The 115343-nt window shown below is 43.3% G+C and carries 108 protein-coding genes, 1 pseudogene and 2 riboswitches (1 of these 111 cut by a window edge); of the genes and pseudogenes, 31 read left to right on the top strand and 78 right to left on the bottom strand.

What is annotated here, in order from left to right:
* Positions 1–3055 carry the 5' portion of a helicase-exonuclease AddAB subunit AddB gene (gene addB / locus B5X77_RS10925; RefSeq protein WP_079508018.1) on the bottom strand. 521 nt of this gene lie to the left of the window's left edge, so only the first 3055 of its 3576 coding nucleotides appear in the window; the start codon lies at positions 3053–3055; its stop codon lies off the left edge, out of view.
* Between the two features lie 351 nt (positions 3056–3406).
* On the opposite strand from addB, the gene B5X77_RS10920 reads away from it, so the two are divergent.
* Positions 3407–4561, top strand: a complete 1155-nt coding sequence (locus B5X77_RS10920) for an MFS transporter (RefSeq protein ID WP_079508016.1) — start codon at positions 3407–3409, stop codon at positions 4559–4561.
* 132 nt (positions 4562–4693) lie between these two features.
* Here the strand turns inward: B5X77_RS10920 and B5X77_RS10915 are convergent, their stop codons facing one another.
* The 11 genes from B5X77_RS10915 to B5X77_RS10865 form a co-directional block, all read right to left on the bottom strand.
* Positions 4694–6205, bottom strand: coding sequence for a class I adenylate-forming enzyme family protein (locus B5X77_RS10915; protein WP_079508014.1), 1512 nt, complete (start codon positions 6203–6205; stop codon positions 4694–4696).
* A 111-nt stretch (positions 6206–6316) separates the two neighbouring features.
* Positions 6317–6649 carry a hypothetical protein gene (locus B5X77_RS10910; protein ID WP_079508012.1) on the bottom strand — a complete coding sequence of 111 codons (333 nt, stop codon included), beginning with the start codon at positions 6647–6649 and terminating at the stop codon, positions 6317–6319.
* A gap of 338 nt (positions 6650–6987) precedes the next feature.
* Positions 6988–7728 carry a 3-oxoacyl-ACP reductase FabG gene (gene fabG, locus B5X77_RS10905; RefSeq protein WP_079508010.1) on the bottom strand — a complete coding sequence of 247 codons (741 nt, stop codon included), beginning with the start codon at positions 7726–7728 and terminating at the stop codon, positions 6988–6990.
* A gap of 12 nt (positions 7729–7740) precedes the next feature.
* Positions 7741–8643, bottom strand: a complete 903-nt coding sequence (gene phaZ / locus B5X77_RS10900) for an intracellular short-chain-length polyhydroxyalkanoate depolymerase (RefSeq protein WP_079508008.1) — start codon at positions 8641–8643, stop codon at positions 7741–7743.
* A gap of 7 nt (positions 8644–8650) precedes the next feature.
* Positions 8651–9661: a 3-oxoacyl-ACP synthase gene (locus B5X77_RS10895; protein WP_079508006.1), complete on the bottom strand. Its 1011-nt coding sequence runs from the start codon at positions 9659–9661 to the stop codon at positions 8651–8653.
* A gap of 42 nt (positions 9662–9703) precedes the next feature.
* Entirely contained in the window at positions 9704–9883 is a 180-nt protein-coding gene (locus B5X77_RS10890) for a hypothetical protein (protein WP_079508004.1), read from the bottom strand.
* On the bottom strand, positions 9883–10884 hold the full coding sequence (locus B5X77_RS10885) for a branched-chain amino acid ABC transporter permease (RefSeq protein ID WP_139378417.1): 1002 nt from the start codon (positions 10882–10884) through the stop codon (positions 9883–9885). Before B5X77_RS10885 ends, B5X77_RS10890 begins: the two co-directional genes overlap by 1 nt.
* Before the next feature lie 16 nt (positions 10885–10900).
* A complete protein-coding gene (locus tag B5X77_RS10880; RefSeq protein WP_079508002.1) occupies positions 10901–11761 on the bottom strand; it encodes a branched-chain amino acid ABC transporter permease in 861 nt (286 codons plus the stop codon).
* A 17-nt stretch (positions 11762–11778) separates the two neighbouring features.
* Positions 11779–12486, bottom strand: a complete 708-nt coding sequence (locus tag B5X77_RS10875) for an ABC transporter ATP-binding protein (protein ID WP_079508000.1) — start codon at positions 12484–12486, stop codon at positions 11779–11781.
* A complete protein-coding gene (locus B5X77_RS10870) occupies positions 12464–13237 on the bottom strand; it encodes an ABC transporter ATP-binding protein (RefSeq protein ID WP_079507998.1) in 774 nt (257 codons plus the stop codon). Before B5X77_RS10870 ends, B5X77_RS10875 begins: the two co-directional genes overlap by 23 nt.
* Before the next feature lie 92 nt (positions 13238–13329).
* Positions 13330–14538, bottom strand: coding sequence for a substrate-binding domain-containing protein (locus B5X77_RS10865; RefSeq protein ID WP_139378416.1), 1209 nt, complete (start codon positions 14536–14538; stop codon positions 13330–13332).
* A 196-nt stretch (positions 14539–14734) separates the two neighbouring features.
* Here B5X77_RS10865 and B5X77_RS10860 point away from each other — a divergent pair, with 196 nt between their 5' ends.
* Together B5X77_RS10860 and B5X77_RS10855 are read left to right on the top strand one after the other, a co-directional pair.
* The gene (locus B5X77_RS10860) at positions 14735–14992 is read left to right on the top strand and encodes a DUF3949 domain-containing protein (RefSeq protein WP_079507994.1); all 258 of its coding nucleotides are present in this window, start codon (positions 14735–14737) and stop codon (positions 14990–14992) included.
* An 89-nt stretch (positions 14993–15081) separates the two neighbouring features.
* Complete coding sequence (locus B5X77_RS10855) at positions 15082–15399, top strand: hypothetical protein (RefSeq protein ID WP_079507992.1); 318 nt, start codon at positions 15082–15084, stop codon at positions 15397–15399.
* A 65-nt stretch (positions 15400–15464) separates the two neighbouring features.
* On the opposite strand, the gene B5X77_RS10850 is transcribed toward B5X77_RS10855, so the two are convergent.
* The 6 genes and pseudogenes from B5X77_RS10850 to B5X77_RS10825 all read right to left on the bottom strand — a co-directional run bounded on the left by B5X77_RS10850 (position 15465) and on the right by B5X77_RS10825 (position 23867).
* Positions 15465–18695 carry a BTAD domain-containing putative transcriptional regulator gene (locus tag B5X77_RS10850; protein ID WP_079507990.1) on the bottom strand — a complete coding sequence of 1077 codons (3231 nt, stop codon included), beginning with the start codon at positions 18693–18695 and terminating at the stop codon, positions 15465–15467.
* Between the two features lie 100 nt (positions 18696–18795).
* Positions 18796–19350, bottom strand: coding sequence for a signal peptidase I (gene lepB, locus B5X77_RS10845; RefSeq protein WP_079507988.1), 555 nt, complete (start codon positions 19348–19350; stop codon positions 18796–18798).
* A gap of 36 nt (positions 19351–19386) precedes the next feature.
* Positions 19387–19998: a TVP38/TMEM64 family protein gene (locus tag B5X77_RS10840; protein ID WP_079507986.1), complete on the bottom strand. Its 612-nt coding sequence runs from the start codon at positions 19996–19998 to the stop codon at positions 19387–19389.
* A gap of 124 nt (positions 19999–20122) precedes the next feature.
* On the bottom strand, positions 20123–21061 hold the full coding sequence (locus B5X77_RS10835; RefSeq protein ID WP_079507984.1) for an LCP family protein: 939 nt from the start codon (positions 21059–21061) through the stop codon (positions 20123–20125).
* Between the two features lie 172 nt (positions 21062–21233).
* A pseudogene (locus B5X77_RS10830) lies at positions 21234–21505 on the bottom strand (DUF4176 domain-containing protein).
* A 379-nt stretch (positions 21506–21884) separates the two neighbouring features.
* Positions 21885–23867 (bottom strand): S9 family peptidase, encoded by a 1983-nt coding sequence (locus B5X77_RS10825; RefSeq protein ID WP_079507982.1) that lies wholly within the window; start codon positions 23865–23867, stop codon positions 21885–21887.
* Between the two features lie 245 nt (positions 23868–24112).
* Between B5X77_RS10825 and B5X77_RS10820 the strand changes: the two genes are divergently transcribed.
* A complete protein-coding gene (locus B5X77_RS10820) occupies positions 24113–24505 on the top strand; it encodes a hypothetical protein (protein WP_079507980.1) in 393 nt (130 codons plus the stop codon).
* A 20-nt stretch (positions 24506–24525) separates the two neighbouring features.
* On the opposite strand, the gene B5X77_RS10815 is transcribed toward B5X77_RS10820, so the two are convergent.
* The gene (locus B5X77_RS10815; RefSeq protein ID WP_079507978.1) at positions 24526–25104 is read right to left on the bottom strand and encodes a competence protein ComK; all 579 of its coding nucleotides are present in this window, start codon (positions 25102–25104) and stop codon (positions 24526–24528) included.
* A gap of 191 nt (positions 25105–25295) precedes the next feature.
* Between B5X77_RS10815 and B5X77_RS10810 the strand changes: the two genes are divergently transcribed.
* On the top strand, positions 25296–25532 hold the full coding sequence (locus B5X77_RS10810; RefSeq protein ID WP_079507976.1) for an IDEAL domain-containing protein: 237 nt from the start codon (positions 25296–25298) through the stop codon (positions 25530–25532).
* Positions 25533–25646: 114 nt separating this feature from the next.
* On the opposite strand, the gene B5X77_RS10805 is transcribed toward B5X77_RS10810, so the two are convergent.
* The 10 genes from B5X77_RS10805 to B5X77_RS10760 form a co-directional block, all read right to left on the bottom strand.
* Positions 25647–26933 carry a M48 family metallopeptidase gene (locus B5X77_RS10805; protein WP_079507974.1) on the bottom strand — a complete coding sequence of 429 codons (1287 nt, stop codon included), beginning with the start codon at positions 26931–26933 and terminating at the stop codon, positions 25647–25649.
* A gap of 1121 nt (positions 26934–28054) precedes the next feature.
* Complete coding sequence (locus B5X77_RS10800) at positions 28055–29059, bottom strand: aliphatic sulfonate ABC transporter substrate-binding protein (protein WP_079507972.1); 1005 nt, start codon at positions 29057–29059, stop codon at positions 28055–28057.
* An 18-nt stretch (positions 29060–29077) separates the two neighbouring features.
* A complete protein-coding gene (locus tag B5X77_RS10795) occupies positions 29078–29833 on the bottom strand; it encodes an ABC transporter permease (protein ID WP_079507970.1) in 756 nt (251 codons plus the stop codon).
* Complete coding sequence (locus tag B5X77_RS10790) at positions 29823–30605, bottom strand: ABC transporter ATP-binding protein (RefSeq protein ID WP_079507968.1); 783 nt, start codon at positions 30603–30605, stop codon at positions 29823–29825. The genes B5X77_RS10795 and B5X77_RS10790 overlap by 11 nt, the downstream gene beginning before the upstream one ends.
* Positions 30606–30841: 236 nt before the next feature.
* Complete coding sequence (locus B5X77_RS10785) at positions 30842–31147, bottom strand: AzlD domain-containing protein (RefSeq protein ID WP_079507966.1); 306 nt, start codon at positions 31145–31147, stop codon at positions 30842–30844.
* Positions 31140–31868 (bottom strand): AzlC family ABC transporter permease, encoded by a 729-nt coding sequence (locus B5X77_RS10780; RefSeq protein WP_257391788.1) that lies wholly within the window; start codon positions 31866–31868, stop codon positions 31140–31142. The genes B5X77_RS10785 and B5X77_RS10780 overlap by 8 nt, the downstream gene beginning before the upstream one ends.
* 521 nt (positions 31869–32389) lie before the next feature.
* The gene (locus B5X77_RS10775) at positions 32390–33166 is read right to left on the bottom strand and encodes an enoyl-CoA hydratase-related protein (RefSeq protein WP_079507964.1); all 777 of its coding nucleotides are present in this window, start codon (positions 33164–33166) and stop codon (positions 32390–32392) included.
* Between the two features lie 106 nt (positions 33167–33272).
* Positions 33273–34826 carry a fatty acid--CoA ligase family protein gene (locus B5X77_RS10770; RefSeq protein WP_079507962.1) on the bottom strand — a complete coding sequence of 518 codons (1554 nt, stop codon included), beginning with the start codon at positions 34824–34826 and terminating at the stop codon, positions 33273–33275.
* Between the two features lie 169 nt (positions 34827–34995).
* Complete coding sequence (locus tag B5X77_RS10765) at positions 34996–35985, bottom strand: lipoate--protein ligase (RefSeq protein ID WP_079507960.1); 990 nt, start codon at positions 35983–35985, stop codon at positions 34996–34998.
* 13 nt (positions 35986–35998) lie between these two features.
* Entirely contained in the window at positions 35999–36733 is a 735-nt protein-coding gene (locus tag B5X77_RS10760; protein WP_079507958.1) for an MBL fold metallo-hydrolase, read from the bottom strand.
* Positions 36734–36902: 169 nt separating this feature from the next.
* On the opposite strand from B5X77_RS10760, the gene yhfH reads away from it, so the two are divergent.
* Complete coding sequence (yhfH, locus tag B5X77_RS10755) at positions 36903–37037, top strand: protein YhfH (protein ID WP_079507956.1); 135 nt, start codon at positions 36903–36905, stop codon at positions 37035–37037.
* A 107-nt stretch (positions 37038–37144) separates the two neighbouring features.
* On the opposite strand, the gene B5X77_RS10750 is transcribed toward yhfH, so the two are convergent.
* The 5 genes from B5X77_RS10750 to hemE form a co-directional block, all read right to left on the bottom strand.
* Positions 37145–39346, bottom strand: coding sequence for a YhgE/Pip domain-containing protein (locus B5X77_RS10750; RefSeq protein ID WP_079507954.1), 2202 nt, complete (start codon positions 39344–39346; stop codon positions 37145–37147).
* Positions 39347–39421: 75 nt separating this feature from the next.
* Positions 39422–39994 carry a TetR/AcrR family transcriptional regulator gene (locus B5X77_RS10745; RefSeq protein ID WP_079507952.1) on the bottom strand — a complete coding sequence of 191 codons (573 nt, stop codon included), beginning with the start codon at positions 39992–39994 and terminating at the stop codon, positions 39422–39424.
* A gap of 126 nt (positions 39995–40120) precedes the next feature.
* Entirely contained in the window at positions 40121–41542 is a 1422-nt protein-coding gene (hemY, locus tag B5X77_RS10740) for a protoporphyrinogen oxidase (protein WP_079507950.1), read from the bottom strand.
* A 25-nt stretch (positions 41543–41567) separates the two neighbouring features.
* Positions 41568–42506 carry a ferrochelatase gene (gene hemH / locus B5X77_RS10735; RefSeq protein WP_079507948.1) on the bottom strand — a complete coding sequence of 313 codons (939 nt, stop codon included), beginning with the start codon at positions 42504–42506 and terminating at the stop codon, positions 41568–41570.
* Between the two features lie 90 nt (positions 42507–42596).
* Positions 42597–43643 (bottom strand): uroporphyrinogen decarboxylase, encoded by a 1047-nt coding sequence (gene hemE / locus B5X77_RS10730; RefSeq protein WP_079507946.1) that lies wholly within the window; start codon positions 43641–43643, stop codon positions 42597–42599.
* 287 nt (positions 43644–43930) lie between these two features.
* Between hemE and B5X77_RS10725 the strand changes: the two genes are divergently transcribed.
* The gene (locus B5X77_RS10725; protein WP_079507944.1) at positions 43931–44437 is read left to right on the top strand and encodes an antibiotic biosynthesis monooxygenase family protein; all 507 of its coding nucleotides are present in this window, start codon (positions 43931–43933) and stop codon (positions 44435–44437) included.
* A gap of 41 nt (positions 44438–44478) precedes the next feature.
* Here B5X77_RS10725 and B5X77_RS10720 read toward each other — a convergent pair whose 3' ends face one another.
* From B5X77_RS10720 to liaF, 3 genes are read right to left on the bottom strand one after another with little or no spacing between them, the layout of a single operon-like run.
* Positions 44479–45114, bottom strand: coding sequence for a response regulator transcription factor (locus B5X77_RS10720; RefSeq protein ID WP_079510194.1), 636 nt, complete (start codon positions 45112–45114; stop codon positions 44479–44481).
* The gene (locus B5X77_RS10715; RefSeq protein WP_257391787.1) at positions 45102–46157 is read right to left on the bottom strand and encodes a HAMP domain-containing sensor histidine kinase; all 1056 of its coding nucleotides are present in this window, start codon (positions 46155–46157) and stop codon (positions 45102–45104) included. The genes B5X77_RS10720 and B5X77_RS10715 overlap by 13 nt, the downstream gene beginning before the upstream one ends.
* 12 nt (positions 46158–46169) lie before the next feature.
* Positions 46170–46943 (bottom strand): cell wall-active antibiotics response protein LiaF, encoded by a 774-nt coding sequence (gene liaF / locus B5X77_RS10710; RefSeq protein ID WP_257391880.1) that lies wholly within the window; start codon positions 46941–46943, stop codon positions 46170–46172.
* Between the two features lie 289 nt (positions 46944–47232).
* Between liaF and B5X77_RS10705 the strand changes: the two genes are divergently transcribed.
* On the top strand, positions 47233–48624 hold the full coding sequence (locus tag B5X77_RS10705) for a hypothetical protein (protein ID WP_079507942.1): 1392 nt from the start codon (positions 47233–47235) through the stop codon (positions 48622–48624).
* A 152-nt stretch (positions 48625–48776) separates the two neighbouring features.
* Positions 48777–49979, top strand: coding sequence for a M20 family metallopeptidase (locus tag B5X77_RS10700; RefSeq protein WP_079507940.1), 1203 nt, complete (start codon positions 48777–48779; stop codon positions 49977–49979).
* 763 nt (positions 49980–50742) lie between these two features.
* Here the strand turns inward: B5X77_RS10700 and B5X77_RS10695 are convergent.
* The 3 genes from B5X77_RS10695 to B5X77_RS10685 form a co-directional block, all read right to left on the bottom strand.
* A complete protein-coding gene (locus tag B5X77_RS10695) occupies positions 50743–51465 on the bottom strand; it encodes an EcsC family protein (protein WP_079507938.1) in 723 nt (240 codons plus the stop codon).
* Positions 51466–51567: 102 nt separating this feature from the next.
* Positions 51568–52779: an ABC transporter permease gene (locus tag B5X77_RS10690; RefSeq protein WP_079507936.1), complete on the bottom strand. Its 1212-nt coding sequence runs from the start codon at positions 52777–52779 to the stop codon at positions 51568–51570.
* Positions 52772–53512 carry an ABC transporter ATP-binding protein gene (locus B5X77_RS10685; RefSeq protein ID WP_079507934.1) on the bottom strand — a complete coding sequence of 247 codons (741 nt, stop codon included), beginning with the start codon at positions 53510–53512 and terminating at the stop codon, positions 52772–52774. The genes B5X77_RS10690 and B5X77_RS10685 overlap by 8 nt, the downstream gene beginning before the upstream one ends.
* Before the next feature lie 577 nt (positions 53513–54089).
* Here B5X77_RS10685 and B5X77_RS10680 point away from each other — a divergent pair.
* The 3 genes from B5X77_RS10680 (at position 54090) to B5X77_RS10665 (ending at position 57372) form a co-directional block, all read left to right on the top strand.
* Positions 54090–54509: an HIT family protein gene (locus tag B5X77_RS10680; protein ID WP_079507932.1), complete on the top strand. Its 420-nt coding sequence runs from the start codon at positions 54090–54092 to the stop codon at positions 54507–54509.
* Positions 54510–55647: 1138 nt separating this feature from the next.
* The gene (gene serC, locus B5X77_RS10670; protein WP_079507928.1) at positions 55648–56730 is read left to right on the top strand and encodes a 3-phosphoserine/phosphohydroxythreonine transaminase; all 1083 of its coding nucleotides are present in this window, start codon (positions 55648–55650) and stop codon (positions 56728–56730) included.
* Between the two features lie 123 nt (positions 56731–56853).
* Positions 56854–57372 carry a tryptophan transporter gene (locus B5X77_RS10665; RefSeq protein WP_079507926.1) on the top strand — a complete coding sequence of 173 codons (519 nt, stop codon included), beginning with the start codon at positions 56854–56856 and terminating at the stop codon, positions 57370–57372.
* Positions 57373–57416: 44 nt separating this feature from the next.
* On the opposite strand, the gene B5X77_RS10660 is transcribed toward B5X77_RS10665, so the two are convergent.
* Positions 57417–57608 carry a hypothetical protein gene (locus tag B5X77_RS10660; protein WP_079507924.1) on the bottom strand — a complete coding sequence of 64 codons (192 nt, stop codon included), beginning with the start codon at positions 57606–57608 and terminating at the stop codon, positions 57417–57419.
* A 176-nt stretch (positions 57609–57784) separates the two neighbouring features.
* Between B5X77_RS10660 and B5X77_RS10655 the strand changes: the two genes are divergently transcribed.
* From B5X77_RS10655 to B5X77_RS10645, 3 genes are all read left to right on the top strand, one after another.
* A complete protein-coding gene (locus B5X77_RS10655; RefSeq protein ID WP_079507922.1) occupies positions 57785–58153 on the top strand; it encodes a YtxH domain-containing protein in 369 nt (122 codons plus the stop codon).
* A gap of 239 nt (positions 58154–58392) precedes the next feature.
* Positions 58393–58968: an HTH-type transcriptional regulator Hpr gene (locus B5X77_RS10650; RefSeq protein ID WP_079507920.1), complete on the top strand. Its 576-nt coding sequence runs from the start codon at positions 58393–58395 to the stop codon at positions 58966–58968.
* A 476-nt stretch (positions 58969–59444) separates the two neighbouring features.
* The gene (locus B5X77_RS10645) at positions 59445–59633 is read left to right on the top strand and encodes a hypothetical protein (protein WP_373887809.1); all 189 of its coding nucleotides are present in this window, start codon (positions 59445–59447) and stop codon (positions 59631–59633) included.
* A 108-nt stretch (positions 59634–59741) separates the two neighbouring features.
* Here B5X77_RS10645 and B5X77_RS10640 read toward each other — a convergent pair whose 3' ends face one another.
* The 3 genes from B5X77_RS10640 to B5X77_RS10630 all read right to left on the bottom strand — a co-directional run bounded on the left by B5X77_RS10640 (position 59742) and on the right by B5X77_RS10630 (position 60183).
* Positions 59742–59834, bottom strand: a complete 93-nt coding sequence (locus B5X77_RS10640) for a YjcZ family sporulation protein (protein ID WP_079507918.1) — start codon at positions 59832–59834, stop codon at positions 59742–59744.
* Between the two features lie 90 nt (positions 59835–59924).
* Entirely contained in the window at positions 59925–60008 is an 84-nt protein-coding gene (locus B5X77_RS10635) for a YjcZ family sporulation protein (RefSeq protein ID WP_064503397.1), read from the bottom strand.
* Between the two features lie 94 nt (positions 60009–60102).
* Entirely contained in the window at positions 60103–60183 is an 81-nt protein-coding gene (locus B5X77_RS10630; RefSeq protein ID WP_023615406.1) for a YjcZ family sporulation protein, read from the bottom strand.
* A gap of 192 nt (positions 60184–60375) precedes the next feature.
* On the opposite strand from B5X77_RS10630, the gene B5X77_RS10625 reads away from it, so the two are divergent.
* A complete protein-coding gene (locus B5X77_RS10625) occupies positions 60376–61260 on the top strand; it encodes a peptidylprolyl isomerase (RefSeq protein WP_079507916.1) in 885 nt (294 codons plus the stop codon).
* Between the two features lie 77 nt (positions 61261–61337).
* Here the strand turns inward: B5X77_RS10625 and B5X77_RS10620 are convergent, their stop codons facing one another.
* From B5X77_RS10620 to B5X77_RS10590, 7 genes are all read right to left on the bottom strand, one after another.
* Positions 61338–61520: a sporulation YhaL family protein gene (locus B5X77_RS10620; protein ID WP_079507914.1), complete on the bottom strand. Its 183-nt coding sequence runs from the start codon at positions 61518–61520 to the stop codon at positions 61338–61340.
* A gap of 211 nt (positions 61521–61731) precedes the next feature.
* Positions 61732–62676, bottom strand: a complete 945-nt coding sequence (gene yhaM, locus B5X77_RS10615) for a 3'-5' exoribonuclease YhaM (protein ID WP_079507912.1) — start codon at positions 62674–62676, stop codon at positions 61732–61734.
* Between the two features lie 76 nt (positions 62677–62752).
* On the bottom strand, positions 62753–65764 hold the full coding sequence (locus tag B5X77_RS10610) for an ATP-binding protein (protein WP_079507910.1): 3012 nt from the start codon (positions 65762–65764) through the stop codon (positions 62753–62755).
* Between the two features lie 14 nt (positions 65765–65778).
* Complete coding sequence (locus B5X77_RS10605) at positions 65779–67002, bottom strand: DNA repair exonuclease (RefSeq protein ID WP_079507908.1); 1224 nt, start codon at positions 67000–67002, stop codon at positions 65779–65781.
* Positions 67003–67204: 202 nt separating this feature from the next.
* Complete coding sequence (locus B5X77_RS10600) at positions 67205–67900, bottom strand: Type 1 glutamine amidotransferase-like domain-containing protein (RefSeq protein WP_079507906.1); 696 nt, start codon at positions 67898–67900, stop codon at positions 67205–67207.
* A 142-nt stretch (positions 67901–68042) separates the two neighbouring features.
* Complete coding sequence (locus tag B5X77_RS10595) at positions 68043–69296, bottom strand: ABC transporter permease (protein ID WP_079507904.1); 1254 nt, start codon at positions 69294–69296, stop codon at positions 68043–68045.
* Positions 69289–70188 carry an ABC transporter ATP-binding protein gene (locus B5X77_RS10590; protein WP_079507902.1) on the bottom strand — a complete coding sequence of 300 codons (900 nt, stop codon included), beginning with the start codon at positions 70186–70188 and terminating at the stop codon, positions 69289–69291. Before B5X77_RS10590 ends, B5X77_RS10595 begins: the two co-directional genes overlap by 8 nt.
* 146 nt (positions 70189–70334) lie before the next feature.
* Between B5X77_RS10590 and B5X77_RS10585 the strand changes: the two genes are divergently transcribed.
* A complete protein-coding gene (locus B5X77_RS10585; protein WP_079507900.1) occupies positions 70335–70520 on the top strand; it encodes a YhzD family protein in 186 nt (61 codons plus the stop codon).
* Positions 70521–70829: 309 nt separating this feature from the next.
* Here the strand turns inward: B5X77_RS10585 and B5X77_RS10580 are convergent, their stop codons facing one another.
* The 4 genes from B5X77_RS10580 to B5X77_RS10560 all read right to left on the bottom strand — a co-directional run bounded on the left by B5X77_RS10580 (position 70830) and on the right by B5X77_RS10560 (position 75104).
* Complete coding sequence (locus B5X77_RS10580) at positions 70830–71621, bottom strand: enoyl-CoA hydratase (protein ID WP_079507898.1); 792 nt, start codon at positions 71619–71621, stop codon at positions 70830–70832.
* A gap of 273 nt (positions 71622–71894) precedes the next feature.
* Positions 71895–73403 (bottom strand): coproporphyrinogen III oxidase, encoded by a 1509-nt coding sequence (locus tag B5X77_RS10570; protein WP_079507894.1) that lies wholly within the window; start codon positions 73401–73403, stop codon positions 71895–71897.
* Between the two features lie 341 nt (positions 73404–73744).
* On the bottom strand, positions 73745–74617 hold the full coding sequence (locus B5X77_RS10565; RefSeq protein ID WP_079507892.1) for a Cof-type HAD-IIB family hydrolase: 873 nt from the start codon (positions 74615–74617) through the stop codon (positions 73745–73747).
* A 127-nt stretch (positions 74618–74744) separates the two neighbouring features.
* Positions 74745–75104, bottom strand: a complete 360-nt coding sequence (locus tag B5X77_RS10560) for a YlbF/YmcA family competence regulator (protein ID WP_079507890.1) — start codon at positions 75102–75104, stop codon at positions 74745–74747.
* A gap of 203 nt (positions 75105–75307) precedes the next feature.
* On the opposite strand from B5X77_RS10560, the gene B5X77_RS10555 reads away from it, so the two are divergent.
* The 6 genes from B5X77_RS10555 to B5X77_RS10530 all read left to right on the top strand — a co-directional run bounded on the left by B5X77_RS10555 (position 75308) and on the right by B5X77_RS10530 (position 80592).
* Positions 75308–76411: a YheC/YheD family endospore coat-associated protein gene (locus B5X77_RS10555; RefSeq protein WP_079507888.1), complete on the top strand. Its 1104-nt coding sequence runs from the start codon at positions 75308–75310 to the stop codon at positions 76409–76411.
* Positions 76412–76430: 19 nt separating this feature from the next.
* Positions 76431–77516, top strand: coding sequence for a YheC/YheD family endospore coat-associated protein (locus tag B5X77_RS10550; RefSeq protein WP_176167299.1), 1086 nt, complete (start codon positions 76431–76433; stop codon positions 77514–77516).
* Positions 77513–78880 carry a YheC/YheD family endospore coat-associated protein gene (locus B5X77_RS10545; RefSeq protein WP_079507884.1) on the top strand — a complete coding sequence of 456 codons (1368 nt, stop codon included), beginning with the start codon at positions 77513–77515 and terminating at the stop codon, positions 78878–78880. The genes B5X77_RS10550 and B5X77_RS10545 overlap by 4 nt, the downstream gene beginning before the upstream one ends.
* The gene (locus B5X77_RS10540; protein ID WP_079507882.1) at positions 78877–80067 is read left to right on the top strand and encodes a YheC/YheD family endospore coat-associated protein; all 1191 of its coding nucleotides are present in this window, start codon (positions 78877–78879) and stop codon (positions 80065–80067) included. The genes B5X77_RS10545 and B5X77_RS10540 overlap by 4 nt, the downstream gene beginning before the upstream one ends.
* 65 nt (positions 80068–80132) lie before the next feature.
* Positions 80133–80345, top strand: coding sequence for a YheE family protein (locus B5X77_RS10535; protein ID WP_079507880.1), 213 nt, complete (start codon positions 80133–80135; stop codon positions 80343–80345).
* Positions 80346–80406: 61 nt separating this feature from the next.
* A complete protein-coding gene (locus tag B5X77_RS10530; protein ID WP_079507878.1) occupies positions 80407–80592 on the top strand; it encodes a hypothetical protein in 186 nt (61 codons plus the stop codon).
* An 81-nt stretch (positions 80593–80673) separates the two neighbouring features.
* Here B5X77_RS10530 and B5X77_RS10525 read toward each other — a convergent pair whose 3' ends face one another.
* Positions 80674–80934, bottom strand: coding sequence for a metal-sensitive transcriptional regulator (locus B5X77_RS10525; RefSeq protein WP_079507876.1), 261 nt, complete (start codon positions 80932–80934; stop codon positions 80674–80676).
* A 166-nt stretch (positions 80935–81100) separates the two neighbouring features.
* Here B5X77_RS10525 and B5X77_RS10520 point away from each other — a divergent pair, with 166 nt between their 5' ends.
* Positions 81101–82000, top strand: a complete 900-nt coding sequence (locus B5X77_RS10520; RefSeq protein WP_079507874.1) for a PucR family transcriptional regulator — start codon at positions 81101–81103, stop codon at positions 81998–82000.
* 134 nt (positions 82001–82134) lie between these two features.
* Positions 82135–83235 (top strand): ABC transporter ATP-binding protein, encoded by a 1101-nt coding sequence (locus B5X77_RS10515; protein ID WP_079507872.1) that lies wholly within the window; start codon positions 82135–82137, stop codon positions 83233–83235.
* Between the two features lie 52 nt (positions 83236–83287).
* On the opposite strand, the gene B5X77_RS10510 is transcribed toward B5X77_RS10515, so the two are convergent.
* The gene (locus tag B5X77_RS10510; protein ID WP_079507870.1) at positions 83288–83530 is read right to left on the bottom strand and encodes a hypothetical protein; all 243 of its coding nucleotides are present in this window, start codon (positions 83528–83530) and stop codon (positions 83288–83290) included.
* A gap of 356 nt (positions 83531–83886) precedes the next feature.
* Here B5X77_RS10510 and B5X77_RS10505 point away from each other — a divergent pair, with 356 nt between their 5' ends.
* Positions 83887–84090: an alpha/beta-type small acid-soluble spore protein gene (locus B5X77_RS10505; protein WP_079507868.1), complete on the top strand. Its 204-nt coding sequence runs from the start codon at positions 83887–83889 to the stop codon at positions 84088–84090.
* A gap of 117 nt (positions 84091–84207) precedes the next feature.
* On the opposite strand, the gene fumC is transcribed toward B5X77_RS10505, so the two are convergent.
* The 7 genes from fumC to B5X77_RS10470 form a co-directional block, all read right to left on the bottom strand.
* Positions 84208–85587 (bottom strand): class II fumarate hydratase, encoded by a 1380-nt coding sequence (gene fumC, locus B5X77_RS10500; protein WP_079507866.1) that lies wholly within the window; start codon positions 85585–85587, stop codon positions 84208–84210.
* A gap of 448 nt (positions 85588–86035) precedes the next feature.
* Positions 86036–88039, bottom strand: coding sequence for an ABC transporter ATP-binding protein (locus tag B5X77_RS10495; RefSeq protein ID WP_079507864.1), 2004 nt, complete (start codon positions 88037–88039; stop codon positions 86036–86038).
* The gene (locus B5X77_RS10490; RefSeq protein WP_079507862.1) at positions 88036–89793 is read right to left on the bottom strand and encodes an ABC transporter ATP-binding protein; all 1758 of its coding nucleotides are present in this window, start codon (positions 89791–89793) and stop codon (positions 88036–88038) included. The genes B5X77_RS10495 and B5X77_RS10490 overlap by 4 nt, the downstream gene beginning before the upstream one ends.
* Positions 89794–90427: 634 nt before the next feature.
* A complete protein-coding gene (locus tag B5X77_RS10485) occupies positions 90428–90634 on the bottom strand; it encodes a sigma-Y antisigma factor component (RefSeq protein WP_079507860.1) in 207 nt (68 codons plus the stop codon).
* Positions 90631–90978, bottom strand: a complete 348-nt coding sequence (locus B5X77_RS10480; RefSeq protein WP_079507858.1) for a YxlC family protein — start codon at positions 90976–90978, stop codon at positions 90631–90633. The genes B5X77_RS10485 and B5X77_RS10480 overlap by 4 nt, the downstream gene beginning before the upstream one ends.
* Positions 90944–91495 carry an RNA polymerase sigma factor SigY gene (gene sigY, locus B5X77_RS10475; RefSeq protein WP_079507856.1) on the bottom strand — a complete coding sequence of 184 codons (552 nt, stop codon included), beginning with the start codon at positions 91493–91495 and terminating at the stop codon, positions 90944–90946. The genes B5X77_RS10480 and sigY overlap by 35 nt, the downstream gene beginning before the upstream one ends.
* 312 nt (positions 91496–91807) lie before the next feature.
* Complete coding sequence (locus tag B5X77_RS10470) at positions 91808–93088, bottom strand: MFS transporter (RefSeq protein WP_079507854.1); 1281 nt, start codon at positions 93086–93088, stop codon at positions 91808–91810.
* 273 nt (positions 93089–93361) lie between these two features.
* Here B5X77_RS10470 and B5X77_RS10465 point away from each other — a divergent pair, with 273 nt between their 5' ends.
* Positions 93362–93685 carry an HPr family phosphocarrier protein gene (locus tag B5X77_RS10465; protein WP_079507852.1) on the top strand — a complete coding sequence of 108 codons (324 nt, stop codon included), beginning with the start codon at positions 93362–93364 and terminating at the stop codon, positions 93683–93685.
* Between the two features lie 310 nt (positions 93686–93995).
* Here B5X77_RS10465 and B5X77_RS10460 read toward each other — a convergent pair whose 3' ends face one another.
* Complete coding sequence (locus tag B5X77_RS10460) at positions 93996–96326, bottom strand: transglycosylase domain-containing protein (RefSeq protein WP_218970314.1); 2331 nt, start codon at positions 96324–96326, stop codon at positions 93996–93998.
* Between the two features lie 505 nt (positions 96327–96831).
* Positions 96832–97020, bottom strand: coding sequence for a hypothetical protein (locus B5X77_RS10455; protein ID WP_079507850.1), 189 nt, complete (start codon positions 97018–97020; stop codon positions 96832–96834).
* A 159-nt stretch (positions 97021–97179) separates the two neighbouring features.
* Here B5X77_RS10455 and B5X77_RS10450 point away from each other — a divergent pair, with 159 nt between their 5' ends.
* A complete protein-coding gene (locus tag B5X77_RS10450) occupies positions 97180–97698 on the top strand; it encodes a universal stress protein (RefSeq protein WP_079507848.1) in 519 nt (172 codons plus the stop codon).
* Positions 97699–97731: 33 nt separating this feature from the next.
* Here B5X77_RS10450 and B5X77_RS10445 read toward each other — a convergent pair whose 3' ends face one another.
* The 5 genes from B5X77_RS10445 to thiT form a co-directional block, all read right to left on the bottom strand.
* Positions 97732–98196 (bottom strand): helix-turn-helix transcriptional regulator, encoded by a 465-nt coding sequence (locus B5X77_RS10445; RefSeq protein ID WP_079507846.1) that lies wholly within the window; start codon positions 98194–98196, stop codon positions 97732–97734.
* A 227-nt stretch (positions 98197–98423) separates the two neighbouring features.
* Positions 98424–98582, bottom strand: a complete 159-nt coding sequence (locus B5X77_RS10440) for a FeoB-associated Cys-rich membrane protein (RefSeq protein WP_079507844.1) — start codon at positions 98580–98582, stop codon at positions 98424–98426.
* A gap of 21 nt (positions 98583–98603) precedes the next feature.
* Positions 98604–100613: a ferrous iron transport protein B gene (gene feoB, locus B5X77_RS10435; RefSeq protein ID WP_079507842.1), complete on the bottom strand. Its 2010-nt coding sequence runs from the start codon at positions 100611–100613 to the stop codon at positions 98604–98606.
* Entirely contained in the window at positions 100613–100837 is a 225-nt protein-coding gene (locus B5X77_RS10430) for a FeoA family protein (RefSeq protein WP_079507840.1), read from the bottom strand. The genes feoB and B5X77_RS10430 overlap by 1 nt, the downstream gene beginning before the upstream one ends.
* Positions 100838–101141: 304 nt before the next feature.
* On the bottom strand, positions 101142–101738 hold the full coding sequence (thiT, locus tag B5X77_RS10425; RefSeq protein WP_079507838.1) for an energy-coupled thiamine transporter ThiT: 597 nt from the start codon (positions 101736–101738) through the stop codon (positions 101142–101144).
* A gap of 105 nt (positions 101739–101843) precedes the next feature.
* Positions 101844–101950: riboswitch (TPP riboswitch) on the bottom strand.
* A gap of 237 nt (positions 101951–102187) precedes the next feature.
* Between thiT and B5X77_RS10420 the strand changes: the two genes are divergently transcribed.
* On the top strand, positions 102188–103318 hold the full coding sequence (locus B5X77_RS10420) for a histidine kinase N-terminal domain-containing protein (RefSeq protein WP_079507836.1): 1131 nt from the start codon (positions 102188–102190) through the stop codon (positions 103316–103318).
* A gap of 47 nt (positions 103319–103365) precedes the next feature.
* On the opposite strand, the gene B5X77_RS10415 is transcribed toward B5X77_RS10420, so the two are convergent.
* On the bottom strand, positions 103366–104634 hold the full coding sequence (locus B5X77_RS10415) for a dicarboxylate/amino acid:cation symporter (protein ID WP_079507834.1): 1269 nt from the start codon (positions 104632–104634) through the stop codon (positions 103366–103368).
* Between the two features lie 129 nt (positions 104635–104763).
* On the opposite strand from B5X77_RS10415, the gene B5X77_RS10410 reads away from it, so the two are divergent.
* On the top strand, positions 104764–105321 hold the full coding sequence (locus B5X77_RS10410; RefSeq protein WP_079507832.1) for a GNAT family N-acetyltransferase: 558 nt from the start codon (positions 104764–104766) through the stop codon (positions 105319–105321).
* A 92-nt stretch (positions 105322–105413) separates the two neighbouring features.
* Here the strand turns inward: B5X77_RS10410 and B5X77_RS10405 are convergent, their stop codons facing one another.
* On the bottom strand, positions 105414–106508 hold the full coding sequence (locus B5X77_RS10405) for an ATP-binding protein (protein ID WP_176167298.1): 1095 nt from the start codon (positions 106506–106508) through the stop codon (positions 105414–105416).
* Between the two features lie 494 nt (positions 106509–107002).
* Between B5X77_RS10405 and B5X77_RS10400 the strand changes: the two genes are divergently transcribed.
* Positions 107003–108352 carry a hemolysin family protein gene (locus B5X77_RS10400; protein ID WP_079507828.1) on the top strand — a complete coding sequence of 450 codons (1350 nt, stop codon included), beginning with the start codon at positions 107003–107005 and terminating at the stop codon, positions 108350–108352.
* 55 nt (positions 108353–108407) lie between these two features.
* Here the strand turns inward: B5X77_RS10400 and B5X77_RS10395 are convergent, their stop codons facing one another.
* From B5X77_RS10395 to B5X77_RS10375, 5 genes are all read right to left on the bottom strand, one after another.
* Positions 108408–109355 (bottom strand): cation diffusion facilitator family transporter, encoded by a 948-nt coding sequence (locus B5X77_RS10395; RefSeq protein WP_257391786.1) that lies wholly within the window; start codon positions 109353–109355, stop codon positions 108408–108410.
* A gap of 186 nt (positions 109356–109541) precedes the next feature.
* The gene (locus B5X77_RS10390) at positions 109542–111338 is read right to left on the bottom strand and encodes a TIGR04190 family B12-binding domain/radical SAM domain protein (RefSeq protein ID WP_079507824.1); all 1797 of its coding nucleotides are present in this window, start codon (positions 111336–111338) and stop codon (positions 109542–109544) included.
* Positions 111339–111585: 247 nt separating this feature from the next.
* Positions 111586–111939, bottom strand: a complete 354-nt coding sequence (locus B5X77_RS10385) for a hypothetical protein (protein ID WP_079507822.1) — start codon at positions 111937–111939, stop codon at positions 111586–111588.
* 203 nt (positions 111940–112142) lie between these two features.
* Positions 112143–112466, bottom strand: a complete 324-nt coding sequence (gene sugE, locus B5X77_RS10380; RefSeq protein WP_079507820.1) for a quaternary ammonium compound efflux SMR transporter SugE — start codon at positions 112464–112466, stop codon at positions 112143–112145.
* Positions 112467–112513: 47 nt separating this feature from the next.
* Positions 112514–112613: riboswitch (guanidine-I (ykkC/yxkD leader) on the bottom strand.
* A 46-nt stretch (positions 112614–112659) separates the two neighbouring features.
* Positions 112660–115002 carry a sensor domain-containing protein gene (locus B5X77_RS10375; RefSeq protein ID WP_176167297.1) on the bottom strand — a complete coding sequence of 781 codons (2343 nt, stop codon included), beginning with the start codon at positions 115000–115002 and terminating at the stop codon, positions 112660–112662.
* Between the last annotated feature and the right edge of the window lie 341 nt (positions 115003–115343).

The following is a 115343-nucleotide window of genomic DNA, read 5'->3' as shown; positions in this document are numbered from 1 at the left end:
TCAGCATTTTCGATGCATTGACAATTGGATTATGCACATGGAAATACAGTACCCCTGCAGGATCTGCCTGCTTTCCGACAAGTAACGGAGAATGAGTGATTATGATATCCAGATAGGTTAGCATTTGAAGGGCCACCCCATAATAGACTTCTGTTAAGTTAACATCCTTCACGCTCGATTTGTAATCGATTACCCTCAGGTATACTCCGTGATCATCCTCCGCTTTATCGACCCGGTCAATTCGCCCCATCAGCTCCATCTTCGTACCATTTTTAAGCGAGAATCCCAGTGGCGGCAGTTTTCCCTGGCGTCCAAACCCGAGCTCCAGGCCGACTGGCGAGAAACCGCTGACCTTTGCATGCTCACTTAATACGAGCGAGGCACGGCTGATGATGTTCTGAAGTTTTTGCCTGATATAATGATGCCTGTTCGAGCTCAGCAAGATTTCATTCTGTAACTTAGGAGCCAGCTTTTGCACAGCGTCCCTTGCCAGCTCTTCAGCCTGCCCCCTTGTCAGGTTGGCCCAGCTAAGGTTTTGCTCCATCACTGTTTCAGCGATTTCCTTCAGTGCTGCATGGAATAAATCCCCGATGTCGGGAGCCTCAAGCCGGAAAATCTGCCGGTCCCTCAGCTTCAGCCCATGCTGAACATAATGCGAGAACGGACAGCTATTGAATAATTCCATCCTGGACACACTTGCCTGGATTTCATCCCCATACAGTTCCTTCGTAACTGCCTCTGACAGCTGCTGTGTCCTATTTTCATAAAACAGGCTTGAAAGAACTTTCCGGGCTGTATCCGCCCAGCGGTGATTCTTCATATAATAATCGTACACATCCCACCAGAAATCATAGACAGGATAATTCCGCTTCTTCAACTGTAGCTGGGATGTCAGATAGGATAATGCAATATTTTCACCAGCCGCATATTCAAGCTGCTGAGCTTCCGGCAGTTCTGACGGATCTGGCAGGAAGAAATGCGTCTGATGTCCTGGAAACAAATCCGAAATTCGTTTGATGAACGAAGAAGGCATCAGGGCTTTCCCTTCTTCATTGGCTATCGGATAACTAATGTAGAGCTGCTCAGAAGGCGTCACGAAAGCCTTGTATGCAATGAAATTCTCATCGAGCAGCTTCGTGCGGCTGCTCGGGGCAAGCTTGATGCCTTTTGATTGCAGAAGCTCGCGGTCATCGTCAGCAAATATCCCTTCCTCTGCCATCTTGGATGGAAGAACCCCTTCATTAACCCCGATAACAAAGGCGACCTTCACATCAGCCAGCCTTGTTTTCTCAATATCCGCAATCAAGACTTGATCGATTGCAGGGGGAATCAGGGAAAATTTCAGCGACTCGAAACCAGCGTCAAGGATTGAAACAAACTGCTTTGGTGCTACCTTGCTGTCTCCCAGCATTTCGACGAACTGATCGAGCAGGTCGATCACGGCATTCCACGCTTGTTCATGTTCCCTCGCCTCAACAAGCCTTCCTTCCTGCTCTGCTGCTATTCTCCATGTTTCAAGCTTTGCGGGAATATCCAGCTCCTCCAAAAAGAGGTACACTGCTTCAGAAAGCTTCCTGCCAGTGTCTGCACGTTTCAGTCGGCGGCCCATTCTCAAAAGCGGTGCCGTAATCAGATGCCTCAGGTCATTCAGTTCTTGTTCAGTCTGCTTTTCTGCATCTGTCTGGGCGACACTGTCATACTCCAAACCACGAATTCTCCGGTATTTCCAGCGATCCTTTTTCGTCCATTTTTCTCCCTGGATTCCGTAGGCAAGTACATAATTCTCAAGCACATCCATCTGTTCACGCATTCTATTCAGATTGGCACCCTCAGGGAACAATAGGTCTGTCTTCACTGCCCTGAAAATGGGCTCATACCTCCAGTTCCCCAGGACTGTTTCAAGGCTTGAACGAACAAGCTCGACCAAAGGATGATGGAGCATATTCCGTTTCTGGTCAATAAAGAACGGAAGTCCGTAGTCTTCAAAGATAGTTTCCAACACTTCACGGTATTCACTGCCTCGCATTAAAACCGCGATATCTCGGTAGCGGTAGCCATCTTCTCTCGCAAGCCCAAGAATTTTCCGGGCAACCCCTTCCAGCTCGGCACGTCTGTTGGCTGCCTGTGCAATATGGATTGATGTCGCTCCGGAATAAGAAACTGCCGGCCTTGAATCAAATTCCCTTTCGAGATGTCTAAGGGACTCGTCCTGCCAGCGTCTCTGTTCAGTCAACACGACATTTTCCTCGAATTCATATCCTTTTGTCCGAATTATGTCATACAGGGATTTGCAGGTCTCTCCTGTAATCCGGAATAAATGCAATTCGTCTGGCGGGTTATTCTTAAAATCCCTGTCGACCGGCAGCGCGATTGTCACTCTTTTACACGTACCAATCAGCTGGTCTATGATCATCAGTTCCAGAGGTGTGAAGCTGTAGAAACCATCTATATATACTTCAGCATTATGCAGATATCCAGAAGCTGGAATCTTCTCGGCAAGCAGCCTGAAATAATCCTCGGAATCTATATATTTACCGAATAATTCATCCTCGAACTGGCGATACACAAGCTCTAGATCGTGGATCTTATCATTTAACGCCTGATTTCCTCGGGAGCCTTCAGACATCTTTTCAGCAAGCTCTTCCGGATTGATTGCATAGCGTTTAAATTCAATCAGCATCTGCTCCATCTGCTGGATAAAACCATTTTTGTCTGCAGCCTTCTGGAATATTTTAAGGTCCTCTTTTTTGTCTTCAATGATTTTTCGGATCATCATGCTGACCCCGACACTATCCAAATGCTGGCGTGTAAACCCGCCCGTCTCCTGAAGCACCCTCCATGCAAGGCGCGGAAAGCTGAAAACCTGCGCCCTGATCATGCCCCCAAGCTCGGGATCTGTGGATAATCTGTATTCTGACAGGAAAGACATTTGTTCCGGAACAAGATAAATAACCGGGTTCCCCTGCGGGTCGGAAACAAGTCGATCCTTAATTTCATTTAAGATCAGCTCGGTTTTCCCGCTTCCCGAGCGCCCCAGTACTAAACGTACAGACATCTGACTTCCCCTTTCTCTGGTAAAATAACAATCTTTTGTTTTGGTCATTGCTGTTCCATATAAGTTAAAGAGTTTGATTGTGAGTTAAGTTCGTTGGAGGACAAGTACCTATTAGAAAAACAATAAGCTATTCGAAAACAGCTGCCATTTTAACTCGAAAAAGGCGCTTCTTCCCCGTGCGCCTTGTATGCCAAACAATTGTTCTGTATGTATACCATTATACCTTTTTTGCAGGCTGATTTGAAAGCAATGAGCCCGTTAATTTTTCCCATAGTCTGATTCTCTCAATAGGAGTGAACAACCTTCAATAGACTGGGTATCTGCATATATTGCAGGTGGGCAGGTGATGTAATGAAACCATTTAGCTTTTTTCATAAAGCCTCGATTCTACTGACTCTTTGCGCCATCATGGTCGCAAGCAATATTTATACGCTGATTCCCATTTATTCGGTACTATCGGAGAACCTGGGGATTGCTGAGTCACATGTTGTCATTGCCGGTGGATTGTTTACCTTTTTTTATGCCTGCGGACTCCTCTCATTTGGACCTGTATCTGATTACACCGGCCGCCGCAAGATACTCGTGTTTGGCTTGCTGGCATCTGCAGTTGCAACTTGTGCTGTCGGATTTTCGACTGGCTCCTTCAGTTTGTGGATTACCCGTGCTTTTCAGGGTTTAGCACTGGCTACTTTCGCTTCGGTTGCCTTTGCCTATTCATATGACCTCTTCACTGCCCGGCAGAGAACCATCCTTGTTGTCCTGATCAACACCGGCTTTTTGATAGCCGGCATATTCGGCCAGGTAGCCAGCGCTTTCCTTGCCGAGGCTTTCTCCTGGAATGCCGTGTTTTATTTCTTTGCTGTAGTCTACTTCATCCTGTTTTCAGCCGCCTTCTTCCTGCTGAAAGAATCACCAGGACACTCTGTCGAACGAAAACCGCTTGTGACGATATTTTTTCAGTTATTAAAAGAGCCGCGGCTGATGAAGTGCTACTTGATCACTTTTTCGCTCCTGTTTGCCATCATCGCCTTCTACGATGCAATCGGCAGGTTTTTTGCCGGGCCTGCATCTGACCTTTTGCTGATTAGGCTTGTGGGATTAATAGGTGCAACCCTTTCTTTATTCACGGGAACTTTGATGGACAGGTGGGGAGAACTAAGGACACTAATGTTCGGGCTGGCCATTGGGTCCTCGAGCGCATTCATCCTGCTTTTCCTTCAAACAACCGGTGCCCTGGTCATTCTTTCAATCTTTTTTGTTTCGTCTATCTCACTGGTCATCCCTACCGTCATCACAATGATTGGGTTTTACGGCAGAAGCCAGCGGGCAAAAGCACTTTCGCTTTATTCGTTCGTCCTTATGACAGGCGCAAGCCTGGCTCCCCCTGTTGCCGCTGTTTTACCGTTTAAAGGAGTCATGCTTCTATTGGCACTTCTATTCTTCTTTAATATCTTTTTGTGCATCTCCATAAAAGAAAAAGCATTCCAGTCAGCGAAAGCTGGCTGAAATGCTTAGTTCAGAGTTGTTTTATACCGGCATATATTCCTGATTCCTTCTCCTATACTCTTTAAAATCTATACATTCCTCAAACCCGGGTACTTTTTCCTTAAAAGCAGAACATATTCCCTAATGCCTTTTTTAGCTGACTGGATTCTGATCTTTATTTGCTATTTCCTTTAAATACTTCTTATCAATCTTCCCGACATGTGTCTTCGGCATCTGGCGGATGAGGAGAACCTGTTTCGGCACTTTATAACCAGCCAGCTTTTTCCGGCAATATTCTTTGACCTCGTCCTCGGACAATATGGCCGTTTTTTCAAGGACAATGAATGCCGTCACGGCCTCACCCCACTTCTCATCTGGCATCCCTATTACCGCGGCCTCCTGGATGCAAGGATGTGAACTAAGCCAGTGCTCGATCTCAAGGGGAAAAACATTCTCTCCGCCCGTGATGATCATCTCCTTTTTCCTGCCGACAATATAGAAATAACCTTCTTCATCCTGCTTCGCAAGGTCGCCGGTATAAAGCCATCCGTCTTTCAAGGTATTTTCGGTCGCGCTGTCATTGTTCCAATAATAGGAGAATGCATGCCTGCCCTGTATTGCCAGCTCGCCAACCTCTCCAGCGGGGGCTTCGCTTCCGTCATCCTTTATGACCTTGATTGATGTGAACAACATTGGTTTGCCGACAGAGCCTCTTTTGACATCGGCTTCAGAAGGATCAATGAAGAAATTATTCGGTCCAGCCTCTGTCAGTCCATAACCTTCTTTGAAAGCGATGCCCTTCTTCTTATAGGCTTCATAAATATCGAGCGGGCATGGAGCTCCACCGGATAAAAACAATTTCATATCGTTGAATTCCGCTGCATGGAACTCATCCGATTTTACCAGCATGTGATGCATTGTCGGCACAAACAAGACAATCGTACACTTATGCTTGATTAAATTTTCAATGGCTTTTTCCGGGTTAAACTCGTCTGCCAGTACCACCGTTCCGCCAGCCATCAGGATGGGGATCGAAAGGGCATTCAAGCCGCCCGTATGGAATAAAGGCAAATAGGTGATCGTCCTGTCTTCCTCTGTCAGATTCCAGCTTGCGATAGTGGAAATGCTGTTCCAGATGATTGCACGATGAGACAGGACTGCCCCTTTTGGTTTTCCAGTGGTCCCGCCTGTATAAATCATCGCCAGCGGGTCTTCTTCGTCCAGGTAGACAGGATGGATTCTCTGTTTTCTTGAAAAAAGCGCCTGATAATCTGAGCCATCAATCTGGATGCAGTGGTCTGCTTCGTTCCAGATCATCGTTACTTCTTTTGTGAATTTTGAATGAAACGCCAGCAGGGCTGGTTCACTATCTTTTATGATAAAGGCTAATTCATCTGCTGATAGCCTCCAGTTCAGCGGCACAAAAATAGCACCAATCTTTCCGCATGCAAACAATAAATCAAAATAACTGATTCCGTTCGGGGCGAGCAGTGCAACCCTGTCACCTTTATTGACACCCTTTCCCAGCAGCCATACCGCAATTGCTTTAGCTCGTGCATTGACTTCACTGTAAGACCATTCCTGATCCGTACCTGCGTCAGCAATCGCTGCGGCCCCCGGTGTCAAACTCGCCCTTGATTCTAGCCAATCGAGCTCCCACCTCACCGTAATCTCTCCCTCTCGACGTGATGGGTTTAATTTTAAATAATGGAAGTTACAGGGCAGTTACATCTAAAAAAAAACACCACAGCCTTTGGCCGTGGTGTTCTGTCCTTACTATCTATTCAGCTCTTCTTCTGTTAAAAGTCCCATTCCTCTTACGTGATCCCTCGCCTCGCCATCGCCCAGCCTGTAAACCATGGCGTAAATTTCCTTCAAGGCATTATCATATTGTGCATGTTCCCGATCCGGATCCTTGAAAGGATGCAGATGGGAATTCCCGTAGGTCGCCCAGTCCGCTTTATAGTTCAACTCCAGATATTCACGAAGGTCCTTGATTTCCTCTCCTGTCGCAAACAAGGTAAATAAATGGCCCTCTTGCTCAGCTGGCGTATCCAGCACCTCGCCGCTCTCTATATTAAAATAATACCTCTGCTTTTGCTCTTCCATGTACAGCACCTCAATCTTTTTTATACCATTTACCACTTTTGGCGAAAAGTTAACCATTAAATATCGGTGTGGTGCATTTAAAAGCCATGATTACAAATATCTAAGATACTTTTGGTTCATTTAAAAGGGATATAGAAGTTTTCATAGCAGATGGATTGACTTTAATGCCAGTTGGGTGACTTTCTGCCGGTTAGAGAAGTTTTATCCACGGTTAAAACTTTTTATCAACGGTTAAGAGAGATTTATTAACGGTTGGCTCGATTTTATCAACGGTTGGCGGAATTCCCGTTGTCTCTAACCCCAATATAAAAAAGCGCAGCGGGTGCGCTTTTTCATTATTACATCATGATTCCGCCATCCACATGGAGGGTTGTGCCATTTACATACTTTGATTCATCTGAGGCGAGGAAGAGATAGGCATCTGCGATATCCTCCGGCAAGCCCAACCTGCCAAGCGGGACGAGCATTTTCATTTGCTCAATCACTTTATCGGGTACTTTCGCTGTCATGCCTGTCTCAATGAACCCTGGTGCGACAGCATTCACGTTGATTCCTTTTCGCCCAAGCTCTTTGGCCCATGTTTTCGTCATCCCGACGACCCCTGCTTTAGTTGCTGCGTAGTTTGTCTGGCCTACATTGCCGTATATGCCGGAAACTGAAGAAGTGTTGATAATTCTCCCTGACCCTTGCTGGACCATTGCGGGGACAACGGCCTGGGCACAATTGAACACTCCTGTAAGGTTGACATCAACAACTTTTTGAAAATCCTCAACTGCGAGCTTGTGCAGCATTCCGTCCCTTGTAATGCCTGCATTGTTTACCAATATATCGATCTTGCCGAAATGGTTCAGTACGCCTTTAACCATAGAATCAACGCTATCCTTATCTGCTACGTTCACCTGGAAAAAGGCTGCTTCATAGCCTTCTCCCGCGAGCTCGGCTGCACGCTGTGATCCTGTCTCCTGATCAAAGTCTGCCATTGCCACCCGTGCACCTTCTCGGGCAAAGGTTTTCGCTGCAGCAAGGCCTATTCCATTCGCGGCTCCTGTAATGATCGCGACTTTGTCTTGCAATCTCATAAAAACACCTTCCTATTCTGCTAAAAATCCGTCAATATGCCTTATTAGCTGGCCCAAATCATCCACAAGCGGGGAATGGCCGCAATTCTTAAGCTCTACAAATCTTGCACGCCCTTCAAAATCCTCAACTATCTCTTCTGTCATCTTACTTGTGACAACAAGATCACGGTCACCGCGGAGGACAAGGACAGGAATCCGGAGATCCTTCACCTGGTTTGTTCCAACCCCTAAACCATTATCAACACCACTGATGTTAAATGTATTAAGGGAATGATAGACCTCTCCCAGGTTGCGCTGGGTCAGCATATCCTCGACATACTCATCGTAATGCGCCGCTTCCGGCTGACGTTCAGTATAAATCAACATATTCCACATCGCCTTTAAAAATCCTCTATTCTGCTCGTCATAGGCGGTCTGGACAGCAATCGTCTTTCCGGTATCTGCCTTTACATCTTCATAAGTTGTAAGGCGATTATTCAGATCAGGCAAGCCTTCCTCACTTGTACCGAAGAATGGATATCCTCTTGTTGAAGCGGACGCAAGCAGCACCAGTTTTTCACAATAGCCCGGGTAATCGGCAGCAAACTGCATTCCTACGGCACCACCCGTCGACCAGCCAACGAGGGCGAAATCCCTTAATCCAATTTCGTCGACAAACAGTTTTACATCATCGGAAAAATCCTTGATGGACATGATTGGCTTATGGTAACTGGAGCCCCCAAATCCTCGTAAATCCAGTGCATAAACCTTATAATCAGGATTCATCTGCTCGATCAGCACATCCCAATGCTTGGACGATGTCATGTTTCCATGGATCAGCAGTACATTTTTCACGCCGCCGTCCCGTTCCCGATAAGCAATACTTTCACCGTTTGGCAATTCAACCTTTTTCAATTCAACAGCTGTCCTTTCCATATCAGCTTCACCCTTTCCCCCAGCGTATTGTTGTTGCTCCCCAGGCATAGCCAATCCCGGCACTGACAAGGACGACAATACTCCCGTCCCTCAGCTTCCCTGCCTTTTCCGCCAATTCAAGTGACAGGATCTGGTCAATCTGGCCGATGTGTCCATAGTCTTCGAGATAGATTGATTTAGATTCCTCGAGCCCTAATTGCTTTAAAACATAATCATGCGCAGACCGCTTCATATGAAGCATCCCAACATAAGAAATGTCTTTTTCAGAAAAGCCGCTTTTTTCCACAGACTGGCGGATGACTTTCAGGAAGTTGGCCATCGACTTATTCTCCAACCTGTCTTTCATCCCCTGAGGATCCAGGACATCAAGCTGATTCAGTCCCCGCTCCAGGTTTTCTGCTGAGATTGGATTCTTTGTCCCCCCGGCAACAACCACAACATCCTCGGAAAAAGACCCATCAGTGATGATTTCGGTTTGGAGCAGAAGGTTTTCCTGATGGTCCCTTTTCAGTAAAATCGCCCCGCCTCCGGCACCGAGATTGTACATGAACCGAGTTCTCGGATTCTGGTAATCTATAAAATCTCCGTTCCGATAGCCGCCAGCCAATAATACTGTTTTGATATCAGGATCTGATAGCATCATTCCCCTGGCGAGTTTCAAAGCCATGACTGTCGTACCGCAACGCAATGCGGTATCGAAGGCCCAGGCATTAAATGCGCCGATTTCCTCCTGCAGTTTGATTCCAGCAGTCCATAATGGGTACTCCTTGTATTCCTCCCCGATATAGATCACAAGATCGATTTCCAGCGGATCGATGCATGCTTTTCTGATTGCTTCTCTCGCAGCCTTGATTCCCATCTCACATGTATGGTCTTCAGGACCGGGAACAGGCTTTTTCTTGATTCCCATCTTTTCTTCCACAACCATTTCGGGAATTCCTGCTGCCTTAGCAATTTCCGCCCCAGTTATATATGTCTCGGGAATATAGATTCCCGTACTGACAATCCCGATTTGCACTTGTTCAGTCCTCCTTGCACATGGCTTTTTTCGCCCGCAAACCTAGCCTTCTCCTACAACCTCTTTGATAAATGACATTGCCTCATCGATGGATTCAAATAAAGCTTCTTTTTCTTCCTGCACATGGGTAACCTTGACCCGCCAATATTTTTTGCCAGTCTCGTTTTCAATGTCCGCAAGTTGAAAGCGGAGTACGAATGAGGTAACTTGCTGGATCTCCATCACGACTCGCCCTGACTGATGGCATCCGAATTAACAGAAACTGGTTCTTTCTTTTTCCTGCTGAATTTCAGTTTCTTCAAGGATCCGACTATCCCCATTGGGAAGAACATCACAGCAAGGATATAAATAATTCCAAAGAAGATGATCCACCTTTCAAAAATCCAGTGTACCTTTGCCAGCTCTGTCAGCCAGTGATGGGAAAACTCAATGATCCCTGCTCCGATGATCGCCCCTACCAGCGTTCCTACACCGCCTATAATCGTCATCAATAAAGCATCGAGAGTAATATCCATCGTGAATACACTCGTGTTGACGAACCTGAGGGAAACAGCATATAAAATCCCGGCAATTCCGGCAATCACTCCAGACACAACACTTGCAATAACTTTATACTGAAGCACACTGTAACCTAGTGACTCTGTCCTTTGTTCATTTTCCCGGATTGCCTGCAGTACTTTGCCGAGCGGCGAGTTCGTGAACCTCGTCAATAAAATGAATACCAACACCATGGAAGCAAGGCATATTAAGTAAAAATCCGTACGGTCCTTTAAAAAGTCGGGGACTCGGAATGTAAATCCGTCATTGCCATACGTGACGGTACGCCATTTTTCAGCTAGCACCAGAAACAGTCCCGAAAATGCCAGCGTCAGCATTGCGTAGAAATGACTTTTCAGCCTTAGCGTCAGCAAGCCGACTATATAACTGATGAGTGCAGTCAGTAAAATCGTCACCAGAACCGCCATCAAAAAATAGCTTGTTTCCGGTTCGAATCTTTTCATAAATACACCAACAGTGTACGCGCCGATACCGAAGAACATTGCATGCCCGAATGAGACGATGCCTGTGTATCCAAGCAGAATGTCATAGCTCATTGCAAGCACGGCGAAAATGAAAACCTGGGAGAGCAGGATCAGCATACTCCTTGAATCATAGACAAAAGGGAGTACAGCCAAAAATGCCGCAACAATTAAATAGATGATGTTCATGCGCTTTGAAAACATTCTTGTCATTTCTGCTTCACCCCTTTGCCCCGAACAAGCCCTGAGGCTTGAAAATCAACACGACGGCCATTAACAGCATGTTCGCTGCCAGGGCCAGATCGGGTACATAATAAGCCATGAAAGAACCGGACAAACCAACTAAAACAGCGGCCATGACCGAACCAGTAAAGCTGCCCATACCGCCAATGACCACCACGATGAATGCGAGGATCGCAAATTCCATTCCCATATCGGCATAAATCACGCCTGAATAGGGCCCGAGCAGCATTCCTCCTAGTGCGGCCATTCCTGATCCGATCATGAACACGAACATGAATACCTTCTGGATGTTAATTCCCAGTGACTGGACCATTTCCTTATTCATGACACCAGCACGAACCACAAGGCCGATCTTTGTCTTTTTTAACAGGTATTGTACTGCCAGGAACACTGCAAAACCGACGGCAATAATGAAGACACGGTATTTAATAATAATGATCCCCCCGAGCTCCCAGCTGCCGGACAGATAATCGGGTGTGGCGGCAGAAATCTGGTTTGGTCCCCAGACTACTTTTAACATTTCGGATAAAACAAGCATCAAACCAAGAGTGATCAAAATTTGCTGTACATGATTACCGTAAACCGGCTTGATGATCCATCGTTCTGTTATAATACCCAGGATCATTCCAGTCAGGATGGCACCGATAATCCCGGCAAAAAAGCTGCCTGTCGATGCATAAATCCAAATGCCGCTGTAAGCGCCCCAGGCAAACAAGCCGCCATGGGCAAAATTCAGAACATCCATTAAGCCAAAGATCAACGTCAGACCCGCTGCCAGAAGGAAAATCAGCATCCCCGTGGCTAACCCGTTAAGGCTCAGATTAATCAAAACATCCACACTTTTCTCCCCCTTCCCTATGCTATTCCGAGATATTTCCTTCTCATTTCTTCATCCTCCCGCAGGACATTCATTGAACCGTTGGAAACCGTTCTGCCATCATCGATAATGTAGAATCTGTCACCAATCGTACTCGCCATCATGAAGTTTTGCTCTACAAGGATGATGGTCGTTTTATCTTTCATTTGCTGGATCGACTCCATTACTTTTTCGACGACAATCGGGGCGAGCCCCTTGCTAGGCTCGTCAATCAGCAGCAATTCATTGTCATTCACATAGGCCCTGGCAATCGCCAGCATTTGCTTTTGGCCTCCGCTCAGCAATCCGCCAGGTTTTTTCCAAAACTTTTTCAAGTCCGGGAACAGATTCAATATCCATTCCAGCCGCTGGTTCGTTTCATCATTCTCTTTCTTGATTGCCACCTTGATATTTTCTTCGACGGTCAGGTCAGCAAAAACCCCCTGGTCTTCGGGCACATACCCAATCCCTTTATTAGCGATTGTGTAGGTTGGGAGGCTTTTGATTTCTTCACCTTTAAATAAAACTGATCCTTTTGCAGCCGGATTCAATCCCATGATGGTCCTCAAAGTCGTTGTCTTTCCGGCGCCGTTACGGCCAAGAAGCACCGTTACCTCACCTTTCGGCACCTCGAAAGAAACTCCTTGAAGGATATGGTACTGGCCGATGAATGTTTCAATTTCATCAAGTTTTAGCAGCGTGTTCACTGTGCAAACCTCCTAAATATGCAGACTGAACTGTTTCGTTTTTCATGATTTCTTCCGGAGTGCCGTCAGCTAGCAACGCACCGTTGAACAAAACCATGATTGTATCAGAAAGATCCATGATCATATCCATTTTGTGCTCGATTAATACAATCGTCCTGTCGCCTCGCTGTTTAATCTTCCTGATCACTTCGAGGATTGCCGGTACCTCCTCCAGTGACATTCCTGCTGTTGGTTCATCGAGCAGAAGTACCTCTGTGTTCAAGGCCAGAAGCATCGCAATTTCAAGTTTCCTTTTCTCCCCATGAGCAAGGTTCATCGCAAGTGCATCCTTCTTGTCATCAAGCAGCACAAGCTTAAGCCACTCCTCTGCCTGCTCCTCGAATTTAATATAAGAACGGAAGTGTTTTAGCATTTGATAGCGAACTCCTTCATGTGACTGCACCGCGAGACGGACATTTTCCATCACGGTCAGGTTCGGGAATACATTAGTAATTTGAAATGAGCGTCCGATTCCCGCCCTTGTCCTTTTTGTCGGGGACATTCTAGTAATTTCGCTTCCTTTAAAGAAGACCTGTCCTCCGGTCGGAGTGAGCTGGCCACTTAACAAGTTGAAGAAAGTTGTCTTGCCCGCACCGTTTGGCCCGATAATCGATTTAAAATGGTTATGGGGAACTGAGATGCTGACAGAGTCAACCGCAGTATGACCCCCAAAAGCAATACTGAGGTTTTTCGTTTCCAAGATAGAAGTCATTCTTTTCTACACCACCCTTTAAAAATAGAACTCTATCGCAGTAAAGAATAATGAACTCCGGCTGGTGTACCGAAGTTCATTACGGACATTTGTTAATTACGGATCGGAGGAGCCGTTTCTTCCGGTGACAGTTCACGAATCAGGACCGGAACTGGATAGTTGAAGCCATCCTTTTTCTCCAGCTTGATCGCATATAGTGCCTGGAGTGCCTGGTGATCCTCTTCACGGAAGGTCATCTTGCCTTTTGGCGTTTCAAAGCTCATGCCTTCCATCGTTTTAATTAAATTCTCGGAGTCCGTGTCGCCTTCTGTTTTCTTGAGTGCCTCCACAATTGCCATCGCAGCTGTCATGCCTCCTGGCGTGAACAAATCAGGAAGTTCTCCATTGAATCGTTTTTTATGTTCATCAACAAGCCATTTATTGATGTCATTTTGCGGAAGATCATGATAGTAAACGGTGAAACCTTCCATGCCAATTAGTGGCTCCATCGTTGCCAGGGCAGCAATGTCAGGTGCCCCGGTAGAGATTTTTATCCCTTTTTCCTGGACCTTCATGTCAGCAATCTGGTTCCAAGGTGAGTTGGCTCCTGCCCAGACAACAAATAAGTAATCTGGCTTTTGGTCGATGATTTTCTGGATGTTGGAAGTGAAGTCGGTCGCTGCCGGATCTGCATATTCTTCGTGGACGATTTCAGCGCCAAGTTTTTCAGCTGCTTCTTTGAATGCAGAAACACCATCACGGCCAAATGAATAATCAGGTGCAAGCGTGGCGATTTTCACGCCTTTCTTCGCAATTGCAGCTGCTCCAGCAACAGCGTCCTGTGAAGAATTTCGCGCTGTTCGGAAAATATATTCATTGAATTCTGAACCCGTAATGCTGTCTGCTACAGCAGGTTCAACAATCATGATTTTTTCATATTCTTCAGCCAATGGAAGTACTGCTAGTGTGTCTCCAGAGCTAGATGAACCGACAAGGAAGTCCACTTCATCCTCTTCCAGCAGCTTTGTTGCTTTCTGGACAGCTACTTCCGGTTTCGTTTCCGTATCCTCAACAATGAATTCAATCTTGCGTCCAGCTACTTCATTTGTTCCATCCGTCGCATATTCAAGTCCCAGCTCGAACCCGCGAAGTGTCTGTTTCCCATAAGCCTCGAGCCCGCCTGTTTGCGAAGCCAGAACCCCAATCTTGATAGGTTCGGTGTTTTTCGGTTCTCCTTTCCCTTCTTTTCCTTCTGTTCCCCCAGATTTCTCTGTTCCCGATCCACTGCAGGCACTTGTAAACAACAGGACCAAAATGAGCATAAAAGATAAAGCAAAATTCCGTTTACCAGCTTTCATTTCCTTTCCCCCTCTAAAAGTGATGCATCCAAAGCCACAAGCTTTGACACCATCTTAAAAAACAGCAGTTACAAATGAGTTACAGGAGAATTCAAAATTTTGAAACTTTCGGAAGTTTTCTCCGTATAGATATATCAAAACTTAAAGGGGGACAACTCCAATGGATTCAGTTATCTGGTTCCTTATCATCCTTTTCACTCTGCCATTTCTCATTACAACTATCATCATGGCACCGATTCAGTACAGATATATTACAAAAATGGAAGAATCAAAGAAATACCGAAAGCAAACACAGGGAGAAATGTATGAGGAAATGCCTGTCCATGAAGAAGTCCTGCATGCGAACCTGCAGTCGAACCCCTTGTTCCTACCGGCGAACATGATTGCGGGGATGATCTATAAATTCCGGCATCGTTGAAACAGTGGTTGTTTTTATAAAAAAGTATCCCCTCCTATTTTTATGGCGATAATTGGACTAAATGCCTAAAAATGCGGAGGGGATTTTTTATGAAAGGTATCTATCTAATTAATGAACAAATACATATAAACGGATGTTCCCGGGATGAAAGTTTTGAAATACAGCAAAATGCCATGGCTGATTTCATTCAAAAAGAAGGGCTGGAGCCAGTTAGGCTGAATCCATATCAATTGTACGAGCATTATACACTCCCGCATGCTCTGCTCTATGATTTAAAGCTCCATAAAAGGCAGATTGACTGCTTGCTGATGTATTCAGATCAATCGATTGAGGACTTTGCCACAACATATCCGGCCAGATGGCTGATCCTGAAAAGTTATTTTGACAGGGTCATGACGGTCATTTAATTTGACTGAACAACCCGCGTGAACCATCTCTCCCGCAAAAGGGTGATGTTTCAGCCTATTTTGACTTAAACATCGGTTCCTTTGATGATCATTTCATACATATGCCTGGTTGGCTCTAGCGGGATTACCCCCAGTTCCTCCTCAAGGACAGCACAGCACTTTTTGTACCATCTGATTGCCTGGGGACGATTATTTTTTCGGTAATAGCAAAACATTAATAGTCTGTATGCTTCCTCCCAGGTTCGATCCTTATGAAGGATTTTTTGGCACCAGTGAATAGCAGAATCATAGTTTTCCCGCCTTACATTCAGCTGTGCCAGCCTCTCCGCACCGCGCAAAAAATAAACAAGCAGCCTTTCCCGCTCATTTATGCACCAGTCCTCATATCTCCTTTCGGGAAGATAATCACCATTATATAAATGCAAGGCCCGTTCCAGTTCTTCAATTGACTTTTCCGTGTTCCTTTCTTCCAGACCGGTTTCTGCCCATTCCTCAAAAAGATGCGCATCCAGCTCAATCGCGGCGTGGGGGTTGATTCCATAGCCTGTTCCATCCCTGATGATGAAAAAAGGGGCTGCCCTTGCTTTACGTGAAGGTTCCAGTACATTGTTCAAGGCATTCAAGGCGACTTTGAAATCCCTGTCTGCATTCTTATCCTCATGTGCTGGCCAAAGGAACTGGAAAATATCCTCTTTCATCAGGAACTGGTTCCTCTTTGTCAGAAAAAGCTGGAGAAGCTCTTTGGCCTTGCCCCTTTGCCAGTCTCTTTCTTCCACTTCCCTGTCACCAAGCCAAAGGCGGAATTGGCCCAGAGTCTGGATCCTTAAGGTATAGCCTGGATGTGCAGTCAGGCGGGGGATTTTCAAATCCTCCATCAGCTTCTCCGTATATGCTGGTACAATGGATTGCTTCATTGCCTGAATCAGCATAGCGGATAAAATTTGCAAATCCCTGGGACCAAATGTTGTCCTCTTTTTTAGAAAGAATTCATAGCCCCCACTCTTCATCCGTTTCAAAAAGCTAGTAAATGCCGTTGTAAAACCTTCTTCATTGCTTAACGAGAAGGAGTGAAGTGCATCCCAAAATGCCAGCAGCATTTTGCCGTACTCGTCACCGCACTGATTGAACATATCCTCAGCTTTTCTCAGAAACTCAGCTGCCTCCTCAGACTTGTCATTGTAAATTGCCGTGATCGCCATGCAAAGCGTGATAAGGGCAGAGAGCCATACATCCTTCACCTGTTCGGTTTCAAGCAATGCTTTTCTTCCCGCTTCGGCTGCCCTCTCATATTCCCTCCTTGATCCGTAGAGGATACAAAGGCCCATCAGCGGTTCGGCCTTTCCCCTCTCGATGCTCAACCGCCCCATAATATCCAGCGCTGTTTCATAGCACTTTTCTGCCAGGTCCAGGTCATATTGTTCAATCAACTGAACTGCATGCCCCATCCTGATCCACCCGCAGGCCTCCACGAATGGTGCCTTGCTATTGATTCCATGCTGAATGCCTGACTGGGACAGGATTTTTGCTTGTGTTCCATTGCCTGTAAATGCTTCGATTAACGCCAGCAGCAGGTCTGTTTCCCGGTGGGATTGAGGCAGCTGAAGCTTATCTGCGCCTTTTGCCTCGGTTAAAATCCTTTGTGCCTCGCCAAGTCTTCCGGTCCTCAAGTACAAACGGGCTTCGAGGTGTCCATCTTCAATTTGAACACCCATAGACCTGGCCCTTTCAATCCATTTTTCAGCCTTCAAAGCCTGTCCGGAATTGATCAGGTTTTCAGCAAGAAGACGGTACAGCCGTCCCGTTTCTTCCTCAGTGTCATTAAGCATTGCTGCTTCTCTAAGTTCTATGGCCTGAGCCAGAATACGCTCTGCTTTCAGCGGTTGGATCGTATCCAGATATATTTTTGCTTTTCCTTCAAGCGCCTTGCTCTTCCACTCAATATCGCCTGTCTTCTCAGCAGTTTGGATTGCCTCTTCATAGAAAGCTTCGGCCTGCTGATACAAAGAGCGATATCGATACACCTCACCTTCAAGAAATAATAAGGAACAATAGCGAGTTTTGTTTCCCATTGGAATTTTAGCAAGCCGTTCCTGCAGATTCTCGAGCTTTCCCATCTCAAGCAATTCCAATCCCTGTTCATCCATAATGGAAGCTGCAGCATCATGATGGCCAGCCTTTTCATAGCAGTACAGGGCTTCTTCCCACTGCCCGTTCTTTTCAAAATATCGCCCGCTGCTTAAGATTAAATAATGGTATTGTTCCGGCTGGCTTGTTAACAGCCTGTTCTCGAGGAATTCGCGGAAAAGGGCATGGTACCTGAACTGGTTCTCGCCAACCTGATGAATGAACAGGTTTTTAGCAGTGAGCTGCTGAAGCATTTGCAAAGAACCGTTCATACCAAGAAGATGATCGCAAACGTCCGAGCTAATTTCTTCAAAAATGCACGTCTGCTCAAGAAACTTCTGGATCATTGGGGGCTGTTTTGCAAATACTTCATGCACCAGATATTGAAACAAATCCTCGAGCGACTTGGCAGGCTCTGCAAACAGATCCTCAAGTTTCTGAATGTGGGGAAGCTGCTGGGCAATCATCCCGACCGCAATGACCCATCCTTCCGTGATGGTGTACAATTGGTCGATTTGTTCATCACTGATTGTCATTTCATAATAATCCGTGATAAGTAATTCGATCTCTTCCTTGCCAAAAATCAAGTCTGTTTTTGAAATCTCATTCAACTGATTCTTCATCTTCATTTTGGCAAGAACCTTCCAACCGGGCTTCGTTCTAGTCGAAATAACGAGATGGAGGTGGTCTGGCATATGTTCAAGCAGCTTTTCCATCCAGACATTGATGTGATAGGAATGCTCTATTGCATGGAAGTCATCCAGGATGACGGTGATTGGTGCAGTTATTTGCAAGATTTCGTTGATAAAAAGCGAAGAGAGCATGCTTAATTCCTCTTCCCTAATATAACGGTCCATCCTTTTCATATAGGCTGTTAATTCATGGCCGAAGTCCGGGAACAAGGTTTGAATCGAGGCTGTCAAATAGGATAGAAACGGGAGTATGTCATCATCTGAGGAAGTGATTGTATACCAGCAGCATCGCTTGTTCTGATCCCTGACATGCATCGCGAGTGCCGTGCTTTTCCCATACCCCGCCCCTGCCTGGACGATAGTAAGACGCTTTTCTGCAATCGCTTTCATTTTTTTCGAAAAATCTGCCCGCCTGACCCATTGTTCCTGCAAACTTGGTACAATCAATTTTGTTTTAATTAATGGCAATGTTCCCTGCATAAAATCTCCGCCCTGTTTTCTTAATTGTGATGTTAGTCTAGCATATGGAAAATAAAAAAAGACTCGAAATTTGACGAGTCTTTTGACATAAAAGCAAATGTCAGAACGTTGCATCCATTTCTTCAAGGGGCCAGTAGCGGAGATTCACCTTTCCAACCACCTGCTTTTCCGAAATGAACCCAAACTGCCTGCTGTCCCAGCTGCCAAGGCGATTATCACCAAGCACAAATAATTTTCCTTCCGGCACCTTTTCAACACCGGTTAAATCCTCGAGGGTAAAATCACCCGTCAAATAACCCCCTGGCGATTGGTCACGATACATTTTCAAAAAAGGCTCTTTTACTTCCTCACCATTAATAAATAACCTATCTTTACGATACTCAATCCGATCTCCCGGAAGGCCAATCACTCGTTTCACATAGTCTTCTTCTTCATTTGCATGGAATACAATCACGTCAAACCTCTCAAGATCCTCTGACTCATATCCGAACTTGTTGACAACCACTTTGTTCCCGTCCTCCAATGTCGGAAGCATGGATTCCCCATCAACGACATAATTGGAAAAAAAGAAGATTCTTATGAAAATGAATATGATCATTCCAAGCGAAAAAGCTTTGATCCACTCGGCACCTTCTCTTTTCATTGCTTCCCTCATCCGCTCCAATCACCACCTGTTAACCTGTTCCTGGTTTCAGTCATCATTTTTTTTTACACTCATATTCATTTTTACTTCTATTCTTTTGCCGATATACCACAGGATCGCAATCACTGCCAGAACGATGCCAGTCCGGGCCGGATTGGTGATCAAAGAGCGAATATCATAACCAACGAAGCTGATGGTAAAAACCATCACCATTTTTCCCGCGATGACAGCAAGCATATACTGAGCCATGCTGATTTTTGAAAGCCCAGCGACAATATTGACAAGGGCCGAGGGAGTAAACGGGAAGCACAGCATAAGGAATATCGGTCCGAAACCATGGCGTTCAATCCAATTCATTCCTTTCTGGACTTTTGGGTGGCGCTGCAAGAACCTCAGGATTCGTCCCTGGCCATACCTGCGGAAAATCAAAAAAACGAGCAATGCTCCCAGAACCGCTCCAGTCCAGGAAAATAGAAAGCCCATCCAAAGCCCAAATGCATTCGCATTTGCCATGACAAATAAAAATAATGGCAGGAACGGCAAAAATGCTTCGAGCATTGGCAGCAATATCCCGGGAATCGGACCAAAGGAACGGTACTCGCGGAGCAGCTCCATAAGGTTTTCAATTGTAAACCATTCTTTCATCAATTCAAGATCCATTGAAATCTCCTTGTCCAAGCAACTAAGGGCTTTTCAGGTTTCCGTGAGTGCCACAGATTCCTGGTGCCCATTTCCTATTTACCTCTTAAATTGGATTGTACACCTTTAAATTTCTGCCAGCAGGCTATTTAGTTAGAAATTCCTCCAGAGCACGTCTGTTTTCTTCTAAATCTATCGCCAAGACTGCTCCGGCACCGCTCACCCTTTGATCCTCGTATGTTCCCTCAACCGGAATCCTCATTGTCTCGATATCCCGATTATCCTTTGAAATCAAGCCTTTTCCCATCGATAAAATATCACCCGTATCCATATTGGTATTGATGAATGGAGTCACAACCCCTACCAGTTTAGGAAGCTTCGGGAGCGTCTGGATGCTGGCAAATTCCTTTCCAACTTCCTTTATGACACTTTGCTGGCGCTCGACACGGCCAAAATCCCCGACTGCATCCTGGCGGAATCTTACATATCCAAGCAAGTGCTTTCCATCAAGCCGCTGCACACCAGGTTCCAGCGTGACACCAATTCCCTTGGACATTTTCTTCTCAACGTTGACTTCCACTCCTTCAGGAAAAGCCTCATCGATCAGGCGGACAAACCCTTCAAAGTCAACGATCGAATAATATTGAATGCTGACACCAAAGTTATCTTTAATAGTCTGCCTTAATAATTCCGGCCCGCCAAGCGCAAATGCAGAGTTGATTTTATTCTTTCCGTGCCCGGGTATATCCACATATGTGTCCCTCATGATCGAGGTCATTTTATAAGAATCCGTATCCGGGTTGTAACTGGCAATCATGATTGTATCTGAACGTGAAGCTTCTTTTCCTCTCGCATCACTGCCAATCAACAGAATATTTGTCAGTCCGTTCTCGTCCCGCTCGCCATTGAAATGATATTCCTGCTTATTTCGATTCGCTGCCTCTTCCGAACCCTTCACACCAGAGCGATACTGCATATAGGAATACAGCGCCACCGCCCCGACCAGCAGAAACAATAGCAGAAAAATGCTGGACCACCTGATTCTTTTTCTTTTTTTCTTATGCTCATGCCTTTCAGATCTCATAGGAAAATTCCTTCCGATTATAGTTATTTTAAAACGTCTTTTATAGTATTTTCCTTCTTTTACTATAACCTTAAACTTTTCTTTAGGAATTTTCAAAAATAAACCGCGGCATGGGGTATGCCGCGGTTTTAAAAAAATTTCTTATTATGTATTTGTGCACAGCCCTTTTCCTTTAATTTGAATTTAATAGTTGTGAAAATCTATCTTCTTCTTCATTTTTGCAGCCTTTGAAAATAACTTCTTTGATATCCTCATGATTAAAAACAAATGTGTAATCTTGATTTATATGTCCCTCAGGATAATAACAAGCAACATAATCATACATAGCTGGATTTTCATCATGAAGCAATAGTTGTTCCTTCCATATATCATAAGCTTTTTAACACCCTCTTTAAGGATGACAACTGTCCCAATTGGCAGAAGATCTTCATGTGAATTTTCCATCAGGATGCCCTTCGGTCTGGCTAATAATGATTTTTCAAATTCAAGTAACATAACATAAAAGGTATCGGCATTAACCTTTTTGATTTTTAATGAATCCTCTGATTCCATAAAAACAAGATTGTGTTCATTGGTTAGGATAAATCTTAAACTTTCACTTTCCCAGTCATTAATCCCCTTTGTCAGGAAGACTAGCTTATCAATTCCACTATTCGTTTTGAAATCATGGAAATACTTTTAACGATTACATGGTAAGCTTCCGAACACAACACCATAAGTAAGTTTCTGCCAAAACAATTCTTCGAACCACCCTGTTAAATCACCCGGGAACAAAGCCTTATTCTTTTCTGTATTTATAATAAAAATATAACTTTCGTACTATTTAAAGATATTCATTAAACCAGTCAACGATGGACTGCAGCCTGCTCAAGCGCAGATTCGGCTTTCCGCTTCTTGATAATTCATGGTTCGATTCGGGGAATCGGATGAACTTCGTTTCCTTTCCCTGTCTCTTCAAAGCGATGAATAGCTGCTCAGCCTGCTCAATCGGACAGCGATAGTCTTTTTCACTGTGAAGAATCAATAGTGGTGTATTGATTTTGTCCACATAGGCTAGCGGTGAGTGCTTCCATAATGTTTCCAAATCACTAAGATCAGCCTTGATTTGCCACTCGGTAAAATAGTAGCCGATGTCACTGACACCATAGAAGCTGATCCAGTTCGAAATTGAACGCTGGGTAACGGCTGCCTTAAACCTGTCTGTATGTCCGACGATCCAGTTGGTCATGAACCCTCCATAACTGCCTCCGGTCACTCCCAGACGCTCTTTGTCAATGAAGTCGTAGGTTTCAAGCACGTAATCGACTGCATCCATGACATCCTGATAGTCGCCTCCTCCATAGTCTCCGCGTACGGCATTGACGAACTGCTGGCCATAACCGTGGCTGCCTCGCGGATTGATATAAAGGACTCCGTACCCTTCAGCAGCAAGAACCTGGAACTCGTTAAAATAGGAGTTTGCATACATCGCGTGAGGTCCACCATGGACTTCAAGGATCAGCGGATATTTCTTGCCATCTTCATAACCTGACGGCTTCATGATCCATCCATGGAGCGGTGTGCCGTCACTGGCCTGGAATGATATCTGTTCTGGCTGAGATAAAGTAATGGACTCCAGGAACTTTTCGTTCACTGAGGTCAGCTGCTTCATTTCACCAGTGGTTACTTCTAATTGGAACAGTTCCCCTGGAAGCACCGGGTTGCTGATTGCCGCAACAATTCTCTGGTTTTTGCGATCCAATGTATAACCATAGACATACTGCTGGTCCAGCAGCGCCGGGTAAACTTCTCCATTAAGATTAGCGAAATATAAGACAGTGTTGCCCTGGTCGCTTGCGAGGAAATAGAAGCTTACACTGTCTTCACCCCAAATCAAGGAGGGGCTGTACGCTCCCTGCTGGAAGTCTGCTGCAACAGCGTCGCCAACGAGGATGTCCATGTTTTCCGTGATGCATTGTACATTGCCAGTCTCCATGTCACGAATATATATCTGGCTCAATGTTGCATTTTCAAACTCCCGCTCATGCCCCGTATAGCCAAGGTATTTTCCATCAGGCGAAAATACCGCATTCCCAAAATACCCTTTGCCATTGGTGATTATATTTTTGTCTCCTGTCTTGATGTCCATCAGCCATAGATCACTTTTGAATGAAAAATCACGCTCTGGCGTCTCATCTGCCGACAATAGAAGGTTTTTCCCATCAGGAGACCAGCCCTGCAAATGGTAGTCTGCCTCTCCTTTTGCAACCAGTTCCGCCTCGCCATCTTCAACATTTACGATGACAATCTGTCTGTACTTCCCATCCCAGAAGCCAGCGGCATCTGATTTATATTTCATTTCCTCAGCTACGAACGGTTCTAGCTTCTTGTCTTCCTTCTTTTCTTCTGTTTTATCAAATAAATCTTCATCCGGTTTTAACGAAACGGAACAAGCTATTCTTTTTCCATCTGGAGACCATAGTGGACCACTCGCTCCATTCTTGAAGTCAGTGACCTGCTTCGACTCACCCCCGGCTGCATCAAGAACAAAGACCTGATTTTTGCCGCTGCGATTTGAAACGAATGCCAGCTTCGTGCCGTCGGGTGACCATCTAGGTGACTGGTTGCGGTTTTCACCAAATGTCCATTGGCTCGGCTGCCCGCCTTTTTCCATATCAATTATGTATATATTGGATGCATAATCATTGTTCTTCTCCAGCATCTCAGTCTGAACGAACACACATTTTTTACCATCAGGTGAATACTGTGGGTCAGTAACGGATTTCAAATTAAATAAATCTTCTGCTCTGATCGATCTCTTTTCCATCTCGCAAGTCATCCTTCCACTGTAAAATTGTTGCCCTCTTTATTATTTCGATAACAGAAATAAGTTTCCTGCTTTGAGCTTTAATTTTTTAATTCCTTCCCCCTTCCAGCATTCCTGCAAGTTTATTGTCATTTAGGAAAAGATGTTAATAAGGAAAAAAATTTATATCCTCTTGAAATCATATTCAAAATCCAGTACGATAATTACGAACAAATGTTCTAATTAAAGAAAAGGGGCAGAACAAAATGACAAGGATTCCTGAAAAAGACCGCGATATGATGGAACAGGCCATCTATTTGCCGATGGTATTGGTCGTGCTTAACCGGGATCTTTCTGTCGTTGAAAATAGTCCATTCAAATTAAAAAAGCCATATTTGGAGCTAATCGAAGAAACAATGAAAGCAGTACAGAAAGAGCTCGCACAAGTGAAAAGCTATCTTAAAAAGCATCAACTAAAGGTCGAGGAAGTAAAACGGGACGAAGCCTTCACCATGTTTCTCTTCATTTACAAAGGATACGAAGAACACCACAATTACTTCAATCCCCGCATCCGAAACAAAGTCCAGGAATTGATGATCTATTACCTTTTCAAACGATTCAAACCGGCTTTAGAAACGATAAAAAAGGAATCCGGCTGAAAACCCGGATTCCTAGCTTGTTAGTCTTTATATACCTCACTGACCAGATGGACGTGAGGGTAGCCTTGCGCTTCATTGAACCTTGGTCCATGCAGAAGGTATAATGCTTTTCGTTCGGTTTCTTTCATTCTCTGCATAAATTTCGTACGAAGCAGAGAAGTCCTAAGCAGCTGATTTTCGAATGAATGATGGGATACCGGCAGAATCATGGTCTTCTTGTTCCTGAAGGTAACCTGTGTACTTTGGGAATCTACTTTCTTATGGAATAACACATGCTCATGTGAAACCCAAATGCAGTCCGGCTTTGTAGGTGAGCTCGTCGGCATGAAATAGATGGAGCTTATAGGGTCGACAATGATTGGGGTTTTATGGGTAATCCCGGTAAGTTGTTTTGTTCCCTCTTTCCTGCCTTCATAACTGCTGCCAAAATATCTGCAGCTTTTTTTGATAATATCTATTGGCCTGAAAGGGGATACAAAATCCTCTTCCAGCTCGACCACCCTGGAGTATATCCTGCTGCCGTATTCTTCAGGAAGAATGATCATCGTAAAAGGATTTATTTCATATTCTTCTACTAAATTCTTTGAGTTCCCTGTCATTCCTTCACCTCCTAAAAATACCTTACACCCTATTTTAACATAATTGCTAAAATATTCTTTAATAACTGAAAAAGTTCCATATTTAGCCACAATTAGTATCCTGAAAAAAATTTTCTAAAAATTATAAAAATTTAGTTGATTATCTTTTCAAACCTCCATATAATATAAAAAAGGTCTAAGAGGTGAGGTCAATGAAAGAAAAATCGTATTCTGAAACCATGAAGGCCAGTGTGATGAAACGCATTAAAGCCAAAGAATCGTTTGTTCTGGACCTGTATGTTGACATGCTAATATCCGAAATTCAGCTTAACACTAGAAAAGAAAAATTGATGACAAGAATTGACAAAGCTATAGATGAACGTGACAAAATTTTGTTTTTAACACTGACTGAAGAATTGAAGGATCTCAATAAACAATTTGGTACCTAGATAAGTGAAATCCCCTATAACGGGGATTTTTTATTATGTTGAAATAAGGCCTCCTTTATTTAGAAAAAGTTATATAAACAGAAAAAAAACCCTCAAATTGAGGGTTCGCTGAATTCAATATTCATCTTCTAATTCATTCCTCTTCTTGACTTCATAATCCTCAAGTCTCGAAATTCTCTCCAGCATTGTTGGATGTCCGTAGCGGAAGATTTTTACCAGCCATGGCGGATTGACCTGGCTCAGCCCCGCCTTCGTCAACTCCTGAAAGGCAGAAATCGCCGCATCGGTGTTGTCCGTCATTTCGATCGCATAACGGTCAGCCCTTGTTTCTTGGTAACGCGATACTAGGTTGGATACTGGACTCGCAGCAAACATGATCATCGAGAGGAACATAAGGAATAGCGGAAATGATCTTAAATCCCCAGGATGTTCCAGTTTAAATTCCTTGCCCCATCGCTTGATTGCCCAGTTCATCAATCGTGATACAAAGTATAAGCCAAACAGGGATAGCACCAGATAGCCAGCAATGCCGATATATAAATGTTTTTCAACATAATGGGCCATTTCATGGGCCATTATGAATAAAATTTGGTCATCATTCAATCTGTTCAAGGTCGTATCCCAAAGGACAATCCTTGAGTTGGATCCGATTCCTGTCACATAGGCATTAAGTGCATTCGTCTTTTCTGCCATATCGACTTCGAATACATGCTCAGCAGGGATTTTCGCCTGTCCAGCCAGGTCGAGGATCTTGGCCTCCAGCTCCTTATTTTTCAGCGGCGAGAAATCATTATACAGGGGATCAATGACAACAGGCTGAAGGAACATAATAAACAATGTGAACGGTACAGAAAGCATCCACGCCAACAGCCACCAGAACCTCTTGAACTTGTTCATCAGCCAGTAAAGGACAATGACAATCACAAACATAAAGGCATAATTGACCCAGAAATCGATCAACTCATCCTTCATCCACGAAGCAAAGGACTGTGTCGATATATTATAGGTCTTCGAAAGTGTGTAACTAATGTAACTTAAAGGAAAAGTCGAGATATAAGCAAAGAATGAAAGCCAGATTACATAAATCGCTGTCTGCCCATACTTATTCTTCGACGTCTCTTCTCCCCATTTCTTAAAAGCCTTTGAAAGGCCCAGCAGCAAAATTAAAAAATAAAACAGCCACTCAAAGGGTGTAGATAAGAAAAACAATAAATTCCTGATTTTTGAATATTCCTCGCTTAGCATTAGTTCTCTTCCGTTCAAGAATGTTGCCGGGTCAGCTTTCGACCCCTCAAACTCAAATGGAAGATTCGTATCTGCAAAGTAAAATAAATACCAGTACACTGCAAAACCATAGAGCACATAGGCGATCACACCATAAAAGCCCATCTTTCTCGCCATAGCTTCTCCCCCTTTACGTACAACCATGTCTATAACTATTTTAATCCTTTGTCCTAAAAATAGAACAAGTTATTCATGGCAGGAGAAAATGCTCCTACTGCATGTTACCAAAATCCCCAGCTCCTCCGCTTTTCGGGCATATGTTCCTCCAACATGTTACCGAACTCTCCGGCTTCTTTCCTTTTCGGGCACATGTTCTTCCAACATCTTACCGAACTCTCCAGCTTTTCTCCTGTTCGGGCACATGTTCCTCCAACATGTTACCGAACTCTCTAGCTCCTCCGCTTTTCGGGCACATGTTCCTCCAACATGTTACCGAACTCTACGGCTTCTCTCCTGTTCGGGCACATGTTCCTCTAACTTGTTACCGAACTCTCTAGCTCCTCCGCTTTTCGGGCACATGTTCCTCCAATATGTTACCGAACTCTACGGCTTCTCTCCTGTTCGGGCACATGTTCTTCCAACATGTTACCGAACTCTATGGCTTCTTTCCTTTTCGGGCATATGTTCTTCCAACATCTTACCGAACTCTCCAGCTTTTCTCCTGTTCGGGCACATGTTCCTCCAACATGTTACCGAACTCTCTAGCTCCTCCGCTTTTCGGGCATATGTTCCTCCAACATGTTACCGAACTCTCCAGCTTTTCTCCTGTTCGGGCACATGTTCTTCCAACATGTTACCGAACTCTCCAGCTCCTCCGCTTTTCGGGCATATGTTCCTCCAACATGTTACCGAACTCTCTAGCTCCTCCGCTTTTCGGGCACATGTTCCTCCAACATGTTACCGAACTCTCTAGCTCCTCCGCTGTTCGGGCATATGTTCCTCCAACATGTTACCGAACTCTCTAGCTCCTCCGCTTTTCGGGCACATGTTCCTCCAACATGTTACCGAACTCTCTAGCTCCTCCGCTTTTCAGGCACATGTTCCTCCAACATGTTACCGAACTCTCCAGCTTCTCCGCTTTTCGGGCACAAGTCCTTCGTTTATAAACGGAAATCTCCGTTATCTGCGATTTAGCTATCGTATTTCTTAAAATCCACGATTCCATATTTCTTCGTTCATTCAGCAAATTGATTTTAACAAAAAAAAAGTACCCGAAAATCTCCGGGTACCCTTAGTTTTTAATTCTTAAGGAAGCTGTCGTCAATCAATGTTTTGAAATCTGGTTTGTCTTTAAGGAATTTAAGAGCGTACGATGAATCCGAGAAGTCCTGGATTGCCTGCGCATCGACTTCATGGGTAAAACCGATACGTTCCCAGGCTAGTTCTACTACATCTTTCTCTAATTCCTGTCCAGTTGTTTCCTTGATGTCTTTAATCGTAATTTCTTGTGCTTCTGCTGGATTTTCGTTGATGAATTTCACAGCGTCTTTGTGAGCATTAATGATTTTCTGGACTGTCTCAGGCTTTTCTTTGATCATTTTGCCTGAAGTGACCATTACAGAAGCAGGGAGTGTTTCGCCGAATGATACCTCATCCCACCCGATGACAACCTCTGCTCCTGTTTCTTTTTCAATTACAGCTGCCCATGGCTCTGGTGCGACAGCGATATCAACCTTGCCTGATTTAAGCATGGCTGCATACTGTGCAGGCTGGCCAGTAAGGTGCTTCATTGTTCCGCCAATACGCTGGGAAGTGATTCCCTCTGCTTCAAGATAGGTTTCATACTGAACATCGTGTGTACAGCCAACTCCAGGGGTAATAAAAGTCTTTCCTGCGAAGTCATCAACCGAATCAATCTTGACTCCCTTTCTTGCCAATACAACTGTTCCTCCAGTGGATGCTCCAGCAATGATCTTAACGTCTGCTCCGGTTGAGTAGTTATTCATAGCTGGTCCCGGACCTACAAGACCTGCATCGATTTCACCTGTTTTCAAAGCAGTCATGAATGAACCGCCTTCAGCAAATGTCTTATACTCAATTGTTGTCCCATCGCCAAGCTGCTGCTCAAAATAGCCTTTGTCTTTTGCGACCATGGCAGGTACGTGGTTAATGTTCGGGAAGTAACCGATGACGATTTTCTCCTTTTTACCTGCCGTTTTGGAAGCTCCTCCTCCTGTACCGCAGCCTGCAAGAAGCAGAGTTAATGTCATTAAAAACGCTAAAAATATCGAAGCTTTTTTCATGTGATTTCCTCCTGTTTTTTATGATTCAAGTCCCCAGCGATTGAGAACCGATTTTTCGATACGCTGGAAAATAAGCTGGTCTACGATTGTTCCGATAACGCCAATAATGATCATAACGCCAATAACAAGAGCCATGTCCCCGAAGTCCGATGCATAACGGAGTGTGTAGCCAAGTCCTGGGCCAGTGCTTAACAGTTCCCCGGCCATCAAGGCTCTCCAGGCAAAAGCCCATGCAAGTCTTGATCCTGTTACGACATAAGGAATTGCTGCGGGGAAAATCACTCTTGTGTATAAGTCCCAGCCATTTACCCCCATTGTTTTTGCTGCCTTAATAAATAAAGGTGAAACATTCTTTATGCCCACTCTGATATTAAGAGTCATGACGAATGTTCCTCCGAGAACTACGACAAAAATGACGGCCTTCTCATTCATCCCGAACCACATGATCGCAAGCGGAAGCCATATGATACTTGGTACGCTTTGCAGCGCGAGCACCAATGTCCCGAGAGTCTCATCCGCCGTTTTGGATTTTGCGAGCAGGACACCAAGCCCTGTGCCTATTACCAGGGAGAGACCGAGCCCCATAGCAAGACGTTTGAAACTGGCAATCAAGTCATAAATAAGTGTTTTATCCTGGAATCCTGTTATAAGAGCTTCAAGGACCTTTTCAGGGGCTGGAAGGATGATCGGCAGCCACCATTCAAGCTTGCTCCCTGTATACCAGAAAGCGATTAGGGCTGTGAAAAATATGATTCTTTTAATGTTAGGATTCATGTGCAAGCTCCTCCCTGATGACTTTGTCAATCTCCTTCTTCAGGAAGCCCATAATATACTCTTCAAGTTCCACCATTTCTCTTTTATGCTCATGACGCGGCCTTGGAATGTCCACTTTAATATCCTTCAGAATTACACCTGGCTTGGTTCCCATAACAACAATCCGGTCTGATAGCTTAATGGATTCAGAGATGCTGTGTGTTACGAATAAAATCGTTTTTTGCGTTTCTGACCAGATTGTCTCCAATTGATCGTGAAGACGCGAACGCGTTTGTTCATCAAGCGCCCCAAATGGTTCATCCATCAAGAGTATGTCAGGGTTCATCGCAAGCGCCCTGGAAATCGCCACTCGCTGCTGCATACCGCCTGACAGCTCATGAGGATAATGAGAAAGATAATTGCTGAGCTGGACCATCTGCAAATATTTCTTTGCTTCCTCTTCTGCCTGTTTCTTTGGCATTTCCTTCTTCAAAGGAAAAATTACATTTTCAAGTACATTCAGCCATGGGAATAACGCTGCCTGCTGGAACACCATCCCTCTGTCTTTTCCTGGCTTGTCAATTCGCTTTCCAGAAACCAAGATTTCTCCGCCAGTTGCCGGAGTCAGACCAGCAACAATTGATAAAAGCGTAGATTTACCGCATCCTGAAGGACCAAGAATTGAAACAAACTCCCCTTTATCCACTCCAAGATTAATATCTTTTAATATATCAACTTGGTGATTATTTTTGTCTGCATACTGTTTTTGCACATTGTTGATCTCTATAAACAAGTTAATCACCCTATTCTCATAATACATATTAGTTTAGTCGGATTTAATAAAGTTAATTATAATCTATTCAACCATCTTGTCAACATTTCTTTATTTTTCTAAATCTACAACCCTTTTTTAAAAAATGGCCCTGTAAAAATTCGTTGTTCTTTCGGGGTAGAGTCCACAAATCACTAAAAGTACGGCTGCATCAATTATATTGACTAATAAAAAAAGACCTGCACCTGCGGGCAGATCTAGAAAAAATAAGAATATAGGGTCAAAACTGATATGGAACCAATAACCACCAAAATCACATTCGCCCCCATAAATGCAACGATAAAGGCGGCCGCTGCACCCACAAGACCATACCAGATGTCTTCCTGGATAAACAGGATCGCCGGGAAGATCAGCGCACCGAGTGTGGCGTATGGGACATTCTTCAGAACACCCTGCAGGAAAGGGGGGAGTTCTTTTCCGCGGAACATCACGAAAGGAAGCATCCTCGGAATGTAGGTTACGACAGCCATGCCAATGATCATAATGATGATTTCATTACTCATTCGTATTTGCCCTCCTGCCCTTCTTGAATGTTTCTACAGCTTCCACAAGAATGGCTGATAATAAAGTTGCCAGAACAATGGCCCATCCTGTTGACATCAGTTCAGCCATCGTGAAAATGGAGTTGAACGCAGCAGCAAGTACAGCAAGGTAGACTACCTTTACATTGGTTTTCATCGATGGAACCAATAAGCCAACAAACATCGCATATAATGCCACTGACATGCTTTCCTGCAGGGTTTCCGGCAATCCGGCACCAACGAGATACCCTAGCCCTGAAAAGGCGACCCAGCTTGAGTAGGCAGTGAGATTCAAGCCGAACATAAACCCGGCGTTGACAGTACCTTCCCGCGTGGCTGCAACCGAAAACGTCTCGTCGGTAATCCCGAAGGAGTAACCCATCCTCGTCCCAATCGTGTCCTCTTCAGCCTTTTCATTCAAGGAAGCCGACATAAGGAAATGGCGAATATTCACGATAAAGGTAGTAAGAATAATTTCAAATATGCCGATTCCCTGCGCCAGGAGGCTTAAGGAAATGTATTGTGCGGCACCAGCGAACACAAGCATGCTCATCATAACTGTCTCACTGAGTGCAAGTCCGGTTGTCTTGGCGATCAAGCCAAAGGTTAGCGCAATCGGCATATAACCTATCGCAATGCTGATGCCTGATTGAATCCCTTTTTTAAAATCTGTCGCCTGCTTAACAGCCAATGTACTTTCCACGAGCTTCCCGCCTTTCTATTACTATGTAAAAATAAATCCTTTAATCAATTAAAATATATTATACATACTTCCAGCACCTTGGAAAAGTATTTCTTTTGCCGAAATACTTTGGAAAAATAAATTGCATGGGCAGCGTTCTTCAGAATGCACAGATGGTCGATATATTTTTAAATGTAGGCGGATATATTTGAAGAACCGCTGATATATTGCCAAATGTGGGCGATATAATAGAAAATCCACTGATATATTGCCAAATGTGGGCGATATAATAATTGAAAAGCCACTGATATATTGCCAAATGTGGGCGATATAATAGAAAAATCCACTGATATATTGCCAAATGTGGGCGATATAATAATTGAAAAGCCACTGATATATTGCCAAATGTGGGCGATGTAATTGAAAATCCACTGATATATTGCCAAATATGGGCGATATATTGGAATTATCCGCTGGCGGTCGATACGCGAATGGGGCTCTTCTAGCTTTCCACAAAAAAACACGGCTGTCGCCGTGTTCGGTTACTTTCCTTTAAAATTTGGCTTCCGTTTCTCACTGAATGCTGCCAGTGCTTCGAGCCGGTCTTCGGTCGGGATAGTGACTTCGTAGGCTTTGCGCTCTAATTGCAGTCCTGTCTGCAAATCTGCGTTCATTCCCTGCTTTACCGCATACTTAGCCTGCTGCAGGGCCACCGGTCCGTTTGCGAGCATCATGTCGGCAAATTTCATACATTCATCAAGCAAGCTTTCTTTTTTGACTACTGCGGTGACAAGGCCATAATCGAGAGCTTCCTCTGCTTTCAGCCGGCGTGCTGTCAAAATCAGTTCAAGTGCCTTTGCCTGTCCGATCAGCCTTGGCAGCCGCTGTGTTCCTCCCGCTCCAGGGATGATTGCCAGGCTCGTTTCCGTCAATCCCATCTGTGTTCCTGCTGCGGCAACACGGAAATCACAAGCCAAAGCGAGCTCCATTCCGCCTCCGAAGGCAAATCCATTGATCGCCGCAATTGTAGGCTGTGGAAGCTGGTCCACCATCGTGAATACCTCACCGATTTTATAGATATTCCGCTTCACTTCTGTATCAGACAGTGTGCGGCGTTCTTTTAGGTCAGCCCCTACACTAAATGCTTTTTCACCTGCTCCGGTAAAAATGACCACCCTCGTATCACGGTTTGTCCTTATTTCTTCAATAACCTGCTGCATTTCTCCCAGCGTCTCATAATTAAAAGCATTCAAAGCGTCTGGGCGATTCAGTGTCACAATTGCTACATGTCCGTCTAATTGAAAATCAATATTCCCCATCAAGTTCAACTCCTTCTCCAATGACATTCTAGCCAAAAGAATAAAATTCCTGCCTAACGCAAAAATAGAGGCAGGCAAGGGCGCCTGCCTCTTATCGTAAAGATTATTAACCTTGCAGAACCTGGTTTTTCAATGCTCGTCTTAAAATTTTCCCGGTTGTATTTTTCGGGAGTTCTTTAAGGAATTCAATCGCTCCTGGCACCTTGTATTTTGCCAGGTGCTCACGGCAGTACTCTAGCAGATGTCCTTCTGTCAGCTCAGGGTTTTTGCTGACAACATAGCATCTGACTGCTTCGCCAAAGTTAGGGTCTGGAACACCGAGAACAGCCACTTCGACTACGTCTGGATGATTGTATAGTACTTCCTCAACTTCACGCGGGTATACATTGTATCCGCCAACAAGAATCAAGTCCTTCTTGCGGTCAACGATGTAAAAATATCCTTCTTCATCCATGCGGGCAAGGTCACCAGTATAAAGCCAGCCATCCTTGATAATTGCAGCTGTCTCTTCCGGCATCTTGTAGTAACCTGCCATTACGTTCGGACCTTGGACGATCAATTCGCCAACTTCTCCTGGGGCCACTTCCTCTCCCATTTCATTGACGACCTTGTTTTCAACATTCACGATTGATGTTCCGATTGAACCAGGTTTGCGCGGGCGGTCAAGCGGATTGAAGCATGTGACCGGAGCAGCTTCTGATAAGCCATATCCTTCAGAGACCATGACATTGAATTTTCGCTCGAAATTCTGAAGCAGAGCAACCGGAAGTGAAGCACCTCCAGAAATACACAGTCTTAATGACTTAAGATCATCTGGATTTCCTTCTGGATATTGGAAAAGGAAATTATACATGGTCGGCACGCCTGCAAATACAGAAGCCTCGTACTCCCTGGCAATCCGGAACACTTCTGCCGGGCTGAATCTAGGGACGATCAACAATGTCCCGCCATTCATCAAAGGGGCATTAAGGGCAACGGTCAAGCAGAAGACATGGAACATCGGCAGAGCAGTAATCACCCTGTCATCTTCGTTCATCTTTAGGTAATCGCTTACATCTTTAGCATTGCTGTAAAGATTTTTATGGGTAAGCATAGCACCCTTAGGCTTTCCAGTCGTTCCGGATGTATAAAGAATGATTGCAATATCGTCTTCATTTAACTCAGGACCTTTATAGCCAAGGTCTCCGGAACCAACGACATGTGTAAACGGTTTCAATTTTGACCCTAAAGTAAGCTTGGACATTTCTTCTTCAGACATCTGGTTTTGGCCAGTCTCAGCAATGACAAAGTATTCGACCTTCGGCAGGTGCTGATGCATTTTTTCGGCGAGTGGCAGCATCATGTCTAGACCGACGACAACTTTCACATCACCATTGTTCAGGATATAGCCGATTTCATCTGCGGTGTAAATTGGATTGATGGGAATGACTGTTGCACCGAGTCTTAGCGCTCCGTACAAACTGATGACAAAATGTGGAGAGTTTCCTAGCAGCAAGGCAATATGATCGCCCTTTTTTACCCCTAATTTTTCAAGGCCAGATGCAAACTTCGTGACGGCAGCATCCAGTTCAGCATAGGTACTAGCTTTGTCCATGAAAAAATATGCCGGCTTTTCGCCCAGCATTGAGGCAGTGTGATGAAGCTGTGATGAAAGATTCATATAACTCCCTTCCCCCTTTGCGGTGAACTCAATCACCAAACTTTATAGAAAGTTTTCTAAATATATTATATTGAAAGAAAATTATGGATTCAAGGAAAATATGCCGAAATTCTAACAATTTATATTTCTTTAACAGAAAACGCGGTGTATCAACACCGCGTTTTAAAAGTTAATATATTAAGTTAATAAAGTCTTCTTTAGAAATATTTCCGAAATAATGTTTGATGTCCACATCTTCCATCGCAATGACAATCTGGGATTTCTCGTATTTTATGCCTGTCAGCTTGTCCTCGATCACAGTGACATCGCCTACACCAAAGAAATCTCCATAGATTTTGCAATGATCGATGATTCCCTTGTTGACCTCAAATCGGACATCAATCTGGCCAACCGGGAAGCGATGGGAATGCTGCAGGTTGAATTTAGGCGATTTGCCGTAATTCCAATCCCAATTCTGATATCTTTCTTTTGAAAGTTCATGGATATTTTCCCAGTCCTTTTCCGTTAGGACGTACTCAGGAATTTCATCCAGCCCTTCAAAGATATTTTTTAACAGAAGGGAGCGAAATTCCTCAATTGTCACTTTATTTGAAAGGAACTCGGAAATATTCGCGACTCGGCTGCGGATTGATTTGATTCCTTTCGATTCTATTTTGTCCTTTTTTACGTTAAGTGCCGAAACGACGTTTTCAATCTCTGAATCAAATAATAAGGTGCCATGGCTGAACATCCGCCCTCTTGTTGAAAATTGCGCGTTTCCGGATATCTTTCTGCCTTCTGCCAACAAGTCATTCCTGCCGCTTAATTCCGCGTCTACTCCCATTTTCCTAAGTGCGTTCACCACTGGCTCGGTAAACTTTCTGAAATTATGGAAGCTGTCTCCGTCATCCTTCGTGATAAAGCTGAAATTCAAATTGCCAAGGTCGTGGTACACGGCTCCACCCCCGGATAACCGGCGGACCACATGAATGCCATTCTTTTCGACATATTCGGTATTAATTTCTTCAATTGTATTCTGGTTCTTTCCAATGATGATGGATGGTTCGTTTATATAAAAAAGCAGGTAGGTTTCATTGATATCAAGATTTTTCAAGGCATATTCTTCAATTGCGAGGTTGATCCTAGGATCCGTGATTCCTTTATTATCAATAAATAACATGGTTGATTCTCCTTTATAAGGTTATTTCAAGCCCTTCCCTGGCCAGGATAATCGGGCCGGAAAATAGTGTCGAAGCCTCGGATACGAGTTGATCGATTTCACCGTAATGGGGCAGGTGAGTCAGGACAAGCTGCCTAACTCCGGCCTGGTCAGCGAGCTTTCCATTATCATAGCTGTTCATATGTCCTGCACCCTTGCCGTCCTGGTTACCATAAAAATTGCATTCTGAAAGCAATAAGTCTGTTCCAGAAGCGAATGAAATAAATTCCTCCTTAAAGGAAGTATCTGCTGTATACACCAAGGACTTGCCGCCAGCTTCAATCCGCATTGCGTAACATGGGACCGGATGGACTGCAGGGATAAATGAGATGGTAAAAGGGCCAATCTCAAGCTTTTTTGCAGGATTGTAGGCCACTCCCTTTGTGATGTTCTTATATGTAAGTTTTGCGAATTCCTGCTTGTCCTGTGTGTGACCGTAAATCGGCAGCTGCGGTGACTTCCTGCCAAGAAAACCCTGAATCAGGCGGGCATGCTGCAGTACACCTATGTCGGCAACATGGTCAGGATGATAGTGTGACAGCACCATTGCATCCAGTTCTTCAGGCTGCACGAAATTCTGGAGCTTTGCGAGTACGCCGCTGCCAAAATCTATCATGAGCTTAAAACCTTCATGCTCAAGTAAGTATCCAGTGCTTGCTTCATTCACTTTAGGATATCCGCCCCAGAATCCTACGATAGTCAGCTTCAATCAGATTCCTCCTTATTATGCTTTTGCCTTCACTATACTTCATTTTGCCCATTTTTTCACTTGAACCGTTTTTTCAGAAAATTATGATTGACGTCTTTTATTCTGTTATAATACAATAAAGTAAATAATAAGTCTGTACCAAAACAACAACACAAATGGAGGGAACAGCATGATTGAAAATGTCGTAGAATTCTTTCGTAATTTACCAAAAAAGCAATGTATCGAGTGTGGAGAAACGATTGATGAACAGCATGAATGTTATGGAAACAAATGCGACGGATGCATGGATCCTGGAAGGTTTTAAATCTCGTTTTCCTTCCCCGGTTTTCCGGGTGTAATACAATCCCTTTCCCGCAGTGATCAACTGCAAATGAAAAGCCAGCTCCTTATTTTAAGAGCTGGCTTCCTTTTTTATTTTACTGCTAATACGGTGAATTTCCTCTTGAACATCCAATGGAAATAGAATGCTGTACCTGCTGCCAGGAATAAAATATACCCAGCTAAAATCCCTGCATTTTGCCACATGAAACTGAAATCCCCGCTTGAGATGACAGCTTTGAAACCTTGTACTGAATAGGTCATAGGCAAATATGCATTAAACTTTTGCAGGAATCCTGGAATTAACTCCAATGGGAATGTTCCTGCGCTTGTCGTAAGCTGCAAAATCAGGATGACGATTGCAACAAAACGGCCCGGATCTCCTAACAATGTCACAAGGAACTGGATCAATGCAATAAAAGTCAGGCTTGTGATAATGGAGAACACCACGAATAAAGGAACGCTTTGTACATCAAGACCCAGCCCCATAAGAAGGATGGCATCGGCTGCAAGTGCCTGTAATATGCCTATTCCGGCCAGGATGCTGAATTTACTGAAAAACCAGCTTGCACCGCTTGAAGGAACTCCGGCTGGTTCCCTTAATGGGAATACAATCGAAAGCAGCAACGCACCGACAAATAAGCCAAGAGATAAGAAGTATGGTGCAAATCCTGTTCCGTAGTTCGGAACTGAGCTGAAGCTTTCATTTGCTAGCTTTACTGGCGCAGCAAGCATATTATAGGTATCCTGATTTGGATTCACCTTTGCTTCTTCTGCTCCATCCTTCAGTTTTTCAGCAAGCTCGGATGTACCAGCCGCTACCTTTGTGTTTCCTTCAGACAATTCTCCGGCACCAGATGCCAGTTTGTCTGCTCCGTCCGTCATGGCTGCAGATCCCGCTGCCAGCTGGTCCATTCCGCCGACAAGCTTGGAACTTCCATTTGCCAGCTCAACAGAACCAGCTTTCGCTTCACTCAGCTTGTCACCGAACTGCTGTAGACCTGAATGAAATTCTTCCTGGCCTGCCGCCAGTTTCGCAGCACCACCTTCTACTTGCCCGCTGCCCGCTGCAAGTTTCGAGATTCCCTGCTGGAGCTCACCCTGGCCATCAATGACTTTATTCAAGCCTACTGATAATTCCCCAGATCCTGCAGCCAGTTTACCTGCTGAATCTGAAAGTTGCGCTGTCCCATTCTCAAGACCTGCACTGCCAGCTTCGAGTTTAGCAAGCGCTGCGGCAAGCTCTTTTTGTTTATCAGGGTAGGCACTCAATAAAGGCGCCATCGCCTCCATTTGTTTTTGCAGTTCTTGAATGCCGGCATGAAGTTGTGCCGCTCCGCCAGCTGCATTTTCAGCCCCGCTTTTCCAGGCTGTCAGGTTTTGGCCGAGACTCTCGGAACCCTGTTCAATTTGTTTAGTACCTTCAATTAATGCTGGTATCTTGCTGTTTGCCTGCTCTAAACCAGCTTTTACTTCTGAAGCTCCTGCCTGTAAATCTTTCTGGCCTGTAAGAAGTTGGCCTGAAGCATTTTCAAGCTTCGTTTCTCCTTCCTCCAATTGACCAAGTCCATCAGCTAGCTTTCCTGCTCCATTTGCCAATTCTTTCGCACCGGAATCAGCGGAGTTCATTCCCTGATTGAACTCAATCGACTTGCTAGCGAGCACGGATAGATTATCATAAAGCTCCTGGCTGCCATCCTTAAGCTTGACCGCACCATCGTTCAAGTCCGCAGCACCTTCACTCGCCTGACCGAGACCATCGGCCAGTTCGCCGATATTGTCAAACATCGTCTCCGCATAGGTTTCGGAAACCTTTTCGGACACAGATGCTTTGATTTTTTCAGCTGCTGTCCCGCCAATCTGGGCAGACAAGAAGTTGAAACTTTCATTAGGCATATAAACAAGTTCGAGTTTCTCAGGATGTTCATCCATCAATGTTGTTGCATTTTCAGAGAAATCTTTCGGAATTTTGATGAGCATATAATATTTTTGCTGCTCAAGTCCTTTTTCCCCTTCTTCTTCTGATACAAATTCAAAACCAAAATCCTGACTTTCTTTCAGCTTTTCCACCAGGTCATTGCCGAGTTCAAGCCTCTTCCCGTCGATCGTTGAGCCTGCATCACTGTTGGCGACTGCTACAGGAAGATCGGAAAGATGTTCATATGGATCCCAGAATGCCCATAAGAACATTCCACTGTACAGGACCGGAATGAACAAGACGGCAATAATCGGAATCAGCAGCTTCTTATTTCGAAAAATAGCAAGTAATTCTTGGGTGAATAGTTTATTTTTCATCTTTATCCTCCTAGATAAAATAAATGACCGATTTATTCATTTGGTCAATTTTGTCCTGAAAATAAGGACTACCTCCTAATGAGACAATCCTTTGAAAATATAGAACTCAAACAGCTCTGAAATTTGCGTTTTTTCCAGCGGCTTGTTTTTCTTTTCCCATTCAAAAATCAGTGCGATATAAAGCTTCATCATGATAAAAGCGGTGATTTCCGGGTCACATTCCTTTATTTCGCCCTTTTGGATTGCCTGGATGACCTTATCCTTAATGAAACCGAGGATGGCAGATTCAAGCTTATCCATGACCTCCAAAACAGCAGGGGTCCCAATATCCCGTGCTTCCTGGGAAAGTTTGATCGTCAGCTGATGTTTTTTACGAAACTCCAGCAGTCGATATAATGCTCTATGAACATTTTCGTAAAAAGAATCTGCTGGATTCACAGCCTCATTTGCGACCTCTCCCATTTCTCTGAGAAGACCGTTAATAATTTCATCGAAAAGCTGTTCTTTATTTTTGAAGAAAGTATAAATTGTCCCTTTCCCTACATTCGCCAACTTTGCGACTTGATCAATCGTCGTTGCCTTATAGCCGTAAAGAGAAAAAGAGTTGTTGGCCGCATCAATGATCTGCTGCCTCCGGTCGATTGCCATGATAACACCTCCATGAAATGACCGAATGAGAAAAACAGTCATTTCGTCAAAAAATAATTTATCACATCTTTTACACTATGGCAAGTATGTAAAATAAAAAACCCTTAGGAAAGGGTTTTTTATCGGTTAAAACTGCAAATATCCAAGGATTTTTTCGACCGCGGCTTCCCCCTGATCTATGCAGTCGGGAAGGCCTACTCCTTCAAAGGAGCTTCCTCCCACAAAAACACCAGGAAGTTCATCTGTAAGGTCATTTTTCAATTTGGAAACCCTTTGCTTATGCCCCACAGTATACTGCGGCATGGCTTCCTTCCAGCGGGAAACGACCGCAAAATCTGGCTGCGCCTGAATATCCATCGTTTTATTCAAATCTTCCAATGCTATTTTAACAATTTCATCATCTGAAAGTTCCACAATTGCTTCATCCCCTGGCCTGCCAACATAAAGACGGAGCAGAACCTTCCCCTCAGGAGTTGTATGTGGCCACTTTTTGTGAGTCCAAGTGCAGGCGGTAATGGTGTAATCACCATTCCTTGATACAACGAAGCCCGTGCCATCGATATCTTCCTTTATGACACTTTCCGGGAACGCCATCGCGACCGTTGCAACCGAAGTCGAAGGCATGTCACGAAATGGGTCAAAGATATGTTCATGATCGGAGAACATATGCAAGGCAGCTTCATGCGGGGCCGCAAAAAGGATGCTGTCTGCATCAAGGGTTTCGCCGCTGCTCAGCTTTAAACGATAAGCATTTTCCTGTCTGCTCACTTTATCGACCCTGATTCCCTTAATAACGGAACCAGGTTCAAGCTTAGACTCAATCGCATCAACAAATGACTGGAGTCCAGTCGTCACTGTCAGGAACATCCCCTTTTTCTTAGCCTGTCCTGCCTCGGCAGGCTGTTTTTTCGGGGCTGGTGTCGTTTTCTTTGTACCGAGAATCAAGCTGCCGTATTTCTGCTCCACCTGATAGAATTGCGGAAAGGTGGATAATAAACTCATGTTATCAATATCTCCGGCATAAATTCCTGAAAGTAAGGGTTCAATCAAATTTTCAACCACTTCATCACCTAATCTGCGGCGGAAAAACTCGCCAAGCGACTGGTCACCATCAATCTTTGAAGGCGGCATAATAAAGTCACCTGCAGCCCGGAATTTCCCTGGCCACGAAAATAAACCTGTAGTAACGAACGGACCGATTTGAGTAGGGATTCCCATCACTGCTCCGCCGGGTATGGGATGAAGCTTGTCCTTTACGAGCACATACGATTTCCCCGTGCTGTTATTGACTAGTTTATCCCCTAAGCCTACTTCCCTGGCCAGACGTCCTGCACTTTCCTTTCTTTCAAGAAAAGAATCTGGTCCTCTTTCGATCACAAAACCATCTTTTACATAGGTCTGCATTTTCCCGCCAACACGGTGGGAGGCTTCAACCAGTTTTACTTCGAGAGGAAGCTGATTCTCCCGGGCGCGCTTTTGCAAGTAATATGCAGCCGCCAAACCAGTGATGCCTCCTCCTATAATTACAACTCTCTTTTTTTCTGTCACGGTAAATCGCCTTCTTTTACTAGTTTTAGCGTGAAGTGGACAGCTTCTTTAAAATGACATCTGCCACTGCGTCAATGAATTCCGGCTGGGCATTCGGCATTTCCGGTCGATAATAGCTGGCCCCGATTTCATCCGTCACGATCCTGCATTCATAATCATTATCATATAGTACTTCAAGATGGTCGGAAACGAACCCGGCTGGAACATATACATATGCTTTGTAGCCATGCTTTTCATACAGATCCCTTGTCAAATCCTGGACATCTGGTCCAAGCCAGGGCTCCGGTGTATTTCCTGCACTTTGCCAGCCGACCGCATAATTCTCAACCTTTGCCTTTGTGGCAATCAAATCAGCAGTTTCCTTCAATTGTTCAGGATAAGGATCCCCCATCTGAAGAATTTTTTCCGGCAGACTATGCGCTGAAACAATCAAAACCGCCTTTTCCCTTTCTTCAGCAGTCATATTTGCAAATGTTTTTGCGACACGGTCAGACCAGTATGAAATGAATTTTGGCTCATCATACCAGCTTTCCACCGATACAATTTCAGGTCCGCCAAGCTTTGCTGCTTCTTCCTTGGCACGTCCGTTGTAAGATTTCACGCTGAATGTTGAAAAATGCGGTGCGAGCACAATGCTGACCGCCTCTTCAATTCCATCTTCATGCATTTGATTTACAGCGTCCTCGATAAAAGGCTCGATATGCTTCAAGCCAAGATACATTTTGAATTCAATTTCATCCTGGATGCTGTTCAAATGATGTTCCAGTTTTTCTCCTTGCTCGACCGTGATTTTCGCCAGCGGAGAAATCCCGCCAATCGCTTCGTAACGCTGTCTCAGGTCATCAAGCATTTCCGGTGACGGCGTTCGCCCGTGGCGGATATGTGTATAATATCGTTCTATATCTTCTTCTTTGTATGGTGTGCCGTATGCCATCACAAGCAGGCCCATTTTCTTCTTTGTCATGATTGCACCTCTTTTTCGTGTCTCTAAGCTTATATTCTGCCAAAAACATTACGAATTTACCAAATGTAATGCTCTGAAACAGAAAAGAGACTATTTGCCCATCTTTGAAGCAGAGTACTCATGGATAAAAGCTGTCAGCCTTTTCAGTGTTTCTGGATTAACGGATGGGAATACGCCATGTCCAAGGTTAAAAATGTACCCGGGCTGTGCCATTCCCTGATCAAGAATCGCTTTCGCCCTTTCTTCAATTACCTCCCAAGGTGCAAGCAGGATAGCCGGGTCAAGATTTCCCATGACAGTCTTCTTGATACCTAGCTCCCGTGCTTCACTTACCTGCAGACGCCAATCCAGTCCTACTACATCGAGCGGAAGGTCATGCCATTCAAGTGCAAGGTGGCTTGCTCCAACACCAAACATGATTAACGGGACATTCTCTTTTTTCAGCTCTGAAAAAATCCTGTTCATAACTGGTTTGATGAAGGTACGGTAATCCTGGACATTCAATGCGCCGACCCACGAATCAAAAATCTGGATTGCTTTTGCTCCAGCCTTGATTTGTGATTTAACATATGTAATCACCATGTCGCCAAGCTTGTCCATCAGCGCGAACCACGCTTCCGGCTGTGCATACATGAAAGCTTTTGTCTTGTTATAGTTTTTTGAAGGGCCGCCTTCAATCATATAGCTCGCGAGTGTGAACGGTGCTCCGGAGAATCCGATTAACGGCACGGAAAGCTGCTCTTCAGTAAGAAGCTTGATCGTATCAAGTACATACGGTACGTCCGATTCCGGATTGATCATCCCCAGCTTTTCTACATCTGACAGGGATTTTATTGGATTTTCAATAACTGGCCCAATGCCTGATTTAATTTCGACGTCAACTCCCATAGCTGGCAGCGGAGTCATGATATCTTTGTATAGGATTGCCGCGTCAACACCATACTGCTCAACCGGCAATCTTGTGACGTATGCGCAAAGCTCTGGCTGATGAGTAATTTCAAAGAGTGAATATTTTTCCTTGATCGCTCTATATTCAGGCTGGGACCGACCCGCTTGCCTCATATACCATACAGGTACATGATCCGTCTTTTCCCCTCTTGCCGCTTTTAAAAAAGTTTCATTGATTATCTTGCTCATTAAGTGTGGTCCACCTTTCAGTAATGTCTGTAATCCATTGTAATATAAAAGGATTGAAATAAAAAACTTCTATTTTCTGAATGGAAATCGGTATTCTAATACCCATAGTAAAACAAACTATCTACACTATATCGCTTTTATGGCCCTATTTCATAGGAAACGCTTTAAATTGTTGAAAATTTGACGTTTTTTTGTTTTTATCCACTCTTAAAAAGGGAAAATAGTTTATGGCATGAATATCATTTTAATAGAGGAAAAAACTTATTTTAATAAAGGGGGCAAAAAAAATGAATTTGTTCATTACATCTGGAACGGCAGATTTTCTGCTGAAATTAAAAGAAAAGCACCAGAATGAAAGCATGGTATTGATGAACAATAACGAATCATCTATCCTTGTTCATGAGACTGGCGGGAAAACCTTATTCAGTTCCCCAAGGAAATATGAAGTGATTGATTCAGCCGGAACACTCGGCCATGAAGGCTTTGCGGTCTTTAACAATATCCCGGTAACGGATGAAGGGCGCCCGCTTTTCGAGGACCGTTTCCTTAACCGGCCAAGGCTTATTGAGAAAGAACCAGGGTTTGTCGCCATCCGTGTCCTACGGCCTTTAAGTTCAAACACCTATATCATTCTAACCATCTGGGAAAATGAGAGTGCATTTGAAAACTGGCAAAAATCGAAAGCCTATCAAACTACACATAAAAACCGAGGTACAGAAGCTGGCATCGATGGCGCAAGACCTAATATCTTTGAAAGCGCATCTTATGTATCCAAGTATTATATAGAAAAATAATAATTGGGAGTGGCCTATAATGGCCCACTCCCATTCTTTTTTCACGGCATCTTTATCAGGCCATTCCGGTTTGCGTATACTGCAGCCTGGGTTCGGTCTGATAGTCCAAGTTTTCCGAGTATGTTGGACACATGTGTCTTGACCGTTTTGACTCCGATGAATAATTCTTGACTGATTTGCTGGTTTGTCATACCTTCTCCAATGCACATAAGTACATCGAGTTCCCGTTCTGTCAGTTCATCATGTGCTTTGCGTTCTTGCGGCCTTAGCCTTCTCATCATTTTATTGGCAACCTTTGGCTCGATTACTGTTTCTCCTCTGGCCGCTTTTTCAATCGCCTGGATGACTTCTGATGCAGTTGCTGTTTTTAGCATATAACTGAAAGCACCTGCCTCAATTGCCGGAAAAACCTGATCATCATCGTAAAAGCTTGTAATGATAATGATTTTGCATTCGGGATAAAAACCCAGTATCTCCCTTGTCGCTTCAATTCCGGTGCCATTCTCCATTAAAAGGTCCATGAGAACTACGTCTGGCTTCGTTTCCTTAACAAGTGAAACTGCCTTTACTCCGCTGTCTGCCTCCCCGACGATCTCAATCCCCGGTTCGGTTTCCAGATAGGAAAGGATGCCTTTCCTCACCATTTCATGATCATCTACCACTGCTACTCTGATGATTTCCCCCACTGTTCTTCCCTCCTAATGGCGGGTATCCTAATTTCTATATAGGTGCCTTCTTTTTCTTTTGACCGGATATTATAGGTACCGCCGATTTGTTCGCAACGCTCCCGCATTGTTTTCAATCCGTAAGATGCCATCTTTCCTTCATGAATATCAAAGCCTTTTCCATCGTCACCGATATAAAGATGAATCGTTTGGTTCTCTTCCGTTAGCAGTACCTTTACTTTTGTCGCATCTGCATGCCTCAGTATGTTTGACAATGCTTCCTGGACGATCCTAAAAATATGTTCTTCGGCTGCCTGTGAAATATTTTCGATTTCATCAATACTTGCCTCAAATGCAAGGCCAGTTTTTTGCTTCAATTCCTGAATAAGCTTTACGATTCCTATGCACAGACTCTCCCCGCTTAACTGGACAGGCCTCAGATGCAAAAGGAGCGCCCGCATTTCCCCCTGGGCCTTGCCTGCTATTTCAGATATCTGTTCAAGTTGCTTCCTGGCTTTTTCAGGCTCCTGGTCAAACCATCTTAGAGAAGCAGATGACATCATGCTGAGGGCGAATAACTGCTGGCTGACAACATCATGCAAATCCCTTGCAAGCCGCTGTCTTTCCTCCATGATTGCTGCTGATTTTGCTGTCCTGGATAGCTCTGTTTTTTCTTCGGCCAGCTTTTGGAGGGAATGGACCTGTTCCTGAAGGTACTCAGACAGCTGATTGAGTTCCTCGGAAATCAAACCGATTTCATCCCTTTCATCGGTAATGATTCTTTCTGTGAATTTCCCTCTGCGCAATGTAGCGATCAATAATAATATGTCGCTGAGACGTCCTTTGATTGTATAGCTCCCCCGCAGACTGAAGTAGAAGCCCACGGCCGCCATGATTCCAAAGCTATACAGCCAAAACCAGAAAGTCATCGAAGTCGAAAGACCGCTGTCAGGCACAACGGATAAAAAAATCTGCAGGCCGATGAAGATTATGAGGGAAGTGATGAACGCCATCATCAAGAAAGTTTGGATGAACCATAAGCGGATACTAGTCAATTTTTCTCCCCCCTACACCCGGTCGACTCTGACTGAACCGATTTTCAATTCGATTGTGATGTTCAGTTTCCTGACTGCTGCATCATAATCATCGGATTTATAAGCTATCACATGTTTGATTTGTTCCTGAGCATAATCAAACAGCTTTACTTCCCCGACTCCGATAACAGCATTGACTTTTACAGGGACTCCCTCCGGAATGAGCATTTTGACCTCACCCACCCAGCCTCTTACCCTTATTGGCGTTTCTCTGTCGGGAATGAATCCTTTACTGAAATCAATAAAGTATTCGCCAACCATATTGTATAAATCCATCGGTTCAACTGCCCAATTTTGCTCTTTAAATGTCACCTTGCCAATTGATGCCCCTCTGATTTTCCTCATGGAATTTCCGTTTGACTCCGGAAACCTCTCCTCCTGTTTTCCGGATGTCTGGTCTGGTTGATAGATCACGTTTATCTTCCGCTTCCCGGTTAAGATGGTTACTCCAACATAAATCAGCAAAAGCGGCCACAGCTTCCACACATCAAGAAATCGGAAGGCCATGACGTCAAAACGGTCCATGACTAATAGTGAAGAAAAAACCCCGATGAACAATCCCCAGCCAAACTGCTTCTTCAACAAGGTTACTAATCCATACATCAATAGCAAAAAAGGATATGTTACGACAAAAAGCTCCTTTATTTCCCAAGAAATGACTCCCAGGTTGACAAGTAATAAAATGATCCCAAGACCTGCCAGAATGATAGCAACAGCTATTTGATTCACGGATCGAGTTCGCAACACTTTCCCCTTCTTTCCTGCTTTCCTACTCTCTAATTCTTTTTCGGATAAAAAAATCCCTTTATTTACATTCTCTTTCACTAGTAAACTTACCCGTTGTCTAGATTTTAAGGGAACGGCCAGCTTTTTCCGCCCCTCCAGGGAAGCTTTCTCCCTCCGTCCCGGGACTGATAAAAATTTTACCAATCCTGCTCACACCTTTTATCTTCCATCATATTCTGTATTACTTAATTAGGGAATTTGCCTATTTAAAGCTATTGGCTAGCAAGTATAAAGAAGGGGGAAATACTCAATGGTTTTAGAGTTAACGGCACTTCATTGGATATATGTTTTATTTATTTTCTTGATCATCGGGTTTATGGTCAAGAAAAGAGATACATCACTTGTATCAATCATCGGGATATTTTTATTGGCGATTGTTGCGACTGGCTCACTCAGTGGTTCAGTCAGCAGTGTATTCAATAGTTTCATATACGCCATCACCGAGTTATTGCCTACTATTCTTGTGATTTCCATAATTGTCGCGATGAGCAGGACTCTGACAGTGACAGGAATCAACGATGCGATGATCTCCCCGTTTGCCAGGCTTATTAAGACACCTGCCTTGGCTTATTGGACGATTGGAATCGTCATGATGATCATTTCATGGTTTTTCTGGCCTTCGCCAGCTGTCGCTTTGATGGGGGCCGTCCTTTTGCCGGTTGCAGTAAGAGTCGGGCTTCCTGCCCTGGGAGTGGCGGTCGCAATGAACCTCTTTGGACATGGAATTGCCCTTTCAGGCGATTTTATCATCCAGGCAGCTCCAAAGCTTACAGCAGATGCAGCCGATATCCCAGTCAGTTCGGTCGTCCAGGCCAGTATCCCTCTGGTAATAGTGATGGGTGTTGTCACCACAGTCACGGCTTTCTATTTTTTAAAAAGAGATATGAAAAATGGGAAATTAAAAAGCAGCAGTTCACTTGAAGTTGAGTTAACTAAAACAAGTGATCCGAGCCTGCTGACAGCTGGAACAAAGAAACTTTTCGCCCTCCTCATACCAGTATTGTTCGCTGCGGATGTTGCAGCAATGTCCATTCTCAATTTGCAAGGCGGCGACGCTACAGCGCTGGTTGGCGGAACTTCAATTTTCATTCTTCTCCTCATTTCTCTCGCAGCCCACAAGAACAAAGGACTTGAAAAAACGACCGGCTACCTCATTGAAGGATTCCAATTTGGATTCAAGGTTTTTGGTGCAGTAATTCCAATTGCCGCCTTTTTCTACCTTGGAGATTCCGGCTTCACAAAAATTATCGGAGAATTCCTTCCCGAGACTTCTCAAGGTATCGTCAATGACCTGGGAATAGCACTGGCTTCTGTAGTACCACTCAGTGCGGAAGTCGGGGCCGTAACGCTCACGGCAGTCGGGGCCATAACAGGCCTTGATGGTTCGGGATTTTCAGGCATCTCGCTGGCCGGATCGGTTGCTGCGATTTTTTCAACTGCGATAGGTGCAGGTGCTGCAACACTGACCGCACTCGGTCAAATAGCGGCAATATGGGTCGGCGGCGGGACCCTGGTTCCGTGGGCACTGATTCCAGCCGCTGCCATATGCGGTGTGGATCCATTCGAACTGGCAAGACGCAATCTCCTGCCTGTTACAATCGGGCTCATAGTTACCACGATTGTGGCCATGTTTCTGATTTAGCTTAAAACACTGGCTGCCATTTAATGGCACCATTTATATACGAAGCTCCTTTAACAGGGGCTTCTTTTGCTTCTATTCTTAAATGTTTTTATTCTATAATCATGTTATAATTATTTAAATTATCAAACTATTATACATAAGGAGATGAAACGATGCAGGATCAGCTTTTTAGAAAACTAGATAACCTTTACCCCGAAATGGTGGATATCCGCCGCTTTTTGCATCAACATCCAGAGTTGTCTTTCCAGGAGGAGAATACAGCAAGGTATATCGCCGCCTTTTACGAAAAATTGGGAGTTGAGGTGCGAACCAATGTTGGCGGTAATGGGGTCGTCGCAAAAATCTATGGAGCCAAGCCAGGGAAAACCGTCGCGCTTAGAGCGGATTTCGATGCCCTTCCGATTCAGGATGAGAAGGACGTCCCATACAAATCACTGATTCCGGGCGTGATGCACGCATGCGGCCATGATGGCCATACAGCCACATTGCTCGTCCTCGCCAAGGTATTACATGAAGCCAAGGAGAATCTTCAGGGCACATATGTAATGATCCACCAGCACGCTGAGGAATACGCACCAGGCGGAGCAATTTCAATGATAAAAGACGGATGCCTTGAGGACGTGGATGTCATTTTCGGCACCCATCTGTGGGCTTCTGAACCTACAGGAACAATTCAATATCGGATCGGTCCAATCATGGCTGCAGCCGACCGCTTTGAAATCGCAATCCAGGGTAAAGGCGGACACGGTGCCCAGCCGCATAAAACAAAGGACGCCATCGTGGCTGGCGCACAGCTTGTATCAAACTTACAGCAAATCGTCAGCAGACGTGTAGATCCTGTCGATTCTGCAGTTGTAACCGTTGGCTCTTTTGTGGCGGACAATGCTTTCAACGTGATCGCCGATAAAGCTAAGCTGATTGGCACAGTAAGGACCTTCAACGAAAACACCCGCGATTTTATCGCATCAGAAATTGAGAAAGTTGTTCATGGAACCTGCCTGGCAACAGACTGCACCTACGACTACCTATATGATAAGGGTTATCCAGCCGTCGTAAACCATGCGGCAGAAACCGAATTCCTGATCGATTGCGCCTCAAAAGTGCCAGAGGTAACAAAAATTGAAGAAAGTGCTCTGCAGATGGGCGGCGAGGACTTTGCTTACTACCTGCAGCATGTGAAAGGAACTTTCTTTTTCACCGGAGCAAAACCAGAAACTTCGGAAACATATCCACACCATCACCCTAAATTCGATATTGACGAAAAAGCGATGGTCATCGCCGCAAAGACTCTGTGCGCAGCAGCATTGAACTATCAAACAAAAGAGCAGCCCAACCATCAAGAAACATTAGCGTAAAGAGTGAAGTTTTTATACCATTACGAATCCAGACTGAAGGTAAATTCACTGAGAATTTATCTTCAGTCTTTTTTGAGGAAAAAAGGGAGAGACAATTTTCAAGTACAATAGGGTTGTTGATGACGACGAGGAAAGGTACCCTTATCCGAGGCCGAACTCCTGTATAAGGGTGCCGTTCACAGCGATAAGCGCCCTTATGTGTCAGCATCCCACTGCATAAGAGGGCCGTTCTCCTCGATAAGCACCCTTATGCGACAACATCCGACTTCATAAGGGTGCCGTTCTCCTCGATAGGCGCCCTTATGCGACAACATCCGACCCCATAAGGGTGCCGTTCTCCTCGATAAAGGCCCTTATGCTTCAACATCCGACCCCATAAGGGTGCCGTTCTCCTCGATAAAGGACCTTATGCTTCAACATCCGACTCCATAAGGGTGCCGTTCTCCTCGATAGGCGCCCTTATGCGACAACATCCGACTTCATAAGGGTGCCGTTCTCCTCAATAAGCGCCCTTATGCTTCAACATCCGACTCCATAAGGGGGCCGTTCTCCTCGATAAGCGCCCTTATGCTACAACATCCGACTTCATAAGGGTGCCGTTCTCCTCGATAAGCGCCCTTATGCTACAACATCCAACTCCATAAGGGTGCCGTTCTCCTCAATAAGCGCCCTTATGCGACAACATCCGACTTCATAAGGGTGCCGTTCATCACGATAAGCGCCTTTGCGAGAAAAATCTTTAGGCGGCCTGAATTATTAACAGTCACGACTGCGGGGATGACAGCAAAATCCTCATCCGGTAGGCATTCATAGCTGTTTCTCCAAGCTGGTCAAGCAAGTTGTAATTAGCATAAGCACCAACTACTGCTCCAATTACCGGCATTAGCTGAAGCATTTTGGCAAAATCAATATAATCCCTGTATTCCTGTTGAAACTGCTGCCAATCCATTTCTGCCAGCTCTGTTTTTTTGTCTTCCCAATTTTCAATTACCTCCAGGGTCTGCTTCCGATGTGCATCGCTTGAATACGCCAGCTGAAACACATAGAGGATAAATAATCTTTCTTCATATTTTGATGGGTCAAATCCATATATTGAGGCAGCATCGAACAGAAATTTCATTTTAATGGATAATAATAGCGGGAAGTCCGCCATGCCCAGCATTATTCCTCCAGCCCCGGTGCCTGCTCCTTCCAAAGCTGCAGTCCGTTTAAAACCAGCAAGTTTCCTGTTCAAAAGTTCATCTTTACCGGCGAGAGTCAATCCGGCTCCCTGCTGCTTTTTCGTCGTAAAATTGGATCCAGCTAGTGTCGCCTTGACCATATTTTTAATGGTGTCCGTCATGATTTGATGGACCTTTTCCGGTATCAGCTGGTTCACTTTCGTCTGCGCTTTTTTTGAGGCACGCGCCAATATTCCTGAACGCTTATTCAGCTTTCTTTTCCAGGCGATGATCTCTTCATATACCTTCTGCTCATACTCATTCAAAGCTTTCACCCCTTTTCGTTACTTTTACGCATGGTAACCATATTCGATGCAAAAAAAATCCTTTTCATAAAAGCCATAAGCGATTATGAAAAGGATTTACAATCATGATTTTAGCCTCTTCTGGCTGTAAAAATAAACAAAGAAAATCGCAAATGCCACTCCTGACGCTAAAACGATGGCCCCCATTACCAGATCTCCTTTAAAAAGAACAATCCCAGCAAACACTGCTGCCTGAAAAATCAATATGCCCAGCAGAAGACTTGTAAAGGACCTATTCCTTGACGGTTCTGCTACTGGGTAAAGGTTAACCCATAGTTTATTTTGATGATGATTCCATAACGGGAGAAGCTGGAACCCTGTCAAATACATGAAAAGCAAGGCGAGTAAAATTTGTCCTGGTCCGTATGTAAGGAAATAAAGCGCAGCGCCTCCAATGACAGTGAGACGGAGAAGCAAGCCGTAATAATCTCCAGCCCTTGCAAAGGTCCTTATATAAAGATGGCTGAACGCAAGATCCTGCCGGTAAGGGATTATATTGACCAGCCAGTCTAGCCATTTGCGTCTCTTCGTCCGGTCACGCAATTTGGGAACATCAGTGAACAAGTTGGCTACACGGTAAAACGCGTTCATTCTCCGTTCTTCATCCTCAATCAATTGCTCCCACTTTAATCCCTTATCCTTCGTCTGTTTTTTATAGTACACATACAGAAGGATTAATATCAAAGCAGGAATTGCTGCAAAAATCAGCTGTGCCCCAGAAAAGATGAAATAAATCAGGACCGCGTTGATACTGTAACGTATGATGTTATCAGTCAATTTCACGCTTGATTCAATATGATGCTGGACATGCCAGCGTATCAGTAGATTGACCAGTTTTATCAGGATTACTGCACTCAGCAGGATAAAAAACGACTTGAAGTCTGCACCGTGAACTTTTACATGAAGAGGCATTAAAACGGCCAGCATAATCAGCAAAAGATAGGACTGCAGGCCGAGACTGAAAATAATCGATTTCCTGAAATAATCAGCTAATCTTGTTTCGAGCGGCAGAAGAAAGATTTTATCCGCTTCTGTCAGGAAAGTCTGGACAGGACTATATGTAAGTAGAGCAGCAAGAATAAAGGCAATGATCCAAGCCGCCGGAAAATCCGGCTGCAGAGTTTGAATCCATTCCTGATAGTAAAAGGCGGCTGTGCCCAATAAAAACAGGACGACAATCACTAAATGGCCATTTAAAATATAGCGGAGGTAACTTCCTGTCTCTTTGGCAAAAGTGCCAAACCGCTCTTTCCATAATTCCTGCGGATTAAACATAGTCTTCTTCCTTTGTCAGCTGGATATAGAGATCGTCCAGGGTTGCGCCTGCCATATTGAACTGTTCCCTTAACTCCTCCAGTGTCCCATGTGCCCTGACCTCTCCATTATGGAGAATGACAAAGCGGTCACAATAACGCTCAGCTGTTGCCAGGATATGTGTCGACATCAAAATGCCTGCTCCATTTTGCTTCATCTTGTCCATTAAATCCAGCAAAGATTGAATTCCAAGCGGATCCAGACCAACAAATGGCTCATCTACAATATAAAGGGATGGCTGGACAAGGAATGCGCACATAATCATCACCTTTTGCTTCATTCCTTTTGAAAAATGGGCAGGGAACCATTTCAGCCTCTTGCTCATCCTGAATTCTTTTAACAATGAAACAATACGCTGTTCATACTCTTTTTCTTCGAGGCCATAGGCCATCGCTGTCAGGCGAAGATGCTCTTCAAGCGTCAATTCATCATAAAGAATAGGCGTTTCCGGTACAAAGGTGAATTGCTTTCGATATTCTTCCTTTCCCTCGATGAACGTCTTTCCATTGATTTTAATGTTCCCCTGTTGTGGTTCCATCAGACCAATCACATGCTTGATTGTTGTACTTTTCCCAGCACCGTTGAGTCCAATCAACCCGACAATTTCATTTTCGTTTACAGTAAAGCTCACATTTTTCAGTACCGGATTCCTCGTATAACCACCGGTCACCTGGTTAATTTCCAATAAAGACATAGGCAACGCCCTTCCAGTTCTTATTCGTGTACCGTTATTTTAACAAATCCATCTCATTTAGGAAAAGCTTCAGCTGACTTCTAAATTTTTTTCACATATAATCCGCCAATGCGGGCATCATAATTTTTGAAGGGGAACAAGCAATAATTCGAAATGAGGTGTCTGTAAAAGACATATTATTCGATTTATAAGCAGACTGATTTAAACGTTCAAACAAGGGGATGGTTGCATTGCGCTACGTAAATGTTAACCCAGCCGTTCATTAACATCACTCCACATTTTGAAATGAGGTGTGTGTCGCAGATCACTTCCCGCTTTATAAGTTGTGAAACCGACTAAAGCAGACAGGGGATGGTCCGATTGAACCAGGTACTGAATAACCCATCATTCTTTTAATTCAAATGAATTGAAAATGAGGTGTTTATCAAAGGTATACCTGCTGAGAACGTAAATAAACAGTAGTTAGTTCCCCCTTCAGGGACAGGATTCCATGCGGATCCTGTCCTTTCTTTCTTTATGTTTATTGGCAGAATATGATAAAATACCAGAAACATGATTAATGGAAAGGGTGGAAGATATGAGTGATTGTATTTTTTGCAAAATCATTAACGGCGACATTCCCTCTGCTAAGGTATATGAGGATGAAAATGTTTTGGCATTCCTGGATATCAGCCAGGTAACAAAAGGACATACACTTGTCATCCCTAAAGTACATAAAGAAAACGTGTATGAACTAACAGATGAGATTTCAGCCAACGTCTTCAAGGCAGTGCCAAAAGTGGCGAATGCGATTAAAGCGGCCTATGATCCAATTGGACTGAATGTAGTTCAGAACAATGGCGAAGCAGCAGGACAGTCTGTATTCCACTTCCATATGCATATTATCCCTCGTTATGGCGATGGGGATGGTTTCGGTGCAGTTTGGAAAACACATCAGGACAAGTATACATCAGAGGATTATCAAAAAATTGCCGCTGAGATCAACAGCAAAATTTAAACTTCCGCATTGCGGGAGTTTTTTTGTGTTTTCCTGCAGCTGTGACCTTTGGGCTTATAGAATTTTTCTATGTGACCTTTTTGCTGGTTCCACTCACTTATTGGGCTTATAGAATTTTTCTATGTGACCTTTTCGCCGGTTCCACTCATTTTTGGGCTTATAGAATTTTTCTATGTGACCTTTTGGCGGTTTCACTCACTTTTGGGCTTATAGAATTTTTCTATGTGACCTTTTTGCTGGTTCCACTCACTTTTGGGCTTATAGAATTTTTCTATGTGACCTTTTTGGCGGTTTCACTCACTTTTGGGCTTATAGAATTTTTCTATGTGACCTTTTTGCCGGTTCCACTGCATTTTTGGGCTTATAGAATTTTTCTATGTGACCTTTTTGCTGGTTCCACTCACTTATTGGGCTTATAGAATTTTTCTATGTGACCTTTTCGCCGGTTCCACTCTAGAATTTTTCTATGTGACCTTTTTGGCGGTTTCACTCACTTTTGGGCTTATAGAATTTTTCTATGTGACCTTTTCGCCGGCTCCACTCACTTTTGGGCTTATAGAATTTTTCTATGTGACCTTTTTAGCGGCTTCACTCACTTTTGGGCTTATAGAATTTTTCTATGTGACCTTTTTGGCGGTTTCACTCACTTTTGGGCTTATAGAATTTTTCTATGTGACCTTTTCGCCGGCTCCACTCACTTTTGGGCTTATAGAATTTTTCTATGTGACCTTTTTGGCGGTTTCACTCACTTTGGGCTTATAGAATTTTTCTATGTGACCTTTTCGCCGGCTCCACTCACTTTTGGGCTTATAGAATTTTTCTATGTGACCTTTTTGGCGGTTTCACTCACTTTTGGCTTATAGAATTTTTCTATGTGACCTTTTTGGCGGCTTCACTCACTTTTGGGCTTATAGAATTTTTCTATGTGACCTTTTTACAGCTCCTAACCAAATTTGGGCATATAGAATCTTTATGAATGAACGAGACAGCAGGGGGTTATTGGGAGGACTTTATCGAAGTTCCTTAATTTATAAAACTTTTCTGAAAATGTTAGAATTTCACTTCTTTTTCTGGTAGCATGGATATAACTTTAATGCATTAACGAGTGGCCGTATTTTATTTTTATGGAGGGATGATCTTGAAACGTGCACTGAATTTTAATGCTGGTCCTGCTGCGTTACCTGAGGCTGTGCTGGCGAGGGCTCAAAAAGAAATGATGAATTACCAGGATAGCGGGATGGGGATTATGGAACTAAGCCACCGCAGCAAGCAATTTGAAGCAATCAACGAAAGGGCAAAAAAACTGCTGCGCGATCTCCTCCTCATTCCGGATGACTATGAGGTACTCTTCCTGCAGGGAGGTGCCAGCCTTCAATTTACAATGGTTCCGTTGAACCTGCTTGATGAAGGGACGACCGCCGGCTATGTTGTGACGGGCACCTGGGGTGAAAAAGCTCTGAAAGAAGCTAAGAAGATTGGAAATGCGGTGGAAATCGCTTCAACAAAATCTGCTAACTTTAAATCTATCCCCAACCTTTCCGAAATCAAAGTTCCATCTGACTCTTCCTACCTCCACATCACGACGAACAACACTATCTTTGGAACCCAGTGGCATAACCTGCCCGAAGATCTTACAGTACCGCTTGTAGCGGACATGTCGAGCGATATTTTAAGCCGGCCTGTCAATTTATCATCGCATGGGCTCATCTATGCTGGTGCCCAGAAGAATTTGGGCCCGTCCGGTGTCACGGTTGTGATTCTCCATAAGGATCTGCTCAAACGCTCTAAACCAGGTTTGCCTTCAATGCTTAATTATAAGGTGCATGCTGACTCAAAGTCCCTTTATAATACTCCGCCTACTTTATCCGTTTACTTCCTGATGCTTGTCCTCGAATGGGCTGAATCACTTGGAGGAGTAAAACAGCTTGAACTGCAAAACAAGCAGAAGGCTGCATTGCTATATGATGCGATTGACAGCAGTAACGGATTCTATGAAGGCCACGCAGAAAAAGGTAGCCGCTCACTGATGAACATCACTTTCACTTTGAACAATGAAGATTTGACTTCCTCCTTCCTCCATGAGGCGGAGGAATCAGGGTTCATAGGCCTGGCCGGCCACAGATCTGTCGGCGGCTGCAGGGCTTCCATCTACAATGCTGTACCGCTAGAACATGTTGAAAAACTTGCTGATTTCATGAATCATTTCAGGCTGCGAAATTAACAGAATATTAATCCTTTACTCCATTAATTTATGTGTTATAATTATAAAAAGCTTTTCGCTGCAGGCATAGAGAGCACTGCAGGAGGGGCACAGTTAGCTAGAATAGCAGAGGAGAGATGAGAAATGAATACGAAGAATCTTGTAGCCTTGTCACTGTTAGTCGGGATGGGTGCAGTGCTGCACACTGTAGTACCAGGTTTTATCCTTGGAATGAAGCCAGATATGATGCTGACCATGATGTTCCTTGGAATCATTCTTTTTCCTGACAAGAAAAGTGTATTGTTGATTGGAGCTGTAACTGGATTGATCTCTGGATTAACTACAACGTTTCCAGGCGGGCTAATTCCAAATATTATCGATAAGCCTGTAACGGCTTTTGTCTTTTTGGCAGTCCTGCTGGTGTTGAAAAAATTCAAGTCGTCCGTTTATACTGCAGCTGGTTTGACCGCAATCGGAACCATTGTATCCGGGATTGTTTTCCTCGGTTCAGCCTACTTCCTAGTCGGCCTGCCTGGACCATTCATCGCCCTTTTCGGGGGAGTTGTTCTGCCTGCCGCAGCCTTTAACACAGTATTCATGGCCATTCTTTATCCAGTGGCAACAAATATCTTTAAACGAGCAAAACTTGCTGAAGTGAATTAAATCAATAGAGCCCCTGTCCGGTAAAGGACAGGGGCTTTTTAATTTTACTGAAATGAGTAAAAAATGATCCCGAGTACTAGGAAAATTGCTCCTCCACCTGCGAAAGTGCCAGCCCTTTTTCGCAACAGCACCTTCGGAGGATACATACCCGGCTTCTTTAACGCAAGGAGATTATGGACTGCCCCCACAAAGAAAGCAATACTGATGAAAAATACTACACTTGTAAAAATTCCCACTCCCCTCCTCTCTTCCTCTGTACAAGAGCCTATTTTATCTTTATGCCTGTAAATTCGAGCCTATGAAGCATAATACGTTTATTTGCCTGAGAATAGGAAATTAAATATAGAAGGAAAAGAGGAATTCGCATCCTTTTACAGAACATATACAGAAAAAATGATGAGGTGGTCAAATCATGAAAGCAAAATCGGTTTTAATGGGAATGCTTGTTGGGGGAGCTGCAGCGGGGATTGCAACATTACTCGCAGCTCCAAAATCAGGTTATGAGACTAGAAGGACGCTTAAAGCGAATAAGGATGAATACATTGGTTCCATCAAGGATATTAAGGATGCGGTTGTGGAATTAAAGAACACAGTGTCCTCAGCTTCCAAAGAAGGTAAGGCTTCTATGCAAACCTTCATCACTGACGTGAAAACGGTTATTTGGGAGTGGAAGCAAGAAACTGAAGAAAATAAAAAGGCTCTTCAGGAAGATATCAAGGAGCTCGAACATTCAATTTCAGACCTTGAATCAGAACTGGCGGACAATAGCACCTCAAAATAAAAGGTCTCGTCCTTCCCATTAACTAATTTTTTTTGATGGGAAGGATTTTCCTATTTTATCAAGAAAAATATATTATGCAAATGGTGTATTTGTTATGACATCTAAATACTTTACATAATTTAACCCCGTCTTTAGATGATTTTTAACAAATTCAAAAAATTTTGTAAATTTATTTCTTTATTAATTTTTGTTTTATTGGCATAATGAAAATAGAAACAATAAAGTAGGTGAATATGAGAATGGGAGATAAAAATTATACTATGAAAGAAGCCATGATGTTTAGCCAGAGAGTGGCCCAGCTGAGCAAAGCCCTCTGGAAGTCTGTGGAAAAGGACTGGCAGCAATGGATCAAGCCATTCGACCTGAATATCAATGAACACCATATTTTATGGATTGCTTACCATTTGAATGGTGCTTCGATTTCTGATGTGGCCAAATTTGGTGTCATGCATGTTTCCACTGCTTTCAACTTCTCAAAAAAGCTTGAGGAACGAGGCTACTTAAAGTTTTCTAAAAAAGAAAGCGACAAAAGGAATACCTATATCCAGTTAACTGAAGAAGGCGAAGGCATATTGCTCGCATTGATGGAAAGCTACGAACCTGATAAGAATTCCGTTTTTTCAGGTGCTATGCCCTTAAAGGAATTGTATGGCAAGTTCCCTGATATCATTGAAATCATGGCCATTGTCAGAAATATTTATGGTGACGATTTCATGGAAATATTCGAGAAATCCTTCACGAATATCGACAGCAGGTTTACTGACGAAGACGGAACGCTCAAGAAGATCGACCCAGCCGAGAAGGAGTATGCTTAAGGTTTAACCGCCGTTTAACTCCATTAGAGGAAGGAATAACTCCCAGAATTCACAAACTATGTATACTTCCTCTGGCTGCAGTTTGGCTGTACGGCCAGCTGACAGCATCTTATAAAGCGGATGTAAGAATAAATCTTTCCGCTTTTTATTTTTGCGCTTATTTGCTCACCATCTCACATTACTTTTTTAAATTTTTCTCAACTCGACACTTGTTAAGACCCCTCCAATATCTTTAGCCACATGGGCTGTTATTACCTGAATGCCGCTATCCAAACAAGTGCCTTATCTGGATTCTTATATGTATTAGTGCTCATTTAAGCACACAAAATCAATCTAACTAAAGCCCGGGTACATATTTTCAGTTTCGCAGAGAAGCGACAAAGTTTACGGACTGAGCCTTTATAAAAAACTATCTTTTTCCTTGAATATTTGTTATTGTATTTAAGATAAAAAGATTGCTAAGGAGGGATTCTTCGATGATCTCCATTTTATTCGTGTTTGTCCTTTTTGCAGCCTTCATTCTTTTCTATATAAATAAGCTAACAGACTCCCTCTGCATACAGAAGGAAATCCCGGAAGACAAACATGTTAAAATTTTCAGGACGATCAATATCCTAGTTACAATTTTGCTGATTTCATCTTTCGTTGAAATCTTGTATACGTGACTACATAAATTAAGCGGTGAGGGACTCCTCACCGCTTTTTATTTTAAGTCTTCATACAGAGCTATTTAAATAATTAAGGCATGCAGAAAGCATTGCCCCATCGGCTGCTTACAGCCAAGCTGCACCGATGATGATTAACAGAATGAACAAGACAACGAGCAATGCAAAGCCGCCGCCGTATCCACAGCCTCCTCCAGACATTGAGGTTCCTCCTTTCTGCTTTAAGAACTTGCCCTAACATCTTTAGGCAGCAGTATGGGGGCTGATGTCCCCCCATACTCTACTTAGAAATTAAAGCCAAGCTGCACCCACGATGATTAACAGAATGAATAACACGACAATTAACGCAAAGCCGCCGCCGTATCCTGCACCCATATTAACACCTCCTTCCAAAAGTGGTTATGATATCTTATTCAAGCAAGGTCATTTCCGCATAGGCAGTTATCCTGCTTTCCATGCATTTTGTTGGTTACAGGTATGCTGCCCCTACAACAATCAGCAAAATGAACAAGACAACTATCAAAGCAAATCCCGAATTATAGTGGCCCATAACAAAATACCTCCTTTATTTCTCTTCCTTACATCCTATGCATCTGTGAAAAAACGGTATAGATATCCGCCCAACAGCTCAATTAGTAAAAATTATCCATTATTTATTTTTTGTAGAAAATTGAAAATATGTTATAGTAGATTTTGTGGATAAAAATGGCCACTAGAATTTTCTGTTTAGGAGATGTTCACCATGAAAAAAATGATAATTTCCCTCACGGTTGCTGCCGGAGTTATGGGGTTGGGTGCATGCAGTAATGATAATGCAGATTCTTCAGAAGTAATTGTTGAGTCAAAAGCAGGTAACATTACTAAAGAAGAACTTTACGAATCAATGAAGGAAAAGTATGGGGAGCAAGCCCTTCAAGAATTGCTTTACCAGAAAGTACTTTCAAAGAACTATAAAGTTACGGATAAAGAAGTTGAAGAAAAAGTGGCCGAGCTTAAAGCTGAATTAGGAGACAATTTTGAGCTAGTTCTCCAGCAGAACCAGCTTAAAAATGAGGACGAATTAAAAAAGATCCTTAAAGACCAGCTTCTAATGGAAAAAGCTGCCCTCAAAGATGTTAAGGTAAGTGAAGAAGAGGTTAAAAAGCGCTACGAAGAGTACAAGCCTGAAATCAAGGCGAGCCATATCCTTGTAAAAGATGAAAAAACCGCTAACGAAGTGAAGAAAAAATTGGATGAAGGCGCTAAGTTCGAAGACCTCGCGAAGGAATATTCAACAGATCCAGGTTCAGCTGCCAATGGCGGCGACCTCGGTTTCTTTGGGCCAGGCAAAATGGTTCCTGAATTCGAAGAGGCTGCTTACGCGCTTGACGTAAATGAAATCAGCGGACCGGTGAAATCACAGCACGGCTTCCATATCATCAAGGTAACGGAAAAGAAAGAAAAAGAATCATACGATAAAATGAAAGACGAATTAGAGTATGATTTAAGACTTGCCCAGCTGGATTCCAGCAAAATTCAAGATGTCCTGAAAAAGGAGCTTGATAAGGCAAACGTAAAGATTAAGGATAAAGAACTTAAAGGTGCTGCTGAGTTCCCTGAAGCAGCAGAAGCACCGACACAGCCATAATCTCCATCACTTTTGGACAGGCTTATTAATAGGTCTCATAAAAAAACACTGGCTCCGTATTCCGGAGCCAGTGTTTTTTATGCTTCTGCAGAATGTTCACGGCGTTCTTTTTCCCGTTCGAGCCGTTTCATATAAAGCTCGCCTTCGCGTTCAATGCTTTCCATTTCTTGTTCTCTTTCTTCTTTGCCTGTCTTGACTGCCATAAAGGCACTGAATACGATACCTGCTGCGACTGCTATTACCCAGATTGGAATTGACATTTTTTATACCCTCCATTTAAAGGTTGTCCAAATTGAACTCTTACAGTATAGATATGAGGCTACTTTACAAATATGCCTTTATAGCTAAAATTATGTATGAATTTGAGCTCCGTTCCTATCGATATTCTAATTGCTTAGGAGGCCTCCTGGACAATAATTACCATTAAGAATGAAAAGACCCCTGCATTATTTGGCAGGGGTGCTTTGCTGTCTATTTATGAAATACAGGCTTATAGAATGACCTGTTATCAAGTGCGAAAACTCTATCGGAGAACTCCCCTGGTTTAACCCTAGAAAGAGCTCGGTCCAGCATGTTCATTTTTGCATCGAGGTTATCGATGTAGTGCAGGATTTCCGCCTCTTTGATCATTGGCGGTTTTGGACTGCCCCATTCTGCTTTCCCATGATGAGACAGAACCATGTGTTGAAGAATCACTACCTCTTCCCCGGAAATCCCTAATTCATCGGCCGCCTTGCCAATTTCATTTACCATGATCGATATATGCCCGAGCAAATTGCCTTCAACTGTGTAAGTCGTTGAAATAGGGCCGGAAAGCTCGATGACTTTCCCCAGGTCATGCAGAATGACTCCAGCGTACAAAAGATCCTTATCCAGACTTGGATATAGGGTGGCAATTGATTTTGCAAGATCAAGCATCGAGGTGACATGATAGGCAAGACCTGAAACGAATTCATGGTGGTTCTTTGTCGCTGCAGGATATTCCATGAATGCATTCATGTTCTTTTTCAATAGATGTCTGGTGATTCTCTGGATATTGGGATTTTTCATTTCAAAAATATATTGTGTAAGCTTACTGCTCATTTCATCCTGGCTGACAGGAGCTGTCTCAAGAAAATCAGATAGTTTTACAGAGTCCGCTTCTGAAGCTGCGCGAATTTGCCTGATTTTCAGCTGGTTGCGCCCACGGTAGTTCTGTATATCTCCCTGGACTTTTACAATGCTTTCAGCACAATAAGTAGTTTCATCTTCCATGGAGACATCCCATAGCTTCGCTTCGATTTCCCCGCTCTGGTCCTGGAGGATAAGAGTCAAAAATGGCTTCCCATTGCTGGCAATCCCCTTTGTCGAGTGTTTGATCAGCAAAAATAATTCAACCTGTTCCCCTGTTTCATGATTCAAAATTCCTTTATTCATCGTTAACCGACCTCTCCTCTCTGCAACAGTATAACACATTGAGTCTATTGTCTCTGATTCTCAAACCATGCTATTTTCAAACTATATTTGTACTTTTTTCTTGCAGATGCACAATTTCTTTTTCTGAAAAATAGTCCAGCAGATGACGATGGCATGTGAAAATCAGAATCTGGTTTTTGCTGCTCATCTCCCTGAGCAGCTGGACAATGCGTGCAGTCCTGAGATGATCAAAATTGACAAAGCTGTCATCTATGATGATGGGGAATGGATATCGGTCATGATGGACAGCGGCTAGCGCCAGCCTGATTGACACATATACTTGTTCAGCAGTGGCCTGACTTAGCTCATTCGCTTCAAATAGTACATGATCCTTCCTTTCAATCAAAAAACCGCTGCCAGAAGCCTGGGGAATGATTTTTATATAACTTCCATCTGTCAAGATCGAAAGAATGTTTTCCGCCATAGTAAGCATCTTAGGCATCCGTTCATCCTTGTACTGACCGATTGTCTTCGAGAGCATGTCCCTTGCTATCGCATACTTCGCCCACTCTTTTGCATCCTCAGCAAATTCATGTTGCAGCTGTCTATATTTATGGAGCAATTCGCTATAAATTCCTCCCTCTTCGATCATATTCATCTTTTGCTTCACTTCGGCCATTCGATCGAATTGCCTGTTCAAATCCCTCTTGCACGCTTCCAGCTTTGCTCCATTTTCCTCTATTTGTTCCTCGAGAGAAATGCCTGTCAGGATCTTCTGACGATCCTCATCGGTAATGCCAGAAGCATAAAGTTGATGATTAATATCCTGAAGCCTTGCAGACCAGCCTTTCACCTGCTCAGTATTTTTGGCCTTCAGCCTGAATTGATCCTCATTGTCAGCATCAGCCTTGGCCATTAATCCAGCTCTCTCTTCACTAAGGACAAGTTCTTCCTTTTGAAGAGAAGCAAGCTCTTCTCCGAGCTCGTCCAGTTTCGAGATCATATTCCGATGTTTTGCCTGCTGCTCCATCGCTTCACGCAGAGCCCTCTTTAAAGAACCTGCTGCTTCAACAGGAGTAAAATTGCCATTCTGCAGAAACCGGTGTGCAAGCATTTTCAGGCTGTCTTCCATGTCCCTGATTGATGCGGTTACTGTTTTCAAACTATCTTCCGTTCTCTTCTTTTCGCGAAAGTTTTGTTTTTGCTTTTCCAGTAAATGATAGGCATCTAATAATTTGATCGGCTCCTGTTTCTCAGACAGTCCCAATTGACCCAATAATTCTGCCTTTTTCTGCTTCAAATTGCCATATTCTGATTCCCATTCCTCGAATTGCTGAACTACTTTTTCAAACCGATGATGCTGCTGCTCGATTTTGACAATCAGCTCACGATGCTGCTGCCTTGCTTCTTCGTCTTTCGCCAGCAGACTCTTAGTTGAGAATACATTGCCGCCCGAATGAATGCTTAATGATTCTTTTAGTTCTCTTTCCCGCTCCATCAATTTTGTCAGAATCTGGGCCTCTGCAGAAAGTTCAGATTCAGAATGGCCTGCTGACTTGAACAGTCCAACCGCAAGAAAAATTAATCCGGCAATTCCCACAGCTGCCAGCAGCCAGGTACTATTCACGACTCCCCAGAACAAAACAATCAGAAATATACCGCCGAGAAGGAGTGTTTGCTGACGGTCCTTCATTTTTTGCTTCTTGCTTTTTATTTTCTCAGCTGCCTTACTGGATTTAACTGCTTCTATCTGATCTTTTACATAACGCCATTCAGACTGGATTCTTTCTGTATTCTCAAGTTGATCTAGTTCAATCATCAGTTGCTTCCGTTGATCTTCACCAAGCAATCGACTTTTCAGCCTTTCTGCATTTGCTTCAAGTTCAGCGAGTCCCCTTTTTTCCTCTTCAAAGTCAGCTTCAAGCCTATGCTTTTTATCCGTCAACCTTTGCTGCGTCTGCTGGATATCTTCGACCTGTTCCTTGATAAAAATACTTGTATTAATCCCCTGGATATTCTCTTCATTGAAATTTGTATAGAGCTGATCATTAAGCAGACTGATTTCTTCAATTATTTCCTCCAGTTTTGATTCAAGAAGCCTTTTTTCCTGCTTGAGTTGATCATATAATGGCAGATTCTTTGTTCGGGCTTCAAGCTCTGTTTCCGTTTCAAGCAGCTCAAAATCCGGTATCGACTTTTGCAGTTCAGTCTCGTAATAATCCTGTTTCTCTTCAAGCGCCAACTTTCTTGCTTGTGTATTCTTAAGCTGCTCGTCCAACCTTTCAAACCGATTAAGACCGTCCTCTGGAAAAAATGACTTATCTTGCTCATTGATTTTTCGCTCTAATGACGCAGCTTCGAGGACCAGCCTTTCATTCCGCTTGTATTCGCGCAGCTTCACTCCTGATTGCTCTAACCGCTGAATTTCCCTCTCAAACCGGTCAATTGCAGCCTCTATTTCCTCTTTCTCGCTCACCCAATTGGAGTACTGATCATTGTGTTGCTCTGCTTTTTTCAGGGAAGCCTGAACGTCCTTCAGCTCCTTCATTTTCTCGTTTAACAATGGCTTTCGCCCGCTCGGCTTGAAACGCTGCTCCATTTCCTTTAGCAAAAAGCCTTCTGTATGGAAGAGTTTATCTGTGCCGAATGTTCCAGCAGAAAATAAATATCTGCCAAGATCTTCTCCCTTAAGTGCATGAATATTTTGCAATCCATGTACATTAAAAGAAAAGATCGCCTGAAATATGCCTTTATCCATTCTTTTCAACAAATCCTTGAGCAATTCTTCCCCGCCAATTGTCCCATCTTCGAGTGATACAGTCACATCACCAGATGCCTTGCCTTTCACCCTTTCAATGACTGCAACTCCTCTGTCAGGAAAAAAGGCTTTAATTTTCCCGCCATACTTCGGGTTATTTTTAGGTTCATAGCGGACCTCTGCACTCTGCTTCGCGGGGAAGCCAAACAGGATACTATGGATAAATGACATGATCGTGGACTTTCCGGCCTCGTTTTCACCATAGAAAACATCAAATTGATCCAAAGGATTGATTACGTAATCCTCGAGCTTGCCGTATCCGTATACATGCAGTTCAATAAGTTTCATCATGCTTCCTCCTTTCCTTAAGTTTTCGTCAACTGCTGCAGCAGGAGCTGCTCTGCTTCCCTGACCAGCTGTTCTCTTTCGCTTTCTGAAAGCACCTCAAGATATCTTCGAGCCTGACTGTGCAGGAATAATGGCGACAACGGTTCATTCAGATCATCATACTGCTCGATTGTCTTGAATAATTCTTCATAAAAATCACTTTGTTTGATTAAATTCCCACGGTCAATGACAACATCTTCCGAAAAATGAAGCTTGTGGACCCAGACAAACGAATCCTCTCCTTTTTCTGCGTCCTGAAGAAGTTCAAGCAATTCGCCACTGTCTATTTTATCAACGACATCTGACAGCTCAGGATTCAAGCGTTCAATCCGGATGTCCATGAGGACTCCTTTTCCATCCCTTCTGTTACCTTCAATGGCAGCAAGGCATTTCTCATAGATGCCATTAAAACCGGCTGCATCCTTGGCGTCAATAACAGTCTCATCCCAAATCACATCGGCTGTTTCAATGAAAGAAACTTCTGCTCCTGAATCTGTCAAGTTAACGATATAAGCCCCTTTGTCCCCGAGCTCCTTCCTGTTCCGTCCTTGAGGGTTTCCTGGATAGACAATATAAGGCTGTTCAGATAAAAACGACTTTTTATGGATATGCCCAAGCGCCCAGTAATCATAGCCTTTGTCAATAAGATCCGATAACCTGAAGGGCGCATATTTCCCGTGATCGCTTGCCCCCTCAAAGTGGCCATGAAGCAGACCAATGTGAAAATCAGCTCCAACCCCTCTTGGATATTTCTCAATCCATCGCTCCATTACATGCCGTTCAGGGTAACTGAATCCGTATAGATGAACCAGAGTGCCATCATCTTTCTTGTAAACAGCTGTTTCAACCTGGCCGTTGAAAAACCGGACATTATCTGGAAAATCAATTGCAACCGATTGGGCTCCGAGATGGTCGTGATTACCATGAATGGCAAATACCTTGATTCCTTTTTCAGCAAGCCTCGCCATTTCATTGCGGAGAAAAGCCTGGGCCCGAATACTTCTGTCTTCACCATCGTACAGATCCCCAGCTATCACAACAAAATCCACTTTCTGTTTGATTGCCTCGTCCATCATATTGCTCAACGCTTTAAAAGTGCTCTCCTGAAGCCGTTGAAAAATGGCTTTGGGCAGATGCCGCAGTCCCACCATTGGGCTGTCCAGATGGAGATCGGCTGTATGTAAAAACTTCACTTGTTTCATTGGAATATTCCTTTCCCCTCATTCTTTAATTTCATTTTAACACTCAAAAAATACGAATGCACGTTCTTATTAGTTTAAATATAGCCTCTTTCTTACACTTTGATACTTTTTTGACCAAATATCCCCGGAACGAGCACAGCACCACTTTAATCAATCCTCTCATATAAAAAACTGCAGCCCTTTGAGGAACTGCAGTTCAGTTTCAGCCAAGATATGTTGTATTCATCACTTTCTCTGTCACTTTACCATTTTCCAGGGTAATTTCATATGCTTTGGCATGCGGTCTTGAACTCACTGCCCTGACCAGTTCCTCATCAATGAAATGCAAGGCGGCACCATCGTCTGCAGCATATCCGCCAGCAATCTGACCAGATCTGACAAATTGTTCATACGCCGGTCGCCGTTCTGCCTCTCCATCATAATGGGGGCAATTGCTTCCTTTTAAGAATCCGAGGCATTTTAGTGGCTCCATACCGTCACCATAAGAATCCGTTACTCCTTCTTCGAACCAGCAAATCGAACCGGCGCTGACTCCAGCCAAAATGATTCCATTCTGCCAGGCATTCCGCAAGATGCGATCCAATCCCCATTCCTTCCAAAGGACAAGGAGGTTCTTGGTACTGCCGCCTCCCACGTAGATAATGTCCTTATCCATAATATATGCTTCCAGGTCTCTGGTTGGAGGCCTGAATAAGGATAAGTGCGAGGGTGTACATTCATTGGATTGAAAAGCAGAATAGAACCTTTCAACATAATTGTCAGCATCGCCGCTTGCTGTAGGCAAAAAGCAAACCTTGGGCTTCCGTTTTTCCGACTGTCCGAGAATATACAAATCCAAAAGCGGGTTTTCCGGCTCCATCGAGAACCCCCCGCCTCCCATCGCAATAATCTGTCTCAACTTGAACACTCTCCTTTTGTAAGCTTATTTGCTGTCAACAGAATCTGTATAAAACACAATCCATTCTTATATAAAATACCACTCCACATACGAAATTCCTGTATTAAAAAGCCGCAATCCAAATGTTTGCGGCTTTTTACTGCTATCCGTTTTTCGTTAACTGCAATGCTTTCTTTATATCTTTAAAAGAATTGGATTTTCCGTACATAAGGACTCCGCCCCGGTACACCCTCGCACCGAAAATGGCAAGAAAGGCTATTGTCGCAACCAGAATCCCGATTGAAAGGGCTATTTCCCAGAAAGGAATATTGAGCATGCCTACCCGCAGGAACATCAGCATCGGCGAGAAAAATGGAATGAACGATGTATATTTTACAAAAGGTGCTTCAGGCTGATTCAAACCAAACATCGCCATCATGAATCCGGCAACAACAAGCAGTGTCATCGGTGTGATCATCTGCTGTACATCTTCAATTCGGCTGACCAGGGATCCAAGGAACGCAGCCATTGTCGCATAAAGAAAATATCCTAAAATAAAGAATATCACTGCATACGAGATGGTGCTGCCGGATACATTGCCAAAACCGAAGAATTCGAAGAATCCGCCTTCCATGTTTTCAAGGTTCTGTGTGACTGACAAATATCCTGCTAACAAAATAACAGCAAGCTGCGTCAAGCTTAACAGGCCGATTCCCAGAATCTTTGCGAACATTTGCTTGATAGGCGAAACACTGGATATCATGATTTCCATGACTCGTGAAGATTTTTCCGTGGCGACTTCCATCGCAATCATGTTCGCGTACATTATGACCGCGAAATAAATGATGAAGAGAAGAACATATACAAGCCCTCTTGCCTGATTCAATTCTTCTTCTGTCTTGGCGTCTTTCTCAAGTGCTGCTTTTTTAAATTCAACCGGCGCATATAATTTCTCCAATTCTTCCGGTGCGATATTGATCTGTGTGGATGCTATTGCCGTTTTCATCTGCTGTAGGGCTGCCTGGAGATCCGCAGGCACGGCAGAATCAGCAATGCTCATTGCTTTGTAAGAGGCGGCTGGCAGTTTATCGCCATTCAATCTTAGTTCAAGGAGCCCTTTATATTTTCCATCCTCGACTTCTTTTCTCGCTTCGTCTACATTCCCTTCATACTTTTCAAGGCGAAGTTCTTCATTAATTACCCTCATTTGCTCAGTCAAGGGTGCGAAAAGCTGTCCGGTTTCATCAATCACAGCAATTTTATCTGCCTCTTCGCCCTTATTGAAAAAGTCGATTATATTGGTCATATTAGTCAGGGCAAGCATGATAGCTACCGTCAGGATAGTTGTCACTAAAAAGGATTTTGTTTTCAGCTTGGTCACATATGTATGCATCAGAATGATGAAAAAGTTATTCATATGAAGCACCTACCTTTTCTATGAAAATATCATTAAGGCTTGGCTCTTCAAGTACAAACTTGCGGATAAACCCTTTACCTACAATTTCTTTTAGAATGTCCTGGGCCACTTGCTCGCCTGTGATTTGCAGATGGATTCCCTCAGCTGTCAATTTCGTCTTAGACACACCAGGAAATTCCCTTAGGAAAGCTGTATCGAAATCCGCATGGATGACCAGGTTCTTTTTCCCGAATGACCTTTTGATTGCCTTAAGGGAACCATGAACAACAGGGCTGCCTTTATGCATGATACAAATATACTCACACATTTCTTCTACATGCTCCATTCGGTGACTGGCGAACACAATCGTTGTCCCACTATCCTTAAGTTCAAGTACTGCTTCCTTCAACTGCTCAACATTCACTGGGTCCAGCCCGCTGAAAGGCTCGTCGAGGATCAGCAGCCGCGGCTTATGGATGACAGCTGCAATGAACTGAATTTTTTGCTGGTTCCCCTTCGATAACTCCTCCACCTTTTTGTCACCATACTCAGGAACCTTAAAACGATTAAGCCAGTAACCTAGTTCCTTAAGGGCAGCCTGCTTTTGCATGCCTCTTAATCTCGCAAGATAGACAATCTGGTCACGTACCTTGAGCTTCGGATAAAGCCCCCTTTCCTCTGGGAGATATCCAATTATGCTGCTGGTTTCATAATTGATCGGCTTTCCATCCCAAGATATCCTTCCTTCCGAGGCATCCATCAGGCCGAGGATCATCCGGAAAGTCGTTGTTTTTCCGGCACCATTCGCACCCAGGAAGCCGAACATTTCTTTTTCAGGAATAGTAAGTGAAAGCTGGTTCACTGCTGTAAAACTTCCGAATCGCTTTGTGACTTGATTTAGTTCTAACACCATCACGTTCTCCTCCTTCTCCATTAAAATACTACGATTAGGGATTGGAAAAAGTTTCATATTCTAATATCTTTTTGTTTTGCATATTTAAAAAAATTATGCAAAAATAATAGTAATCATCTGAATTTTATAACAAAGGGGAATTTGTTATGGATACCTACAAACTTACAGCCTTTGAACCAAATGGAGAAAAACTGATTGATGAATCGTTTCAGGCCGGAAATGATGATGAAGCAAAAGAAATCGGGGCCAGGATGCTTGAAGAAAAGAATTTAAGCGATAAGACACATCGCTGTACCTCACCAAGAGGAAAGTTGATATTGTTTCATCCTTAAGAAAAGCGGAAGCGCCTTGGTCAGCCCCGACAAGCGTTGGAGGACCGACCGGTGAAGTCGTCCTTTGACTTCATTGGGCGGACCGAAACGTCTCGAGGGGCTAGGCGCTGGAGCTGGACAAAAGAAAAGCGGAAGCGCCTTGGTCAGCCCCGATAAGCGTTGGAGGACCGACCGGTGAAGTCGCTCTTTGACTTCATTGGGCGGAACCAAACGTCTCGAGGGGCTAGGCGCTGGAGCTGGACAATTCTCGAAGTGAACTTATACCTTCCTGTATTAGAAAAGCGAAGAGGAAAAGTCCTCTTCGCTTTTTTATTTACCAGTGAAATTAGGCTTTCTCTTCTCAAGGAATGCTTTGATTCCTTCTTGATGGTCCTCTGTCTGTCGCATTTTGTGTTGCCCGTATTTTTCCAGTTCAAGAATTTTCAAAAGTGAAGGACGATTTTTCTCAGCCAGGATCTTCTTTGTTTTGATCATAGCCTGCACCGGTTTATTCAGCCATTCCTGCACTTTCTGATCGATTGCTTCTGTGAAATCCCCTTCTGGTACTTCATCAACCAATCCAAGGCCTAGTGCCTCCCCGGCGGATAGCGTCTTGCCATCCCAAATTAACTGCTTCGCCTTTGTTTCCCCCAGCCGCTCTTCCATGAAGAAGTGGCCTCCTCCATCAGGAATCAAGCCAATTCCAATGAAATTCATCGCAATCTTGCTGGAAGGCTCAGCGATTATGTAGTCGGTCGCCAGCGCCAGGCTGAAGCCAAGACCAGCGGCTGCTCCTGTTACAGCGCTGATTGTTAGCTTTGGCATGCTATACAGGGTCACAATCATATCATGAATATCATCCATCACGTGGTAGAAATCGCTTTCATTTGTATTCGAAAGCATTGTTTTAATATCACCGCCGGCAGAAAAAGCACGTCCAGAACCTCTAATCACCACAATATCAATTTCATCAGACTTACAGATTTCTTTCAGGTTCATCGTGACCCCTTTAATCATCTCCACATCCAGAGCGTTCATTGCCTGTGGCCTGTTCAATTCCAGGACAGCTACACGCCCGTCAATATCTAACTTTACAGTCTCAGTTGAAAATTCAATCGTCATCTTCATCCCCTCCAATAGGTCCTTTTATTTTTATTATAAAGGGAGAAGTTATATTTAAAAACTTTTTTCTCACTATTTAGATTTTTTTAAATAAATGGCTGGGCTTAAACTGGGAATTCATCTGAATTTTCCATCTCGCGGAATTCCCTGCCATTTTCGCGGAATTAAAATTGGTTTTCGCGGAATTCAGGCTTACATTCGCGGAATCATCTCGAATTTTCGCGGAAACCAGCCAAAAATGCTCCCGAAATTAATCTCCGGGAGCTTTCTTTATTAAATCATCGCTTTATTGAACAGGGAATCAAGGATTTCAATCTTTTTATCTGCATATTCTTTAAAGCTATCGTTATATGACTTGGGATCCTTTGGATTTGAAAATTGTGTTATGACACCGGTATCCGGATCGATGAATTTACTTGATGCGCCGCAGCCGAGGCCAATGATGGTCTGTTGTTCTTCCATGATAATGATATTGTACAGGCTTTCCTGGCCTGGGAAGGCGTAACCTACATTCTCGAGGTTCCCAAGAATGTTCTTTTGCCTGTACAGATAATATGGTACATAGTCATGCTCTTTCGTCCATGATTCAGCCATGTTCATCATTTTCTCAATTTCAATGCGGTCGGCCACTTTATATTTCTGTTTATTCCTTGTCATCTCGGATGCTCTTTTAAATGAAAGAGTATGGACTGTCAGCGATTCTGGCATCAGCTTTTTTGTTTCAGCAAGCGTATGGCCGAATTCCTCGGTTCCTTCACCTGGAAGGCCGATAATCAAATCCATATTGATATTGTTCATTCCCATTTCACGTGCAAGATGGAATTTTTCAATCGTTTCTTCAACCGTATGATGACGGCCGATTGCCTTCAATGTTTCCTGGATGTATGACTGTGGATTGATGCTGATCCGGTCAATATTCCACTTTTTCAGGACTTCCAGTTTTTCAGGTGTGATGGTATCTGGACGTCCGGCTTCGACTGTTACTTCCCTGATGTTTTCGACATCCGGGAACGATTGATGGACCTCTTCATAGAGCATGTCCATCTCCTCGGCTGTAATCGAAGTCGGTGTTCCTCCTCCATAATAAACGGTGGTAATTTTGACATCATTTTTCTTCAGCCAATCGCCGATTTTTCGAATTTCATAGTGGAGACCGCCCAGGAATGAATCGACTGACCCCTGACGCCCGTTGATGGCGTATGCCGGGAAAGTACAATACGCACATTTCGTCGGACAGAAAGGGATGCCGATATAGATGCTGACACCGTTTTTTAAATCGTATAAATCTGGCAGAACAGCAAGCTGGCGGTCTACAATTTGCTGCATGAGCTTGATTTTCTCATCTGAAATCAAATATTGCTCTTTCAGCTCTTTATGGGCTGTTTCCTGCTTTGCTCCTTCACGAAGTTTCTTATGCAAAAGCTTTGTAGGCCGGACCCCTGTGAGTATGCCCCATTTCTGGATAATTCCTGTCCAGTCCTGCAGTACTACTAAATAAGCCCTTGAAACCACGGTTTTAAGGATTTTGAACTGTTCTTTTTCACTTAATCCTTCAGGGGCTTTTTTATCTGCCTCCGCTGTAAAAATGGCCCCATCCCTTGCTGTTAATGCTGCTTTTACACGGAGGGTCTCTTCGAAATGAACCTCAAAATCAATCCTCGCATCTGCTTCTGATTCAGATTCGCCTAGAATTACTTGTGATTCCTCGAAAAATAGATTTGCGATCAGTTCCAATGGCCGCTGGAACCTTTCATCATTAATACCTTTTATATGAACTCTCATGAATTTATCACCTTTTCAATTTAACATGCTTCAATAAGTGTAATAGAATTATGATTCACTGGTCAAGACAGTGCAAAAGCTACCAGTATTCACGTGTGATTGATTCTTTTTTTTATAAATCCTGTATATTCCTGAATGCAAAAATAATGTTCCTTAAGTCACGTATATACCTTAAACCAACTAATGTTCCTAAAAACCTCATATATTCCTTAAACCAACTATTATATTCCTCAAAAACCTCATATAATCTTTAAAACTTTTGATATTTTCCCTAAAAACCAAATATGTTCCCAAACACACTAAAAGCATGCCTGCAGTCAATTCAGGCATGCTTCTATATTTTACATTTTAATAATGTTCATTTTTCGAAGGAATTCAATTGGCTGCTGTTTGCGGAAGTGTTCTTTGATCATATAGCTGACGCCGTGCTGGTTATTGGATCGTGTCACCCAGTCTGCAGCCATTTTAACTTCTGGAGATGCGTTTCCCATCGCGACGCCAAGTCCGCAGGCACGAATCATATCCATGTCATCACTGCTGTCGCCGATAGCGACCATTTCCTTCAGCGGGATGCCAAGATGCTCGCCCAGCTGAATAAGTCCATTCAGCTTTGATACTCCTTCAGGCATGATATCGAGCCGATAGTCATTCAGCTTTGAGAGTGAGACTTCAGAGAACATCCCTTTAATCGCTTGTTGTGCATCTGGCAGATCTTCCTCGTACTCAAAATAGACTTCAATTTTTGGTGGAGATACTGGATCATTCACAAGAGTTTCACTGATCGAATCGGTGAATTGCTGTGAATAGAAAATCGGGTCACCTGAAGTGAACACCGTCTTTGCCAGCAGGTTATGATTCAATTTATACTTGTTAGCCAGCGAATACTTTTCATGGACCAGGCGGATTTGGCATGGAAAGCTTTCGAGGAACCTGACAAGCTGGAAGGTGACATCCTCCGGAATCCTTTTTTCAAACACAGGGTCACTGCGCAGATCGTGTGAAATATAGGACCCAAGATGTGTTACCAGCAATGAATTTATTTTCAGTGCTTTAGCCACTTTTTTGGCTGATGGAAAGCTTCTGGAAGTTACTAGAGTCACGTAAACTCCTTTTTGCTGGACGTACTCAATCGCATCCCTTGTAGATTTATGGAGCCTTCCATTTGATTGAAGAATCGTGCCATCCACGTTAAGCGCAAGAAGACGGTATATCATTTATATGCCCCCCATTTCTTCGGTGTTTTCGTCCTTATTTAACTTGTATGATAGAAACCAAAAGAATAGAACAAAGGGGGATTATGTAAAAAAACTCCCGGTGAAGGTACCGGGAGTTTCCTGTTTTTTATTGTTGCTGATTTGGGTTTCCGTAAAGTTCTTCCAGAGGTTTCATGATAATCTGGTTCAGCTCGCCGATGACCATGCTCATTCTTTGCTCTGCTTCCATAAGCTTTGAAATCAGTTGATGCTGCTGTACAAGTGCAACAGTCTTTTGGGCCTGTTCTACTTCTTCCTGAGTAATTTGCTGCCCGGTCATTTGCTTTTCCTGAAGCTGCATCTGGATATTGCGGAAGTTTTCAAACATAGCTTTTGCTGACGGATCGTTGTTCACCGCATCGTAAAGTCGTTTCAATTCTGTGTATTCCGAACTGTTCCTGATTACTTTTTCTAATTCGTAGGCTGAATCATAAAGATTGACTGCCATTCAAATCACTCCTTCTCCGTTAAAAGCTCCACTTCACTATAACAAACTATGTTGGTGAATGCCAAAAGTTCAAGTTTTCTGGAATTTGCCCAGCCAGAAAAATCACCAATAATCACAAATATTCATAGGATGCAATATGTGTGTTTGCCTATTTTACTATGGGCTGTTTTCCTTAAGCGGCCAGAAGAAAATGAGGGGAAGCTATGACGCCAGTTAAATTTGAAGGCCAGCCAACAACCCCTGTCATCGCTTTGCTGACCGAAGTAAGAGAAGATCACGGTCCAGACTTCGGCAAAGTCCATTCCTTTTGCGAAGAACTCCACCAGGGAATAACGGACTCGGGCGGGAGCTTTTATGTTTTTTCACTCAAAGACTTTTCCGATGATGGAGTCAAGGGCTTTTATTATGACCGGGATGCCGGGGAATGGAAAAAAGGAACCCTCCCTTTACCTCGAGTGATCTACAACCGAGTTTCTTCACGCAGAACTGAATTCAGCAAAGGATTTAAGGGTTTTTTAAATAAATTGCATGCTATGGGAATAAAGATATTTAATCATCGTTTTCTATCCAAATGGGAAATTCATGAATTTTTAATGGAGGAGGACCATTTACAGTCCTTCATACCGGAAACACATCTGTTCAACGAAAGCATGCTCGAAAAAATGCTCGGGAAGTATGATGAGTTATACATCAAACCTGTTCACGGAAGTCAGGGGCGAAATATAATCCAGCTCGTTAAATCGAACGAAATGATCCACGCTTCATTGTCCTCCATGCCTGCAAAGGAGTTATCAGCTTTTCAGGATGTTGCTGAGTTAGCACGCGCTTTTGCCCCTTTGGTGGAGAAAAGGCTTTGTATCATCCAGCAAGGAGTACAGCTGTCAGAATTAAATGGCAGAAAGATGGATTTCAGGGTCCTCTGTCATAAAAATGCCCAGCAATTCTGGAAGGTCACTTCGATTGTTGCCCGGTTGTCGGCCGAACAATATTTTGTTTCCAATATTGCGCGCGGAGGCGAAGTCATGAAGCCCGCCCAAACGCTGGCGTTGATATTCGGTAAGGAACAGGCCCGGCAACAGCTTGCACTAATGAAAGAGTTAGCGCTGGAAACAGCTGAAACGATCGGCCGGCATGCTGAGGGGCACACAGCTGAGCTGGGGATTGATATTGGGATCGACATTAAAGGAAGCTTGTGGCTGATCGAGGCCAACTCCAAGCCCTCTAAGAATTTTGAGGAGCGCGGCAATAAAATCAGGCCCTCGACGAAAGCCATCATTGACCATTGCTATGGACTATGCAAGCCTTAGTCCAAAAGGAGATATGCAAATGATTTCATTCGGAATGATGTCACGATCATTAAACAGTGAGCGAAATTATTTTACCGAAATTGCAAGACAGGCAAATCCAGGCATATTCACCTGTTTCAGATTTTCACCAGGAAAAATACATCCGATTACTGAAAAGGTGTCAGGAGAGAAATTCGACCACGAAAATGATAAATGGATAAGGTCCGAATTCCCGCTGCCAAAAATTATATACGACCGTTGTTTTTATACAAATGACCCTGGATCGAAACAATCCATGTCAATTGTGAAGTGGTTGAAAAACCGGAAGGATATTTCTTTCCTAGGAAACGGGTTGCCAAATAAATGGGCCATTTATGAGGTCCTTTCCAAGTCCTCACTTGCTCCATATATTCCCCAGACCATCCTGGCGACAGAAGGAAAATCGATAATAGACCAACTCAAAAAATGGAATCCGGCCATTTTAAAACCAGTTTTCGGCTCGGGCGGAGCGGGTATTTACAAAGTTCATTTATCAGGTACAAAGTTTACAATCTCGGCTGACCTTGATGGAACCCTATCGGAGAAAATATTTAATTCCACGAGTGAGACCGAGTCCTGGCTCGATAGACTTTGCAGCAAACACGAATATATGATGCAGCCTTATCTCGAACTGTCCGATTCACAAAACTGCCCCTTTGATATAAGAGTGCTCCTGCAAAAGGACCGGCAAGATCAATGGGTCCTGCGAGGAAAAGGGATACGTCGCGGACATAAAGATGGCATCTTATCGAATCTGACTGCAGGCGGTGAAGTCCTTTCATTTGCAGACTACGAGGGTTCACTGGATTTCCGTTCGAAAAGATTTATTTTACATGAATTAGAAGAAATTCTCTCGGTGCTTCCTGAAGTCCTTGAAGCTTCCTTTCCGCGGTTATTTGAGCTCGGCATTGATATTGGTGTTTCCAAAGACAAAGCACTGTGGGTGCTGGATACGAATTCAAAGCCAGGCAGAAAAGTTATCACATCCATTCATCCAGACCTGAAAGACGTTCTGTACAAAGCTCCGCTTGAATACGCCTTGGCACTTTCAGATACTCTGCCAGAAAGAGAGGGACACCATTTATGAGAAAGAGATATCCTGTTGAAATCATCAGCCATTCCAAGCAACTCGTCTTCCTCCCAGCCGACCTTCCCAATAGCAAGGAAATCAGAAAAGTAGCTTTCGGAAACAAGCTGCTTGATGTCACTGCCGCACCCCACCCAAAAGGCAGGAATGTGATTGTGCTCAGCAATGACGTGCAGAAGGAACTTTCCATGCCAGATCTTTCGATTCCGCTGCATATTTTTATCGATCAGCAGACATTATTTATCGGGCCGCTTATTGGCATCCTTACGTCTGGCTTTACTCCATACCCGTTAAGACCAATTGGTGAAAGATCGATGTTCTTCGCCAAGCTCCTTTCGGTCAATAAATCAGTGGGTGCCCTTCCATTTGTCTTTGGTGAAGAGCATATTGACTGGGAACAAGGTTTGATTGACGGTTATTTTTTCGTGGATGGCGGTTGGGAGAAAATTAAAGTCCCATTTCCTAATGTAGTATACGACCGGCTGCCGAACAGGCGGACTGAGCGAAAGTCAGAGCTTAGAAGCTTGAAATCGAGAATGCAGACAGATTACCTGATTCCATGGTATAACCCGGGTTTTTTCAGCAAGCTGGACGTTTTTGAAAGGCTTCAGCAGGATGAACGCGCAGTTGTGTACCTGCCTGAAACCCATCAATTTTCTTCTTTTTCGGTTATTGAGAGAATGCTTTCCAACTATGGGAATGTCTATGTCAAACCAGTCAATGGAAGCCTTGGGCTGGGAATCCATCAAATACTTTTTGATAAGCATAATGGCTACTACTATTGCCGTTACCGCGGCCAGGACGGGGTTAATAAATTGACGAAGTTTGACAGCCTTGAAAAACTGATGAAGAAGGTATTTTACAAGCGGAACCTATCCCAGATGATTGTCCAGCAGGGCATCAGCCTGCTTAGATCGGAAAAAAGGCTGATTGATTTCAGGGTTCATACGAACAAAGATGAATACGGAAAGTGGCAGGTTGCAGCAATTGCCGCTAAAATCGCCGGCCAGGGCAGTGTGACGACTCACGTGAACAACGGCGGAATCGTGAAATCGCTTGACGAGCTCTTCGAGGATCAGGCTGAGCGGGAGTCATGTGAAAAGAAGCTTACGGAAGCCGCCCTGCTCCTTAGCTCCATTTTAGAAAAAAATATGGAAGGTATCATTGGCGAGATTGGTTTTGACTTGGGTGTTGATAAATCAGGAAGAGTATGGCTGTTTGAAGCAAATTCGAAACCGGGGCGGTCAATTTTCAAGCACCCGAAATTAAAAAATTTCGATTTTCTTACACGGAAGCTGTCCCTTTCATTCGGCATATTTTTAGCCGAAAAAGCGATTACTGCACCTGAGGACCTTTTTCAATGAACCTTCGCTATCATACCGAATCGAAGGAATGGACATATGAAGCCAAAGCTGGCAGTAAAATCAGCTTTGGCTTTAATAAAATCAGCCTGCCTTCCACTCCTTCAAACACACTTCTTCACGACACACAGCCATTCTCCTTAAGAAACAAGCTGGGAAATATAGGGCCACTGGTTGGAATCATGACCTCTTTCAGCAAAAATATGTCGCTTGCAGGCAATGGTTCATTATTCAAAGCCCTGCAAACAGAAATAACGAAGCGTAATGGAATGACCGTTGTATTCCCTCCGGAAACGATCGTCAAAGATGGTCTGACCGGTGTTACATTTTTACCTGATACTCAAAAATGGATACCTATAAAAACGCCATTGCCTCATCTAGTCTTTAACCGGGTACCGTACAGGAAGGCAGAGCAACAGTTGGCTTTCAAAGATGCTGTGAACTACCTGATTGCCCTCGGCATCCCTTTTTTCAATCCAGCCTTCATAAATAAAAACAAGTTATACCATCTTTTTGCAAGCCATGACCAATTAAGGAAGCTTATGCCCGAAAGCATATCTGTTAAATCTCTGAACCAGCTGGATGCTTTTCTTGATAAACATAAGGGAATCTATCTTAAACCCTCATCTTCCTCCAAGGGCATTGGTATTTTCCGCATCCGGCAGAGGAATTGGCAGATTGAATTCGAGAGCCATTCACATCGCCACCATTATAATGGGATCACGGAATTTTGGAATGCGAAGTCGAAGCAGCTGTTAAAATACGATTATATCGCCCAGAAAGAAGTCAGGCCTGCAGCCATAGATGGAAAACGATTCGATTTTCGTGTTCATGCACATGACGGACAAAATGGATATGAAGTAACAGGCATCGGCATCCGCCAATCCGAGAAACAAGATTTGACCACACACATCCCGAACGGGGGAAGCCTGCTCCCATATATAACGGTGAAGAATCCCAGGCATGATGCATTTTTTGCCTGGGCTGTAAGGGAAATCGGCATGATGCTGACAGAGGAATTAGGCTATTTCGGAGAGTTCTCCCTCGATGCGGGGCTTACGGAAGACGGCAAGTATGTAATCTATGAAGTGAACTCGAAGCCAATGAGCTTTGATGAGCCGCAAATTGAAGAAAAAAGAATCATTGCACTTGTGGATTTATTTTTCAGAAAAACAGGATTTTCAGATTGATTGTCCTCCCTCTTCCACTATTACTATATAATAGTGGAAGATATAATCTATTAGGGGGAATCGAATTGATCACTCATTTCCAGTTCAAATCATTATTTGAAAATAAAGAAATGCCCGGCTGGCATTTTTCCTTTTATTTTAAAAAGCAGAAGTTCACCGGAATCTACCATCAAAATGGGGAAATTCAATGGACCTCTGAACAGCCTTCCGATGAGTATAGCGGCCAATTGAAAGAGCAAATACATGAGCTGATGCTCTTCCATGTCTATGACAAATAAAGTGTATGTTTCTCAATCCTTTCCGACATTCTAAGCTTAAAAGTGTTTGAAGGAGGAAATTATGAAACATAAGACCGAAAAGAAGTTCGCTGATGACCTGCAAAATGAAGGTCGGGACAAAGTATATGTAGATGTCGACAGAATCATCAATGAGGGAATGGCAGGCGGATCGGTCCATCGATTGGACAGTACCCCGAATATTGAAGAAAGCCATGATTTCCCCCCTGAGGACCCGCCTAATGAATAAAATCAGCTAACCCCTCAACCATATATACGCGCGGACTTGCGTAAAAAAAAGACACCACATCCCCAAAAGGATGCTGGTGTCTTATCTGCTTTTTACAATCATATTTACTGCATCTTTAATCGCTTCGTCGGCTTCTTTGCCTTCCTTTGCTGCTTCAGTGATGCATGATTCCAGGTTCTTTGCAACGATAAAACCAATCGCACGGTCTACTGCGGAACGGACTGCAGATAATTGTGTGACAACATCCTTGCAGTGATTCTCTTCTTCCATCATGCGAATAACGCCGCGGACTTGGCCTTCTAAACGCTTTAGACGGTTTTTCATTTCTGGTGTGTATTCCATTTCCTGCACCTCTCTCTTACGGTACCCCGTATTGTATCTATTTTACCCATTTTCTTCCCTTTTATCTACCGATTCATAGCACTTTGATGAATTCACTTTTAAAAGCTTCACCTGTTATAATAAAAGAAATGTCAGCTTTTATCAAATTAAATCTGAGGATACTTATATGATTAATAAAATACTAGCTTATTTCCCTTATTCTGTCACGCACAATACTTTTCCAGCCAATCCATCTCCTGACTATTATTGGTTCAAAAACAGCGGCAGCGAACCATCCTGGATCAGTATTCCAAAGGAGAGTATTTCTGAAGACCAGCTTGATCTGATGAAACATCTGCTTCACTTAATTGAAACTGAAAAACACACCGCAATCGCTGGTGCAGCTCATGTCTGGAATTCGTTTCTTTTTCATGATGGTGCATTACCTTCTGTTGAAAGTGATGAAATCCGATTCATCCAGTTCAAGCTTCAGGCTACACACCCGGATACAGAGGAGATTAATGAAGCATTAAAAGGCTTTTTTCCAGATCATATCATACTATGGCTTAAGGACTCTTACGGCATCATCATTGAGGAAAAGAAAGAAATAGTGGAAGATGCCGACGAGGTTCAGTCGATTTCTTCTACTTTCGAAAGTGATTTTTTTATAAAAATCTCTTTTTATATCGGCAAATTCCAAAAAGTATCAGATCAGCTCCCGCATTTTTTTGCCAGAGAAAAACAGGTATTCCATGATTTATTAAAACTTACAAACCGAGTAGATGTGTACACATTTGAAAAGGCATTCCCCAGGCTGCTGGCATCACAACTGCCTGATCATTTGAAGGATATACTTAGCTATTCGATACTCGAGGCATTTAGTGAAGAGAAAGAATTAATGGCTACTATCAAGATGTATCTTGAAAGCAATTCTAATGTCTCACTTGCGGCTAAAAAATTGTATGTTCACCGAAATACCCTCCAGTACAGATTGGACAAGTTCACGGAAAGAACCGGAGTGAACTTAAAGGATTTTGATGCGGCAGTGATGGTTTATCTTTCCGGCCTCTATGTTGAAATGCGATAAGGCCAGCGCTTTCATATTCTTTGAACAAACTGCATAAAAGGGCTTTCATGTTTTTTGTGCATCCTGCCGATGATAAATGAATGGCATTTTCGCTAAACTGTTCTTGTAGTCAAACAATCAGGGAGGCTTAAAAAATGGCCGAGTTAAAATTAGACAATATTTATAAAATCTATGATAACAAAGTAACTGCTGTTGAGGATTTCAACCTTCATATCCAGGATAAAGAATTCATTGTATTCGTTGGACCATCTGGCTGCGGTAAATCTACGACACTTCGTATGATCGCAGGTCTTGAAGAAATCTCAAAAGGTGATTTCTACATCGATGGAAAGCGCGTGAACGACGTTCCTCCAAAAGATCGTGATATCGCAATGGTTTTCCAGAACTATGCACTATATCCGCACATGACGGTTTACGATAACATGGCTTTCGGATTGAAGCTTCGCAAGTTTCCGAAAGACGAAATTGACCGCCGAGTTAAAGAGGCAGCGAAGATTCTTGGTCTTGAGCCTTACCTGGACCGCAAGCCAAAAGCACTTTCCGGCGGCCAGCGCCAGCGTGTTGCTTTGGGCCGTGCAATCGTCCGTGACGCAAAAGTATTCTTGATGGACGAACCTTTATCAAACCTTGATGCAAAGCTTCGTGTACAGATGCGTGCTGAAATCGCAAAACTTCACCGCCGCCTGGACACAACTACTATTTATGTAACCCATGACCAGACTGAAGCGATGACAATGGCAACTCGCCTTGTTGTCATGAAGGATGGCGTGATCCAGCAGGTTGGAGCTCCAAAAGAAGTTTACGAAAACCCGGAAAATGTCTTCGTAGGCGGCTTCATTGGCTCTCCTTCCATGAACTTCTTCAATGGTAAGCTTGAAGAGGGTAAATTCACTGTCAATAACTCGTCAATCGCGATTCCAGAAGGAAAGATGAAAGTCCTTCGCTCACAAGGATATGTCGGCAAAGATATCATCCTTGGCGTTAGACCAGAGGATCTTCATGATGAGCCGGTATTCATTGATGCTTCACAGGGTTCAACTGTTAAAGCAACAGTTGAAGTATCCGAATTGACTGGTGCAGAAACAATGATTTACTCACAATTTGAAGGCCAGGATTTCGTTGCTCGTGTAGATTCACGTACCGATGTAGAACCAGGACAAGTAATGGAACTAGCATTCGACATGAACAAAGTCCACTTCTTCGATGCAGAAACAGAAGTTAGGATCCGCCCATAATGGAGAAAAAAAGCAACCATTGCGGTTGCTTTTTTTTTACTACATGCATGATTCATTCTTCAATTAAGAATACCTCGCTTGCCCCGCAGTTTGGACATTTAAACAAATGAGGGCATTGCTCCTCTGCAAAATCAGCAGGATACCCATCCTCAAGCTTCATTTGGTCAATCGGCATATATGGACTGTAATCATCATAATAGTCTGCTTCCCTTCCATTGTTCTCCATGCTGTTGCTGCAGTTTGGGCATGGAGGAGTAATGGTCCTGAAGCCATTGCAAATCGGGCACATCCCCATCTTTCTTCATTCCTTTCCTCACCTGCTGTTATAGATAGTGTGTGTTGATTAAAAATGGTTATGTGGGGTGATAATATTGGTATTAATTACCTTATATCATCAGCGCATAAACTTTTCAGAACAAAACATACTAGTTATTAATAAAACAGCAGCAGAGAAAACGCAGCTGCAGAAACAAGTAACGATATTGGGTTAAGCCTTAGTAGGCAGCTATAACGCGCGCCGGTGCAAATCCGGCTAGCCCAGCCAAACTCCTCATCATGGGTTAAACCAGGAGGCATGGCAAGAGCCATGATTGGTTCGAATCCAATACTAACCCAAATACAACTTTGAAAAACACGAAGGAGGAAATATTAATGGCTAGCAGTAACAACTCTAATCAATTATTAGTTCCTGGTGTTCAACAAGCTCTAGATCAAATGAAGTACGAAATCGCTTCAGAATTTGGCGTACAGCTTGGCGGCGAAACTACTTCTCGCGCTAACGGTTCAGTTGGTGGAGAAATCACTAAGCGCCTTGTGCAAATGGCTGAGCAACAACTTGGCGGATCTATTCGCTAAATAGCAGTTAACAATAAAATAGAATGGCTTAGGCCCCCTTTCATAAGGGGGCCTTTACGTTGTGCACATTCGTTCGGAAATTTGCCCAGTCCTTTAGTTCCTTGAATAACTGCCTTATCAAATCATCTTTTCTGGCTTGACCCATTCATCATATTGTTCTGCTGTTAAATATCCTGTCTTGATTGCAGCTTCCTTCAATGTTGTGTTTTCCTTGAAGGCAAGCTTGGCAATTTCGGCTGCTTTTACATAGCCAATATGCGGATTTAAAGATGTAACAAGCATGAGTGAGCGCTGAACATGGCCGGCAATGACATCCAGATTCGCCTCAATGCCTTCTGCACAGTTATCATTGAATGATCTCATTCCATCTGCCAGAAGTCTTGCGCTTTGCAAGAAATTATAAATGATCACAGGTTTAAACACATTCAACTCAAAATTCCCCTGACTTGCCGCGAATCCGATTGTTGCATCATTTCCAAAAACCTGTGTTGCCACCATAGTCAATGCCTCACTTTGCGTTGGATTGACCTTGCCTGGCATAATCGAGCTGCCTGGTTCATTTGCCGGTATGGAGAGTTCTCCAATTCCGCTTCTCGGGCCGCTGGCAAGCCAACGCACATCATTGGCAATTTTCATCAAGTCTGCGGCCAATGCTTTTAATGCTCCATGAAGGAACACAATCTCGTCATGGGATGTCAGGGCCTGGAATTTATTTGGTGCAGAACGGAATGTTTCCCCAGTTTGCTCAGACAGCTTGACTGCTACCTGATCTCCAAAGTCTTTCGCCGCATTTATTCCTGTACCGACGGCCGTACCGCCAATGGCCAGATCCCCTGCGTACTTGAGAGCATCATTAATCATCTGTTCATCTTTTTCCAGCATCGCTCTCCAACCGCTAATTTCTTGCCCCAATGTTAATGGGGTAGCATCCTGGAGATGTGTTCGGCCAATTTTAATGATCTCATTGAATTCCAGTTCTTTTTTCTTCAGCGTATCCTTAAAAAGTTCCAGCGCAGGCAAAACTTCACCGGTGACCTTTTTCACAGCGGCAATATGCATCGCTGTCGGGAATGTATCATTTGAACTCTGTGACATATTCACATCGTCATTTGGATGGACGTTTTCTTCTGCCTGCTGTTCTGCTAGCAGTTCGTTCGCCCTTCTAGCAATTACTTCATTCACGTTCATGTTCGATTGAGTCCCGCTGCCTGTCTGCCATACGACCAACGGAAAGTGCTCATCGAATTGCCCGGCAAGGATTTCATCACAAGCCGCCTCGATTACCTTCGCTTTTGTTTCTGATAACTTACCAGAAGCGGAATTCACCCTGGCTGCGGCCTTCTTTACTTCTGCAAAAGCATAGATGACTTCAATTGGCATTTTTTCAGTGCCAATTTTGAAATTCTGTTTGCTCCGCTGCGTTTGTGCGCCCCAGTATTTATTTGCCGGCACCTTGATTTCGCCCATTGTATCCCTTTCGATCCGAAAATCTGACAAAACGATCCCTCCTCAATCTAATTATTAACTTATCTAAACATTTAAAACATTTTCGCCTATAGGATACCTGTTTTAAAGAAGAATTTACAGAAAAGCGCCTTCAAGCAGACGAAAAAAAGCGGAAGCAGTCATGAGTGCTGCTTCCGCTTTTCATTATGTCTATTTTTGCTTTGGGTTATGCCTTATAAATTGCATAACCGATATAATAGCCCAGGATCATGATGCTAGCGATGCTTAAGGTAACTGTTAACTCTGCCATCTTAACAACCTCCTGAAAATCAATCTCTTTATTATTAAAGTACCACAGCAATACTTGAGACATCACGGGGGTTTCGGAACATTCTGTGACAAAGACACGAACTTAAGTGAGTTATCGCACATTCTCCTTCTCTATGATGTTCCCATCCTAAAAAATCCACACTCATTAACAAATGAGTGTGGATCCATTTTATCCAGCCTTCGGTTTGTTTCCCAGCTGGAGCTGGTACATCTGATAATACTTGCCCTTCAAGTCCATCAGCTGGTCGTGATTGCCTTTTTCCACAATCCGGCCGCGGTCCAGTACAAGGATTTGATCAGCATTCCGGATCGTCGACAGCCTGTGTGCAATGATAAAGGTAGTTCTCCCTTCCTTCAAAACGTCCATTGCTTCCTGGATAATCGCTTCGGTCTCGGTATCAATGCTCGAAGTTGCTTCATCAAGAATCAGGATCGCTGGATCGAATGCCAAAGCCCTGGCAAAAGAAATCAACTGTCTCTGCCCGCTCGAAAGCGTACTGCCCTTCTCAATCACTGGCTCATCATAACCATTTTCAAGGTTTTTCAGAACCCGGTCTGCTCCGACGCTAGCCAATGCTTTCTCGACTGCTTCGCGGGAGATTGCGGGATGGTCAAGACTGATATTAGAAGCAATTGTTCCGGTGAAAAGGAAGGGATCCTGGATGACAATACCCATATGCTTTCGCAGGGTCTGCCTTGGCATTTCAGATATGTCCATGCCATCTATCAGTATTTTTCCTTCCTGCGGATCGTAAAATCTGAACAGCAGATTCATTATCGAGCTTTTTCCCGAACCGGTATGACCGACTAGTGCTATGGTTTCCCCTTGTTTGGCTTCAAAGTTGAGATCCTTCAGTACATTTTCGCCTTCCTTATAACCGAAGGAAACATGATCGAAAACGACATTTCCTTTATAGCGTGAAATCTCTTTCTCGCTGACATCAATCCCATCCTCATCCATCAGCTTGAAAACTCTCTCACCGGCAACTAATGCCTGTTCCAGATTAGCCAGCTGATTAACGATTCCCTGCACAGGATTGAAAAGACGGTTGATATAATCAACAAAAGCATAAAGCATCCCCAGTGAAATAGCAGACGACGGCTGCATAGATTCGCCGCCGAAATACCAGATAAACGCGACGAAGACGATGTTCCTTAAGACCGCGACAAGGTTATGGGAGGTTGTCGAATTCAGGTTCAGGAGCTTATTTTGATAAGTGAAATGCTCATTATTCAGTTTCTCGAAATCCTTCTGTGTTTCATTTTCCCGGCTGAATGCCTGGATGACGCTCATTCCCTGGATTGATTCATTGATCATTCCATTGATGTCGCTTACCCGTGAGCGAATAACATGATTATATTTTGATGCGTACTTGCGGTACAGTTTTGCCCAGATGAAAAGAATTGGCAACAACAGCAAACAGATTGCCGCAAGCTTGACATTCAGAATAAACAAGGCAATATAAATGCCGGTAATATAGATGAAACTTGTAAAGAATGTGGACAGAACCGTTACATAAAGTTCCCGTATTGCCTCTGTATCGTTTGTGATCCTTGCGACGACCTTTCCTGCAGGAAGATTGTCAAAGTACCTAATAGGCAGCCGCTGGATCTGCCCGAAGACATCCTCTCGCAACTTCTGGATGATGCGGTTGGCAGATTTTTGCAAATAGAACCTCTGCCCATATTGGAAAATCGACGCAATGACCAGCAAGCCGAAATAAAAAGCCAGCAGCTTAATGATATTTGGGATTTCAGGCCGATAAAAATTCATCAGCTCCTTGCCAGAAAGCTGTTCAGCTTCATACTGGACTGCCCTGGAACCTTTATTGATTGTCAAAATTCCATCCTCATAAGTCCGAGTGCCGTCAAATTCAATCTCGGAATCAACAAAAACAAAATTTCTCCCCACCTGAAGGATCCGGGCAGAAACTATCTGCCCCTTCATCGCTTTTTTTGTATAATAGCTGTCTTTGTATTGTACAGACCCGCTGTCTGCTTCACTTTCATGCCAGACTGATTCAATCCCTAAAATATGCTGGTCAATCATCCGCTTGGCGATGAATGGGCCAGCAAGATCCGCGGCGACTGCAACAGTAAGCATGGCCAAAGCAACTAATATCATTTTTTTGTAATTTAACGCATATCGGAACAGTCTTTTTCCTGTACTCATCCGGAGTGCACCTCCTCTTCGACTGCTTCTACCTGCTGCATGACATATTGAGTGAAATACCAGCCTTGAGCTTTCATTAATTGTTCATGAGTACCCTCTTCAACGATTCTTCCATCTTCAAGGACGACGATATGGTCTGCATGTTCCACAGCAGACAATCTGTGTGTAGTAATAATGGTTGTTTTTGCATTCCGCTCCCGGCGAATATTATCGATAATCTTTTTCTCTGTTTTGGCATCGACAGCCGAAAGCGAGTCATCTAGAATCAAGATTTCCGGATCCTTAATCAAAGCGCGCGCAATGGAAATCCGCTGCTTCTGTCCCCCGGATAGCGCAACCCCTTTTTCACCGACAAGTGTTTCCAGGCCTTCAGGCAACATTTCCAAATCCTTTCGGAATGCAGCCAGGTCGATGATATCCTGCAATTCTTTCTCGGATGCCAGCGGGTTTCCAAACAGGATATTCTCTTTTACTGACCGGGAAAACAGGATGTTTTCCTGTGGTACATAGCCCATCCAGTTCCTGGTCTGCCTGAGGCTGTGTTCCTGGATAGGAACACCTGATACAAGCAGGTTCCCGCTTCCTTCTGGATATTCCCTGAGCAGCTGTTTAATCAGGGTTGTTTTTCCGCTGCCTGTCTTCCCGACGATTCCCAGCGTTTGGCCGCGGTTCAGTTGCAGCTTGATATGGTCAAGATTATTCACATTGGATGAAGGATATCTGAACGTTAGCTCTGACATCTGTAAATTGTCCGGTTCGTTGCCCTCCACTGGTTTAACCGGGTCTGCAACGTCTTCCTTGTAGGATAACGTTTCATTCAGGCGGTCAAGAGAAGCGTTGCCCCGCTGCATGACATTGATAAGTTCGCCGATTGCGAACATTGGCCAGATGAGCATGCCGAGATATACATTAAAGCTCACCAGCTCTCCCAGCGTCAGTTTTTGCTGGAATACGAGGATGGCGCCATAACCCAGGCCGATCAGGTAGCTTAATCCGACAAGGATTTTAATCGTAGGCTCAAATAAAGAGTCGATTTTTGCTACTTCAATATTTTTGCGATAGACATCTTCCGTCAATTCATGGAACCGGGATTCATCCGCTTTTTCCTGCACATACGCCCTGATGACCCTGACTCCTGATACGGATTCCAGCACCCGGTCATTCAGCTCGCCGAACGCATCCTGTGCTGAAGTGAACTTGGAATGAATCCTTTTCCCGTATATATTGATTAGATAAGCCATGATTGGCAGCGGAATAATGGAGACAAGAGTCAGCTCCCAGCTGATGAAAAAGCCCATTGTGAGCACAATCGTCAGCATAAAAACGCTTGAATCAACTAGAGTCAGGACACCGAAACCTGCGGTGATTGAAATGGCCTTTAAATCATTCGTCGCCCTTGCCATCAAGTCACCTGTCCGGTTTTTTTCAAAAAACGTCGGCGTCATCTTCAGCATATGTCTCATGAAGCGGCTCCTTAGCTTCCGCTCAATCAGGAAGGCACCGCCAAATAATTGATACATCCAAATATAAGTAAGGAAATACGATACTACCGTAATGAGAACCAGTGAACCAATATATTTGAAAATCAACGCCTCATTCATGGCTCCAAGCTGAATTGAGTCGATGGCCATACCGACGATTTTTGGCGGCAGTACATCAAGTACTCCGACAAAGATTAGCAATGTAATAGCAACGCTATATCTTTTCCAGTTTTCTTTAAAAAACCAGCTTAACTTTGTTAATACCGATAACATTGTCAGTCACTCTCCTCTCCTCGAAAAGCGCAAGCGGCTTGTTCAGCCCCGACCAGCGCTGCCCGCCTGATAACGCCACGTCCTGTAGCTGGCGGGTCTAGCACGTAGTGTGCCTCGGAGGGCCGACCGGTGAAGTCGTTCATTGACTTCATTGGGCGGACCGAAGCGACTCGAGGGGCTAGACGCTGGAGCTGGACATTTCTCGGAATAAAATTTAACCCCTGTACTACACAAAAAAACTGACTAGCCGCTTTCCAGATGTTCTTCTTTTACTAATTTCTTTACATTTGCGTTTGCCATTTTGGTTCCTCCTATTATTAATTTGGAATGGAAGCCCTCTGTACATGAAAAAAGACATATCGCGGCATGCGATATGTCTTGAATCACTTGATAAAGACAAAAAAGGCATACGTCACGCGGATGCGCAACCCATGCCTGCTTGATCACAGAGAAAATTGATTAGAAACAATTACAAAAAGAGGATGGGTTACTTGTATTCAATTGAGCTGATTTTACAATTGTTACAATGATCATGTCCGTAACCCTCCTTTTAGATATTTTTTCCATTCCTTTGTAAGGTTATCACCTTACTTGCCACAATGTCAATTCTAATTTTTCACTATTTTTCATCATTTCAAATATTTCCTTTTTTCTTGCGCCAAACCTTTCGGATAAAAAGTAAGTAAACAAGAAGCGGCATTGGTGCCTGGATCATTCCCAGAATTCCCCATAGCCAGTGATTGTGACCATGCTTCCTGGCATTGGTAAACAAAAAAATACTCTGCGACAATAAGATTGTTGCAACGACTGCGAGCATGAAAGGTGACAATTCCTCGTTCATCGTGTATCCACCTGCTTTTGCATTCCTTTATAGCCAAAAAAACCTGCAATGGCTACTGTAGCAGTTTGGAGCATAAGGAATAGTATCGGCAGTTCTAGCAAGGTGAAAATAACAACTGTCAGGATAAGCATGGCACTCAATATAAACCAAGTCAGCTCCCGGAGGAAGTTCTTTTTTTGAATCTCCTGCTGTCTCAGCACCATATGTCCAAACCATTTTTCATCAGGAGTATATAAGTCCATGGATTCCAGTTTATCCAGTCCATTTTGAATAGCACTGATGGTTTCAAAAAATTCCTTATCCATTTGATCATCGTTTGACGAGATTCCTTTTTGGTTTTTCATCTACTTTCAGCTCCCTTCTAACGGCTAAAAGCCCATGGTGGACTCTAGACTTCGCAGTACCAGCGGCAATATTAAGAATTTCACCTATCTCATCATACGAATACCCATAATAGTGCTTAAGAATTAGCGGGATCCTCATCTCATCATTCAGCCTGGAGATTGCAGCAAGTGCATCTGTCCATTCCTCGTTCTTTGATTCCATATACCATTGAAGCTTTCGGGACGCTGCTTCCCCTTCATTCCACTCTTTTTCGCGCTTTTTCTTTCGATGCTGGTCGATATACATATTTGTCGCAATGCTGATAAGCCACGATGAAAATTTTGATTGGCCATTAAATAAGTGAATCTTCTCCACACATTTTGCCATAGTTGCTTGCGCAAGCTCTTCAGACATGTCAGGATTCATCGTAATTTTCATCAGGTATTTTACCAGCAGGGGATAATGATTCCTGAACAGCACAGCAAACGAACGGTGGTCACCTTTTTTTGCACTTGTGATTAGCTCTTTCTCATCCATAAAAGCATGCCTCGCTTTCCCCGCCACCCGAAAAATGATCTCTCTCATTTATTATTTATTCATAAGACGGTCTAAGTAAAGTATCGTTCAAAAAAAATGTTAGTTGTTAAGAAAAACGCAAGCGCCTTGGGAAGCCACCACCCGACAAGCTATGCACCCCTAAATGCTGGGTCCTCACCAAAGCTGCTCAAGTCAGGTGCGCTGCCTTGCTTCATAGCTTTCCTTGATTTAAGGCGGCAGTTCTAGCCCGTTGAGTGCCAGGGAAGGTCCGACGAGTGAAGCCAAAAAAAGAAAGTCCTTAGAGGACTTCCTTTAGACTCCAGATTCTGTGACAGTATTTTCCACTACAGTACCATTCTCTTCCGCCAATTTCGGCAGGACGATCAAATAAAATATCCCCACAATCGCCAGACAGCCGCCGACGATCCAATACAGCATTTCAATTGTCAACAGAACTGGGAAGCTATAGGCAATGAAAGCAAGCATCAATGAATGTGACAGCATATTAAGCGGGCTGATCAGCCCCTGAACCCTGCCCATCATTTTAGGATCGATAATGCTGGGGAGCCACCCTCCAATCCCAATGTTTATAAGCGGCAATGCCAGAGCAGAGATGAAGAGAACGCCAAGGAAAAGATAAATATTGTTTGGAAGTGAAGCAAGCGCCGTGAAACTTCCGGAGAGAATAAGCCCTACCGAAATAAGATGGTAGAGTTTAACCTTTTGTGAAAGCAATGAAGCGATTAGGCTGCCAATCAGTACTCCAATCCCAAACACGAAACCAATCACGATTGAATATTGCTCGTAAGATTCTGGTGCAAGTTTATACTTCAGAATAAAAATCGGCATGACGGAGAAGCCGCCATTGACGATGCCGAAAATGAAGAACCCGATAATCAATGTAAATAGCAACTTGTTGCTCAGTACATAGGCAAACCCATGATTGAAATCCTTGAAAACCATTTTGATATTCAGTTCCTTTAGTTTATGAGAACCATTTGGAAGTTTCGCTTCCAGCGGAATCTCAGCTTTCTGAATAAGCAAGGCACTGATGATGAACGAAATTGTATCGATCAAAATAGCGCCGTAAATACCAATGGACCAATAAGCAAGGACTCCCAGACCATTCCCGAACAGCATAAATAGACTCATCACCAGTTGGTTCAATCCCGCAGCTGCAGTATAATCCTCTTTTTTCAGTATTCCCTGAACCATTCCATGCTCTGCCGGGAAAAAGAACTTTTGAATCGCACTTCTCAAGAACAGCATCCCAAAAACCAATGGCATCCAGCCGACATAGATTGCAGCAATTAATGTGATCGATAAACCAGCGCTAATCCAATCACAATAAACCGCTATTTTTTGCCGGTCCATCCTGTCTGCAAAAACCCCGATCATAAAAAATACCGCCAGCATCGGCAAAGAATACGTCAACTCTGTTATCGTCGCAAAGGTTGGCTGGGAGCTGAAACGGTCAAGCAAATAAAACATGAAAGCTGTTAGGCCAATTGTACTGCCCATTTGGGAAGTGAAGTTCGCCAAAAATAACTTGGTGAAACTGCTGTTCCTGAAAATATCCGCAAATTTTTTCATAAGCCTTTCTCCTCGCATCTTATATAGTATTCTCATGGTATCGTAAATGCAGAATACTAATAAACGCTCTCCTGGCCGTTTCCTTCTCCATCCTCAGACGGATTACAGTATCACTCTGGACCGATGCTCATTTAATTGCTTATGGGTCTGCAGTTTTCTATAGTCAACCATGCCAACATTGCCCATTTTGCACTTTGCAGGTTTTCAGGCCGTATTTACGGGGTATTATTCAACTAACCTACTTAAAAAGTTTAATTAAAGGAGTTTATATAAATGAAAGAGATTATGTCATCAAATGTAATGGTTCAAAAGAGATTCACTATGACAAAAATGCTTGAAATCTATCAGGCCGCTAAAAAATTGGACGGTGCTACTTATCTGTACAGCCGCCAGAAAGCAGTCGAAGCCACATCATTATCTAAACTGGTATCATTCCTGCTGACTGTAGAACCAAATACAACTTTAAAAATTATTATGGAAGGTACGGATGTAGAACCAAAATTAAACCAGCTGACAAAACTGTTAACAAACGAAGCTTCTGTACTTCGCGTTAAACGTAAGGCACTGATCGAAACTACAGAATCTTTCCAAATATAATTCCAATTCGAGATCATACAATAGTCGAGGTGAAGTTTCGTGGTAAGAACAATCCTAATGATTATCGGCGCAATCGTCGTAATCGGTTTCATATTAAGATTAATTTAATTATATTTATAAAACAGGCTATCAAAGATCATACCTTTGATAGCCTGTTTTTTATGCCAGAATACGGTTGTTCAGCACTGAATGAAACTAAAGGGTTACTAGAGAAAAGAAATTCTTGACATTCTAGTAGACTACGAATCGACGAAAAACAGCGCAGGTTTCCCCGCGCTGTACTTATAGTGCATCAGTTTTTTCAATCTTATTACCCTTCGTTTTTGGTTCCGCCGGTGTCGCCTTCGCCACCTGTGTCACCTTCGCCTCCAGTATCCCCTTCGCCTCCGGTATCCCCTTCGCCTCCGGTATCACCTTCGCCCCCGGTGTCGCCTGCACCTCCGGTATCCCCTTCACCTCCGGTTTCCCCTTCGCCTCCGGTATCACCCTCGCCTCCGGTATCTCCTTCGCCTCCGGTATCTCCTTCACCTCCGGTATCTCCTTCGCTTCCGGTGTCGTTTGTATTACCAGATTCACTGGTACCATTGCTATTGCCGGTATTTGTTGACGCAGGAGCTGGTTCAGTGGTTTCTTCCTTTTTAGGTTCTTCCTTATTCTTTTTCTGCTTCTTTTTTGCTTCTTCCCATTGCTTCTTAAGCTTTTCTGATTCCTTTTTAATCCTTGATTCAAGCTCTTTCACTGACTTGGCTCTCTGTTCTTTCTTGTGTTCATCTATATATTTTGAAAGTGGAGGAACATTGAAGGATTGTGCTTTTGTATTTTTCAAAGCCTCTGACATAAAGTCCTTGAATACCAGAGCGGCACCTTCACTGCTGGTAGTGGTTAAATAGTGCTCTTTATCTGTCTTGTCGTAACCAACCCATACTGCACCGACAAGTTGTGGGGTATAGCCCACAAACCATTGATCTTTTGTTCCTTTGACTCCTTCAATCGGAACCTGGGTAGATCCTGTTTTCCCAGCTAACTCCCTGCCAGGAATCTTTGCCCCTTTTCCTGTTCCATCCTCCACAACACCCATTAGCATCGTCGTCATTTTTTGTGCAGTTTCTTTTGACACCGCTTTGCTCTTTTTCCCCTTGTACTCAACTATTGTATTGCCTTCCTTATCAACGATCTTCGTGATTGCATGTGTTTCATGATGCTCCCCATTATTGGCAAAAGCGGAATAGGCTTCTGCCATGGTTACCGGTGAGACCCCAGTGGATAATCCACCAAGCGCCAGGCCAAGATTTCGATCATTCTTAGGATCCAGGTTAATGCCAAAGTTCTGTACCGATTCCATCCCTTTAACAATGCCTATCTCATTCAGCAGCCATACAGCTGGTACATTCAATGAATCTCTTAATGCTTCATACATAGGGACTTCGCCTTTATATTCATCATTGTAATTTTGAGGCTTGTAATCTTTGAATTCTGTTTCTTCGTCCTTCAGCATGTCCGTAATACCCCAGCCTTCTTCAAGCGCTGGCGCAAATACAGCAAGTGGCTTCATTGTAGAGCCGGGCTGGGCTTTTAATTGAGTTGCACGATTGTAACCACGGAATACATGCTCCCCACGGCCGCCGACAAGCGCACGAATGCCTCCATTTTTAGGATCGACCAATACTGCTCCGCTTTGGACCATCTGTTTTTCTGTTCCTTTCGGAAACAGTTCATCCTTCGCATAAGTCGCTTCTACAGCTGATTGCATTGTAACATCCAGCTCAGTATAGATTTGCAGTCCTCCAGTGAGAATTTCTTCCTGGGTCAGTCCGTACTTTTTGATGGCTTCATCAATGACATGATCTACATAATATGGATAGCGGCCGCGCAATGGATCTCCGCCCTTTTCATTCAATACAATCTTTTCGGCAACTGCCTCTTTATATTCTTCTTCCTTAATAAACCCATGAGTCTTCATCATTTGCAGTACAATATTTCTTCTTTCTACTGCTTCTTCATAATTCTTGTTTGGATCCAGCGCTGACGGTGCTTTAATCAAGCCTGCCAGCATAGCTGCCTCGCTTATTGAAAGGTCTTTCACATCCTTGCCAAAGTACCCCATTGCTGCCCGTTTGATTCCCCATGAACCATTACCGAAATAAATACGATTTAAGTACATTTGCATGATTTCATCTTTGGAATATTGCTTTTCGATTTCCCTCGCCATGAAAAATTCTTCGAGCTTTCGTTTATATGTCTTTTCGCTTGAGAGCAAAGCATTCTTTGTCAGCTGCTGGGTAATCGTGCTTCCGCCTTCAACAATACTGCCCGCCTTAACATTCTGTACAAATGCCCGCGAAATCCCGACAAGGTCGACTCCATCATGTTCATAAAAACGGTGGTCCTCGATAGCAATAACAGCGTTCTTAACATGATCAGGAACATCTTCTATCTTGATTCCTTCATTTTTCAATGCCGAAATCTTGCTGGCAACCTCTCCGCTAGCATCATAGATGACGGTAGCCTGCGCCATATCATCATTCAAAGCACTGATGTCCGCCCCCTCTGAATAAACATGAAAAAAACTTAAGAATGCCAGTACTGCTGTAGAAACAGACAAAACCAGTACCTGGTTCATATGCAGCCGCTTCCAGCCCATTAAAAAACGTGTTAATATTGAATTTTTGCTCACTGAGCACCCCAACCTTTTAAAAATAGTTTAGAAATATGACACTTTCTTTTACCCATTTTTCAAAGGGATTAACACATATTGGCTAATTACAAGGAAAATAGACATAAAGAGATATAAAAGGCCAACCGATTGATCGATTGGCCTTTGGATTCTAAATAACATTATTATAGTAATACATTGCCTTGTGCCAGTTTTTATAATAGCCGCTGCCAATACCTAAACCCTCTTCCCACCTGAGTTCGGACAAATGTATGAGGTTGAAGCGTTGCTTTGCCCGACTTCGTCGTACTTCGGACAAAACCCAGTACTTGAGACGTTGCTTTGGCCGAACTTGGCTGTACTTCAAACAAAAGCTGAAGGGTGAGACGTCCTTATGCCCGAACCGAGATGGTATCACCTTAGATACAAACATAAAAAGCCGCAAAATTCGTCAGAACTCTGCGGTGTTTATAATAGAAATTATTAATTGCGGCTACTGGTTATGAATCTGTGATTCTATCGATTGTTCCTTGCTGACTGCTAATAAATCTCTTTCCCGAAGAAGTGTCTCCATGTACATATATACTATTTGCTTCGTTTTATCATCAGCTTGAATGACATCGAGGTGTTGCAGGCATTTACGTATTGTCGGATGCATTGCCTTTTGAGAATCCCATCCCATGTCGGCCACTCCCTATCTAAAATATATAACATTTATAACAAAATTCGCCAGGTTTTGGTTTTTTATGTGGGTAGGATGGATTATTTTAGAGAGTTATTTCTGGTTCGAAATGGGGTAATGGATACTAAATAAGAAGTTCCAACCTGGAGGTAGATTAATATGCCTGAAATCAAAAATATTGTCCTCGCTTACGATGATTCGGAGGGGGCTAGAAAAGCCCTTCAATTAGCCAAGGAGTTTACGAGAAACCTGGATGGAGCCAAGCTGTTTGTCGGTCATGTTTATGAAGAGAAAGTAAAAAGCGAGCTGGTGGAATCCACTGACCGCCCAATTGAGCCCCTCCCTATAAACAGCTTGCCTGCAGATGGAATTCAAGTACCGCCGTTAGCAACGGAGCAAGGTTCTCTTGGCAAATCAGAACATGCAATTATTACACATAGTTCTGAACAAGCTCTGAATAATGCTAAGTCTGAGCTGAATGCTCTCAATATCGAAACTGATTTCTCAATCCTCGACGGCAGCCCGGCGGAAGGTATATTGGAATTCGCGAGGGATGTAAATGCGGATTTAATCATTATCGGCCAGTCAGGAAATGAAGGGATTAAACGGAAGCTTCTTGGGGGAGTAAGCCAAAAAGTGACAAATAACGCTCATTGCCATGTGCTTATAGCAAAATGACCAAAACAGCAGCCATCGGCTGCTGTTTTGGTATCATTTATTCATTGCTTCGGAAGCAAGTTCCTTTAAACGCTCCTTTGTTTCCTTTTCTTCGAAACTGCTGAAGATCCTGAAATCGTCTTCATCAAGGATTCTGTAATGCTGGCTCAGGATATTCTGCTGCATGACAAACCCGCTGTTTCTGGCAACTTCTCGCCACCAGACTTTACCACCCAAGGTCTTCTCTTTCCTGTAATCCGTCCCTTCATGTGCAATAGTTTCAAGCACCTCAAGAGGTTCATTTCCGAATAAAAACTGGATTGTCTCCGTCTCCCTGAACAATGCACAAATCGTAACGACTGTTGACCAACCTGCCTGGACTCTGCCCTTTTCAATCTGGACAAGTGTCTTTTTTGAGATTCCGATGATGTCAGCCATTTTATCCTGAGTATAGCCAACCTCAGCCCTCAGGACCCTTACTTTCTCGGAAACTCTGTTTATAATTTCATCCCTGGTCATCCGCTTCATTCCTTTAAGTTCTTTTAGTGTAATTTTACACATATTTACCTGAAATTCAAATTAATTTTTATTTTTTATTTTTCTTTTGCAAAATGAAGTACTGTGAACCCGCCTTGCACTCGACGTACACGAATCATCTAAACCCCGCTGAATGTATTAGCCTGCCTTTTATATATGGCAAAAAGAGTCTCGGATTACATGACCAATCCGAAACTCTTTTTGTTATTTTATACGTTTTTTTTATAGTCTGCGCTGCAGTTACTTGAGCAGGAGCTTTGGATGGAGCAGGCTGCGCATTTTCCTTCTTTGGATTTCTGGATGAATCGGTAAAAGGCCAAGCCGGCATATCCAAATATAGCCCCGCCGATCAAGATATTTGCAATCATGAACCCTTCCTCCTTCCAACTTTAGCTTAATCCCAATAGCATGCCGCCTTGGTAGATGGCCAGTGACAGAAGATAAGCAATCACCAATGCATAAGCAATCGAAAAAGCGGTCCAGCGTTTTGAGCCTGTTTCCTTATAGATAGTCGCAGTCGTTGCAAGACAAGGAATATATAGCAGGATGAATACCATGAAGCTATACGCAGCCAATGGTGTATAATAAGCAGCCAGCAGTCCCTGGAGACTTGCTTCATCCGGGACAAAGTAAATGATATTCATTGTTGAAATGATTGCTTCTTTTGCAAGAAAACCGGTGATAAGTGAAGCGCTTGCCTGCCATGTTCCGAATCCTATTGGCGCGAACAGAGGCGCGAATATTCCCCCCAAAAGTGCCAGATAGCTATCATCCATGCTGACATTCGCACCTTCAGGACCAGCATATGCGAGCAGCCAGATCAGAACAGAGCCAGCAAAGATGAATGTACCAGCTTTTCTCACGAAACCTTTTCCCTTATCCCAGGTGCTTCTCCAAAGCGCTTTTGCCTGCGGCATTCTGTATGGGGGAAGTTCAATGACGAAAACAGAGGTTTCCCCTTTCAAAAGTGTCTTGGAAAAAACCTTCGCAAGTATGAGGGCGACTACTACACCTAATACATACAAGCTAAGAACGACTGCTGCCTTGTACTCTGTAAAAAATGCGCCGACAAACAAAGCGTATACAGGAAGCCTGGCTGAACATGACATTAATGGTGTCAGCAAAATAGTCATTAGTCTCTCTTTTGGTGTCTCAATCGTCCTTGCAGCCATGATTCCCGGCACATTACAGCCAAAACCAATCATCATCGGGATAAACGCTTTCCCATTGAGGCCAACTGATTCCATTAAACGGTCCATGACTAGTGCAACACGGGCCATATATCCTGAATCCTCTAGCAGGGAAATGAAAAAGAACAAAATGAAGATTTGCGGTACGAAAACAAGAACTCCGCCTACTCCGGCAACAATTCCATCAAGCACTAGGTCTTTTATGAAAGACGATGCGCCTGCCCAAGTTAAAGCTGCCGTGATACCAACTGTCAATGGGCCTGATATAAATGCATCCAATGCATCTGACAGCGGGAATCCCAGCCAGTCAAAAGTAAGCATGAACATGATAAACATTAGTGCCAGAAACATTGGGATACCAAGGAATTTATTTGTCACTACCATATCAACTTTCTCAGTCAGCGGGATTTTTTCATTGGCCGGTCTGGTTGTGGCTGCAGATATAATATTATCGATCGCATCACTTCTTTTACGGTGTATAACCTGGTCAAGAGCTTGTTTACTGCCTGATTGTTGCTGGTTGGAAACAGCAACAAAGTTAACCAGTGAATCAATTTCCTCCAATGGCAGATAGTTAGTTAAATAGGTCCTTACATAAGGATTGCCTTCAAATAGCTGAAGAGCGAGCCAGCGAACTGGATGTTTCGCCCTCCCATTCAGTTTCTTTCCGAGCTGAAGGATTCCCTCCTCAATGGCTTTACCATAATAGACAATAATGGATTTGCCAGTGCCGGTCACTTCATCTGTCACTAGCTCAGCGAGTTCATTACAGCCCTTTCCTGACCTGGCCACGACAGGTGCAACAGGAGTTCCCAGTAATTCAGAAAGTTTTTTAACATCGATTTGGATGCCCCTGTTTTTAGCGACGTCAAGCATATTCAGTCCAATAATCACCGGTGCCCCGTATTCAAGGAGCTGCATTGTAAGATGCAGATTACGTCTTAATTGGGAAGCATCAAGGATATTGAGCAGTTTCTCGAATGGTTCCTCCAGAAAGAAACTAGTAACCACCCCTTCATCCTTTGACAGCGGATTAAGGGTATAGACCCCCGGGAGATCAATAAGCTGATCTTTTTTATTTTTGAAAAGACCAACTTTCTTTTCGACCGTCACTCCGCTCCAGTTGCCAACATATTCATATGAACCTGTTAAATTATTAAACAATGAAGTTTTACCGGTATTCGGATTGCCAATAAGCGCAATATTCATCATACTCGCTCCACTTCAATACGTAATGCTTCCTTGCGCCGGATTCCGATGCATTGTCCACATGATTCCACCATCACAGGTCCTCCAAATGGCAGAATGCATTTCACACAGACTTCCGCTCCTTCTGCAATCCCCAAATCAAGCAATCTTCTTCTGACAAATTTATCAGTGCCAGCAATATTCATGATCCGGCCTTTTTCACCAGTCTTTAATTTTCCGAGCATCGCCATCACCTTTTTCATTTAGTTTTACAAAAGGGTGTTTTTTCCTTAAATGATACCTGCATATATGAAATGGAATTACATCAACTGTTAAGTTAGAAAAATTTTTTACGAATTTCTAAATGAGAATGATTATCTTTATTTAATCAATTTCAAGCCAGTCTCACTGTGACATAAATCACTATTAACCCCCAAAATACTTATATTCTAAAAAACTACATACAATTGACAATTTTTAAAGTTGAATGTCCCACATTTATTAAAATGCAAAAAGAGAGCTGAACATTTCGTCAGCTCTCCTGGCAGATTATATTTTATTGCTTACTGTTGTTGATTTAACCATTCTTGACGGAGCATAACCGATGACAAGGATGATGATAATGGCGGATAGAATCATACTTGGAATCATATAGGTTCCGTTATAGATGAGTGAATAAAGCCACGCCGGCTGGCCTTCTGGCGCCCATACTCCGAAAAAGACCCATCCGGAAAAGAAATGAGCGATAAAACGAAGCAGGCTGCCGATGAATGTCCCAGCGATTATCAAACCAATCCATTTTTTCCTGTCCCCGTTTTGTATGTTCTCTTTAATTTGTCTTGCAAAAATACCGGCAACACCCAGGACAGTGAAGGCTACCAAATAATCGATGAAACCCTGGACTGGATGGAATATTTGTGAGAAACCCAGGATGAATTGCAATAGGCCCAGCAGGAGGCCTGTGATTGCCCCTCCCTTAACTCCCCAGCGGAACGCCATCAGGAATACCGGTACCATAGCGATTGATACCGAACCGCCTTGCGGCCAAATTCTTGAGAATAAAAAACCGGAGAATAAATCCAGCAAATAAGCCAGAGCGGAAAACACCGCAATTTCCACTAAAAATAGAGTCTGTTTTTGTTTCATTTTTGTTCCTCCTTCTTTTCAGAATGAGGTCCGTTTTCAACACGCCTTTTCTGCTTCAGAAACAAAAAAAGCAATCAGGGGGATCTATAGGATTCCCAGATTGCTTTCCTATCGCATCCACATTCCTTCGCTAGCATTAACTAACAGGTTCAAAGGGTAAGAACTCGGGCGCTCACTCTCAGCTGCAAATGGCAGCTCCCCTTGTGGTTATTATTTAATTTCTACACTATGAATATACTACTTCTTATATTTTATCACAAGTCTAAAATATAGTACATGTCGAATTAGAATAGACAAATCTCTTCCATAGTTGCTAAAAATATCGGTCTTTTGTCACGTTTTTTTCTATTCGACGCATTTCCTCGGATGTTCTCATTATTCGACAAAGGGTTTTTGAACTTTACCTAGAATCTTTAATACCGAAAAGAAAAACTGGGGGACTTAATGAAATGCTGCCAATTACGGATAACCGATTGCTTAGCTTCCTGACTAGTGAAAGAGAACCGCTCATTGCTGACTGGACTGTCAATATTATCGTCTCAGAAGATGATCCATATAAAGAGAAAATAAGTAAGAACGCTGAGAAAATGTACGAAATTATTCTCTCTGTTTTTTCAAAGACAAATGATGAGTTGGAGGAACACCTTCAAAAGCTTGCTTTTATGGTAGGCGAAGAAAGGGTACGCGCTGATATCAATATCGGAGATTTTGTCTACAATGTCAATTCAGGCCGTTCTGTACTCTACAAGCACCTTTATAAACTCAATATGGAATGGGATGAGATGCAAGAGGCCATCAACCGCATCAATTACTGTTTTGATACTTTCCTGTATTACGCAGTATCCTATTACAACGAACAAAAGAACAAGATCATTGAGGAGAAAAACCAATTCATAGATTCGACTCACAAGGACAGGCTCACGTTGCTTGGCCAGATGACATCAAGCTTCATTCATGAATTCCGCAACCCATTGACTTCAATCCAGGGATTCATCCAGCTGCTGAGATCTGAACACGAGGATATGAAGTATCTTGATATCATATCAAGCGAGCTGGAACAACTGAATTTTCGTATTTCCCAATTTTTGCTTTTATCTAAAAAAGAACTCATTGGAAAAGAAAAAACCATTTTCTCATTGAATAAAATGATTGAAGAAGTATTGAATTTCTTGTACCCCAGCATTCTCGACACCAAGGTCCAGATCATTAAGGAAGTAGCCGACGATATGGAATTGTATGGCTATGCTGATGAAATCAGACAAGTCCTAATCAATATAATCTTTAATGCAATCGATGTTTTGAGTCAGTACCGTGATGATCCTAAAATTGAGATTAAGGGTTTCTTCGTAAATGATACCCATATAAAAATCGAAATCTCCAATAATGGCCCGGTCATACCTGACCATTTGCTTAAGACGATTTTCGAGCCCTTCGTCACAACGAAAACGCTTGGAACAGGCCTCGGTTTATTTGTCTGCCGGGAAATAATTGAAAAGCACAAAGGCATTCTTGCCTGCTCATCAGAGCCAGATAAAACTTCATTCATCATGCTTTTGCCATTAATAAGGATGGAGAACTAAAAATAATAAAAAGACCCTGCCGGTGCCGGCAGGGTCTTGTGTCATTTTTAATATTCAAGTGTACGATTGTCCTCTGTATTTGTGATTCTTCTTTTCTTTGTTTGAACAACATGTTTCTTTTCCGTTTCAGCGACAATGACTGCACATGCTGCATCGCCTGTGATATTGACAGCGGTTCGCGCCATATCAAGAAGACGGTCAATTCCCAGGATCAAGCCGATACCTTCAACAGGAAGACCGACAGACTGGAGAACCATTGCCAGCATGATCAAACCTACGCCCGGCACACCTGCTGTACCGATACTTGCCAATACAGCCGTTAAGACGACCGTCATCAGCTCTGTCAATGTAAGATCAACACCATAAACCTGGGCAATAAAGATTGTAGCTACCCCCTGCATGATTGCGGTTCCGTCCATATTGATCGTTGCGCCAAGAGGCTGGACAAAGCTGCTTACAGGCTCAGGAACGCGAAGATTCTTCTGGGCCGTTTCCATTGAGACAGGAAGAGTCGCGTTACTGCTGGAAGTACTGAATGCAACCCCCATAGCAGGAGCGAAACCTTTGAAAAACTTGAAAGGATTCATCTTCCCCAGGAAGTATACAGTCGATCCATACGTCAACACAGCATGAATTATTAATGCAAGAACCACAACCAGCATATATACTCCCATCGCTTTAATTGCGTCGAATCCCTGGCTGCCTATTGCAGTTGCAATCAAACCAAATGTTCCGAATGGAGCAAACTTCATCACAAGTCCAACTAAATACATCATGATGTCATTACCTTGTTCAACAAGATTCAATATCCCTTTTGTCTTTTCACCAAGGGCCGTCAGGGCTATCCCGATGAACAAAGCAAAAACAATTACTTGAAGCATATTGCCAGTTGTCAGTGCTTCAAATGGATTTGCCGGAATAAGATTTAAGAAGGTCTCACTTACTGGCGGTGCTTTTTCAGCCTTGTATTCTGCTCCGCTCGTGTCAAACTGGCCCATCAGCCCTGGCTTTATCATGAAGGCGAGAGCAAGGCCTATTATTATGGCAACTGCTGTTGTCGTTAAAAAGTAGCTTACGGTTTTAAAGCCTATCCGGCCGAGCTTTTTTGGATCTCCGAGCCCTGCTGTACCAAGAATGATTGAAAACAAAACAATCGGCACAACAAGCATGCTGATTAAATTAATGAATATCTTGCCTAGCGGCGTAAATAGGAATTTATCTAAAACAGTGAACAATTCAGGTGAAAAAATGTTAAGAATAAGCCCTGTCATGGCACCCAGTCCAAGGCCTATCAGTATTTTAGTCGTCAGTTTCATAATTTTCCTCCCAGTTTAAAAAAGTATAAAAAAGAATGTAAAGATTTATTCCCCCTCTGCTTTTCGTTTAAACCACGACACATTAATTGGCCAGAATTTCCATATAAAAATGGGAGTAAGGAGGTTTATATGAATTATTTAAGAATAGATCCGGAACTCAGCATTAATTTATTTGGAACACGCGAAGCCGAGGAACTGTTCTGGTTATTGAATTTAAACCGAAGCTATCTGCGAAAATGGCTTCCATGGGTTGATGGGATTCAGTCGCCGCAACAAATTTTTTCTGTGATACAAATGTGGGAGAAGAATTCTCAAGAAGGCAGCAGTTTTCACTTTGGAATACGCTTTAGAGGAGTTCTCGCTGGAAGCATCAGCCTTCATGCTATCGACTGGACTAACTCACAGGCAAGCATTGGCTACTATATAGGGGAAAAATGGCAAGGAAGGGGCATTACGCTGAGGACCGTAAAGGCTGTTATAAACCATGCTTTTTACGGACATGGACTGAACAGACTTGAAATAAGGTGCGGGAAGGACAATCAAAAAAGCAAAGCGATACCTGTCAAGCTTGGTTTTCGTCAGGAAGGAATTATACGAGATGGAGAATACCTGAATGGGAACTTTCACGATCTAATTGTATACGGACTTCTTGCAAGAGAGTGGAATATCAGAGCATTTGCTCTTTGATAATCCTTTAATTTTCAGAGCTATAAAGTTTGCATGGACCTGGTTGCTGCGGCCAGGTTGCTTTTTACCAACCATTCATCCACACCTTTTCTTTACTTTAATAAGCGTTGGCAGGCAACTCGTTGGACCGGAAGCTTGATTGTGAAGGTCGTCCCCTTTGAACTCGATTTTACATTAATCTTGCCATTATGCTCTTCAATAATTTTATAGCATATCATCAGTCCCAGGCCATTCCCATTTTCTTTCGTCGTGAAAAATGGTTTGCCGATTTTATCAAGGTCCTCCTGCGGGATTCCTTTACCTGTGTCAGCAACTACAATGGTCAACTCATCCCCTGATTTTGAAATCACGACTGTTACTTCACCCGGCAATTCCATTGCATCAACCGCGTTCATAAGCAAATTGACCAGTACCTGCTTGATTTTGTTTCCATCACAAAGAAACATCCCATCCTCCAGTGTAGAACGCCTGGTAATTTCAATACACTTCTTGGCTGCTTCGGCCATCAGGAGGGTTATGGCATGATCGACCAAATCATTTATGTCATAGGATTTAAAGTCGGATTTGTGGGGCTTCGCCATCAGCATAAGCTCCTTCGAGACAGATTCTATTCGTTTGATTTCTTCTTCCATAATTGATAAATAGCCGTGGTTCAATTCCTGTCCGGCCTTCATTAGCTGAATGAATCCCTTAAGGCTCGTTAAAGGATTTTTGATTTCATGGGCGATTCCTGCTGCAAGCTGGCCCACAACATTTAATTTTTCATATTCCAGGATGAAATGCTCGGCTTTAATTTTTGCCGAAACGTCTGTTGTGACCGAAATAAACTCCAGCGGCTCATCACTCTCAGGATGGCGTGAAACTGAGATCTGAGAGTTCACCCAGATATATACCCCATCTTTACGCTTTATGCGGTACGTAAGACAGCATACTTCTTCCCCATGAGGCATGGCGATTTCGGCTATCCTTTTATAATCTTCTGCATGGACAAATAAAGTGTACAGTTTTCCAATTATTTCATCCGGGGCATAACCGAGCATAGATTGAACGGTCGGTGTAACATACTTAATAAGACCATCTGGTGTTCTTTTGCAAATAAAATCCATGGATGGCTCCACCCATATCTTCTCATTGGTTTTCTCGTAATTATGCAATTTACTTTCCAAACTGGATAAAAGATTAATCATGTCCACCCTCCCTTTCATCAATCTTACTGAATATTAAAATAAGTTTCAAATCATTATTGTAAAATTAATTATAAAAAGGGTATATTTCCCATTGGGAAATTTTTCTGAAACCAATTAAGCAGTTAATTTGGTAAAATCTGAATTTTCCAATATAATTGAACATAAACTTCATACTTTATATGTCCATTTCATACATTGTTATAACCACATTTTTTATCTTCCCCGGAACTTTTCTGGATATGGTATAATTAAATTTAAATGATAAAGCTGAGGTGGTATGATGGGGCAAACTATCGTATCAAGAATGTAACAGCAGCTGAGCGGACGGAACAGCATAACAGGAGGTGGGCCCTGGCTGATCCAGCCGCACGGAAATGGCCCGTTGCATATTCTTGTACAAATTTATATAAATAGCAATAAAAAATAAAAGTTTAATTTACAGTTTACTGGGAGGTGACTCCTTACCCGCTATTCCGCGGGCTAAGGGAACTTATTTGGACATATTTAACTTGGTTTGGATAGCCATTTTAATTGCTTTAACGGCATTTTTTGTCGTTTCAGAATTTGCGATTGTTAAAGTGAGAAGTTCCAGAATCGATCAATTAATAGAAGAAGGCAGCAAAAAGGCTATACTGGCAAAAAGAGTGATTTCCAATCTGGATGAGTATCTTTCAGCCTGCCAACTGGGAATCACGATTACTGCGCTTGCTATCGGCTGGCTTGGAGAACCGGCAATTGCCGGATTGCTGAAACCGCTGTTCATCAGTCTGGATGTCTCAGAATCTTTGGGCCATATCCTGTCTGTTGGGATAGCCTTTGCGACGATCACATTTCTTCATGTCGTAGTCGGCGAATTGGCTCCTAAGACATTGGCAATCCAAAAAGCTGAATGGGTTTCCTTGAATACAGCTGGACCGTTGATCCTGTTTTACAAGATCATGTATCCATTCATCTGGCTGTTAAATGGATCTGCCCGCCTTGCTGTTGGGCTTTTCGGACTAAAGCCTGCCTCTGAAAATGAATTGGCTCATTCTGAAGAAGAACTTCGCATCATTCTTTCTGAAAGCTTTAAAAGTGGTGAAATCAACCAGTCAGAGTTTAAGTATGTAAATAAAATCTTCGAATTCGACAACCGGATCGCCAAGGAAATCATGGTGCCCCGTACTGAAATCATTTCGCTGTCATTGGAAGATTCTCTGGAGACTTTCCTCCAGATTGTCAAGGAAGAGAAATTCACCCGCTATCCTGTCATTGATGGCGATAAGGACCATATTGTTGGACTCGTCAATATCAAAGAGGTGATGACTGATCTGATCCATGATCAGGGTAAGAATAAAAAAGCGATAGATTCATATATTCGCCCCATCATCCGGGTCATCGACAGCGTCCCAATCCACGATTTGCTGGTCAAGATGCAAAAAGAACGCATACACATGGCGATTTTGATGGATGAATATGGAGGTACTTCAGGATTGGTGACAGTCGAAGATATTCTTGAAGAAATTGTTGGGGAAATTCGTGATGAATTCGATATGGATGAAGTACCGATGATTCGTAAAATCAAAGACAGCCATTATCTGATTGATGCGAAGCTGCTTGTCAGTGAGGTAAATGACCTCCTTGCGCTGGATATTAATGATGAGGACGTTGATACCATAGGCGGCTGGATGCTCACCGAAAACTACGAAGTTAAACAGGGTGATGTGGTCAGCTTCGGAACGTACCATTTCAAAATCATTGAGATGGAAGAGCATCACATCAAATATATCGAAGTGACAAAACAACCAGAACAAGAGAAGGCAGCTGAGAGTTTTTTTATAAATAAAACCGAAGTAGTTTCATAAGCAAAAACAAAACCCAGGCAGAGCTAATCTGCCTGGGTTTTGTTTTTTCATTTAATTAAACTTTCCATGTCTGGACGTCATCAGCTTCGATGATTCCCATGACCACGTCGTCTACGTCTGGATCTGTCAGTACCTTATCCGTGACCCTGAACTTAATGTCATCAGCATCTGCCAATGTCAGCCCTTTACGGAGCTCTATATAGCTTTCAACATGGTACTGCCTGCCCTCCTGGACAATCCTTAATGTATTTATATCAATTACATCTGGATCAGACAGGATTAGGTCTGCAATCCGGTCTTCCACAACCTTAGGTGCCGCGACTCCAATCAGGCCAACCGTGTTTTCATAGCCGATTTTCAATGCAATTCCAATCAGCAGGATGCCAATTAGCAAGGTTCCAATCCCATCGAGCAAATAAAAACCCGTTACATGGGCCATCACAATCGAAACTAATGCTAAGAGTGCCCCAAAGGTCGCAATCAAATCTTCATAGAAAACCAGCCTGGTCGGGGGTGATGCAAGACTGACATTTTTAAATGCATTAGGCACGATTCCGAAGCCTGCTGCTTTGCTTCTGGTTTCATGTGCAATCTCTTTCATAGCCTTGACCAGTATGCCGCCATCGACTAGCACCGCAACTGTCATGATCAAGATATTCAGCCACATATTTGACGAGGCTTTTGGATGCTGGATCAGCTCCCATCCTTTGATGACTGTTTCGTATGCCATGATCGAAATGATAATGACGGCAACAAGGACGAATAAATTAACAACCCTTCCGAACCCTGTCGGGAATCGTTTGGTGGCTTCCTTTTCCGAAATCGCACTGCCAATGAATACAAAGAATTGATTCAGCGCATCAGCAACCGAATGAAGTGTCGTCGCCAGCATTGTACCGCTTCCGCTAATAACTGCCGCAATTCCCTTGATTATTGCAAGGAACGTATTCCCAAGTGCTGCAATCCCAGAAGACTTGTTTCCTCTTTTTAAAAATTCTATCATAGATGATTTTCCTCCGTCCGATTTGCTAGTTTTCATATAAGTGTGTGTTAGTGTCTTTTTACATTTTTCACATTTACGGCTGGATTAAACATTTATTTGAAAGCTTCCATTACCAACCCATGTGACTTTCAAGAAAACTGCATACAAAAAACCATCAGGATTTCCTGATGGTTTTGACTCAAATGTTTATGTTCTGCTTTTTGAGGCTTCTGAAATTCGTTTATTATAAGCATTGAAACGCTGTTTGACATTGATCCATATATCTTCAGCCAATAATTCAATACCTATCGCGGTCAGCGAGAATATATTTGCATAGTGCTTTTTCACTTCCCATTTGAGCTCATGCTTTCCGCATATACTGTATTTATTGACCTCCTCCATCTCCTTGCTGAGCAATGCCAGTTGGCGACTCTTCTCTTCATCGGGCAACGCGATGATCTGGTCGATTTTTTCAATATATTCAAGCGATCTGGCAATCTTCTCATTCACTTCGTCATGAGTCTTCTTATCTACAAGCTCATGCTTCAGTTTAAAAGCATTCAGGTTCTTTGCAGATTCATAGGTGGACTTAACGATTTCATCCCTGGTCATGTAATCTGTTTCGAAGCTGAGCATATATTTCCATGATGGCTGTGTGATTGCCTTTCTATGATCTTCGATTGTGTGGCAGAACCTTTTATAGCCATATTTTTCAGGATTTTCAAAAGCTGGGCTTGCCGGGTCCAGGAACGGCGCAAGCGGAGCGACAAAATAGGATAATCGTTTATCCCCATGGCAGGCATTATGGATCTCTTCGCAAAAATTGACATTTTCGAGAGCACTTTGATAATCCTGATGAGGGATACCAACCATGAAGAATATATCTATCTTTTTACAGCTATGCTTCAATGCATGCTGAAGTGTTTCTATTACTTTCGCATTTGTGCAATTAAATTTCCCATTATAACGGCGAATTTTCTCATCATGTGTTTCCAGGGTCAGTTCAATGCTGAAATTAGGCACGGCTTTCTCGATTTTTTCAAAAAACTCTTCGTTCGCATATTGGAATAATTCAAAAACCAATTCGTTCTTAAGTTTGATTTTGCTGAGCCGTTCAAAAAACTCATCCACATACTCCTTGCCAGCCTGCCGGATATCATGAAGAATGAAGATTGGCGCCCTGCTGAAGCGCTGAATGAAAAGGATATCCTCTATCAGTTTCGCAGGCGAGCGTTTAGCCAGGACTTTACGGTTGCAGTTATCCTTGTATGATTGCTTTGACCCTCCGCAAATCAAGCAGCCCTGAGTACAACCCTTCGCTGTCAGTATGGCAGTATTCGGATATTGGAGCCAGCCGTTATATGGCAGTGGGTCGAGGAAGTTTTTATACTTGAATACCGATTTAATCGTATATCGATAACCAGGGATATCGAATTCATCGAGACTGTCAGGGACATGGCTTAATGGATTGTAAACCGGAGTGTCTCCTTCCTTCCATGTAAGGTTTGGGATTCCGCCCAGATGATGAGTTCCACTTTTCAAATGATTGATTAAAAGGAGCATTGATTTTTCCGTCGAATCACCCCGCATAACAAAGTCGATGCATGGATACTCAATTAATTCTTTATGGTAATAGGTGGCAGAAAGACCTCCAAAAATCATCGGAGTTTCAGGATGGATATTTTTCACTATTTTTGCCAGTTCAATACTTCCGTGAGCATGGGGAAGCCAGTGCAGATCAATGCCAAAAGCACGTGTTTTAATTTTTTTCAGCTTCTTTTCCACATCAAAACCCTCATCCATCAGCATTCGGTTGGCGACATTAATGATTTTGACACGCATACCCTGCCGTTCCAGATACTCTGCAATACTCGTCAGCCCAATAGGATACATTTCAAATACAGGAGATGACGGTACAACATCACTGATAGGGCCAGCCAGCAAAGCACTTTTCCTGAAATCATATACACTGGGTGCATGGAGAAGGACTAAATCATATTTCAAAGGACTCACCTCAATAAAAGATATACGATTAATCTGCCTAAAACAGGCAATGTATGATTACACTTTAATCATAACTCTTGCTATCTTCGTCAAAGTCCTTGAAAGGTAAAGATTTTGTGAACAACTGCACATTACAACTGAAGAATCACTTAAAACACCATATATACTAAGGCTTTAGCTGTTTATGAAAGTTTTGTGGATGATATAGCACAAAAAAAGAGATTGCTTTTCGGCAATCTCTTTTGCTCTATTTTTCCTGCTGGACCATCAGGATTTCTTCCTCTACTCTGCCCAATTTCAGCAGATGAGAATCCAGGCGTTTATGAATCGTGCTGAATTCTGCATTGTTCTTCTTTTCTGCACGGATCAATAATTCTTTAAGCATATTTTCGATTTTTGCACTTTGAAGCTCTTCCATTCTTTCAAGTGCATCTTTTATATCTGTAATATCAATTTGATTCGAGGTTACCCGATGTTCGATACTATCTACCTTTTCAAGACGATCCAGTCTTTTTTCGATGCTTTCTGTCCTTTTATGCAGTGAGTCCATTGAGCTCTCAATACTTTTTAAAAGATTAATGATTTCTGAGAAACCTTCCATTTCACCGTGCTCCTCTTCATTTGGCTTAAGCTTATTTTAACATCATTATACAGGTCGATATGTTACAAAACTGGTAACATATCGACCTGTTGTTTGCAATTCCGCCATATTTTCAGCTAACGCCCCTGCAAAAAATGATTTCAAAGGTGGAATAAGCAGCAAAAAGCAGACTCACTAATGCCGCAAGTCTGCTTTCTGTATGATCAATTGCTGCCTGATGTAGCCTTCAGGCCAATGATTCCGATTAAAATAAATGCCACAAACATAAGCCGTAGTAAATTGCGGGGCTCACCAAACAGGACCATGCCAAGGATCACAGCACCTGCCGCTCCAATCCCAGTCCATATCGCATAAGCTGTGCCAATCGGAAGTGTTTTTACTGCCATCGATAAAAAATAAAAGCTTATGCCCATTCCTGCAATCGTAATTAACGATGGGACTGCTTTGGTAAAACCTTCTGTATACTTCAGGCCAATTGCCCATACAATTTCAAAGATTCCTGCTATCAGCAAAAATATCCAAGCCATTCTTTTACCCCCTTTTCATTGAAAAAACCTGGGAGATATCCTTAGATATCTCCCGGGTTTTTATCCCTCCGTGTACACAGGTTTTCCTGCGCGTCCTCTCTCGGACCAGACCAGCAAAGCAGCTGCGGAACCCTAGAGGACTTTTCATAATAGAAATAGTAACACAAACCAAACGCCCAGTCAAAAGAAGACTTTAATTCGCAAGCAGCTCCCTATTCATCATGATTTCATATTCATTTGATGGCAAGGGCGGCGAATAGAAGTAGCCCTGCACTTCCTGACAGCCCAGCGATTTAAGAAGGTCAATCTGAGATTCTGTCTCAACCCCTTCTGCAATAACCTTCAGTTTCAGGTTCGTTGCCATAGAAACGATAGTTGAAATTATTTCACGATTTTCCTGTGAATGCGAAACGAAGCTTTGATCGATTTTTAAACGGTCGACTGAAAGCTTGCTCAAATAGCTCAATGAACTGTACCCTGTTCCAAAATCATCGATGCTCACTTCTATACCAATTTCCCTGAGTGCCTGCAGCTGTTCATTGATACTGTCTTCCTTTTTAATCATAATGCTTTCGGTTACTTCAATTTCAATCAGTTCGCCAACTAAGTCATACTCCTTAAGGGAGTACTGCATGAAATTCACGAAATCCTCCTGGTAAAAATGGATGATCGATATATTGATGGATGTACGCGGAACCTTGTACCCCTGTTCCATCCAGGTGACTAACTGCCGGAAAACCTTCCTGATGATCATCCTTTCGAGCGGAACGATTAAATTGGCCTCCTCCGCAATCGGGATGAATACTCCAGGAGGAATCATTCCATGTCGATGATGCTTCCATCTTGCTAATGCCTCGGCTCCGGTTATTTGATTTGTGAAAGTATTGTACTTTGGCTGGTAAAAAACATTGAGTGAATCATTATTGATTGCATTCCTCAATTCATTCTCGAGTTCGAATTTATTCACATCCTGGTCGACCATACTTTGGTCAAAAAACTGAAAATGATTGGTGCCATTTTCTTTTGCTTTATACATAGCCATGTCTGCGTATTTCAGCAACAGTTCAAGATCGTTAGTATCATCCGGAAAGTGGGCAACGCCTATACTTGCCGTAATCAGGAACTCCATACCCTCCGCAAAAATAGGCGTCTGGAATGCCTTGATAATATTAGCGGCCATAGCTTCTGGCTTATTTCCTTGAGTAACAAGAATCGCGAATTCATCCCCGCCAATTCTGGAAACCAGACAATTTTCCGGGACAATCTTTGCAAGTTCACGCCCTATTTGCACCAAAATTTTATCTCCGAACGAGTGGCCAAACGTATCATTGATTCTTTTAAACCGGTCAAAATCAAGATAAATCAAGGAGAATACCTCATCCTTAATGAACAATCCTGCCATCACTTTCTCTAGATTTCTCCTGTTTGGCAGATTGGTGAGTTCATCATGATAGGCCAGATACTCAATCATTTCATCTGCATTTTTCTGTTCAGTGATGTCCCTTAAAATTCCAAAAACACCAACCGTAGTATTTTTAACGATGATCCTGACGGCAGTAATCCTCACCTCCGCGAAGGTTGAATCTGCCTTTTTCAAAGTTGTCTCAATTACCTTCGTTTCACCGCTCAGCACTTTCCGGTAATATTTCCTGATTTTATTCTCTTCCTCACTGTTGCCAATCAAATCGATAAAATGGAGGCCCGTCAATTCTGTTGCACTATAGCCAGTGAGTTCAACTGCCTCTTTATTAACATTGCGAATATATCCCTGCAGATCAACCCTGAATACGGAATCGGGATTGTGGCTGAACAAGGATAAATGGGACTGAACATTTTTCATGATTAATTTTTCGCCAAAGAGATCTGGGATGAGCATAAATAGCAAATTAGCGAGGGCCATATAAATGAATGGAGCCAAAAAGGAATGGATTCCTGCTCCTTCCGTTAAAGGCATCATAGAAGACAGCACGATATAAGGGATGCCCCCGAGTGCCATACCTCCAAAGATGCTGCCCATATACTTATACTTCTTTACAAACTCATAGATATCCTCATTTGTAATCTGCATCAAGAATCTGAGTAACAAAAATGAGGTGACCATCACCATTAAAGAGGATAAGATGGTTAAAAGCCCCTGAAACTCAATTGCATCCCTAAAGATAATATAGAATGCTGTATATTCTGCCGCCAAGGTACTGGCGGCAATCAGCAAACTTGTAAAAATGTACTCCTGTGTATTCGCAAGGTCTCTTTGTGCAAGGCTTAATGCTGCATATGCTCCAAATGAGCAGATGACGAAGAACAACATAAAGAATTGATAAAGATTGCCCGTAAAGAAGGGGACTCCAGCTGATATAATCACAAATAAATGCGTCAGTAAAAACATAAATGCCAGTATCAGTGAATATAGGGCTATTCTTCGCTTTTTCCTGTCTGTGTCTTTTTTGATTTGTCTGCTGAATTCAACCGCCATTATTGACGATATGATTAAAAATACAACTGTCAAAGCAATTGTTTTAATGTCAAATATGTACATATGGGGAATCTCCATCCTGCCCCTCGTTTCTGTCTCTATTTAGTTTATTAACCCGGGCTCTTTGCTGGATGTTATTTGTCCAGGAAGGCTTGTGAAAAGAACAAAGCTTTTTCAATATTATACAATATTCACCAATCTAAATGTTAGTTTTCTAAATTTTCAAATATATTCTTACATTTAATGACAAATAATTTTATAAATTTAAATAGAAACTCCCTTAAAAATCCGCGTCGAAACCCTGAGCTTCTTTAACAATAAATCCTTTTCACCTTATTTATATATATCGTCAAAAAACCTCGAATCTTTAAGGACCCCATATGACTTACACTTCATAATTTTAT

This window comes from Mesobacillus jeotgali (genome assembly GCF_900166585.1).
Classification (GTDB): domain Bacteria; phylum Bacillota; class Bacilli; order Bacillales; family Cytobacillaceae; genus Mesobacillus; species Mesobacillus jeotgali_A.
Note: the sequence above shows the minus strand (reverse complement) of the source record. Positions and strands in the feature narration are given on the sequence as shown.

Excerpts from the sequence above, each read along its gene's own strand:
- B5X77_RS10540 (WP_079507882.1), top strand. The coding sequence starts at position 78,877 with ATGAACCTTCGCTATCATACCGAATCGAAGGAATGGACATATGAAGCC.
- B5X77_RS10525 (WP_079507876.1), bottom strand. The coding sequence starts at position 80,934 with ATGGAATACACACCAGAAATGAAAAACCGTCTAAAGCGTTTAGAAGGC.
- B5X77_RS10480 (WP_079507858.1), bottom strand. The coding sequence starts at position 90,978 with ATGAAAAACCAAAAAGGAATCTCGTCAAACGATGATCAAATGGATAAG.
- B5X77_RS10785 (WP_079507966.1), bottom strand. The coding sequence starts at position 31,147 with ATGAGTAATGAAATCATCATTATGATCATTGGCATGGCTGTCGTAACC.
- B5X77_RS10570 (WP_079507894.1), bottom strand. The coding sequence starts at position 73,403 with ATGAGAGTTCATATAAAAGGTATTAATGATGAAAGGTTCCAGCGGCCA.
- B5X77_RS10515 (WP_079507872.1), top strand. The coding sequence starts at position 82,135 with ATGGCCGAGTTAAAATTAGACAATATTTATAAAATCTATGATAACAAA.
- B5X77_RS10835 (WP_079507984.1), bottom strand. The coding sequence starts at position 21,061 with ATGAGATCTGAAAGGCATGAGCATAAGAAAAAAAGAAAAAGAATCAGG.
- B5X77_RS10690 (WP_079507936.1), bottom strand. The coding sequence starts at position 52,779 with ATGTTTAATCCGCAGGAATTATGGAAAGAGCGGTTTGGCACTTTTGCC.
- B5X77_RS10775 (WP_079507964.1), bottom strand. The coding sequence starts at position 33,166 with ATGGGGAATATTGATTTTCAATTAGACGGACATGTAGCAATTGTGACA.
- B5X77_RS10555 (WP_079507888.1), top strand. The coding sequence starts at position 75,308 with ATGACGCCAGTTAAATTTGAAGGCCAGCCAACAACCCCTGTCATCGCT.
- B5X77_RS10850 (WP_079507990.1), bottom strand. The coding sequence starts at position 18,695 with ATGCAGGGAACATTGCCATTAATTAAAACAAAATTGATTGTACCAAGT.
- B5X77_RS10870 (WP_079507998.1), bottom strand. The coding sequence starts at position 13,237 with ATGACTTCTATCTTGGAAACGAAAAACCTCAGTATTGCTTTTGGGGGT.
- B5X77_RS10705 (WP_079507942.1), top strand. The coding sequence starts at position 47,233 with ATGGTTTTAGAGTTAACGGCACTTCATTGGATATATGTTTTATTTATT.
- B5X77_RS10795 (WP_079507970.1), bottom strand. The coding sequence starts at position 29,833 with ATGAATCCTAACATTAAAAGAATCATATTTTTCACAGCCCTAATCGCT.
- B5X77_RS10405 (WP_176167298.1), bottom strand. The coding sequence starts at position 106,508 with ATGATTAATCTTTTATCCAGTTTGGAAAGTAAATTGCATAATTACGAG.
- B5X77_RS10810 (WP_079507976.1), top strand. The coding sequence starts at position 25,296 with ATGAAAGAAAAATCGTATTCTGAAACCATGAAGGCCAGTGTGATGAAA.
- B5X77_RS10620 (WP_079507914.1), bottom strand. The coding sequence starts at position 61,520 with ATGTCAATTCCAATCTGGGTAATAGCAGTCGCAGCAGGTATCGTATTC.
- B5X77_RS10725 (WP_079507944.1), top strand. The coding sequence starts at position 43,931 with ATGAATTTGTTCATTACATCTGGAACGGCAGATTTTCTGCTGAAATTA.
- B5X77_RS10865 (WP_139378416.1), bottom strand. The coding sequence starts at position 14,538 with ATGCTCATTTTGGTCCTGTTGTTTACAAGTGCCTGCAGTGGATCGGGA.
- B5X77_RS10805 (WP_079507974.1), bottom strand. The coding sequence starts at position 26,933 with ATGGCGAGAAAGATGGGCTTTTATGGTGTGATCGCCTATGTGCTCTAT.
- B5X77_RS10420 (WP_079507836.1), top strand. The coding sequence starts at position 102,188 with ATGCTGCCAATTACGGATAACCGATTGCTTAGCTTCCTGACTAGTGAA.
- B5X77_RS10820 (WP_079507980.1), top strand. The coding sequence starts at position 24,113 with ATGACAAGGATTCCTGAAAAAGACCGCGATATGATGGAACAGGCCATC.
- B5X77_RS10565 (WP_079507892.1), bottom strand. The coding sequence starts at position 74,617 with ATGATATACCGTCTTCTTGCGCTTAACGTGGATGGCACGATTCTTCAA.
- B5X77_RS10430 (WP_079507840.1), bottom strand. The coding sequence starts at position 100,837 with ATGCTCGGAAAATTAAAGACTGGTGAAAAAGGCCGGATCATGAATATT.
- B5X77_RS10700 (WP_079507940.1), top strand. The coding sequence starts at position 48,777 with ATGCAGGATCAGCTTTTTAGAAAACTAGATAACCTTTACCCCGAAATG.
- B5X77_RS10530 (WP_079507878.1), top strand. The coding sequence starts at position 80,407 with ATGAAACATAAGACCGAAAAGAAGTTCGCTGATGACCTGCAAAATGAA.
- B5X77_RS10450 (WP_079507848.1), top strand. The coding sequence starts at position 97,180 with ATGCCTGAAATCAAAAATATTGTCCTCGCTTACGATGATTCGGAGGGG.
- hemE (WP_079507946.1), bottom strand. The coding sequence starts at position 43,643 with ATGAGCAAGATAATCAATGAAACTTTTTTAAAAGCGGCAAGAGGGGAA.
- B5X77_RS10635 (WP_064503397.1), bottom strand. The coding sequence starts at position 60,008 with ATGGGTGCAGGATACGGCGGCGGCTTTGCGTTAATTGTCGTGTTATTC.
- B5X77_RS10385 (WP_079507822.1), bottom strand. The coding sequence starts at position 111,939 with ATGGAAGGTTTCTCAGAAATCATTAATCTTTTAAAAAGTATTGAGAGC.
- B5X77_RS10490 (WP_079507862.1), bottom strand. The coding sequence starts at position 89,793 with ATGTTATCGGTATTAACAAAGTTAAGCTGGTTTTTTAAAGAAAACTGG.
- B5X77_RS10455 (WP_079507850.1), bottom strand. The coding sequence starts at position 97,020 with ATGGGATGGGATTCTCAAAAGGCAATGCATCCGACAATACGTAAATGC.
- B5X77_RS10910 (WP_079508012.1), bottom strand. The coding sequence starts at position 6,649 with ATGGAAGAGCAAAAGCAGAGGTATTATTTTAATATAGAGAGCGGCGAG.
- B5X77_RS10375 (WP_176167297.1), bottom strand. The coding sequence starts at position 115,002 with ATGTACATATTTGACATTAAAACAATTGCTTTGACAGTTGTATTTTTA.
- B5X77_RS10585 (WP_079507900.1), top strand. The coding sequence starts at position 70,335 with ATGGATACCTACAAACTTACAGCCTTTGAACCAAATGGAGAAAAACTG.
- B5X77_RS10745 (WP_079507952.1), bottom strand. The coding sequence starts at position 39,994 with ATGGCAATCGACCGGAGGCAGCAGATCATTGATGCGGCCAACAACTCT.
- B5X77_RS10440 (WP_079507844.1), bottom strand. The coding sequence starts at position 98,582 with ATGATTGCAAATATCTTGATCGGCGGGGCTATATTTGGATATGCCGGC.
- B5X77_RS10680 (WP_079507932.1), top strand. The coding sequence starts at position 54,090 with ATGAGTGATTGTATTTTTTGCAAAATCATTAACGGCGACATTCCCTCT.
- B5X77_RS10750 (WP_079507954.1), bottom strand. The coding sequence starts at position 39,346 with ATGAAAAATAAACTATTCACCCAAGAATTACTTGCTATTTTTCGAAAT.
- B5X77_RS10655 (WP_079507922.1), top strand. The coding sequence starts at position 57,785 with ATGAAAGCAAAATCGGTTTTAATGGGAATGCTTGTTGGGGGAGCTGCA.
- B5X77_RS10640 (WP_079507918.1), bottom strand. The coding sequence starts at position 59,834 with ATGTCTGGAGGAGGCTGTGGATACGGCGGCGGCTTTGCATTGCTCGTT.
- B5X77_RS10665 (WP_079507926.1), top strand. The coding sequence starts at position 56,854 with ATGAATACGAAGAATCTTGTAGCCTTGTCACTGTTAGTCGGGATGGGT.
- B5X77_RS10465 (WP_079507852.1), top strand. The coding sequence starts at position 93,362 with ATGAAAGAGATTATGTCATCAAATGTAATGGTTCAAAAGAGATTCACT.
- B5X77_RS10590 (WP_079507902.1), bottom strand. The coding sequence starts at position 70,188 with ATGGTGTTAGAACTAAATCAAGTCACAAAGCGATTCGGAAGTTTTACA.
- B5X77_RS10395 (WP_257391786.1), bottom strand. The coding sequence starts at position 109,355 with ATGATAGAATTTTTAAAAAGAGGAAACAAGTCTTCTGGGATTGCAGCA.
- B5X77_RS10890 (WP_079508004.1), bottom strand. The coding sequence starts at position 9,883 with ATGGAGATCCAGCAAGTTACCTCATTCGTACTCCGCTTTCAACTTGCG.
- B5X77_RS10765 (WP_079507960.1), bottom strand. The coding sequence starts at position 35,985 with ATGTTATTTATTGATAATAAAGGAATCACGGATCCTAGGATCAACCTC.
- B5X77_RS10825 (WP_079507982.1), bottom strand. The coding sequence starts at position 23,867 with ATGGAAAAGAGATCGATCAGAGCAGAAGATTTATTTAATTTGAAATCC.
- B5X77_RS10855 (WP_079507992.1), top strand. The coding sequence starts at position 15,082 with ATGAAAGGTATCTATCTAATTAATGAACAAATACATATAAACGGATGT.
- B5X77_RS10610 (WP_079507910.1), bottom strand. The coding sequence starts at position 65,764 with ATGATGAAACTTATTGAACTGCATGTATACGGATACGGCAAGCTCGAG.
- B5X77_RS10815 (WP_079507978.1), bottom strand. The coding sequence starts at position 25,104 with ATGACAGGGAACTCAAAGAATTTAGTAGAAGAATATGAAATAAATCCT.
- B5X77_RS10460 (WP_218970314.1), bottom strand. The coding sequence starts at position 96,326 with ATGGGCTGGAAGCGGCTGCATATGAACCAGGTACTGGTTTTGTCTGTT.
- feoB (WP_079507842.1), bottom strand. The coding sequence starts at position 100,613 with ATGAATATTGCGCTTATTGGCAATCCGAATACCGGTAAAACTTCATTG.
- B5X77_RS10550 (WP_176167299.1), top strand. The coding sequence starts at position 76,431 with ATGATTTCATTCGGAATGATGTCACGATCATTAAACAGTGAGCGAAAT.
- thiT (WP_079507838.1), bottom strand. The coding sequence starts at position 101,738 with ATGAAACAAAAACAGACTCTATTTTTAGTGGAAATTGCGGTGTTTTCC.
- B5X77_RS10560 (WP_079507890.1), bottom strand. The coding sequence starts at position 75,104 with ATGGCAGTCAATCTTTATGATTCAGCCTACGAATTAGAAAAAGTAATC.
- B5X77_RS10545 (WP_079507884.1), top strand. The coding sequence starts at position 77,513 with ATGAGAAAGAGATATCCTGTTGAAATCATCAGCCATTCCAAGCAACTC.
- B5X77_RS10625 (WP_079507916.1), top strand. The coding sequence starts at position 60,376 with ATGAAAAAAATGATAATTTCCCTCACGGTTGCTGCCGGAGTTATGGGG.
- B5X77_RS10885 (WP_139378417.1), bottom strand. The coding sequence starts at position 10,884 with ATGTTTTCAAAGCGCATGAACATCATCTATTTAATTGTTGCGGCATTT.
- B5X77_RS10630 (WP_023615406.1), bottom strand. The coding sequence starts at position 60,183 with ATGGGCCACTATAATTCGGGATTTGCTTTGATAGTTGTCTTGTTCATT.
- B5X77_RS10770 (WP_079507962.1), bottom strand. The coding sequence starts at position 34,826 with ATGAATCTTTCATCACAGCTTCATCACACTGCCTCAATGCTGGGCGAA.
- B5X77_RS10800 (WP_079507972.1), bottom strand. The coding sequence starts at position 29,059 with ATGAAAAAAGCTTCGATATTTTTAGCGTTTTTAATGACATTAACTCTG.
- B5X77_RS10860 (WP_079507994.1), top strand. The coding sequence starts at position 14,735 with ATGGATTCAGTTATCTGGTTCCTTATCATCCTTTTCACTCTGCCATTT.
- B5X77_RS10685 (WP_079507934.1), bottom strand. The coding sequence starts at position 53,512 with ATGTCTTTATTGGAAATTAACCAGGTGACCGGTGGTTATACGAGGAAT.
- B5X77_RS10410 (WP_079507832.1), top strand. The coding sequence starts at position 104,764 with ATGAATTATTTAAGAATAGATCCGGAACTCAGCATTAATTTATTTGGA.
- B5X77_RS10580 (WP_079507898.1), bottom strand. The coding sequence starts at position 71,621 with ATGACGATTGAATTTTCAACTGAGACTGTAAAGTTAGATATTGACGGG.
- fabG (WP_079508010.1), bottom strand. The coding sequence starts at position 7,728 with ATGAGATTGCAAGACAAAGTCGCGATCATTACAGGAGCCGCGAATGGA.
- yhfH (WP_079507956.1), top strand. The coding sequence starts at position 36,903 with ATGATTGAAAATGTCGTAGAATTCTTTCGTAATTTACCAAAAAAGCAA.
- B5X77_RS10445 (WP_079507846.1), bottom strand. The coding sequence starts at position 98,196 with ATGACCAGGGATGAAATTATAAACAGAGTTTCCGAGAAAGTAAGGGTC.
- B5X77_RS10495 (WP_079507864.1), bottom strand. The coding sequence starts at position 88,039 with ATGAGTACAGGAAAAAGACTGTTCCGATATGCGTTAAATTACAAAAAA.
- sigY (WP_079507856.1), bottom strand. The coding sequence starts at position 91,495 with ATGGATGAGAAAGAGCTAATCACAAGTGCAAAAAAAGGTGACCACCGT.
- phaZ (WP_079508008.1), bottom strand. The coding sequence starts at position 8,643 with ATGGAAAGGACAGCTGTTGAATTGAAAAAGGTTGAATTGCCAAACGGT.
- yhaM (WP_079507912.1), bottom strand. The coding sequence starts at position 62,676 with ATGAATAAAGGAATTTTGAATCATGAAACAGGGGAACAGGTTGAATTA.
- lepB (WP_079507988.1), bottom strand. The coding sequence starts at position 19,350 with ATGAGGGAAGCAATGAAAAGAGAAGGTGCCGAGTGGATCAAAGCTTTT.
- B5X77_RS10470 (WP_079507854.1), bottom strand. The coding sequence starts at position 93,088 with ATGAAAAAATTTGCGGATATTTTCAGGAACAGCAGTTTCACCAAGTTA.
- B5X77_RS10650 (WP_079507920.1), top strand. The coding sequence starts at position 58,393 with ATGGGAGATAAAAATTATACTATGAAAGAAGCCATGATGTTTAGCCAG.
- hemH (WP_079507948.1), bottom strand. The coding sequence starts at position 42,506 with ATGACAAAGAAGAAAATGGGCCTGCTTGTGATGGCATACGGCACACCA.
- B5X77_RS10415 (WP_079507834.1), bottom strand. The coding sequence starts at position 104,634 with ATGAAACTGACGACTAAAATACTGATAGGCCTTGGACTGGGTGCCATG.
- B5X77_RS10840 (WP_079507986.1), bottom strand. The coding sequence starts at position 19,998 with ATGGATCTTGAATTGATGAAAGAATGGTTTACAATTGAAAACCTTATG.
- B5X77_RS10520 (WP_079507874.1), top strand. The coding sequence starts at position 81,101 with ATGATTAATAAAATACTAGCTTATTTCCCTTATTCTGTCACGCACAAT.
- B5X77_RS10595 (WP_079507904.1), bottom strand. The coding sequence starts at position 69,296 with ATGAATAACTTTTTCATCATTCTGATGCATACATATGTGACCAAGCTG.
- B5X77_RS10920 (WP_079508016.1), top strand. The coding sequence starts at position 3,407 with ATGAAACCATTTAGCTTTTTTCATAAAGCCTCGATTCTACTGACTCTT.
- B5X77_RS10510 (WP_079507870.1), bottom strand. The coding sequence starts at position 83,530 with ATGGGGATGTGCCCGATTTGCAATGGCTTCAGGACCATTACTCCTCCA.
- B5X77_RS10645 (WP_373887809.1), top strand. The coding sequence starts at position 59,445 with ATGATCTCCATTTTATTCGTGTTTGTCCTTTTTGCAGCCTTCATTCTT.
- sugE (WP_079507820.1), bottom strand. The coding sequence starts at position 112,466 with ATGGCTTGGATATTTTTGCTGATAGCAGGAATCTTTGAAATTGTATGG.
- B5X77_RS10605 (WP_079507908.1), bottom strand. The coding sequence starts at position 67,002 with ATGAAACAAGTGAAGTTTTTACATACAGCCGATCTCCATCTGGACAGC.
- B5X77_RS10485 (WP_079507860.1), bottom strand. The coding sequence starts at position 90,634 with ATGAACGAGGAATTGTCACCTTTCATGCTCGCAGTCGTTGCAACAATC.
- B5X77_RS10505 (WP_079507868.1), top strand. The coding sequence starts at position 83,887 with ATGGCTAGCAGTAACAACTCTAATCAATTATTAGTTCCTGGTGTTCAA.